Annotated in this window: 94 protein-coding genes and 1 riboswitch (2 of these 95 only partly in view); of the genes, 58 read left to right on the top strand and 36 right to left on the bottom strand. The window is 44.3% G+C overall.

All coding sequences use genetic code 11. The features are described 5' to 3' along the window. Positions 1-509: the 3' portion of a malectin domain-containing carbohydrate-binding protein gene (locus tag FEM55_RS22320; RefSeq protein WP_171036637.1), read on the top strand. 3319 nt of this gene lie to the left of the window's left edge; the window shows 509 of its 3828 coding nt (coding positions 3320-3828); the start codon falls outside the window, past its left edge; its stop codon occupies positions 507-509. 291 nt (positions 510-800) lie between these two features. Here the strand turns inward: FEM55_RS22320 and FEM55_RS22325 are convergent, their stop codons facing one another. From FEM55_RS22325 to FEM55_RS22335, 3 genes are all read right to left on the bottom strand, one after another. Continuing rightward, complete coding sequence (locus FEM55_RS22325) at positions 801-2255, bottom strand: FG-GAP repeat domain-containing protein (RefSeq protein ID WP_229209378.1); 1455 nt, start codon at positions 2253-2255, stop codon at positions 801-803. Between the two features lie 122 nt (positions 2256-2377). After that, a complete protein-coding gene (gene argH / locus FEM55_RS22330; RefSeq protein ID WP_138283540.1) occupies positions 2378-3715 on the bottom strand; it encodes an argininosuccinate lyase in 1338 nt (445 codons plus the stop codon). Between the two features lie 133 nt (positions 3716-3848). After that, positions 3849-4355 carry a C40 family peptidase gene (locus FEM55_RS22335; protein ID WP_138283541.1) on the bottom strand — a complete coding sequence of 169 codons (507 nt, stop codon included), beginning with the start codon at positions 4353-4355 and terminating at the stop codon, positions 3849-3851. A gap of 252 nt (positions 4356-4607) precedes the next feature. Here FEM55_RS22335 and FEM55_RS22340 point away from each other — a divergent pair, with 252 nt between their 5' ends. Together FEM55_RS22340 and FEM55_RS22345 are read left to right on the top strand one after the other, a co-directional pair. Then, positions 4608-5780, top strand: a complete 1173-nt coding sequence (locus tag FEM55_RS22340) for an AIR synthase-related protein (protein ID WP_138283542.1) — start codon at positions 4608-4610, stop codon at positions 5778-5780. Positions 5781-5968: 188 nt separating this feature from the next. Next, positions 5969-7681 (top strand): PQQ-dependent sugar dehydrogenase, encoded by a 1713-nt coding sequence (locus tag FEM55_RS22345; RefSeq protein WP_138283543.1) that lies wholly within the window; start codon positions 5969-5971, stop codon positions 7679-7681. 41 nt (positions 7682-7722) lie between these two features. Here FEM55_RS22345 and FEM55_RS22350 read toward each other — a convergent pair whose 3' ends face one another. Continuing rightward, a complete protein-coding gene (locus tag FEM55_RS22350; RefSeq protein WP_138283544.1) occupies positions 7723-8445 on the bottom strand; it encodes a hypothetical protein in 723 nt (240 codons plus the stop codon). Positions 8446-8572: 127 nt separating this feature from the next. Here FEM55_RS22350 and FEM55_RS22355 point away from each other — a divergent pair, with 127 nt between their 5' ends. After that, positions 8573-9010, top strand: a complete 438-nt coding sequence (locus FEM55_RS22355) for a hypothetical protein (protein WP_138283545.1) — start codon at positions 8573-8575, stop codon at positions 9008-9010. Positions 9011-9994: 984 nt separating this feature from the next. Beyond that, positions 9995-12202, top strand: a complete 2208-nt coding sequence (locus FEM55_RS22360; RefSeq protein WP_138283546.1) for a phage head spike fiber domain-containing protein — start codon at positions 9995-9997, stop codon at positions 12200-12202. 213 nt (positions 12203-12415) lie between these two features. On the opposite strand, the gene FEM55_RS22365 is transcribed toward FEM55_RS22360, so the two are convergent. The 3 genes from FEM55_RS22365 to argB all read right to left on the bottom strand — a co-directional run bounded on the left by FEM55_RS22365 (position 12416) and on the right by argB (position 18269). Next, a complete protein-coding gene (locus FEM55_RS22365; protein WP_308420227.1) occupies positions 12416-14005 on the bottom strand; it encodes a SusD/RagB family nutrient-binding outer membrane lipoprotein in 1590 nt (529 codons plus the stop codon). Positions 14006-14025: 20 nt separating this feature from the next. After that, a complete protein-coding gene (locus tag FEM55_RS22370; protein WP_138283548.1) occupies positions 14026-17349 on the bottom strand; it encodes a SusC/RagA family TonB-linked outer membrane protein in 3324 nt (1107 codons plus the stop codon). 134 nt (positions 17350-17483) lie between these two features. After that, positions 17484-18269, bottom strand: coding sequence for an acetylglutamate kinase (gene argB / locus FEM55_RS22375; RefSeq protein WP_138283549.1), 786 nt, complete (start codon positions 18267-18269; stop codon positions 17484-17486). A 151-nt stretch (positions 18270-18420) separates the two neighbouring features. Here argB and FEM55_RS22380 point away from each other — a divergent pair, with 151 nt between their 5' ends. The 3 genes from FEM55_RS22380 (at position 18421) to FEM55_RS22390 (ending at position 23597) form a co-directional block, all read left to right on the top strand. Continuing rightward, positions 18421-20556 (top strand): protein-disulfide reductase DsbD family protein, encoded by a 2136-nt coding sequence (locus FEM55_RS22380; RefSeq protein WP_138283550.1) that lies wholly within the window; start codon positions 18421-18423, stop codon positions 20554-20556. 141 nt (positions 20557-20697) lie between these two features. Then, entirely contained in the window at positions 20698-23178 is a 2481-nt protein-coding gene (locus tag FEM55_RS22385) for a glutaminase family protein (protein ID WP_138283551.1), read from the top strand. Between the two features lie 53 nt (positions 23179-23231). Next, positions 23232-23597 carry a DUF1304 domain-containing protein gene (locus tag FEM55_RS22390; protein WP_138283552.1) on the top strand — a complete coding sequence of 122 codons (366 nt, stop codon included), beginning with the start codon at positions 23232-23234 and terminating at the stop codon, positions 23595-23597. A gap of 199 nt (positions 23598-23796) precedes the next feature. Here the strand turns inward: FEM55_RS22390 and FEM55_RS22395 are convergent, their stop codons facing one another. After that, a complete protein-coding gene (locus tag FEM55_RS22395) occupies positions 23797-24621 on the bottom strand; it encodes a DUF8758 domain-containing protein (protein ID WP_138283553.1) in 825 nt (274 codons plus the stop codon). A gap of 1 nt (position 24622) precedes the next feature. Next, positions 24623-25507, bottom strand: a complete 885-nt coding sequence (locus tag FEM55_RS22400) for a DUF488 domain-containing protein (protein WP_138283554.1) — start codon at positions 25505-25507, stop codon at positions 24623-24625. 873 nt (positions 25508-26380) lie between these two features. Here FEM55_RS22400 and FEM55_RS22405 point away from each other — a divergent pair. After that, complete coding sequence (locus FEM55_RS22405) at positions 26381-26617, top strand: hypothetical protein (RefSeq protein WP_138283555.1); 237 nt, start codon at positions 26381-26383, stop codon at positions 26615-26617. 105 nt (positions 26618-26722) lie between these two features. Here FEM55_RS22405 and FEM55_RS22410 read toward each other — a convergent pair whose 3' ends face one another. Next, complete coding sequence (locus FEM55_RS22410) at positions 26723-28201, bottom strand: M48 family metalloprotease (protein WP_138283556.1); 1479 nt, start codon at positions 28199-28201, stop codon at positions 26723-26725. Positions 28202-28426: 225 nt separating this feature from the next. Between FEM55_RS22410 and FEM55_RS22415 the strand changes: the two genes are divergently transcribed. Continuing rightward, positions 28427-29245, top strand: coding sequence for a lysophospholipid acyltransferase family protein (locus tag FEM55_RS22415; protein WP_138283557.1), 819 nt, complete (start codon positions 28427-28429; stop codon positions 29243-29245). Between the two features lie 29 nt (positions 29246-29274). After that, complete coding sequence (locus FEM55_RS22420; protein WP_138283558.1) at positions 29275-30189, top strand: TIGR01777 family oxidoreductase; 915 nt, start codon at positions 29275-29277, stop codon at positions 30187-30189. 14 nt (positions 30190-30203) lie between these two features. Here FEM55_RS22420 and FEM55_RS22425 read toward each other — a convergent pair whose 3' ends face one another. Then, on the bottom strand, positions 30204-31670 hold the full coding sequence (locus FEM55_RS22425; RefSeq protein WP_138283559.1) for a M61 family metallopeptidase: 1467 nt from the start codon (positions 31668-31670) through the stop codon (positions 30204-30206). Positions 31671-31776: 106 nt separating this feature from the next. On the opposite strand from FEM55_RS22425, the gene FEM55_RS22430 reads away from it, so the two are divergent. The 9 genes from FEM55_RS22430 (at position 31777) to accC (ending at position 38807) form a co-directional block, all read left to right on the top strand. After that, a complete protein-coding gene (locus FEM55_RS22430) occupies positions 31777-32424 on the top strand; it encodes a porin family protein (RefSeq protein ID WP_138283560.1) in 648 nt (215 codons plus the stop codon). 114 nt (positions 32425-32538) lie between these two features. Further along, positions 32539-33171, top strand: coding sequence for an acetyltransferase (locus FEM55_RS22435; RefSeq protein ID WP_138283561.1), 633 nt, complete (start codon positions 32539-32541; stop codon positions 33169-33171). Positions 33172-33245: 74 nt separating this feature from the next. Further along, positions 33246-33800 carry a YceD family protein gene (locus tag FEM55_RS22440; RefSeq protein ID WP_229209379.1) on the top strand — a complete coding sequence of 185 codons (555 nt, stop codon included), beginning with the start codon at positions 33246-33248 and terminating at the stop codon, positions 33798-33800. Positions 33801-33900: 100 nt separating this feature from the next. Further along, positions 33901-34095, top strand: a complete 195-nt coding sequence (rpmF, locus tag FEM55_RS22445; RefSeq protein ID WP_138283563.1) for a 50S ribosomal protein L32 — start codon at positions 33901-33903, stop codon at positions 34093-34095. 132 nt (positions 34096-34227) lie between these two features. After that, complete coding sequence (gene plsX / locus FEM55_RS22450) at positions 34228-35166, top strand: phosphate acyltransferase PlsX (RefSeq protein ID WP_138283564.1); 939 nt, start codon at positions 34228-34230, stop codon at positions 35164-35166. 88 nt (positions 35167-35254) lie between these two features. Continuing rightward, entirely contained in the window at positions 35255-36244 is a 990-nt protein-coding gene (locus FEM55_RS22455; RefSeq protein WP_138283565.1) for a beta-ketoacyl-ACP synthase III, read from the top strand. 40 nt (positions 36245-36284) lie between these two features. After that, positions 36285-36851 (top strand): elongation factor P, encoded by a 567-nt coding sequence (gene efp, locus FEM55_RS22460; RefSeq protein WP_138283566.1) that lies wholly within the window; start codon positions 36285-36287, stop codon positions 36849-36851. An 89-nt stretch (positions 36852-36940) separates the two neighbouring features. Then, positions 36941-37429 carry an acetyl-CoA carboxylase biotin carboxyl carrier protein gene (accB, locus tag FEM55_RS22465; protein ID WP_138283567.1) on the top strand — a complete coding sequence of 163 codons (489 nt, stop codon included), beginning with the start codon at positions 36941-36943 and terminating at the stop codon, positions 37427-37429. 34 nt (positions 37430-37463) lie between these two features. Continuing rightward, a complete protein-coding gene (accC, locus tag FEM55_RS22470; protein ID WP_138283568.1) occupies positions 37464-38807 on the top strand; it encodes an acetyl-CoA carboxylase biotin carboxylase subunit in 1344 nt (447 codons plus the stop codon). A gap of 178 nt (positions 38808-38985) precedes the next feature. Here the strand turns inward: accC and FEM55_RS22475 are convergent, their stop codons facing one another. Next, the gene (locus FEM55_RS22475) at positions 38986-40446 is read right to left on the bottom strand and encodes a TonB-dependent receptor (RefSeq protein ID WP_138283569.1); all 1461 of its coding nucleotides are present in this window, start codon (positions 40444-40446) and stop codon (positions 38986-38988) included. 153 nt (positions 40447-40599) lie between these two features. Between FEM55_RS22475 and FEM55_RS22480 the strand changes: the two genes are divergently transcribed. Continuing rightward, positions 40600-40998 (top strand): gamma-glutamylcyclotransferase family protein, encoded by a 399-nt coding sequence (locus tag FEM55_RS22480; RefSeq protein WP_138283570.1) that lies wholly within the window; start codon positions 40600-40602, stop codon positions 40996-40998. 11 nt (positions 40999-41009) lie between these two features. Here FEM55_RS22480 and FEM55_RS22485 read toward each other — a convergent pair whose 3' ends face one another. Next, complete coding sequence (locus FEM55_RS22485) at positions 41010-41777, bottom strand: type III pantothenate kinase (RefSeq protein WP_138283571.1); 768 nt, start codon at positions 41775-41777, stop codon at positions 41010-41012. Between the two features lie 176 nt (positions 41778-41953). Between FEM55_RS22485 and lacZ the strand changes: the two genes are divergently transcribed. Beyond that, a complete protein-coding gene (gene lacZ / locus FEM55_RS22490; RefSeq protein WP_138283572.1) occupies positions 41954-45328 on the top strand; it encodes a beta-galactosidase, LacZ type in 3375 nt (1124 codons plus the stop codon). Between the two features lie 45 nt (positions 45329-45373). On the opposite strand, the gene FEM55_RS22495 is transcribed toward lacZ, so the two are convergent. Genes FEM55_RS22495 through FEM55_RS22515 form a run of 5 tightly spaced genes read right to left on the bottom strand, consistent with a single transcriptional unit; the run spans position 45374 to position 49415 of the window. After that, complete coding sequence (locus FEM55_RS22495) at positions 45374-45922, bottom strand: YceI family protein (RefSeq protein ID WP_229209380.1); 549 nt, start codon at positions 45920-45922, stop codon at positions 45374-45376. Between the two features lie 34 nt (positions 45923-45956). After that, positions 45957-46847, bottom strand: a complete 891-nt coding sequence (locus FEM55_RS22500) for a DUF5777 family beta-barrel protein (protein WP_138283574.1) — start codon at positions 46845-46847, stop codon at positions 45957-45959. Between the two features lie 13 nt (positions 46848-46860). Beyond that, entirely contained in the window at positions 46861-47361 is a 501-nt protein-coding gene (locus FEM55_RS22505) for a QcrA and Rieske domain-containing protein (RefSeq protein ID WP_138283575.1), read from the bottom strand. Positions 47362-47410: 49 nt separating this feature from the next. After that, a complete protein-coding gene (locus tag FEM55_RS22510; protein WP_138283576.1) occupies positions 47411-48865 on the bottom strand; it encodes a porin family protein in 1455 nt (484 codons plus the stop codon). Next, positions 48846-49415, bottom strand: coding sequence for an RNA polymerase sigma factor (locus FEM55_RS22515; RefSeq protein ID WP_138283577.1), 570 nt, complete (start codon positions 49413-49415; stop codon positions 48846-48848). Before FEM55_RS22515 ends, FEM55_RS22510 begins: the two co-directional genes overlap by 20 nt. A 192-nt stretch (positions 49416-49607) precedes the next feature. Here FEM55_RS22515 and FEM55_RS22520 point away from each other — a divergent pair, with 192 nt between their 5' ends. From FEM55_RS22520 to FEM55_RS22550, 7 genes are all read left to right on the top strand, one after another. After that, positions 49608-50672 carry an acyltransferase family protein gene (locus FEM55_RS22520; protein WP_138283578.1) on the top strand — a complete coding sequence of 355 codons (1065 nt, stop codon included), beginning with the start codon at positions 49608-49610 and terminating at the stop codon, positions 50670-50672. Between the two features lie 156 nt (positions 50673-50828). Continuing rightward, the gene (locus FEM55_RS22525) at positions 50829-52640 is read left to right on the top strand and encodes an ABC transporter ATP-binding protein (RefSeq protein ID WP_138283579.1); all 1812 of its coding nucleotides are present in this window, start codon (positions 50829-50831) and stop codon (positions 52638-52640) included. After that, positions 52640-54457 carry a MutS-related protein gene (locus FEM55_RS22530; RefSeq protein ID WP_138283580.1) on the top strand — a complete coding sequence of 606 codons (1818 nt, stop codon included), beginning with the start codon at positions 52640-52642 and terminating at the stop codon, positions 54455-54457. The genes FEM55_RS22525 and FEM55_RS22530 overlap by 1 nt, the downstream gene beginning before the upstream one ends. Positions 54458-54616: 159 nt before the next feature. After that, positions 54617-55933 carry an RIP metalloprotease RseP gene (rseP, locus tag FEM55_RS22535; protein WP_138283581.1) on the top strand — a complete coding sequence of 439 codons (1317 nt, stop codon included), beginning with the start codon at positions 54617-54619 and terminating at the stop codon, positions 55931-55933. Between the two features lie 43 nt (positions 55934-55976). Next, a complete protein-coding gene (locus FEM55_RS22540) occupies positions 55977-56453 on the top strand; it encodes a DUF6702 family protein (protein ID WP_138283582.1) in 477 nt (158 codons plus the stop codon). 132 nt (positions 56454-56585) lie between these two features. Then, complete coding sequence (gene lon / locus FEM55_RS22545; protein ID WP_138283583.1) at positions 56586-59102, top strand: endopeptidase La; 2517 nt, start codon at positions 56586-56588, stop codon at positions 59100-59102. 121 nt (positions 59103-59223) lie between these two features. After that, positions 59224-60735, top strand: coding sequence for a tagaturonate reductase (locus tag FEM55_RS22550; protein WP_138283584.1), 1512 nt, complete (start codon positions 59224-59226; stop codon positions 60733-60735). A gap of 4 nt (positions 60736-60739) precedes the next feature. Here the strand turns inward: FEM55_RS22550 and FEM55_RS22555 are convergent, their stop codons facing one another. After that, complete coding sequence (locus FEM55_RS22555; protein WP_138283585.1) at positions 60740-61459, bottom strand: DUF3784 domain-containing protein; 720 nt, start codon at positions 61457-61459, stop codon at positions 60740-60742. A gap of 220 nt (positions 61460-61679) precedes the next feature. Here FEM55_RS22555 and FEM55_RS22560 point away from each other — a divergent pair, with 220 nt between their 5' ends. Then, on the top strand, positions 61680-62156 hold the full coding sequence (locus tag FEM55_RS22560) for an RNA 2'-phosphotransferase (RefSeq protein WP_229209381.1): 477 nt from the start codon (positions 61680-61682) through the stop codon (positions 62154-62156). 113 nt (positions 62157-62269) lie between these two features. Here the strand turns inward: FEM55_RS22560 and FEM55_RS22565 are convergent, their stop codons facing one another. The 5 genes from FEM55_RS22565 to FEM55_RS22585 all read right to left on the bottom strand — a co-directional run bounded on the left by FEM55_RS22565 (position 62270) and on the right by FEM55_RS22585 (position 67554). Further along, positions 62270-62935 (bottom strand): bifunctional 4-hydroxy-2-oxoglutarate aldolase/2-dehydro-3-deoxy-phosphogluconate aldolase, encoded by a 666-nt coding sequence (locus FEM55_RS22565; RefSeq protein WP_138283586.1) that lies wholly within the window; start codon positions 62933-62935, stop codon positions 62270-62272. Positions 62936-62980: 45 nt separating this feature from the next. Continuing rightward, positions 62981-63976, bottom strand: coding sequence for a sugar kinase (locus FEM55_RS22570; protein WP_138283587.1), 996 nt, complete (start codon positions 63974-63976; stop codon positions 62981-62983). Positions 63977-64122: 146 nt separating this feature from the next. Then, entirely contained in the window at positions 64123-65550 is a 1428-nt protein-coding gene (uxaC, locus tag FEM55_RS22575; RefSeq protein WP_138283588.1) for a glucuronate isomerase, read from the bottom strand. A 26-nt stretch (positions 65551-65576) separates the two neighbouring features. Next, positions 65577-66767, bottom strand: coding sequence for a mannonate dehydratase (uxuA, locus tag FEM55_RS22580; RefSeq protein ID WP_138283589.1), 1191 nt, complete (start codon positions 66765-66767; stop codon positions 65577-65579). 175 nt (positions 66768-66942) lie between these two features. After that, a complete protein-coding gene (locus tag FEM55_RS22585) occupies positions 66943-67554 on the bottom strand; it encodes an RNA polymerase sigma-70 factor (RefSeq protein ID WP_138283590.1) in 612 nt (203 codons plus the stop codon). Positions 67555-67834: 280 nt separating this feature from the next. Here FEM55_RS22585 and FEM55_RS22590 point away from each other — a divergent pair, with 280 nt between their 5' ends. Further along, on the top strand, positions 67835-68866 hold the full coding sequence (locus tag FEM55_RS22590; protein WP_138283591.1) for a LacI family DNA-binding transcriptional regulator: 1032 nt from the start codon (positions 67835-67837) through the stop codon (positions 68864-68866). Positions 68867-68881: 15 nt separating this feature from the next. Here FEM55_RS22590 and FEM55_RS22595 read toward each other — a convergent pair whose 3' ends face one another. Next, on the bottom strand, positions 68882-70162 hold the full coding sequence (locus FEM55_RS22595; protein WP_138283592.1) for a DUF349 domain-containing protein: 1281 nt from the start codon (positions 70160-70162) through the stop codon (positions 68882-68884). A 70-nt stretch (positions 70163-70232) separates the two neighbouring features. On the opposite strand from FEM55_RS22595, the gene ettA reads away from it, so the two are divergent. From ettA to FEM55_RS22615, 4 genes are all read left to right on the top strand, one after another. Further along, the gene (gene ettA, locus FEM55_RS22600; protein ID WP_138283593.1) at positions 70233-71900 is read left to right on the top strand and encodes an energy-dependent translational throttle protein EttA; all 1668 of its coding nucleotides are present in this window, start codon (positions 70233-70235) and stop codon (positions 71898-71900) included. A 174-nt stretch (positions 71901-72074) separates the two neighbouring features. Next, positions 72075-73460: a UDP-N-acetylmuramate--L-alanine ligase gene (locus FEM55_RS22605; RefSeq protein ID WP_138283594.1), complete on the top strand. Its 1386-nt coding sequence runs from the start codon at positions 72075-72077 to the stop codon at positions 73458-73460. 35 nt (positions 73461-73495) lie between these two features. Further along, positions 73496-74092, top strand: a complete 597-nt coding sequence (locus FEM55_RS22610) for an LOG family protein (protein WP_138283595.1) — start codon at positions 73496-73498, stop codon at positions 74090-74092. Between the two features lie 80 nt (positions 74093-74172). Then, positions 74173-75723 carry an OmpA family protein gene (locus tag FEM55_RS22615; protein ID WP_229209382.1) on the top strand — a complete coding sequence of 517 codons (1551 nt, stop codon included), beginning with the start codon at positions 74173-74175 and terminating at the stop codon, positions 75721-75723. 66 nt (positions 75724-75789) lie between these two features. On the opposite strand, the gene FEM55_RS22620 is transcribed toward FEM55_RS22615, so the two are convergent. The 3 genes from FEM55_RS22620 to FEM55_RS22630 form a co-directional block, all read right to left on the bottom strand. Then, positions 75790-76401, bottom strand: a complete 612-nt coding sequence (locus FEM55_RS22620) for a cytochrome c oxidase subunit 3 (protein ID WP_138283597.1) — start codon at positions 76399-76401, stop codon at positions 75790-75792. 85 nt (positions 76402-76486) lie between these two features. Continuing rightward, positions 76487-77296, bottom strand: coding sequence for a 4-(cytidine 5'-diphospho)-2-C-methyl-D-erythritol kinase (ispE, locus tag FEM55_RS22625; RefSeq protein WP_138283598.1), 810 nt, complete (start codon positions 77294-77296; stop codon positions 76487-76489). A gap of 43 nt (positions 77297-77339) precedes the next feature. Further along, positions 77340-78803 (bottom strand): M20/M25/M40 family metallo-hydrolase, encoded by a 1464-nt coding sequence (locus tag FEM55_RS22630; protein ID WP_138283599.1) that lies wholly within the window; start codon positions 78801-78803, stop codon positions 77340-77342. Between the two features lie 290 nt (positions 78804-79093). Here FEM55_RS22630 and FEM55_RS22635 point away from each other — a divergent pair, with 290 nt between their 5' ends. Next, complete coding sequence (locus FEM55_RS22635; RefSeq protein WP_138283600.1) at positions 79094-80581, top strand: xylulokinase; 1488 nt, start codon at positions 79094-79096, stop codon at positions 80579-80581. A gap of 262 nt (positions 80582-80843) precedes the next feature. Here FEM55_RS22635 and FEM55_RS22640 read toward each other — a convergent pair whose 3' ends face one another. Beyond that, positions 80844-81182, bottom strand: a complete 339-nt coding sequence (locus FEM55_RS22640) for a single-stranded DNA-binding protein (RefSeq protein ID WP_138283601.1) — start codon at positions 81180-81182, stop codon at positions 80844-80846. A gap of 257 nt (positions 81183-81439) precedes the next feature. Here FEM55_RS22640 and FEM55_RS22645 point away from each other — a divergent pair, with 257 nt between their 5' ends. The 3 genes from FEM55_RS22645 to FEM55_RS22655 all read left to right on the top strand — a co-directional run bounded on the left by FEM55_RS22645 (position 81440) and on the right by FEM55_RS22655 (position 84342). After that, positions 81440-81796 (top strand): DNA gyrase inhibitor YacG, encoded by a 357-nt coding sequence (locus FEM55_RS22645; protein WP_138283602.1) that lies wholly within the window; start codon positions 81440-81442, stop codon positions 81794-81796. Positions 81797-81826: 30 nt separating this feature from the next. Continuing rightward, positions 81827-82711 carry an aldo/keto reductase gene (locus tag FEM55_RS22650; protein ID WP_138283603.1) on the top strand — a complete coding sequence of 295 codons (885 nt, stop codon included), beginning with the start codon at positions 81827-81829 and terminating at the stop codon, positions 82709-82711. Positions 82712-82821: 110 nt separating this feature from the next. Then, entirely contained in the window at positions 82822-84342 is a 1521-nt protein-coding gene (locus FEM55_RS22655; protein WP_138283604.1) for a GH3 family acyl-acid amido synthetase, read from the top strand. Here the strand turns inward: FEM55_RS22655 and FEM55_RS22660 are convergent. Both FEM55_RS22660 and FEM55_RS22665 read right to left on the bottom strand, forming a co-directional pair. Beyond that, positions 84337-84948, bottom strand: a complete 612-nt coding sequence (locus FEM55_RS22660) for a hypothetical protein (RefSeq protein WP_138283605.1) — start codon at positions 84946-84948, stop codon at positions 84337-84339. The genes FEM55_RS22655 and FEM55_RS22660 overlap by 6 nt on opposite strands. 103 nt (positions 84949-85051) lie before the next feature. Beyond that, complete coding sequence (locus FEM55_RS22665; protein WP_138283606.1) at positions 85052-85636, bottom strand: hypothetical protein; 585 nt, start codon at positions 85634-85636, stop codon at positions 85052-85054. Between the two features lie 143 nt (positions 85637-85779). Between FEM55_RS22665 and prfA the strand changes: the two genes are divergently transcribed. After that, positions 85780-86853, top strand: coding sequence for a peptide chain release factor 1 (gene prfA, locus FEM55_RS22670; protein ID WP_138283607.1), 1074 nt, complete (start codon positions 85780-85782; stop codon positions 86851-86853). Between the two features lies 1 nt (position 86854). Here the strand turns inward: prfA and FEM55_RS22675 are convergent, their stop codons facing one another. Continuing rightward, positions 86855-87415: a thioredoxin family protein gene (locus tag FEM55_RS22675; RefSeq protein WP_138283608.1), complete on the bottom strand. Its 561-nt coding sequence runs from the start codon at positions 87413-87415 to the stop codon at positions 86855-86857. A gap of 152 nt (positions 87416-87567) precedes the next feature. Further along, positions 87568-87771, top strand: a riboswitch (cobalamin riboswitch). Between the two features lie 54 nt (positions 87772-87825). Here FEM55_RS22675 and FEM55_RS22680 point away from each other — a divergent pair. Together FEM55_RS22680 and FEM55_RS22685 are read left to right on the top strand one after the other, a co-directional pair. Further along, positions 87826-89763, top strand: a complete 1938-nt coding sequence (locus FEM55_RS22680; protein WP_229209383.1) for a TonB-dependent receptor plug domain-containing protein — start codon at positions 87826-87828, stop codon at positions 89761-89763. 15 nt (positions 89764-89778) lie between these two features. Next, complete coding sequence (locus FEM55_RS22685; RefSeq protein ID WP_138283609.1) at positions 89779-90858, top strand: YncE family protein; 1080 nt, start codon at positions 89779-89781, stop codon at positions 90856-90858. Positions 90859-90922: 64 nt separating this feature from the next. On the opposite strand, the gene FEM55_RS22690 is transcribed toward FEM55_RS22685, so the two are convergent. From FEM55_RS22690 to FEM55_RS22705, 4 genes are all read right to left on the bottom strand, one after another. Continuing rightward, positions 90923-91663, bottom strand: a complete 741-nt coding sequence (locus FEM55_RS22690) for a tetratricopeptide repeat protein (RefSeq protein WP_138283610.1) — start codon at positions 91661-91663, stop codon at positions 90923-90925. A gap of 66 nt (positions 91664-91729) precedes the next feature. Continuing rightward, complete coding sequence (locus FEM55_RS22695; protein WP_138283611.1) at positions 91730-93067, bottom strand: DEAD/DEAH box helicase; 1338 nt, start codon at positions 93065-93067, stop codon at positions 91730-91732. A 164-nt stretch (positions 93068-93231) separates the two neighbouring features. Then, positions 93232-95874 (bottom strand): valine--tRNA ligase, encoded by a 2643-nt coding sequence (locus FEM55_RS22700; RefSeq protein WP_138283612.1) that lies wholly within the window; start codon positions 95872-95874, stop codon positions 93232-93234. An 81-nt stretch (positions 95875-95955) separates the two neighbouring features. Then, positions 95956-97785, bottom strand: coding sequence for a sensor histidine kinase (locus FEM55_RS22705; protein ID WP_138283613.1), 1830 nt, complete (start codon positions 97783-97785; stop codon positions 95956-95958). Positions 97786-97953: 168 nt separating this feature from the next. Here FEM55_RS22705 and FEM55_RS22710 point away from each other — a divergent pair, with 168 nt between their 5' ends. The 16 genes from FEM55_RS22710 to FEM55_RS22785 all read left to right on the top strand — a co-directional run. Then, positions 97954-98751, top strand: a complete 798-nt coding sequence (locus tag FEM55_RS22710; RefSeq protein ID WP_229209384.1) for a T9SS type A sorting domain-containing protein — start codon at positions 97954-97956, stop codon at positions 98749-98751. A 154-nt stretch (positions 98752-98905) separates the two neighbouring features. Beyond that, positions 98906-99487: an adenylate kinase gene (locus FEM55_RS22715; RefSeq protein ID WP_138283614.1), complete on the top strand. Its 582-nt coding sequence runs from the start codon at positions 98906-98908 to the stop codon at positions 99485-99487. Between the two features lie 21 nt (positions 99488-99508). Continuing rightward, complete coding sequence (gene obgE, locus FEM55_RS22720) at positions 99509-100516, top strand: GTPase ObgE (RefSeq protein ID WP_138283615.1); 1008 nt, start codon at positions 99509-99511, stop codon at positions 100514-100516. 83 nt (positions 100517-100599) lie between these two features. Then, entirely contained in the window at positions 100600-103770 is a 3171-nt protein-coding gene (locus tag FEM55_RS22725) for a T9SS type A sorting domain-containing protein (protein WP_138283616.1), read from the top strand. Between the two features lie 213 nt (positions 103771-103983). After that, a complete protein-coding gene (locus FEM55_RS22730) occupies positions 103984-106053 on the top strand; it encodes a T9SS type A sorting domain-containing protein (RefSeq protein ID WP_229209385.1) in 2070 nt (689 codons plus the stop codon). A 208-nt stretch (positions 106054-106261) separates the two neighbouring features. Further along, positions 106262-106636 carry an NADH-quinone oxidoreductase subunit A gene (locus tag FEM55_RS22735; protein ID WP_138283618.1) on the top strand — a complete coding sequence of 125 codons (375 nt, stop codon included), beginning with the start codon at positions 106262-106264 and terminating at the stop codon, positions 106634-106636. Positions 106637-106663: 27 nt separating this feature from the next. Further along, entirely contained in the window at positions 106664-107206 is a 543-nt protein-coding gene (locus FEM55_RS22740; protein WP_138283619.1) for an NADH-quinone oxidoreductase subunit B, read from the top strand. 6 nt (positions 107207-107212) lie between these two features. After that, complete coding sequence (locus FEM55_RS22745) at positions 107213-107713, top strand: NADH-quinone oxidoreductase subunit C (protein WP_138283620.1); 501 nt, start codon at positions 107213-107215, stop codon at positions 107711-107713. Positions 107714-107730: 17 nt separating this feature from the next. Next, entirely contained in the window at positions 107731-108960 is a 1230-nt protein-coding gene (nuoD, locus tag FEM55_RS22750; RefSeq protein WP_138283621.1) for an NADH dehydrogenase (quinone) subunit D, read from the top strand. A gap of 72 nt (positions 108961-109032) precedes the next feature. After that, the gene (locus tag FEM55_RS22755) at positions 109033-109530 is read left to right on the top strand and encodes an NADH-quinone oxidoreductase subunit NuoE family protein (RefSeq protein WP_138283622.1); all 498 of its coding nucleotides are present in this window, start codon (positions 109033-109035) and stop codon (positions 109528-109530) included. Positions 109531-109554: 24 nt separating this feature from the next. After that, positions 109555-110895, top strand: a complete 1341-nt coding sequence (gene nuoF, locus FEM55_RS22760; RefSeq protein WP_138283623.1) for an NADH-quinone oxidoreductase subunit NuoF — start codon at positions 109555-109557, stop codon at positions 110893-110895. Beyond that, entirely contained in the window at positions 110895-112424 is a 1530-nt protein-coding gene (locus FEM55_RS22765) for a hypothetical protein (protein WP_138283624.1), read from the top strand. Before nuoF ends, FEM55_RS22765 begins: the two co-directional genes overlap by 1 nt. Before the next feature lie 21 nt (positions 112425-112445). Beyond that, entirely contained in the window at positions 112446-113561 is a 1116-nt protein-coding gene (locus FEM55_RS22770; protein WP_138283625.1) for an NADH-quinone oxidoreductase subunit G, read from the top strand. A 39-nt stretch (positions 113562-113600) separates the two neighbouring features. Beyond that, a complete protein-coding gene (gene nuoH, locus FEM55_RS22775; protein ID WP_138283626.1) occupies positions 113601-114680 on the top strand; it encodes an NADH-quinone oxidoreductase subunit NuoH in 1080 nt (359 codons plus the stop codon). A gap of 16 nt (positions 114681-114696) precedes the next feature. After that, positions 114697-115290 (top strand): NuoI/complex I 23 kDa subunit family protein, encoded by a 594-nt coding sequence (locus FEM55_RS22780; protein WP_138283627.1) that lies wholly within the window; start codon positions 114697-114699, stop codon positions 115288-115290. Between the two features lie 33 nt (positions 115291-115323). Beyond that, positions 115324-115343, top strand: partial view of an NADH-quinone oxidoreductase subunit J family protein gene (locus FEM55_RS22785; protein ID WP_138283628.1) — the start only. It continues 499 nt past the right edge of the window; only the first 20 of its 519 coding nucleotides appear in the window; its start codon is at positions 115324-115326; its stop codon lies off the right edge, out of view.

The following is a 115343-nucleotide window of genomic DNA, read 5'->3' on the forward strand; positions in this document are numbered from 1 at the left end:
TATTCAGTGCCACGATGGAAAATCAGAAAATCATATCCGATTTCGATATTTTTAAAGAAGTTGGTTACCGAGCGGCACTGGTTAAAGATTTCAACACAACGGTTAGCGATGGCGTACTGAACATCCAGTATGCTCCTAATGTCAACAGGCTTGCACTTGCAGGTATCGAAATCTTTAAAGTGAACAACAACAATCAGCGTACAGGTGCTGAGGAAGCAGAAATCAGTCTGGAACCTGAAATAACGCAAAGAGAAATCAACGTTTTCCCTAACCCGAATTTCGGCAGCAACATTAATATTGATGCAAAGAATTTTGGTGCAAATGAAGAAGTAACTTTCTCTGTCATCAACGTTTCAGGCAGAATACTGCAGAGCAAAACGGTGGCTTCGGACAATACAGGAAATGCAAATGTTTCCCTGCAATTAGGAAATGATGCCGAAAAAGGAATTTACATCATCAGTGTTTCTTCCGAATCCGGAATCATGCGATCCAAACTGATCGTTGAATAACAAAAAAGCTCCCGGATTTTTCGGAAAGCTTTTGTAAAATGCAGCAGCCTTAACCGGCTGCTGCATTTTTGTTTTCAGGCAAATTCAAACCGGAATTGTAAAGTATTAGAAGAATATAAAAGTGTAACTGATCCTGTAAACCAACTTCCTGATTTACAGCAAATAATCAAAAATGTTATAAAAACTGTGAACTTCTGTACATGCCTTTCATCAAGCGTTCATCTCCATAACAGCTACAAGCTAACCGCCAAAAGCTAAGGGCTAAAAGCTACATCAATCAACCACGCAACCTTACTTTTTCGTGTTCGTAAGCAGCAGCATTTGCGGGAAAGACATCACGCCGTGTGAAACAAGTTTGGAAACTTCGCCGACCGTGTGAAAATAGGAACCCAGCACAATGTCGACATCGCCGTCTTTATCAAAATCTGCAGCTTCCATCGTCAGCCATTTGCCGGGAGCAGCAGCAGGCGTGGCAGATGCCTTGAAATTCATTTTACCTTCATTGGAAAGATAAATAAACCCGTGTGCCGGATTGTCGAGGTCATTATAGAAAGAAGTTGCGGCAATATCGAGGTCACCATCCTGATCAAAATCCCTTGCTACGGCTTTGCTTGCGCCGTATAGCGGATAAAACCAGGCTTCCCTGAAATTATCCTTGCCGTTGTTCAGGTAAATCCTTACGCCGTGGTAATTTTTTTTAACCGGAGAAAGGTCCCAGTTGTCGCCGTTGGTCAGCAGAATATCCTGATAGCCGTCCTTGTTAAAATCGGCAAGTTCAAAGTAGCTCATTCCGTAAGAAGGCGGAAACTGAAGCACTGTTTTTTCCCTGAACTTTCCGTTTCCAAGATTATAAAAAACAGAAATTTCTTCTCTGGCCTGCGCCATCAATGCGATGATGTCCGGTTTTTTGTCGTGGTTAAAATCAGCAATCTCCACTTTTCTTGCACCCGGCAGATTTTTCAGAATATGCTCTTTTTCAGGCTGGAAGTTATCCAGCCAGCATAACTTTCCCGAATGGTTTCCAAAACCGCAAATCACGGCATCGTTTTTCCCATCCATATTCAAATCCGCAGATGCAAACTGTACAGGCCTTGGCAGAAGCTGAATATTCAAACTTGTTCCGGCCGGACCGGCCGTTTTTTCAAGTGACATCAGTCGTCCGAGCTTTTGTTCAGAAGGTGGAAAAATACCGATTGTGAGCAATGACGGCGGTGCATTTCTTGGAAAATCCATGTCGGTCGGCGGCGTATCAAGCCACCATGTATCGCTGAGCCGAAATGCACTGTCCAGCACATACAATGCATTCTGCGCGTCGCCAACATATAATTGTGAAGAAGTCCGGTCGTATTTCAGCAGTGTGGTTTTGGGAACCGCATGGTCGCTGACCGTGATTTCCCTTGCACTGAACAAGGCAAGCTGATCTGAAACCGGCGGCTGGGGCTTTTGCGGGAGCGGCTCCGGAGGAGCCTCCTGCGTGTAGTATTTTACGATTTTTTCCCATTCCGCATTGGAAAGCTGCGCAGCATCCGGATAAATGTTGAGCCGGCGGATTTCTTTTTCCTCTTCCGGAAGAAGATCTGCAAACGGGTCTTTGTCCGGAAATTTTACTCCAAGACGTTGTCCCATATTCGGCAGCACACTATTTGCCCACGTATATTTATCCAGTAAAGCAGGCTCGGGAAAAAGATGGCAGCGCTGGCAATACTGCATGGCCAGCTGCTTTCCTTCTGAAGCGGAATCCGGCATTAAAACCTTTTTCTCAGTTTCTAAAAAGGAGGTTTGGTTACGAGTTTCAACATTTGCCGTAAAACTCATGACCCAGATGGAAACAGCAATAAGCAGGCATAATTTTGCTGACGGCATCATACTTATTTGCGGATCAGATCTTCCAGAGCCTTTTTGACCTTGTCATATTCAAATACAGCAATTTCCCGTTTCATTCGCTCACGGATTTCGTCTGTCTGCAGATTGCCGATGCTGCCTTCATGCGTATGCTTCAACGCACGCGGCGCAGTGTAACTTCCGTCACCGATTTCGGCTCCGACCTGCCGGTAAGCGTCACGAAAAGGCACGCCGCTAATCACCAGTTCATTAACACGCTCTACGCTGAAAAGCAGATCATATTTGGAATCGTCCAGCAGGTTTTGCTTTACTTTCATATTCTCCAGCATAAAAGCAGCTATGTCCAGGCATTCCAGAATTTCGTCAAAAGCGGGCATCAGAATTTCCTTTAACAACTGCATATCACGGTGATATCCGGAAGGAAGATTGCTCAGAACCATTGTTACTTCCATCGGCAATGCTTTCATACGGTTGGTTTTTGCCCGTAACAATTCCGCCACATCCGGATTTTTCTTATGCGGCATAATGCTGCTTCCGGTTGTCAATTCATCAGGCAAAGTAATGAAACTGAAGTTCTGGCTATTGTACAGACAAACGTCCATGGCCAGTCTGGAAACGGTGGCGGCCAGTGAAGAAATCGCCATTAAAGCAGCCTGTTCCGTACGGCCTCGGCTCATTTGCGCATACACGACATTGTGATGCATGCCTTCAAATCCCAGCAAATCGGTCGTAAGCTGCCGGTTGAGCGGAAAAGAAGAGCCATAGCCTGCACCGGAACCCAGCGGATTGCGGTTGGCAAGGCGGTATGCAGCATTTAGCTGGATAACGTCATCAACAAGCGCTTCAGCATATGCGCCGAACCATAAGCCGAAAGACGAAGGCATGGCAATCTGGAGATGCGTATAGCCGGGCAGCAGATCGTTTTTGTGTTCTTCGGAACGGCTTGCCAGTACGTCAAACAGTTTTTCTGTGGCCTGAACAACCTCGAACAGGCGCGCCCGCGTGTATAATTTCATATCCACCAGCACCTGATCGTTGCGGGAGCGGCCGCTATGGATTTTTTTTCCGGTGTCGCCCAGTTTTCGCGTAAGCATCAGCTCCACCTGCGAATGAACATCTTCAACGCCGTCTTCAATGACAAACCCGCCATTTTCAATCAACTGATGAATCTGTTTCAGTTCGCCGCGTAATGCTTCCAGTTCGTCAGCAGCCAGCAAGCCGATTGTCTGCAGCATTTCAGCATGCGCCAGATTTCCCAGAACATCGAATTCAGCCAGATGAAGATCCATTTCACGGTCTTTTCCGACTGTGAATTTTTCGATTTTTTCAGAAGTTACGGTATTTTCCTTTTGCCAGAGTTTCAAAATACTTGAAAATAAGTAATGTAAAAGATCATTTTGATCCGGCAAATTTACAAGCAATCGGGAAGAAATCAGGATTCAGCCTTTATTTCTGCCAGCATTAAAACAAGTAAAAGGATTTTAATTCAAAGCATTGTCAATCCATCAACCTTTTGATTGCCACAAAGCGCTTCTGATAATAGCTGGCATTCAGCAGATCGTAGCGAATGCCGCCTTTCCATGCAGAATGGATAAAACGCACATAGCCCGGAGCTACTTCGGTGATGATCCCGACATGGCCGATGCGCTCGCTTGCCGCACTGTTGCCTTTGAAGAAAATAAGATCGCCCGGCCTTGCGTCATCCAGTTTGACGGTTTCACCGTGCTCTGCCTGTGCGGAACTCGAATGCGGCAGGGAAATATTCCATTTGTCAAAACAGTATCTTACAAAACCTGAACAGTCAAAACCTTTCCTGGAAGCGCCACCCGAGCGGTAAGGAATATGCAGATGCTTTGTTGCAAAGGAAACGAGCGATTGTACCGCATGAAGGCTGTCAGGAGACGCCGGCGGTGCTGCTTTTGAACCGGCCCATGCTAGATTGCAAGTGGAAGTGACAGTCAGGAAAAAGGCAAAGGAAACAAAGGAACGACTTAAAAATGGCATGAAAAATGGTTTTGGTCCGGCGCTCAAACCCCTGAACAGGAGATTGTATGGCTTTTACTATTTTAAGCTGATATTTGTAAAACTAGGACTTTTTATGAGCATATCTAATTCTATATTTTGATTAATTTTCAATACTTTCTGTAAGTTACTGATTGATCTGAAGAAATGCGATCTTCATTAAAGTAAAGGTTTAAGCACCTTTTTGCCTATTTTTGTGCCTTTAAAAGGATTAAAACCAATAAACAGGTTCAGATGAAAACAACCGACCGTTATCTCCAGCGCGGCGTTTCGGCATCCAAAGAAGATGTGCATAAGGCAATTGAAAAAATAGACAAAGGGCTTTTTCCAAAGGCTTTCTGCAAGATTGTCCCCGACATGCTTGCTGCCGATCCCGAATACTGCACCATTATGCATGCGGACGGCGCAGGGACCAAAACTTCTTTGGCATACTTGTACTGGAAAGAAACCGGCGACATTTCAGTCTGGAAAGGCATTGCACAGGATGCCATTGTGATGAACACGGACGATCTGCTGTGTGTGGGGGCAACCGGACCGATGCTTTACTCCTCCACGATTGACAGAAACAAGAACCGCATCCCGGGCGAAGTCATTGCCGAGGTAATCAACGGAGCCGAAGAAATCCTGGAAATGCTGCGCAGCTACGGCGTTGAAATATACAGTACCGGCGGCGAAACGGCGGATGTAGGCGACCTTGTGCGGACGGTTACCGTAAACAGTACAGTGATCGCACGCATGAAAAGATCCGAAGTAATTGATAATGCCAATATAAAAGCCGGCGATGTGATTGTAGGACTTGCATCGTACGGACAGGCAACTTATGAAAATGCCTATAACGGCGGAATGGGAAGCAACGGACTTACATCGGCAAGGCACGACGTACTTGGAAAATATCTGGCGGAGAAATATCCGGAAAGCTTTGACCCTGAAATAAATACCGAACTGATTTACAGCGGCAGCAGAAAACTGACAGATCCCGTTGAAGGCAGTCCGCTGAATGTAGGCCAGCTTATTCTTTCCCCGACGCGCACTTATGCACCGGTGGCAAAGGCATTGCTTGACGAGATGCGCCCGCACATTCACGGCATGGTGCACTGCAGCGGCGGCGCTCAGACGAAAATTCTACATTTTGTTGATAACCTTCACATTATCAAGGATAATTTATTACCCATACCGCCCCTGTTCAGACTTATCCAGCAGGAAAGCGGAACAAGCTGGCAGGAAATGTACAAAGTTTTCAACATGGGCCACAGGCTTGAAATCTATTTGCCCGAAGCACACGCAGAAAAGGTCATAAGCATTTCCAGATCCTTCGGAATAGATGCGCAGGTAATCGGAAGAGTAGAAGAATCTCCGGCGAAGAAACTGACTATACGGAACGAATCCGGCGAATATCATTACAACTAATTTCTGCAAAGCAGTAGAAGCCTTCCGGTCAGCCGACTGGAAGGCTTTTTTATGGCCTCATTTTCAATATTATACCTTTTTTTACAATAGTAAAGCCTTGGAAGGATTCAAGATTCCACTGGCACAATGTTATAGATGAACATGTAGAACTATTTTAAATTTTCTTCATCATCTTAAACTTCCGGCTTATGAAAAATCTTGACTTTCCTGGATTTTCCCGAAATTTTTTGCTACTGCTTTTTTCAATAATGCTTGCCAGTCAGGCCATTTCACAGGCTCCTGACGTGAAGATCAACATGACGCCCGTTATTACAAACCTGACAGCGCCGATGCAGATCGTACATGCCGGCGATGGCTCCAACCGGATTTTCATTGCCGAAAGAAGAGGCGTTGTGAAAGTTTTCGAGGCCGGCTCACTGGCTTCGCCTTCCACTTATCTGAATATGAATTTGCCGGACTCAACGGTTGGCGCGCAGGGCGAAGGCGGTTTGCTGAGCATCGCATTTCACCCCGACTATGCAACAAACGGCTACATTTATACTTATTACACAGATCGGGCTGGCGATCTGGTTCTGGCAAGATACACCGCCGCAACTTCTTCTGCTGCTACAATTAATGCAAATACGCGCTTTGAAATCCTGAAAATACCGCATCCTGTAAACAGAAACCATAATGGCGGAGAACTTCATTTTGGCTACAATGACGGCTTTCTGTATTTGTCCACTGGCGATGGAGGCGGCGCCAATGACATTCCCAGAAATGCCCAGAATCCATCCAGTCTGCTTGGAAAAATACTGAGGATCGACGTGAACATGCCGGCAGGAGAAACAGGCAGTTACAAAATACCGGTTGATAATCCGTACGGAAATGAAGTTTTCGCAACAGGTCTGAGAAATCCGTTCCGATGGAGCTTTGACCGGGAAGAACACGGTATGTGGATCGGCGATGTAGGCCAGGGAGCATTGGAAGAAATCAATTTTTTACCGGATGGAAGCGTAAATGGCGCCAATTTCGGGTGGAGGTGCTATGAAGGAAATGCGGCAACGCCGGGTATTGACAGAACCGGCTGCGGACCGATAGAAAACTATACCGTACCCGTTTATACTTACCCGAACAGTACCGAAAGAGGAAAATCGGTAATTGGCGGCGTGGTGTACAGAGGCCGGAAACACCCGCTTATGTATGGCTACTACATTGGCATGGATTATTATTCGGGCGACATTCACAAGATACTTGCCGATGGTTCTGTAAAAGAATACCAGACTTCCGCGCTGGCCGGCGTTGTGGACATCGGTGAAGATGAAAGCGGTGAAATATATGCCGTAGCCGGCAATGCTGTTTACAACATTTATACCGAAGAAGGCCTGCCGGTAACACTGCTCAACTTTTCCGGTTTCGCCGGCAATGAAGGTGTAAAATTAACCTGGCAAACTAATGAAGAAAGGAATTTCCGTGAATTTGAGATAGAACACAGCAACAATGCGATCGGTTTTGAAAAAGCAGGAACTATACCGGCCGCAAATGCCTTATCCGGCTCGAATTATACCTTTTTTCACCGGAATACAGGCAAAGGAAACTTCTACTACCGTCTGAAAATGATTGATACGGATAATACTTTCAAATACTCCCGAATGATTACCGTCAACATGACCGGCATGTTCAGCGAAAACTTTGTAAGACCTTCCATAATCAGCAATGGTACGATCAATGTGGTTATTGACGAGCCTTTTCAGTCGCTGGAACTGATCAATACGAAAGGACAGGTTTCACAGAAAGAAGAGATTTCCGGCAGGAACGGCGCTGTAAGTATTCCTTTAAAAACACCGGCATCGGGGATTTACACAGTTCGTATGGCCGGCCCGGACAAAGTTGTTCAGCAGAAAGTACTTGTAAAGGAATAGACGATGTGTATGGTATTGTAAAACCTGAATTGAAATGCATTTCAGTTCAGGTTCAGACCGACGGCAAGGCCGAGATAGGGTTTGCCGTTGTAAAGCCAGTATATGCTGTTTTTATCCAGCAGATGATCGATGCCACCTATGATGCCGAACGTAAAATTGTCAATACCCATAATCACCGCAGCGCCTTTTGACCAGATCATGCCATCGTATTCAATGGCAATCTGGTTGCTGGTAACATAAGGATTCATGGCAGTAGCGCCCAGTCCGGTGATGACACCGGCAGAAATACCGTAATGTTTAATCTTCTGATTGATCTGTCCGATCGGATTTCTGTCATAGGAAAGCCGGTACGTATCGTTTCGGAAACCAAGGTAAACCGCACCATTGAGGTTATTGCTGAATTGTCTGGGAAAGGATTGCACGGAAGGCCGGAATTTGAGCGGAATAGTCAGAACATCAATATCAAAACCATTTTGCCAATACCGGTTTGCACGAATGGTTTCTGCATTTGCTTTCTGCGGGTAGCTTTGCTTCGGAAGCGAAGAAGCTTTCAGGGAAAGTCGCTGCCAGCCTTTTTTCAGCGCATAGACGATGACAGAATCTTCAGTATTTTCAATGTAAACCTGCGCCCTTTTGCCTTGTACCCGGGAATGGTAAACGCCGTCGGCAAAAGCAAATTTAGGATTGTCTTTCAAACCCTTACACCCGTATAGCGTTACAACCGAAGTGAAAAGCAGCAGCATTACGGCTCTGAGACGGATCATGAAAGTTCTGTTGATACGCATGTAATTTATGAAATATCCGGCTTTATCTGCACGGAATACAAAGCACATGATTTTTGGCAGGGCATAATATTTTAAATATGGGGATAAATACAGTTAAAAACCGACTATGAAAGCAATAAACAATATTTCCGCCGGGCTTGCAGGTGCCGTTGTCCTCAATATCCTGCATGAAAGCGCAAAACAACTCTTCCCAAAAGCTCCGCGTGTGGATCTGGTCGGAGAAGAGGCCCTTTCCGACATTATGGAAAGTGCAGGCATGGAACCTCCCAAAGGCAATGCATTGTATGGTGCCACGCTGGCTGCCGACATTGCAAGCAATGCATTGTATTACAGCCTGATTGGCCAGGGTAAAAAAGAAAATATATTGTGGCGAGGAGCCGGAATCGGGCTTGCAGCAGGAATCGGCGCACTAACCCTCACAAAACCGCTCGGCCTGAACGATGCGCCTGTAAACCGCACAAACACAACGAAAGCGTTAACCGTTGCCTGGTATCTCATCGGCGGACTGGTCACTGCTTTGGTACTAAAAGGAACAAACAAATAAAGTTTTCCAAAACGTAAGTAAACAATACATTCCCGGCATTTGGCATCACTGATCCAAATGTCCGGGAATGATGGTGTATAAGCATGGATTAAAATGATTTGGCAAAAGCGATGAATTGCTGCAAGCAATATTTACATCGTGACGATAAACCATTGTTTAAAATCAATGAAGGTAATTAGTTGTACCATTTACCATTTTAACTACTGTTACTTCTAATCACCAAAGTTAATTACCGATAGCTGTCTGTACTCAAAAAAGCCTTCGTATTGTCTGGTACGGTAGAAATAATTCACCTGAAAATTAAAAAATATTTTAGGTTTAAAGACTGTCTGCAACAATTATGAGCCATAAACGACGTCATTCAATGGTTTGATCAATCCGGTATTTTTCCTTTAATACCTAATCTGTTTGGATTATGGTATTTATATAAGAATGCCGGCTTCAGAGAAATTATTATAATTATATTTGTTAGCCTTTCTTCTGCTTTTTCATAATCCATTAAACTTTTGTTATACTTCTGTACAATTGCGTGTTAATGCATCAATTCCGTATATCATTCAGTCTTTTTTTAAGATTTCAATATATTTAAAAAAGAAAATAGTTTAATTTTGGCATGAACCAATTATATTGTTTAGCAAAGTCAGGCAAGCAATATCTTTGCAATGCGTTCAGTTATAATGAACACGCACACTTCGGGTTTTTTCCTGAATTTTATCAGATTTCAATTAAGTTTGGGTAAGAAAATTCAATATTCAGTACAGGATTGTTGTTTGAATGCCGAGCTGTATATAGACTCTTAAGTAATTTATCAAGTGTTGTTTCAATGTCTTTCTGAAAATACAATGAAAGATATTGGTGATTGGCAGCGCATTTATGATGAACTTCAGATGAATATTACTACACTTTTCAACTTAACATTTAGTAAAATATATTCTATAACTCTGTACTGTATACTGATTTATAATTTTATTATTTTTTTGGCAGATGTTAACACCTATAAAAGTTTTTGATTTCAGGCAGGAGCCTGCATATGTAAGCAATGATTTTTCCAGTTCAAGAGCAAGTGAGGCATCATACTACGGATCAGACGGTTATTTGCATTTTACAGAACCGGGACAAGAAGGCCTTGCAATTAATGAAGATCTAGACAGCATCGCCTGGATTAAAGTAGGAATCACCACCAGTACATCCGAAAATGTTTCTGCCATTGACAGGCCAGGCAATGCCATGAAACTGATAGAAACCGAAGGTTCGGGAGAACACCGGCTTTCACTGAACGCAACGGTTGTACAGGGCGAAATTGTCACCCTCAGCGTTTTCCTGAAGGCGGGAACGGCAAGTCGCGTACAATTCAGCTTTGCGAGTTCTGCAAGTTATACCGGAGGCAACCCGAGCGTCAAATTTGATCTTGCAGCCGGTTCGGTAATCTCCACCAGCTCCAATTTAGTTGATTTTAAAGCCAGTTATCAGGAAAATGGCTGGTGGAAACTTTCCATTACCGGAATGCCCGATCTTGATACAAATTCGGGATTGCACGTTTACCTTCTGAGTGACGGAGATTCGATAAACTACGAAGGCCGGGAAGACAAATTTCTATATATATCCGGCAGTCTGCTGGAACAAGGCGGCAATTCTACAGGACACCCTTTGCGGTATACTTACAATACTGCGGAAAACAGGCCCTATCTTGAAGGTGTGCTTATTGAGCCGGCAGCAATAAACCTTGTACCGTATTCACAGACACTTATCAACAGCAACTGGAGGAAACAGTATGCTACCGTTGAAGAAAGCGGAAGGAAATCGCCGGATGGTGAAAATCCGGCATACAGAATTCAGGAAAATAATTCATTTACTGCACATTATATTGTTCCAAGCCCGATTATCGCTACGGAAATAGGAAGAACTTACACCATGAGCGCCTACCTGAAAGCAGGCGAGCGCAAATGGGCTTATTTCAATGTAAACGGACTGACTGTTCATTTTGACATTGCAGAAGGTATCGTCGGAAATAAAAGCAGTATTTTTTCTTCTGTACTGGTTCAAAAAGTAAATAACGGCTGGTTCAGATGCGTTGCTACTTTTATCACTTACCTTCCGTATACTTTTACAGTAATCGGTCTGGAAGAACAGAATGGACGTCAGTTTTACAAGGGCGACGGATCAAGCGGAATATATGCCTGGGGCGTACAAGTAGAAAAAGGCTTGACGGCAACCAGTTACATCCGTACCAATGAAAGACCTGCAAAACGTGCTGCAGATGTTGTTACATTAATCAAACCCGAAAACAGCGGCCTGCATGATGTATTTATACAAAGAATGGATGGCGGAAAGTGGACAAGCAAGATCGATGGCAACTATGAAATACCGACTTCTGCCAGCGTAACGCAGGTGATCAACTTTTATGACTCGGATGAAAGCATCATCAGCAAGGAAGAAACGGCACAGAACCTGTTTCCGCAGGAATATGCAGAAGTTGGCGAAAGCGGCACGCTGATTACCTTCTTTGAAAGAATGTATAATGCACAGCATGCCAATAAAAAATGGTCATTGCTGAAAGCTATTAACAAATCCTCTCCCATTTATCGTTTTGAGGTCAAAAGCGGAGACGTATGGTATGGAGACATAAACAACCAGAACCGTGAACGCTCGGAATTTTACATGAAGAACTCAGATCTGCCTTTTGATCAGGACATCTGGCTTTCTTTTTCCATGCGCATAGCGGAAGGCGACGCACTGAACCTTGCCCCCACGGAGTTCTGTTATATCGGACAATTTCATGCAAGTCCCGACGAGAACGATGTGAATTCACCGCCAATTCTTGCTTTGCGGATGGATGGTCTGGATACCGTGAATGTTTTCACCTGCTCGACCATGGACAACCCGCACAGGCAGAGTCCGAAATCGATCCTCAGAGGAAGCAGTCAGTTTACGCGTGGAGTCTGGCACAAGATTGTAATGCGTACGCGCTTTTCCACTACACGAGGGCAACTGCAATGGTGGAAAAACGGAGAAGAGCTGATCAATCTCTCGGGTATTGAAATTGGTTATCCTGATAAAATCGGGCCATACTGGAAATTCGGGATTTACCGTTCGCCGATGCCGCAGACACTTACCATTGAATACGCCAATATGGAAATTTCCTACGATAATTCGCTTCGATCACGCATTGAAGGGCCATTGCTGATTGTCTGATTACCTGAACTGAATTTCAAGTCAAAAAATTCAATCGGTATAAATGGCTGAAATTACTTGTGCCACAAGTAATTTCAGCCATTTTGCTTTTGTGTATTTCTGTTTTATGATAGTGCTTTCCTTCAAAAAGCAATAACGCCTTGCAACAAAAAGCAAAACGGGCCGGCATCATGCCGGCCCGTTTCGTAATACTATTAAAATTATTGTTTCCGATTATTTTACATCCCAGAATAGCTTGGTTGTAAGTTTGTCATTTTCCCTTACAGCCGCATAATTGGTTGGATTGTAAGTTACTTCATTGCCCGGATAGTTCCATCTTACAGGAGGCGCAGTCTGGTTATTGGCATTGTCCACCTGGAACTGCAATGTCGGCATGTCCAGTCTGCGGATATCAGCAAAGTTTTCGTAAGGCTGAACAACGTTATAATGCAGCCATTTCTGCATTGCGATCAGGCCTAGCTTGGCAGCAGGTGTTGTTGCTTTTGTCCAGCTTACAGCATCATTCGCAAGATAAGCCGTTATTTGTGCATCGGTTGGTGTTGCCGGCTTGGTACCTTGTGTTGCATTGCTCAAAGCAGCAATCGAAGTGTAAAATTGCACCGATTGTGAAATTGCCGTTTCGTAGGCTGTTTTTGCAGAAACATCATTGCCTGATCTCAGGAAGTACTCTGCTTTAATCAGGTTAATTTCAGGAGCATTGATGATTACACCTGGGAAGAACTGATTATGACTTAATACATAACGGTTGTAAATCGCAACATTGCCACTGTTGAAAAGAGCAGTCTGTGTAGCAGAGGTTCCCAGCGGATCAATACCGATGTAAGCACCTTTTGCATTCTCTCCCGGTTCGAACAACAACATTTCACGCGGATCGCTGGTAGCATTCATAAAATCAATCATTTTTTTACCAGCCGTGTTACCATACCAACCACCCGAAGCAAGACCGTCCTGGAAACCTTTGGAGTTAATGTCAGTATTTATATCATAAACATTGATCTGAATGTTTTGGTCATTTGTTTCCACAATCGGATAAGTACCCGGTGCATTCAGAATTTCAGCAATCTCAGTATTTGATCTTGCTTGAAAATTGGCAGCCGCCGATACGCGGTTCAGCATGCGCAGACGCAGCGAGTTTGTAAAACGTTTCCAGGCAGTAATATTTCCTTTATTTACAAAATCCTGAGTCTGGAATGGTTTGACGTAGTTGGAGCTTACTGTAATAGTATTCAGTTCAGTAGCAATTGACTTCAAATCATCCAGCATCAATGTGTAAATTTCTTCAGCTGAATCGAACTTCGCAGTTGAACCTACATAATCACCATTGTTTGTACTTAACATACCTGCTTGTGTAAAAGGAATCGCACCGTGCAAGTCAACCATACGCTGCGTATAGTTGTACAGATAAACTTTCGCAGTCAGCATGAAAATCTTTTTATCAGCCTGCTCCTGAGCCGAACTTGCATTATAGACTTTCTCAAGCTCGCGGTATTGTGCCAACGTGTTATAATAGTTGAACCACATATCCTGAACACCTGCAGATGCAGGAACATACTGACCCGATTCGTTTGGCCATCCAACGGCCTGATTATAACGGCTCAAAGTTGTTCTTAAAGTCACAAAGTATTGTCCGTAGCCTGGAAGAATATAATCTTTACTGGCATACATAAAGCCCGAATACTGCTTTTCAACACTTGACTCTGCAAGTTTGGAAGGATCCGTATACCTTTCTGTAAATTCAGACTCCTTGCAGGACACTGCTGAGAACATAAGTCCTGCTAATATGAATGATGCTATTTTTTTCATTGTCATGGATCAGATTAAAATTAGAAGCTGGCTCTCAACATTACACCCATGGTGCGGAATGACGGGTTGCTACCAGCATTGTTGATGTTTTCGTACCATCTTGTACTCACGCTTGTCTGCTCAGCATCCAGATCTTTAATTGTTCTGTAAAGGAAGAACAGGTTACGACCGAATACAGAAACTGAGATATTCTGTGCCCCAATCTTTCTGCCGACTACAGCTGGCAAACGGTATGCAAGCGAAAGCTCACGCATTTTGAAATAAGTATTTTCTTTCACATAAAGCTCATAACGCGCATTTCCGTACTGAGGACCGCCCCAGTTATAAGTGCTGTTGTAGTAAGTAGCCTGAGAAACAATATTGGTATTTGCTTCACCTGTTGTCGTAACACCATCCATCAGCATTCCATCGTGGTAAACAGGCTGACCATTTGGCCCTGCAGTTCCGGTAGTTGCAATACCTTTCCCGTCTTCATTTACATAATAGGAAAGTCCTCCGTGCTCTGCATCCATGGCATTAAGGCTTTCCTCTGTCAAACCTCTTGATGTCATCCAGTTAATACCGGTTGGCATAATATGGCCGCCCACACGGAAATCGATCACCGCGTCAAGTGTAAAGTTTTTATAGCTAAATGAATTCAGTAAACCACCAGTCAGTTTAGGCATTGCGTTACCTGCTTTAATCCAGTTATTACCATCCAGTGTGTAAAGTCCGTTCGGACCTACAATGCTCCTGCCCTGGCTGTCTTTCAATATACCGTGGACGAAAATATCTCCCATCGGACGACCTACAACCGAGCGAATTTGTGCAGCATTACCATCAAAATCAGCATGAAGCAATTCAGTAGAGTTGTTTGCCAGCTTTTCAACTTTGTTTACATTTCTTGAAAGATTTAATGTAAGATCCCAGTTGAAATCATTTATTGTTTTAGCTTTCAACGGGCTTACATTAAATGCAACCTCAACACCCTGGTTACGTAAAGTACCAATGTTTTCAAGAACGGTTCTTGCACCAGTTGTTGCAGCAATGCTCAAAGGAAGGATCTGGTCAACGATCTGTGCGTTGTAGTACGCGATGTCCAGGCCAATGCGGTTGTTGAACAATTTTGTTTCAAGACCAAATTCGAATTCACGTTTCTGCTCGGGACGAATCTTGTCATTTCCATAATCAGAGCTCATTGACGTATAAAGAACCGACTGTCCGCCAGCTTGCTGGATTGACAAAGAACCTTGCTGGTACGCAATGTTCGCCTGATAAATCGTCGGGTAATTTCCTACAACACCAAAGGAACCTCTCAGCTTACCATAGCTCCAGAACGAAGGCAGATTTAATGCGTCAGAGAATACAAAGCTGGCATTCACAGAAGGGTAAACAAATGCATTGTTTCCTGTTGCAAGCGTAGAAGTACGGTCTCTGCGGATTGTTCCTTCAACAAAGAAAATGTTCTTGTAATCAAAGTTTACCGTTCCGATATAGGCATCACGCAACCAACGGCTTCTGGTTTGATTACCAGTTGGAATGTTTACACTGGCAGAAATATCAAAAAAGTTTACTGTACTAAGCCCTCCGTTTGTCGATCTCGACACGAACGTGTTCAACTGCCTGTTAGCAGAGTATCCTCCCAGTAAGGAGATTGTAGCGTCATCCGAAAATTTCTTGGTATAAGTAAGAAGAACATCGCCATATACATTATTGTACTGGTTGTTGTTCATTCCAAATCCACCTGTATATCCGAAAGCCAGCGGAGTAGTACTGTAATCCCAGTTTTCCAGTCTTTCAGATGTATAGTCGGTTGCAATACGGCCACGCAGTTTCAGGCTTTCAAGGATTTGCCAATGCTGTGTAAGGCTGGCAATCACGCGGTCACTGTATTCATATGACTGGTTTTTTCTGGTGTTCCAGATATAGTCAGCGATATCACCTTTGAAACCATTGTAAATAATGTTTTCTCCCGGCGTAAGACTTGGGTTTGTACCCGTTACGTATTTATAGCCAAGACTTGTCTGATATTTGTCAAAATACCAGTCAGCAGATTCAAAGCGGTTCATCATACCCGTAAAGTTGTTGATCATACGATCCACTTTGAAAGGACGGTTACGCGTATTTTGATTAACGTAGTTCACCATGATATCCGTTGTCAGCTTTTTGTTCAGGTTAAAGCTGGCGTTCAGGTTTGCGATGTTCTTGCTGTTCTTTGAATTGTAGCTGATCATCCCGTTATCCTGACGCGTGAACGAGAAACGGATGTTTGAGTTGTCGCTTGATTTTGAAATCGACAAGTTGATGTTCGAGCTGCTTGCATTTTCAAACAGATCGGCATAGCTGTTCCCAGACGGAGAATATGGTCTGATTTTGCCGTCAAATGCCATTACCGGCTGTCCGTCGAATTTCGGCCCGAAGTTTACACTTGTACCCAGCAAGCCTCTTGTTTCCTTAACGCCATCACCATCGGTATCGTAGTAGATAAAACCTGCTGCATCCTGGCCACCATCGTTGTAGTTCAACGGATAACCCGGGCCTCTTACGTTCTGATATCTTGGCAAATAAGCAATTTTATCTACGTTGTAGCTTGCATTGAAATCAACACCGATTCCTTTTTTGCCTTTTCCGCTTTTGGTAGTTACAAGTAAAACACCGTTTACCGCTTCTGATCCATAAAGTGCAGCTGCAGATGCCCCTTTCAATACCGAAATATTCTCAATATCCGCAGGGTTCAAGTCCAGAAGACCGTTACCACGGATACGCTGATCGCCCCAGTAGTCACCATTACGGGATTCCCCGTTACGGATTGGAATACCGTCCAGAACGATCAGCGGCTGTGTGTTACCTGTAATGGAGCTGAAACCGCGGATGTTGATACTCACACCGGAAGTAGCTCCGCCCGGCGTAGCGTTGATGGTTACACCCGGTGCTTTTCCGTAAAGAGCCGTTGCAAAGTTTGGCGAAGCCGTTTTGATCAGCGCTTCGTTGTTCACGATTGCCGTGGCATAACCCAGTGCACGCTGTTCCTTGGAAATACCAAGTGCCGTTACAACAACTTCATTCAATTGCGATGCGTCTTCGTTCAGAACGACATCCAGCGTTGTCTTGTTTCCTACCGGTGCTTCAATGGATTTGTACCCGATGAATGAGAATACAAGCGTACTGTTTTCAGAAGCAGCAATACTGAATTTTCCGTCTGCATCCGTCGTCGTACCGTTGGTGGTACCTTTAATCAGAACCGAAACTCCCGGCAAGGATTGGCCGTCGGAGCCCGACTTAACGGTTCCTGTAATCGTTTGAGCGAAAACAGGACTGCTCACTACCATCAGCATGATAGTAAGTCTTAGTAAAATTTTTCCCATGAGTGGATGATTAATTTGAGGTATTAAAATTTAATACAATCTTAACAATTAATTTATTTAAATATGCCCTACTTCTTAAAAAAAATTATTAAATTATCGTCAAAAAGCGAAAAAGCCAAATTAAATGTACATGATTATAAAGTAATAAGCGTTCCTGCATTGCCGTTTGCTGATGCAAGCACATCATGAGCATGACAAATGATTACATTTCTTACACCATGATGAAGGGCATCAAACGCATTGTCCAGCTTCGGGATCATTCCTTTGTTGATAACGCCTGACGATTTGTACTTAGCGTATGTTTGCGGGTTCAGAGTTGAAATAACGGCATCGTCATCGTCAGGATCAGAAAGAACACCTTTTTTCTCAAAACAATAAACCAGATTAACTTCATAACCTGCGGACATGGCCACAGCCGTTGCAGAAGCCATCGTATCGGCATTGGTATTCAGCAGCAAACCTTCGGAGCTGTATGTCAGCGGAGCAATTACGGGAACAAGGCCGCTGTTCAGCAATGCATCGATCTGCGTATTATTGACCGCTTCAATATCACCTACAAACCCGTAATCAATATTTTTTACCGGCCTTTTTACCGAACGTATGATGCCGCCGTCAGCACCCGTAAGCCCGATTGCATTGCAGTTTGAAGCCTGAAGCTGCGCCACCAGATTTTTATTGACAAGTCCACCATAAACCATCGTAACCACATCCAGCATCGGTTTGTCCGTAATGCGCCTTCCTTCCACCATCTGCGTTTCAATATGCAGATCCGCAGCAATTTGCGTGGCAATTTTCCCTCCGCCGTGCACCAGGATTTTACGTGCGTCCAGTTTGGCAAAATCGCTTAAAAACCGGGAACATGCAGCGGGATTATCAATCACGTTGCCGCCTATTTTTATAATGTAAAGAGCCTGAGCCATTAAAATAAGATTTACTTTTCTGAATTTGAGGCGACAAAGGTAACAGAAACGGGATTCGGTGAGAAAGGGAATTTTAATTCGTGAATTTTTTTGGCAAAATTACGTTGACTATCCAAAGCTGACGCCTTCAGCCTATTTCCCGAACAGCAATATGAAACGCAGTATATTCTTATTATTAGGTATTTATCTCCTTTTTACAAATACCGTTTTTGCACAGATACAAAAAGCCAAAGCGCACTGGACGTATTCATTTTCCAAAAATGAAGTCAAAAAAGGTGAAACCGTAGACCTCATCTTTTCTGCCGTAATCGACAAAGACTGGTATATGTATTCGTCGGATTTCGACCCGGATCTCGGCCCGATGCTCACAACGTTCAATTTTGAAAAGAACAATACGTTTGAAGTCGTCGGCAAACTGAAACCGCAGAACCCGAAAACGAAATTTGAAGAAGTATGGGGCGGAAATGTGCGTTATTTTGAAAACAAAGGCGTTTTCAAGCAAACGATCAAAGTGCTCAGCGACAATCCGGTTATAAAAGGAAGTTCGGAATATCAGACTTGCAGCCATGTTACCGGTTTGTGTATTCCGGGAAATGAAGATTTTGAATTTACAGGCTTAAAGGTTGTTGCTGCTTCTGCTCCGGTTGATAACAATACAGAGCCGGCAGTCGGAGCTACGACGCCGGCGGATAAAAGCACGACTTCTCCGGCTATCTCCACATCCAGCGGCCCAGCGGATTCCATAGAAAAAATTGCTGCGACAAACATTGATTCCGCAACTTCTCAAACGGCTACTTCCTCAAAAGCACCTGAAATCGGCTCGGCATCCAATGCTTCCCTTAGCACAGAAGATCCTGCTGCAGGAACTTCCTTATGGGGTTTTGCGCTGGCGGCGTTTCTTTCCGGACTTGTTGCCTTGCTTACGCCCTGCGTTTTTCCGATTATTCCGATGACGGTCAGTTATTTTACCAATCAGGAGAAAGGAAAGCTGAAAGCATTTATGTACGGCATTTCTATTGTGCTTATTTATACGCTGATCGGAACTGTTGTTTCGCGGCTAAACGGCCCGGCATTTGCCAATTTCCTGAGTACGCACTGGATTCCGAACCTACTTTTTTTTGGTATATTCTTCGTTTTCGGTCTGTCTTTTCTGGGGCTTTTTGAAATTGTTTTGCCAAGCGGCTTTGTGAACAAAATGGATGCACGTGCGGATCAGGGCGGTTATGCGGGTGTTTTCTTTATGGCATTTACTTTGGTGCTGGTTTCCTTTTCCTGCACCGGCCCTATTGTCGGAAGTTTGCTTGTGGCATCGGCGGGCGGAGCGGTTGTAAAACCGATTATCGGGATGGCCGCATTTTCTTCGGCATTTGCAATTCCGTTTACCTTGTTCGCACTTTTCCCGCAATGGCTGAAATCGTTGCCAAAATCCGGCGGCTGGCTCAATACTGTTAAAGTTGTGCTTGGTTTTCTGGAACTGGCACTGGCTCTGAAATTTCTGAGCATTGCCGATCAGGTTTATCACTGGCGGTTGCTGGACCGGGAAATTTACCTTGCTTTCTGGATCGTGATTTTTTCTATGCTGGGCTTTTATCTTTTGGGCAAAATCAGGACACCGCACGATTCGGTTGTAGAAAAAGTGAGTGTTCCCAAACTGTTGCTTTCCATTGTTACGTTTACATTCGTTGTTTATATGATCCCGGGAATGTGGGGCGCGCCGCTGAAAGCATTGGCCGGCTATCTTCCGCCGCAGTCTACATTGGATTTTGATCTTGGAAAAAGAACAGCCGGCATTGCGCCATCGGCTGTTTCCGGAGAAGCCCGCAAGTATGCCGATCTTTTTCACTTGCCGCATGAACTGGAAGGTTTCTTTGATTACAAAGATGCGCTCGCTTATGCCAAAAAGGTCAACAAGCCCGTTTTTATCGATTTTACAGGTCATGGTTGTGTAAACTGCCGCGAAATGGAAGCGCGTGTCTGGGTTGATCCCGCCGTGCAGCAACGTCTCAGAAATGATTACGTGATCGTTGCACTTTATGTGGATGATAAAACAGAACTTCCTGAATCGCAATGGTATACTTCCAAATACGACAATAAAGTTAAAAAAACGATCGGTGCGCAGAATGCTGATCTTCAGATTGTAAAATATAATAACAACGCACAGCCGCATTACTGCCTTGTTGACCATAATGGAAACCTGCTCGTAGCACCCAAAAATTACGATCTGGACCCAGCCAAATTTGCTTCGTTTCTCGACAGCGGAAAAGATGCATTTGGAAAAGCAATGTAATTTGTGCGTAAAGAATTACAGCTGTGTCTTCACAGCATGTTAAATTTTTACCAAGCATTTACTAAATGCCGATATATTTTGCAGGATTATGGCTTATTTGAAGGTTCTTTGTGATCTTCTTATAAACCCGTTTGAAAACCAATGACAAAACTTTGGTCGCTCGCATTTCTTCTGTTTTCTTCCTTTACATTAGTTGCGCAAAACTTCCGTCCGCCTGCAGTTCCGCTTGTTACCGTTGATCCTTATACAAGCGTATGGTCATTTGGTGATTCGCTCAATGGCTCGGTTACCAAACACTGGACCGGAAAACCGCATCCGATGGATGGCCTCATCCGCGTGGACGGAAAAACATACCGCTTTCTCGGAGCTGCCAATCCGCAGCTGAAAACCATTGTTCCTGTTGCGAAAGAAACCGGCTACACGGCAAAATACACGGTTTCTGATCCGGGTGAAAACTGGTTTAAGGAAAACTACAATTCGGCTGCATGGAAAGCCGGGCAAGCGCCGTTTGGCACCAAAGACCGTAATGACAACATGCTGAAAACCGGAACCGTTTTCCCGAATGAAGTATGGTACCGCCGCGAGTTTACATTAACCGATGCCAATTTGGAAAAAGCCGGCCTGAATATTTTCCATGACGATGATGTAAAAGTATATATCAACGGCATTTCCGCTTATGAATGTTCGCCTTGCTTTACGGGTGATTACGAACTGAAACCCATGAGCGAAGCTGCCCGTAAATCGCTTAAAAAAGGAAAGAATGTGCTGGCCGCTTATTGCAAAAACGGCGCAGGCCCCGGCTACATTGACATTGGCATTGTGGATGAAAAAGCACCGAAAGGCGGTAACATCATTCTTTCTGCGAGGCAAACCGGATTCGAAATGAAAGCCACCCAAACCATTTACGAATTTGAAGCCGGGCCTGTTCATCTGACTGCAAAGTTTGTAGCTCCACTGATTATGAGCAACCTCGAACTGCTTTCCAGGCCTGTAAATTATGTTGTATATGACGTAAAATCCAGCGACGGCAAAGCCCATGACGTTCAGATTCTTCATGCCGTTTCAGGTTTGTGGGCAGTGAACGATTACAGTCAGGAAGTTACAGGAAAATCCGCCAGTGCAAATGGCTTGCTGATGCTTTCTCTGAACAATAAAGAACAGAAATTACTTGCCCGCAAAGGAGATGACGTTCGTATTGACTGGGGTCAGGCTTACTTATCCGCACCTACAAGCTATGCAAAAAGCTTCAGAATGGGCGCTTCGGCGGATCTTATCCAAATTTTTAAGGAAAACGGCAAGCTGAACAACGTCTTTCAGGAAATAGGAAATGCGGCTTCCACATCCATGGCCCTTGTGCTGGATGCCGGTGCTGTAACCGGTGAGAACAAGTCGTTTCATGCCATGCTGGGTTATGATGACGGCTATTCAGTTCAGTATTTTGGCAAAAACCTGCGGCCGTGGTGGAATAAGGACGGGAACAAAACAATTCAGAACGAGCTGAAAAATGCAGAAGACGACTTTTCCAAAATTCTTCAGATGTGTGCAGAAACGGACAAAACGATCTATGATGATGCATTGAAAGCCGGCGGAAAGGAATATGCCGAACTTTGCGTGTTGGCTTATCGCCAGGCGATTGCAGCACATAAGCTGGTTGCCGATCAGGATGGGACGCCTTTGTTTTTTTCAAAGGAAAATTTCAGTAACGGATCCATTGGTACGGTGGACATTACGTATCCTTCTGCGCCTTTGTTCCTGCTTTACAATCCGGTTTTGCTGAAAGGAATGATGGAACCGATCTTTTACTATTCCGAAAGTGGAAAATGGACAAAGCCGTTTGCAGCACACGATGTTGGAACCTATCCGCTTGCCAATGGCCAGACTTACGGCGAAGACATGCCCGTAGAAGAATCAGGCAACATGCTCATTCTGACTTATGCGATTTGTAAAGCTGAAAACAATAACGACTTTGCCAAAAAGCACTGGAAAGTACTTACAACGTGGGCGAATTACTTAAAAAAAGAAGGTTTTGATCCTGCGAACCAGCTTTGTACAGATGATTTTGCCGGACATCTGGCCCGAAATGCAAACTTGTCCATTAAAGCCATTATGGGGCTGGCCTCTTATGCAAAAATGGCCGAGCAGCTTGGCGACACCAAGGAAGCAGCGGAAGTAAATGCATTGGTGAAAGAATTTGCAGCAAAATGGATGGATCTCGCAGACAGCGGTGATCACTATGCGCTGACTTTCGATAACAAAAATTCATGGAGCCAAAAATACAATCTGGTCTGGGATAAGCTGCTTGCACTGAACGTGTTTCCAACAACGGTTGCCGAAAAAGAAATCAACTATTACCTTACCAAACAGCAGCCTTTCGGATTGCCGCTCGACAGCCGCAAAACTTATTCCAAATCCGACTGGATTGTCTGGACTGCAACACTGGCTCAAAATCAGAGCGATTTTAATGCCCTTATCAAGCCCATTTACAAATATGCGATGGAAACGCCCGACCGCATTCCACTCTCCGACTGGCACGAAACGGTGAACGGAAAGTCCGTAGGATTTCGCGCACGATCTGTTGTCGGCGGGTACTGGATGAAAGTTTTGGGCGAAAGATGGAAGTAGAAAATTGAAAGAAAAGGCATTGTATCCGTTCACAATTAATTAATCTGAAACCTATGGAAATGCTTGGAAAAATCCTCGTTGGCCTTGTTGCGCTTGAACATCTTTACATTTTGTATATCGAAATGTTTGCATGGGAAACGAAAGGCAAGGAAACGTTTAAGGGTTCGCTGACGCCGGAACTCTTCAGTCCCACAAAGGTATTGGCTGCAAATCAGGGTTTGTACAACGGATTTCTGGCTGCAGGATTAATCTGGACGTTTTTCATTACGGATCACAACTGGGCTTTTTACATTGCCGTTTTCTTTCTGACCTGCGTCATTGTAGCCGGCATTTACGGAGCATTAACGGCAAGCAAGAAGATTTTTTTTGTGCAGGCTTTGCCTGCGCTTGTGGCATTGGTTGTTTTGCATTTCAGGTGAAGAACTGGAACTGAAATGCTGAAATGAAATTTTTCAGTAATTACATACGAAAAGCTGTAAACTTGTTTTTGCAAGCTTAAAAATCAATTTATCCTTGTAAATTTAACGTCGGGTGTTAAATTTACAAGGATGATTGAACGAGAATTACAATTATAATGAAAGTCGTTCCTCTTGAAAAAACAAATATATTTCTCTTGAATTAGAATAAGCTCAATTGTGCCGTTTTCATCGGATGAAAAGTTCCGATTATAATAAATGGATTCAATCCCACATTATGGTATTCTCTTGTAGTTCCTAAAAACAAATACAAGTCCTTTGTTTTGGCAAAATCGTCAAAATATTTCTTCCTCACATCTTCACAGGCTTTTTGCTCATTTCCTTCATATTTGTCGAGCATTCTCCAGTATAATGCACCAATTTCCCAATCTTCGATCATCAATGTTCTTTCCTTTCCATCTTCGCTTGTAAACTTGTAAGAAAATTTAAAGGGAAGTTTTTGAACAACCTCAAACGGATTTTCTGAATTTTTGAATAAATCCAACTGTCTTGCCTTTGCTTTTAAGGCTTCGAGCTTATGCTTATCCCAAGTACGTGCAGAATTCTCAATCGTAAAATCTATAACTTCTTTGGGTTTGAAAACGGCAAGTGAAATGCATTGCTTTGGATCTTTTGCCCTGGCAATCAATTCTGTCATGTTGGTATAAACATTTTTAAGCACAACTTCTTTTCTAAGCCGCCAAGTGCCTTTTTCGGAATCGATATTTCCTATGATTTTAAAAGGTGAATCAATAGATTTTGGCTTGTAGCTTTCAGGACGAAAGTCGGAAGTGTTCTTTTCCAGATCTATTTCAATCCAGTCATATTTGCTATACTGCTTGTCATATTGCAGTTTCCGAAAAGGAATCGGATAAATTCTAACCCAGTTTCCATTTTCAAGAAAGCCTGCCGTGCAAACCAGTTCATCATATTTATTTGATAGTGTGGGATAAGTTTTGACCGTAATCAAAACCTTTGTTAGTGCCATTCTAGATATGTTTTAATTCATAGTTCCATTCAGGAAATCTGGTAATTGCTTCTGCTAAATGTTTACGGTGGCACTGACAAATATTTGCTTCAAAGCAAGTTAATGCAACCCGCTTCTTTTCTTTCAGTAAATTCAGAATTTGTTCCTGCTGACTTCCTGTCTTTTGTAAATTTTGTTTCTTATAAATTTCAAAAAGGCTATCGTAATCCTTTTGCGTATTAAGCTTCTGCCGTTGATCCGATTGAATTCCAACTTCCGGAATATGCATGTATTCAATATTCAGATTTTCACAAAAGGTTTTTAACTGCTTTTTAGAAAATCCAAACTTCATACTTACCGGATTATTTCTGACATCAATCAAAATTCTCACATCATTTTTAATCAGTCTGTTAAGATATTCTTCCAGGGAAATTCCTTCATATCCGATTGTAAACAAAACTGTTTGGTCATTTATCGGCTTTGCTTTTAAGACGTTTTGAAGTTGTTCCCAAGTCAAAATTTCCTTTGCTTTTACACTGTTGATAGCGTAATACTGATAATTCAGATATGTCAATTTAGTTAAAGAATCTGCTGTCAAATTGCCATAACTACTCTTGACATCAATCAAGATCTGTTTATCATTTTCATTCAATGACTTAATGTAATCTTCAGTGTCAACTTTGGTGTAACTTGTCTTATTGTCGAGTAGTTGTCCATGCCTGACCATGGCCATAAGATCCGCATTGGCTGAAAATGAATAGCAACCATATTTGTATGGAACAAAGTCATAATTGCGGTTTACTTGTTTTTCTGTAAAAAGGAAAAGTAACTTTTGCAAGGATACTTTAGGCAAATTCCCCTCAAAGATTTGCAGTAAGGCTAATATGATTTTTCGTCTGTAGAACATTCTCCAAAGCTAAGAAAATCGTAAAGAAGAGTTTAAAAGTTTGTATGAGATTTACCAATAGGCACGCCTTACTTATCCAAATACCAAGTTTCAACTTGCATGTCTCCAAACACTTTTCGAATATTCGCATTCCTAATAAAACACGAAACAATGAAAAATCTTGCAAGTATTGCCCTGTTATGGTGTGGGTGCGGCGAAAGCCCCCCGAGCGCTGATAATGGCGTTAGGACACCTTAGGCAGGGCATTTTTTTATCCTAAAACATTATCCAATGAACAACCAACATACAGTCCGACTTAAATGGCTGAAAACCTCTGGGAAATCTCCTGATCTCAACTTTCATTCAATTTACCAATCGGCACACCTTACTTATCCAAAGGCTAACTTTCAATTTGCATTTCTCCCCTACCTTCTGAATATTCGCATTCCCAACAAAAACATGTAAAATGAAAAATCTAGCAAGTATTGCCCTGCTATGGTGCGGATGCGGCGAAAGCCTTCCGGATGCCTCGTTTCGTGTGCATTAGGACACCTCAGGCAGGGCATTTTCATATTATTGACATTCTGAGACGCGGCAAATTGGCAAAACTACTTGCATTTCAAATTGCAAATAGGGTTCTTTGTAAACCAGAATTCTGCCTCAATTAGCCATCGGCATCTTTCACTTATCCAAAGGCAAAGTTTCCACTTGCATTTTTCCCGCTACTTTCGAATATTCGCATTCCCAATTAAGTAGCGTGAAATATGAAAAATCTAGCAAGTATTGCCCTGTTATGGTGTGGATCAGGCGAAAGCCCCTGAGCGCTTTCACGGGCGCGGGACACCTAAGACAGGGCACTTTTTAATTTTTCCCATTCCAAAAATTACGTGAAAGATGAACAAAACACACACTCCCGAGTCGCACGACTCGTTGTATCTGGCTTATGGCCAACAAGTAAAAACTTTGCTTGAAATGAGCAGTCCGGCTGAAATGGCTGAAAACCTTTGGGAAATTTACAGTGGCTTTGTTAATTCTGAAAAGGTAAACGGCTACAATCCCCGCCAAGCCGACCTCTTTCTGACATTCAGGGAACTGATGCTATTTTGCCAGCGGATTCAGGCAATGAAGTAACAAGTCAGAAATATTTTACCAAGTTATTTGATTGATTAAAACACAAAAAAAGCCTTTGCTATGATTCCCATAACAAAGGCTTTTTTTGGCTTAATGCCTGTTTACTTATTTACTCAACGTCTTGATCAGCATTCCTTTGGTTACTTTGGCGGATAAATCCATGCCGTTAATAATTGCAAGTTCATCCAAGCGGTTATCCTGCTGGCCGTTGTCTTTCAATGCATCCCGCAAAGTTCCGTCGCGCTGCACCGATTTGACCCGGATGCGGTCCGGTTTTCTGCCCAGAATATTCTGGTCGGAAACCGATTTGAAGCCTTGCGCGACAGACTGAAACTGATTTAAATTATTGTTAAAATCGCCGACTGCCGAAACGCCATGAATGGCATAAATATTTCCTCCGTACTGAATAAGCCAGCTTGCAACCTGAATCGCACTTGCCGCAGCCTGCGCTGCTTGCGCCTGTCCGCTTTCCGACTGTGCTGCCTGCTTTGAAATCATTACAATGGCCGGATTGCCGTTGATCGTCGTTTTATTATTTTCCAAAACCTGCAGACTGAAATTTTTGACTGTTGCCTGTGCTGCTGCCTCGAGTGATTTTCCTTCGGCCATCATGAACATCATCATGGATTTTCCATCTTTTGCAGCCATTTGAAACTGAGACGGCGTATTTTCATATTGCCATCCACTTGGCACCGGAAACTGCAATTTCAACTCGGGATGATAAAAAACGTTGTTTTCAACAAAACCCTGTTTCGGATCTTCACCGTAAATAATGCCGTCTATTTTACGGAGATATGCGTCGCGGTTTACATTGTATTTGGCCGGATGCTCCGTTTGATATTGTGTGGCCAATTTCTCAACCTTGTTCATCCTGTCGCCCGGATCCGGGTGCGTAGACTGGAAAGTTGGAATGCTTTGTCCGCTTTTTTCACTCAGCTTTTTCAGTGTTCCAAAAAAGTCGGCCATCTGGTGTGCGTCGTAACCGATTTTGCTGGAATATTCCACACCTATTTTGTCCGATTCTGTCTCATGATCGCGGCTGTAACTCAGCATTAACAAGCCAAGTGCCTGCTGCGACTGATCGGCAAGACCTCTTACTGTTTCGGAAAGCACCATTCCGGCCATTAATCCGACTTGCCCCAATATTTGCGAAGTTTGCTGACGTGCCGAATGGCGTGCCGTAATGTGTCCGATTTCGTGGCCGAGTACGCCTGCAAATTCGGCTTCATTATTGAAATGCGCCATAATACCCCTTGTAAAGTATACGTAACCGCCGGGCACGGCAAAAGCATTTACAACCGGAGAATCAACAATAAAGAATTGATAAGGAAGATCGGGCCGATGAGAAATTTTGGTCATTGCCTTTCCCTTTTCATTAATAAAAGCCTGCAGGTTTTTGTCATCATAAATGCCCATTGTGGCCACTACGGAGGGATGCGATTCCGCTCCAAGTGCAATTTCTTTTTCTTTCGACATAAAAATAAGTTCCTTTTTTCCTGTCACCGGATTTTTGGAACAGCCTGTCAGAAAGCCTGCAGCTACTATAAAGCTTGTAATAATGTGCAGTTGAAATTTTATTTTCATAAAACAGAAAATCGAATGTTACTAAGGAGATATAAACTAAAAATCATAAGGAATTCTACGAAAGAATCATGCCAAATTAAGCAGAGATTTGTACCCGTGTGGTGATGCAAAAAATATATTTACATTAACTGTGCTTATTACATAAATTACGCCGGAATAGTACGCAAATTTTCTTTTCAAAACGAAGTTGCCGTTCAGCAGGAAAGCTGAAAATACATGTACACTATGAATTCTAAAAAAAGTAATTACAGTCTTTTACCGTCATGGCTGGTCGGGCTTGACTTTTTGGGCATTTTTGAAAAAGATCCTTTTGGCAATTATCTGATCATAAAAAGGTTTTTCATCTTTGTTCTGGGCTGGTTTACTTATTATCGCTACACGGCTGTCAACAAAATCAGGATCATCGGCAGCGATCAATTGCTGGACCTTCCGGATCACGGCGTGCTTTTTCTTTCCAACCATCAGACTTACTTTGCCGATGTAATTGCTTTTTACCATATTTTCTGCGCGGCCAAATGGGGTTACAAAGATACGATTTCACCTCCTTTTTATCTTTTTTCTCCACGTGCAAGATGCTATTACGTTGCCGCTTCAGAAACAATGAAAGGCGGAATTTTGCCAAGATTGTTCAGCATGGGCGGCGCCATCACGATTGAACGTTCGTGGCGCGCCAACGGAGAAAATGTACAAAGGCAACTCGACAATTCCGCACAGGACCGAATCGGGCTCGGACTCGGGCATGGCTGGGTAATCAGTTTTCCGCAGGGTACGACCAAACCTTTTGCGCCCGTCCGGAAAGGAACCGCGCATCTTATCAAGGAACATCAGCCTATCGTTATTCCGGTTGTGATCAATGGTTTCAGACGTGCGTTTGACAAAAAAGGATTGCGATTCAAGAAACGAAATACAAAGTTGACGGTTCAGTTTAAAGCACCGATGCATTTTCTGCCGGACGAATCTGTTGAGAGCATGATCGAACGGATTACAAAAGCCATTGAGCAGGAAGCGCCCGGAGAAGGAACGGCTGCAGCTTCCGCATCCTGACATGGTATGCTTTTTTAAAGTACTCTTTTATGCGCAAAAAAGTATTGATAACAGGCGGAACCGGTGTAATCGGCAAACGTCTTACTGAACTTCTTCTTGAAAAAAACTACGACGTTGCTTATCTGAGCCGGAAAAAGAAGGCTATAAAGTTTGTTCAGGTTTTTGAATGGGACGTTGCAAAAGGATATATAGAAGAAAATGCGCTGGAAAATACCGACTTTCTGATCCATCTTGCCGGAGCAGGCGTTGCGGACGAACGCTGGACTGAAGAGCGCAAAAAAATCATTGTTTCCAGCCGTACTGACAGTATTTTATTAATTGCGCAAAAAATAAAGGAAAAAAACATAAAACCCACTGCTTTTATATCTGCATCCGGAAGCAGTTATTACGGTGAAGACAGCGGCGATGTCCGGAATACGGAAGATTCTCCCGCTGGCAACGACTTTCTTTCTCACGTTACTATAGAATGGGAAAAAGCGGCGGATGCGGTTGCAAAACTCGGTATCCGAACCGTAAAATTAAGAACCGGCATTGTACTAAGCATGGACGGCGGGGCAATCCCGAAAATGGCATCACCCGCCCGGCTCGGATTTGGTGCGCCGCTGGGTTCGGGCAAGCAATGGGTTCCGTGGATTCACATTGACGACATTTGCCGGATGTATATCCATGCCATGGAAAATGATAGCTGGAACGACACCTACAATGCAGTTGCCAACCCGCCTGTTACGAACAAGGAACTCACCAAACAAATATGCATTGCACTCGGCAAGCCGCAATGGCTGCCCAATGTGCCGGCATTTGCATTAAGAATGGCTTTCGGAGAAATGGCGAATGTGGTGCTTGGCAGCAGTTATCTTGTAAACAAACGCATTGCCGAAGAAACCGGTTTTCAATATAAATATCCCGATCTTCCCGAAGCTCTGAAAGAAGTATTCAGCAAGTAAATCCAGAAAAACTTTTATTCTTCAGATTCAAAAACCTGAACGGACGAAAGCCATTTATCCCTTTGTGCTTTGCCGTGAAGATCTTCAGATACATGCAACTGAACAAGGCTATCTTCAGAAACGGACATGTGCATCCCGACAAATTCTAGTGCTTCGTTCAATCTGGTTTCAAGCGGCTCGCTGGTGAAAATACAGTCATTCCAGTACCATTCCAGTGATTCTGCGGCAACTTCTTCAGCTATATCCTTATAATCCTGCAACGAATACCCGATAAAAGGCTTGCCAAAACGAACCCATAACAAGCGTATCACATTGTCAATGGATTGCCTGTGATCCGATATTTTTCTCAGGTAAAGATCAAGAATCAGTGCAGCCAGCGCACCTTTGTGATATACCGAAACTTTGCGGTCCGGAATGCCTTTTTCATAGCCGTCCAGCCATAAGTCAAAGGAAGAATCAGCAAGCGACTGCGTGGCATTTGCGCTGTTTTCAAAATGCCTTTTCATATATACTTCCAGTTCCATCAGATAAGCTTCCTCATCGAAAACACCGGCCCGTTTCAGAAAAAGATCGCCGTAATACGTTGTGCAGCCTTCTGCGACAAAACACGTCCGGAAATAATTTTCTTTTGTAAAATCGTATGGTAAAAGTTCTTTCGGACGAATTCGGATGATATTCCAGGCATGAAACAACTCGTGCGAACTTACTCCGAGCAGATCGGTATACATGCCTTCGCCTTCATCATCGGGCCCGAGAACGATCATGGTGGAATTGTGATGTTCCACGCCGTGATAAAATGCCGTTGGTAAAATGAGGTTCAGAAAATGATATTCAGTTTCAGGAAATTCGCCCATAGTAGCAATCTGTTCGGCAGAAAAACGCCGAAAATCGTGCTCGATGCGTTTCCAGTCCGGACGGATATTCCCGTGCATCCAGACCATAAAACGGACATTTTCAACCTGATATTCACATTTTTGTAAACTTTGAGAGGCCAATAACGGGCTGTCTACAAGTTCATAGAAATCTTTGGCAAAAAGCCTGTTTTTACCTTTTAAAGACAAGCCGCAGGCAATGGTATAATTTTCAGGCAAATCAAGGTCAATTGTATAAGCCTCCGAAATGCGGCTTTCCGTGTACATGCAGAAATTGATGAAGTTCAAGTACCAGAGTTCTTCATCCACATAACTGGTTCCGGCATTTCTTACATTGGCATAGTACGTATACCGGATTTGGATTTCATTTTCACCTTCCGTTCCAACCCGCCAGCGGTCTTTGGTTACCTTGTATAAATCGCATTTCCGGCCTGTTGCGGAAACTGCTTCAATAAATTGAATATTTTTGGCAAAGTTCTGAATTTCGTACCGGCCCGGCCTCCACGCAGGCAGCTGAACTTCAATATAGTCTGTTTCAATGCGTGTGATCGTATAAATGATATGCAATAAACGGCTTTGCGGATCGGGTACGGAAATGGAGTAATGCATAAATTTGATAGGTTACAGAAGCAACAAGAAAGCACAGTTCACAGATAAACCAAAATTCCGGATTTCTACGTTACTAGTTGCAATAGTATAAATAAACGCTTTTTAGATGAAAAATAAAATCCTACTGCTTTGTACGATGCTGCTTACGGCTGTCGCATGCCCGTCCTTAATGGCGCAGAACGATGATTATTATCGCCCGGATTCACTCCGGAATGACAATCCGCAGGAAACAGAGGAAAGACCGGTTCAAACTCCGAAACCGGTTGAGAAGAAGAAAGACGTGGATTTCAGTCAACTGCCGTTTCTTGAACGTCTGAGACTGGGCGGGAGCTTCGGTTTAAGCCTTGGAACGGTTACCAACATCAATCTTTCGCCCATGGCCGGTTATGAACTGACAGAAAAGCTGATTGTCGGGCTGGGACCTACGCTGATGTATTTCCGGTATAAATATTATGATATCAATACGGCATATTACGGCGGACGGGGATTTTTGATGTATGCTGTTATTCCGAAGATCAAAGTGATTGCTGAATTTGAAGCATTGAATGTGGAAGGCTCTTATCAGAAACGGCAGTGGCTTGCTTCTCCGATGGCCGGCGCGGCTTATTCCCTGCCGATCGGCGGACGGTTTATCAAAGAAGTCCATTTTACAGGATTATATAATTTCAGCTACAACAATCAGATTGATCCGTACAGCCGGCAGAACCTTTCACCTTACGGAAGTCCGTTTGTTTTTCGGGTAACTTTTCTGTAAATCCTCTTTTTATCAGATATTCCGCAGATTACGGCCATTGCGCCGGTGGTTTGATTTTTTAGTTCCAATTGAAATCTTTGCGACAAAGCAAAACTGAGTATTTAAACAACCATTATGGAAAATCCCGTATTAATTTTTGGCGCAGGAGATCTCGGCGTTCAGGCGCTGGATATATTCAGACGTAACAACGTGCTGGTATACGGTCTCTTGGACGACCACAAAGAACTGCACGGAAAAGAGTTTGGTGACACCAGTGTTCTCGGAAATACAGATGATCCCGGATTTCTGAATATTATCGGATCAAAATGCGAGGCTTTTGTGGCTATTGGCGAGCGTTCCGTGCGGGAACGGCTTGTGGAAACGCTGCTGGAAGAATGCAAGAAAATGCCTGTTAACGCCATTCACGACACCGCTACCATTTCAGAAATGTCTTCCATCGGACATGGAAACCTGATTGCTGCAAGAGTTACAATCGGGGCAAGATCCGTAATCGGACATCATTGCCTTGTACAAACAGCCTCGGTTATAGACACTTCCGTTCTGATCGGCGATTATGTCACAATTGGAACCGGAGCACTGATTAACGATCGTGTAAGATTGGGCGACGGCGCTTTTGTAGGTTCAGGCGCAGTAATTGTGGCCGGCATTGAAATCGGGAAAAACGCCAGAATCGGCGCGGGTTCCGTTGTTGTTGAAAATGTTCCGGCCGGCGCAACTTACTTCGGCAATCCCGCTAGGAAGATCTGAAGCCAATAAAATTTATCCATAGTTTTTTTATTAAATCGAAAGACATTACCTTTGCAATCCTTTTGACAGAAAAAGTGAAAGAGCTAAGTAAATACAACATAGACATTTACGGTTTGGAGGACAAACAGTATGAATATGACATGGAATCCGGCGATGCTTTTTTTCAGGAACTGGACCAGGACCTGATCGAGCACGGACATTTCAAAACGCATATTGTTCTCAACAAATCGGCGACCATGATCCAACTCAACTTTCATACGGAAGGAGTTTTGACCTTGATTTGTGACCGGAGCCTTGAACTGTTTGAAGAACCGATTGACACAAATGAAAGGATCATTCTGAAATTCGGTGATCATGATGAAGAGCTTACGGAAGAAATCGAGATTATAAACAGGAATACAACGAGGATAAACGTAGCGCGTTATCTTTTTGATTTTATAGCCTTGTCGCTTCCGATAAAAAAAATACATCCGAGCCTTCGCACGGAAGAAGACGAAGCAGATCTGCTGGATGATGAAGACGGCATTCTGGTTTATTCTTCAGATACTTCTGAGGATGATGTGGAAGAAGAGGAAGAAAAGATTGATCCACGCTGGGAAGCATTAAAAAAGCTGAAAGGCGATCATTAATAAAACAAGTTGCATGTTAAATCAGGCTTAAAACATTCTGAAGTCTTCTTTAACAATAAAAGATTTACAATAAAATAAACAATACAGAACATAAAGTATCATGGCACATCCTAAGCGGAGACATTCCACTTCCCGTCGCGATTCGCGCAGAGCGCATGACTTCCTTACCGGAAAGCAACTAGCTACAGACTCATCAACAGGTGAAATTCACCAGCTCCACCGTGCACACGTTCACGAAGGAAACTTGGTTTACAGAGGTAAAGTTGTAGTTGAGAACTATACGAAAACGGTTTAGTTTCAGTCGATGAGCATATCAATTTCGCAGCAGCCGTATAAAAGTTGTTGCGAAATTCTTTTTTACTACGGTACATCTGCTAAATTTACACCTTCGATTTCTAACTTATTTGTCTAAAATAACAGCGTGTAAATGAAAATTGCGGTAGATGCTATGGGGGGAGATTTAGCTCCACAGGCAATTGTTGAAGGGGTTATTGATGCCGCTTCTGAACTACCATCCGAGGCGAGAATCGTTTTAATCGGCCGGGAAAGTGTAATTTGGGATATTTTTAACCAGAAAAATTTTAAGCCTGTCAATATTGACATCGTTCATGCAGAGGATGTTATTGAAATGGGCGAACATCCGACCAAAGCGCTTTCCCAAAAACCGAATTCCAGCATTGGAACCGGTTTCAAGCTTCTGAAAGAAAAAGAAGTCGATATATTCTGCAGTGCCGGTAACACCGGAGCCATGCATGTAGGCGCTCTTTTCAGTATAAAAGCGATTGAAGGCGTGCTGAGGCCAGCCATTGCCGGACTTGTTCCGCAGGTCGGAGGAGGATACGCAATCATGCTGGACATTGGCGCGAATGCAGACTGCAAACCGGAAGTACTTGCCCAATTTGGCGAAATAGGATCTATTTTTGCCCAACATACTTTTCAGATTGACCGCCCGCGTGTTGCATTGATGAACATCGGCGAAGAAGAGCAGAAAGGCTCTTTAACATCTCAGGCAACTTATCCGCTGCTAAAACAAAACAAACGAATTAACTTTACCGGAAATATCGAAGGGAAAGATCTCTTTACCAATAAAGCGGACGTGATTGTAACGGACGGCTTTACCGGCAATGTGCTGTTCAAACTGGGCGAATCCTTTTATGAAATTTCCAAAACAAGAGGTTTCAAAGATGATTTTGTGGATCAGACAAATTATGCATCCATTGGTGGAAGCCCGATTATCGGTGTGAATGGAAATGTTATGATTGCCCATGGGATATCGTCACCGCTGGCCATAAAAAACATGATCGGCTGGGCTTACAAGCAAGTCAAGTCAAAAGCATATTTACATATTACGCAGGCATTAAATTGATTCTGAATGCTTAAAACTGCTTGTATGAATAAAACGATACTGTCCTTTTTACCAAAATCTTTCCGGATTTTGAATAGTTAACTTTATCATGACCCATATAAAAGCCTCTATAACAGGAATACAAGGGTATGTGCCTGATTATATTTTGACAAATGCCGAATTGGAAACAATGGTTGCGACAAACGATGAATGGATTGTCAGCCGTACAGGGATCAAAGAAAGGCATATACTCAAAGGTGAAGGTTTGGGGAGTTCACATATGGGCGCCGAGGCTGTAAAAGGATTACTGGCCAAAACCAATACAAGCCCTGCTGAAATAGATTTGCTGATCTGCGCCACGACTACGCCTGACTTTATTTTCCCATGTACTGCCAATCTGATTTGTGATATGGTCGGTATCCGTAATGTCGGAAGCTTTGATATTCAGGCGGCTTGTTCAGGATTTGTGTATGCGCTTACATTGGGTTCCCAGTTCATTGAAACCGGCAAATACAAAAAGATTGTCATTGTCGGAACGGATAAAATGTCTGCAATTGTAGATTATACAGACCGCAAAACCTGCGTACTTTTCGGAGATGGCGCCGGTGCCGTTCTGCTGGAACCCAATACCGAAGGAAATGGCATCATTGATTCCATTATCCGTTCGGACGGAGCGGGCCAGCCGTATCTTCACCAGAAAGGAGGAGGAAGCAGGTACCCGCCAACGCATGAAACCATTGACATGGGATGGCATCATGTTTATCAGGACGGTTCGCAGGTATTCAAATTTGCAGTAACCAACATGGCTGATATTTCTGCGGAAATCATGGAAAAAAACAGTCTGAAAGGCGATGATATTGCATGGCTGGTTCCGCATCAGGCCAACAAGCGGATTATAGAAGCCACGGCAAACCGCATGGGCGTCGGGATGAACAAAGTAATGATGAATATCCAGAATTACGGAAACACAACCTCAGCAACAATTCCGCTTTGTTTATGGGATTATGAATCACAGCTTAAAAAAGGTGATAATCTTGTGCTTGCTGCTTTCGGAGGTGGTTTTACCTGGGGATCAATCTATTTAAAATGGGCTTACTGAGCCTGAAATTCTGTTAGAAAATACAATTAATTACTATAAAATGGCAACTACTGCAGATTTGCGTAACGGGTTAGTGTTAAATTTCAATCATGATCTTTTTCAGGTTATTGAATTTCAACATGTCAAGCCAGGAAAAGGAAATGCCTTCGTTCGCACAAAGCTAAAAAGCCTTACTTCGGGCAAAGTGCTTGACAATACATTTTCATCCGGCGCTACGATTTTACCGGTACGCGTTGAAAGACATAAATTCCAGTTTTTATACAAAGATGAAGCCGGCTTCAATTTCATGAATTCCGAAACTTTTGATCAGGTTTCGATCAATGACAAACTGATCACGAATGCTGATCTGATGAAGGAAGGCCAGGAAGTGGAGATCCTGATCAATACGGAAAATGACAGCCCTCTTTTATGTGAACTGCCTCCGTTTGTTGAACTTGTTGTTACTTACTCGGAGCCCGGCCTGAAAGGTGACACTGCAAATTCACCTAAAAAGGCCATTGAAGTGGAAACCGGTGCAAGGATTATGGTTCCTTTGTTCATTCAAGAAGGAGAAAAAATCAAAGTTGATACCCGCACTTACGATTACGTTGAAAGAGTAAAATCATAATATTGTTATCTGTGAGAGGTAAATGGCCTTTTCAAGAAGCTTATAAGCAGGCCTCAGCGGATCAATCCCCACAGTTTAAATTCGACTAAATGGAAACCAGAGAAATTCAGAAATTAATTGACTTCATTGCCCAGTCCGGCCTTGATGAAGTGAATATTGAAACCACAGATTTGAAAATCAAGGTAAAGCGTTACGGCTCTGCTCCTACGGCATCAGTAACTTCCGCGTCACCGGTAAGTGCTGCACCTTCCATAGCAACGCCGGCTCCGACTGCACCGGTTACACAATCAGCACCGGCTGAGCCTGTGATTGCTTCCGGGTCAGCGGCTTCCAGCAATTTAGTCACAATCAAATCTCCGATGATCGGTACTTTTTACAGGGCTTCCAATCCGGAAACACCGGTTTTTATCAATGTCGGAGATGAAATCAAGCCTGGAAAAGTAGTATGTGTCATTGAAGCCATGAAGCTTTTCAATGAAATTGAATCTGAAATTTCCGGAAGAATCGTAAAAGTTCTGGTGGAAAATGCAACTCCGGTTGAATTTGACCAGCCCTTGTTTCTTGTTGAGCCTGCATAATGCAATGAACGATCTGTAAAACTCAATTCAGTACATGTTTAAAAAGATACTCATTGCCAATAGAGGAGAAATCGCCTTGCGCGTAATAAGAACCTGTCGTGAGATGGGGATTAAAACAGTAGCCGTTTATTCCACTGCCGACCGTGACAGTTTGCACGTCCGCTTTGCCGACGAGGCAGTCTGCATAGGACCTCCTCCCAGCAGACAATCCTACCTGAGCATTCAGAATATTATTTCAGCAGCGGAAGTGACCGGAGCAGATGCCATTCATCCCGGATACGGATTTTTGTCTGAAAATGCAGAATTTTCTCAGATCTGTGCTGATTACGGCATTAAATTCATTGGTGCAACTGCGGCCCAGATAAACGGGATGGGCGATAAAGCCACTGCCAAGGCGACCATGATCAAAGCCGGCGTTCCTGTTGTACCGGGTTCTGAAGGCTTGCTGGAATCGGTAGAACAAGGCAAAAAACTTGCGGAAGGAATCGGCTATCCGGTTATTGTAAAAGCGACAGCCGGCGGCGGCGGACGCGGAATGCGCATCATCAACAAGCCGGACGAATTTGAAAAGGCCTGGAATGATGCCCGTACCGAATCTGCAGCTGCATTTGGGAATGACGGCCTTTATCTGGAAAAATTTGTAGAAGAGCCGCGCCATATTGAAATCCAGATTATCGGAGACCAGTTTGGCAAAGTTTGCCACTTGTCCGAACGGGATTGTTCGATTCAGCGCCGGCATCAGAAGCTTGTTGAAGAAACACCTTCTCCGATTATCACTCCCGAACTTCGTGAAAAAATGGGTGCAGCAGCCATCAAGGGTGCTCAGGCCATTGGTTATGAAGGTGCCGGAACCATTGAATTCCTTGTTGACAAACACGGTGACTTCTACTTCATGGAAATGAATACCCGTATTCAGGTGGAACATCCTATAACTGAAGAAGTGACTGACTTCGACCTTATCAAGGAACAAATCAAGGTTGCCGCCGGAGAGCCGATTCTTGGCGTTAATTACATGCCGAAGCTTTATGCAATGGAATGCCGCATCAATGCCGAAGATCCGGCTAACGGATTCAGACCTTCGCCGGGCAAAATAACCAATATGCATTTTCCGGGAGGACACGGAATCCGGATTGACAGCCACGTGTACAGCGGCTATACGATCCCGCCGAACTACGATTCCATGATTGCAAAACTGATTGTAAGCGGACAGTCACGGGAAGAGGTCATTACGCGTATGAAGCGTGCTTTACAGGAATTTGTTATTGAAGGAATTAAAACAACAATTCCGTTTCATATTAAATTGATGGATGATCCGGGATTTAAATCCGGAAACTTCACGACCAAATATCTTGAAACATTTGATTTTTCAACGCTTTGATTTCAAAGCAAGAATATAAAGTAAACAATCAAAAAGAGCTGCAAACAGATGTTTGCAGCTCTTTTTGATTGTTTGTACTGTTTCAAAAAAACGGTTACCGTGGAAAATACTGTAATTTTTCAAGCCACAAATACACCAATCCACACGAATCAAACTCCACTTCCATGCACAACAGCAATCACAGATTTCCGACAGCCTGATGAATCTGCTTGACCGTATCCGCATAATTATCTTCGTTCGGAAGGCCGAAAAGTGACTTTTCCTTGATAATCTGCGCAACGTTTTCAGGTACCAGTTTTTCCCAGCCGGGTTCACCCCTTTTTATCTTTTCCAGAACACTGTCTGTGGTTATATGCATGTGTTCTTTATTATAATTCCGGATATCCTCTATTTTATCGTTAATGATGAGGTATTGAAACAGCGGACGCAAATGATCGGGCACCACAAAATTCTCACAACTGTAAACGGAGCCATCCGGCTGTAAAGTCGGGTAAATAAACAATTTCACCTTGCGGCTGAACAGCGTTGCAAACGATTCAAGAATGCCACCGGGCAAAAATTCATAGTGTTTTTCTTCAAAAATATCCTGCAGACTCGGGCTTCCAAGCAGCAATCCGGCTTTCAGTTTGGTAAGCCTTGAAAGGTACGCGACCAGACGGTAATATTCATGATGGTTGGAAATCATCACCATATGGCCCAGCGAACAAAGAATATCGACCCGATCCAGAAAATCCTTCTCATCAATATCGCGGTCGCCGCCTTTCAGATTATGCAGCGTCAGTTCGGAAATGAGTACCACTTTGGACTCATCCACATCCGGTTCTGCCAGAAACTGCTTCTGGCCGTTGCTGATCAGGTCAATGTGAACGTTGGTAATGGGACGCAAGCGTCCGCGCATCATCAGAATGTGTTTTTTATACAAAGCTTCGGAAGGCTGCAACACGCCGCCGTCACTGCCGAACAAGGCAGCATCCGTAAAGCCGTTTTTAACAAGACGAAGGCTCATTAACCGATTGTCAACCTTGGCAAAATCCGGACCGCTAAAACGCACCATATCAATTTCGATGCGATCCGTCGTCAGATCGTCCATAAGCGACATCAGTAGCGTTTCTGGCGATTTGTAGTAGAAAAAACAGCCATACATCAGATTGACACCGATAATACCCAATGCCTGCTGTTGTAAAATATTCTCATCGTCGCGCATACGCACATGGATCACCACATAATTTGTAGGACCCATCGGAGTAAGCTGAAACTGCAGACCAATCCAGCCATGCGATTCATTTGTTTTCTGAAAGTTAAGAGCAACTACGGTATTGGCAAAAGCAAAAAACTGACTGTCTGCACCGCGTTTTTCCGAGAGGCGCTTTTCGACCAGATTATATTCCCGGTTCAGCATCTTCATCAAACGGGATTCCACCACGTACCTTCCACCCTCTTCCGTTCCATAAATGGCGTCGCTGAAAGTCATATCGTACGCCGACATGGTTTTGGCAACTGTGCCCGATGCTCCGCCTGCTTTAAAAAAGTACGCTGCCGTTTCCTGTCCGGCGCCGATTTCTGCAAACGAACCGTAAATACGGCGATCCAGATTGATTCTCAACGCTTTTTGTTTTGTACCAAGATTCTTGTCGTACATAACTTTATATTAATAAGATGAAAAGCTTTATTTGTAAATATAAGAAAAATACCACTTTTAACTATAACCGGAACTAACTGATCATAGGTATAAACGGAAAATTCTAAATTATCAATACGAAAAATTGTTCCCGGTCACAAGCCGGTCTGCAGCATGTCCGAATATCTTTTTACATACGGCACATTGATGAAAGGTTTTGACAATCCTTTTGCCAGGATACTTCAGGATGCTTCCGAGTATGCCGGGGATGGCCATTTTCCAGGCTTGCTGTATCTTGTAAGCTGGTACCCGGGCGCAGTTTATCTTGAACAAAATCCATCCAAAGTATACGGGGAAATATACAAATTGTCCGAACAGAAAGAGCTGCTGAAACAACTTGACGAATACGAAGACGTTTTTGAAGATGAAAAAGAAAGCCTGTATCTCCGGAAAGTAGTTCCTGTAACGCGTACAGATGGAAAGATAATCCATTGCTGGGCATACCTTTACAATCAGCAAGTGCATGATTTGCCTGTAATCCCGGAAGGTGATTTTAAAAAAATTTCCTTGTAAAAAATATTGCGTCAAGCTCTTGTGCGCTCACCGATGATCCGCAGGCCGTCCAGCGTAAGTTTCCGGTCTATTTCCACAAATTCGTCCTGAAGCGTGTCAATAATGGAAGACAGACCGCCTGTAGCAACCGCAATGCATTCTCCGCCCAGCTCTGCGCGGATACGCTGCAGCATGGACTTGACAAGCCCTTCGTAACCCAGCAATATGCCCGCCTGAATGGCATGCGTTGTATTTTTTCCAATGGCGCTGTCAGGCAAAACCAGCGGCACTTCGGGAAGCTGGGCCGTATTTGCAAAAAGTGCTTTGACCGCGGTAACCAGCCCGGGCAGAATGGCAACGCCGAGAATTTGCCTGTTTTTGGAAACCGTAGTAAAAGTAAGTGCTGTACCGAAATCGACAACGACACAATTCTGCTCATACCGTGTCATCACGGCAACGGCATTGGCAATAAGATCTGCGCCGATTTCATGCGGATGATCAATAGCAATATCCAGTTCAGGAAAAACACCCGGGCCGACGAGAATAACATCACTGCCGAACAACGCACGCAGCATTCTGTGGATTACCGGCGTCAGGTCAGGAACAACGCTGCTTAAAACAACTGTTTCCACGTCGCCGTACCAAAGTCCCGCTTCCAGAAAATGCAACCTGAGCTTTGACTCAAAATACGATTCACTTTCATGAACAAGCGACGGCATACGCCATATATAATCCCAGTCTCCGGACTGGTAAAGCCCGAAAACGGTATCTGTATTGCCAACATCAACAGCTAAAAGCATAATCTGGAAATTACATCTGCAAAAAATCGATGGCAATATTCAATAAAACTTTATCCGGATATTCATTTCACAGCAGTTTATTTTTGAATATACATAATTTTAGCAAAAAAACGGCGCGTTCAGAACATCCGGATCAAGCCTGTGTTTGGTAAAAACCTGCTTTTAAATCATTTTATATGCATATATCTGTTCGCTGCGGACTTTTTTTTCTATTCTACTTTCTGGCTGGCAACCTGTTTTACGGGCATGCGCAGACTATACCGGAATGGCAGGACCCGCAGGTTATCAGCATCAATACCGAAAAGCCGCATGCTGATTTCATACCTTATGCAGATGAAAAAAGTGCACTTGCAGGTGATAAAAATACGCCGCTTGTACGCTCACTGAACGGACAGTGGAAATTCAAATGGGCTTCTCATCCTTCCAGAGCACTGCCGAATTTCTTCAATCCTGGCTTTTCGGATGGAAATTGGGAAACTATTCCTGTTCCGTCCAACTGGCAGGTTTTCGGGGCCAGGCAAGGACGCGCGTATGACCGGCCCATTTTCAGTAATATCAAATATCCGTTTAAAGCAAATCCACCAAGAATTGATGCCGATACCAATTCGGTAGGCATGTACAGGACTACTTTCAGTTTTTCGGATGATATCAAAAACAAGGAAGTTTTTCTGCATTTCGCAGGCGTGCAGTCAGCCTGCTATGTATGGCTGAACGGCGTTGCAATCGGGTATCATGAAGACAGCATGACGCCTTTCGAATTTGACATAACACAGGATGTAAAAACCGGAACAAACCATTTGGCTGTTCAGGTAATTAACTGGTCGGACGGAAGTTACCTTGAAGATCAGGATTTCTGGCGACTGTCGGGAATTTACCGGGATGTCAATCTGCTGATTTTACCCAAAGTAATCCTGACCGATTTTTCCGTCCGTACAAGCCTGGATGCAGATTATGAAAATGCGGCTTTAAAAATAAGTGCTTTTGTAAAAAATTACAGTAATGAAGAAATCCGCGCACATCAGGTTTTATTTACGCTTTATGATGCCGCAAAATCCATAGTTGCTACGCCTGTAAGCCAAATGGTCAGTACGCTGGCCCCGTTTAAGGAAGGAGCCGTAAGGCTGGAAATCCCTGTTCCGTCGCCAGCAAAATGGAATGCAGAAACGCCTTATTTATATACGCTTACGATTCAGCTGATGAATTCGGACGGAAAAGTGCTGGAAGCAGCCAGCCAGAAAGTCGGGTTCAGAGATGTGAAGGTAAAAGGCGGCCAGTTGCTTGTAAATGGAAAAGCGATCACGATCAAAGGCGTTAACCGGCATGAATTTGATCCGGAAACCGGGCGCGTGATCAGCCGTGAAACGATGCTGAAAGACATTATGCTTATGAAACAGCATAATATCAATGCCGTCCGGACTTCGCATTATCCCAATGTTTCCGAATGGTATAACCTTTGCGATCAGTACGGAATATATGTCATGGATGAAGCCAATATTGAAAGCCATGAACTATGGAGCAAAAACATTATTCTGGCCGATAATCCGCAATGGAAACCGGCCTTTATGGCCAGAGGAAACGCCATGGTCGAAAGGGATAAAAATCACCCTTCCGTAATTATCTGGTCGCTGGGAAATGAATCCGGCATGGGGCAGAACTTTGTGGATATGGCCGATTTTATCCATCTCGCCGATCCGACCAGACCAATTCACTATGAAGGCCGGAAAGATTACAAACCTACAACGCTGAGCAGCTTTGATATCGTTTCGGTTATGTATCCTTCTACGCAGGATATGATTGAGCTGGTCAGAAAAGATAAGTCGAGGCCACTTATTCTCTGTGAATATGCGCATGGAATGGGAAACAGCATCGGAAACCTTCAGCATTACTGGGATGTAATAGAAAGCAACCCTACCATGCAGGGCGGTTTCATTTGGGATTGGGTGGATCAGGGCTTGCGTCTGAAAAAGCCTGACGGCACTGTGTATTGGGATTACTTCAATTACATGGACGGCGCAAATGCCGGCGACGGACTCATTAACCCCGACCGGATTCCTCAGCCGGAGCTGAACGAGGTTAAAAAGGTTTATCAATACATAAAAATTGAAACGCCGGATACTCTGAAACCCGGCAGCAAACTGATAACGGTTCATAACCGATACGACTTTCAGACGCTCAGTAATTTTGAACTGGTCTGGACCTTGCAGGAAAACGGAAAAATTTTGGGTAAAGGCGGCACAATACCGGACCTTAACGTAATGGCTTCGCAGAAAAGGCAGATTTCCATACCTTACGAACTGCCCGCTAACCTGAAACCTAATGCCGAGTATTTTCTGACTATTTCTATCCAGTTAAAAGAAGCTGCTGCATGGGCGCCGAAAGGGTTTGAAGTGGCGTGGAACCAGATTCCCTTAGCCGTTCCGTCCTCGCCAGTTCCTGAACTTAGTCTCTATAATGAAAAGCCATTGCGGATTACGCAGTTGAATTCAGGGCGCGTGATGCTCAGCAACCAGGATTTTTCTGTAACCATTGATAAAAAAGCAGGCATGATTTCTTTTAAGAATAAAAAAGAAGAAATGCTTAAAGACGGGCTTCATGCCAGTTTCTGGCGGGTTCCGACAGATAATGATGAAGGCGGCGGTGCAAAAAGCTTGGCAGCCCAGTGGCGCGATGCCGGGCTGGATTCTCTTGAAAAAACGGCCGGTGAACTGCAAAGCCGAAAAATCAGCTCGCAGGCATATCAGGTTACGCAAAAGCAAACGCTTAAAGGCAAAAAAGGAGAAATCAAGACTCAAACCGTGTATACTGTTTTTACTTCCGGCGACATTCATATCCGGAATACATTTGTTCCGGACGGCGAATGGCCGGTTTTTGCCAAAGTAGGAATGCAGTTTGAAATGCCGGCTGCTTTCAATAAAATGCAATGGTATGGAAACGGCCCGCATGAAACCTATGCCGACCGCAAAACAAGCGGAAAAACAGGATTATACGCCGGAACAGTAGCCGAACAACATTTTCCGTACATCACACCGCAGGAAAACGGAAATAAAACGGATGTTCGCTGGGCTTCTGTTACCAATCAGGAAGCAACCGGACTGCTGATGATCAGCGATTCTGTTTTTAATTTCAATGTTCATGATTATTCGGACAAGGAATTGCTGGCAGCCAAAAAACGTGCTGCGACGCTCGTACGCGGTTCGGGCACTTACGTAAATCTTGATCTTGCGCAAATGGGACTTGGAGGCGATGACAGCTGGTCGCCAAGGGTTCACGAAGAATACTTGCTTCCGGCCAGAACGTATTCCTATTCTTTCCGACTGAAAGCGGTTGACAAAACTTCGGACATTGAGCAAATATTGGGATCAAAGCTGCCTTATACCGACGGAAATGCAATTTCAGAAGCAACTGGCAGCGGAACAGAACTGAACGAAGCCGATGATGAAACCGAAGCGGAAATCGCAGAACCCGTTAGAAAAGCAGTGGTAAAAAAAGCGCCGGTCCGTAAAAAAACAGTTAGCAACAGAAAACCTGCAAGAAAAAGGAGAAGAAGATAAATTTCACAGACTTGCCGTTCTGGAAAAGCCGGCAAGTCTGCATTATTATTTTTTATAAGGCGCCAGCACATACTGGCTTTTTACGCGGATAACCTGCGCGATTTTAACAAAGACAATTTCAGGAACATCAATTTTGTGATCCGCTACCGCAACATCAAAATCCGAACTTACTGTAATTTTCCCGCCTTCTATTTTCATCTTTCCTTTGATCGTCCTTTCCTTCGTCACGCCGTGAACGGTAAATTTTCCCGTAGCCGAAACATCATACTGACCGTCTTTGGAATAGTCCGGCGCATTGTCAACCTTGCCGCTAAACGTTGCCGTCGGGTACTTTTCCGATTCTATGTAATTTTCATTGAAATGTTCCTGCATCAGCTTGTTCGGAAAGACAAAATCCCTCATGTTCATACGGATTGCAAGTTCGTTATTGGCCGTGTTCAGGATGGCCTGCGACTTTTTGTTCTCCGCATTGATGTTTTCCAAAGGCGTTTCCGAAGAAAAACGCGTGTTGCCGGCAGTTGTCGCATACATTCCGGTTTGTGCAAATGCACGCCCGAAAGACAAAGCGGTACTGAGCACGGTTATGATAACCATGCGAAAAAAATGCAGTTTCATAGGTTGTTAATGGTCAGTTGGCTGCCTCTCTTTTACTCTTTTTGTCAAAGCTGAAAGTGCGGGAAATGTTGAACCCGTAGTGAATATCGCCTTTGCCCCAGCTTCCGGTCGTTTCTCCGATAAACTGCTTTTCGATCATGCCCAGCGAATTGGTAAAATGCAGCTGAAAGACATGGCCGCCGGTTTCAATATCCACGCCGAAAGACATGGAATCGTGGTATGGAGCCGTAACTGTATTTTTTTCGCGGGCCGTATAGAAATACTCCCCGTTCAGCGAAACGCGTTTGGAAAGCTTGTACCTTCCGCCGATACCCATGGCTAGCAGGATTTTCTCATCGCCTGCAATTTCCGGACGGTTGCGGTGCAGATAAGACGGCGAAAGCTGAAGAGAGAAACGTTCACCGAATTTGCGGGCAATAAGAACCTGTGCGGAATAATAGATTTTATCCTGAAATTCCAGTTCCCTGTTCACCGTAGCAATGCCCATACCGCCGAAAAGCGTTACCGATACCGGCATATTTCTTGCGCCGGTCGATTGCTGAAGCAGCTTGTGTTTACCAAAAAAGTCATAAACCTTTTGAGACGTGCTCCGGCCGACACCAACCATAAACCGGTCTGTAATCCCGTATTCAAACCCCATTCGCATCGTCGCCTGATCCAGCCCGAAAAGCTGGTAAGCGCCCGAATTCAGCCTTCCGAAACGGTGTGAAATACGGAAATCAAGATGGTTTTTTTTCATGGTTTCGACAGAATGGCCGTTTACAATCCTTGTGGACTTGAAAGTAGCCGTTACCGGAAATGATGCAAGACTATCCTGTTTGGACAGTTCTCCAAGCAAATCGTCCTGGGCGTAAAGAAGATTTGTGGAGCAAACAAAAGCAATTACCAGGCGGAGTAATTTCATGATAGAGGAGGATTTAAGCGGTAACAGTCAATGTATTTCCATCTGCAGACAGCGTTGTTTTGTAAGCTTTCAGCGGTGTTGTAGCAGGGTCTTTTTTTACGGCCCCGGTCAATGTAAATTCAGACGTGTGACTTGGGCAGTAAATATCATTCTGGTCTTTTCTGTACTGAACTTCGGCACCCTGATGCGTGCAGATTTTCGAAAGTGCTGCATAAGAACTTGCGTTTGAAAATGCCACCAGTACATCTCCGATGATTTTATAATTGCCGGCTGTTTTCAAAGAAGAATAAGATGTGTGTGTCAAATCAACCGTAAAATTGACAGCATTGCCGGTTGTTGTTCCTGAAAGTCCGGTTCCTGAGCCAGGTTCCGGCTCCAGCTGCGGATCTGTGCTGGAACCGCAGGCAGTCATTGTAGTTCCCAGACAATAAAATGCCATTAATGCGGAAGTGCTCAGGCCCAGGCTTTTAAGAAATTCCCCTCTTTTCATTCCTTCTTCTTTCGATGCTTTCATAGTGGTTTTGGTTGGCGAGTAAAAAATAGTTGGTTAGGTATGTTATGCATTATTTGAAAACGGGCGTGTAGCGAACAGAAATCCAGATTCCGGTTGTAAACAGATTGACTTTTCCATAACCCACCCTTTTGACAGGAATCCTTACATACGGCTCGGCAAGCATGGAAAGCTTTTTTGATAACCTGTACTCGTAACCTGCGGATGCATTGATATGGCTGAACAGAAACCATCCTGTTTTGCCTTTCCATCCGGAAGGGCCATAATCATGCGGTTTATAGTTATATACGTATTTCTCTTTCTGCATGTAATAGGAAGAAGAACCCGCACCGGCAAACCATCTTGATTTTTCATTCTGAGCTAGATCGTAACGAAAATTCAAAGGCACTTCAAATATGTTACAGGTTCCGTCTACATTGTCAGGATATACTTTCGGCGGATATTTGTACGGCCAAATGTATTCTCCGGCCTTTGCATTGTATTCCTTTACACTTCTTGTAATCCCAGTTTGCAAGAAAAGCTTGTTTAACAATGCGTACTCGATCATCAGTGAAACGGCTGAGCCGGGTTTTGAAAAATTCTTTAAACCAACTGAACTCAGATCCGGTGAATACCCGAAGCGTACCGCCCATTTTGCCAGATCCTGCTTTCCATCAGAAACCGGCGCAGGACGTACAGAATCTGTTTTTTCCGGAATAACAACGGCAATCGGATCCGGCTTTTTCCATGACAATCCTTTTGTACCCAGCTCTTTTACTGAAAAGGCCATTCTTGCTTCTTTATCGGCAAGTTCTGCTGTACGTTGGGCATCGGTTAAGTCGGTCTTATCACTTTTATCAGGAACCGGATTATTATTTTCCGCAACCGTATTTTCTGTAACCGTATTTGCATCTATTGTTGGCCTGCTTTTATTACCCGCTTGCAAGGCACGTGTTTTAGTCTTAGTTGCTTTACCTCCGTTTTTCAAAAAAGCCCCGTCGCCTCCTTTCCCTCTTGAGCGGTCAGGCTCTAAGTACACTCCGCCTGTCTTAGACCGGCGCCGGGGCAATGTTTTTAATTGATCTTTCGCTGCAATTTCAGAATTCACACTTTTTGATATCAACGGTTCGCTGCCCACTTCATCCCTTTCCTCCGTTCTGCTTTCTCCCTTTGTATCAATCCCGGAAATGCGTTCATCCTTTTCAACATCCCGGCTTCCTTTCTCCGTCCCGCTTCCTCCTTTCTTCCTTTCCTCCGTATTTCCTTTCGTCCCAAATTCCCGCACATGCACCGATTCATTTACCTCCGGTTTCCGGTTCAGAGAATAAATTATAATTCCAGCCGGGATCAGTACTGCAAGCAGTACAAACGGCCACCACTTCCGGAACCAGGCAGCCGGCGTTTTGCCGTCCTGCTTGTCCAGACGTTTTTTCAGGGTGATCCAGTCTGAAGGATCAAATTGCGGATCAAGCTCTTCGGATGACTTTCTGAAGAGCTTGTCCAGTTCGTCATCTGGCAACTCTGTCATAATTGTCAATGTTTATTCTGGATAACATTTCTCTGAGTTTTTCTCTTGCACGCGACAAGTTTGACTTGGACGCTCCAACCGAAATATTCAGTTGTTCTGCAATTTCTTCGTGTGTATAGCCGTCAATAACAGATAAACTAAAAACAAGCCGGTAAGAAGGCGTCAGTTTCTGGATCAGACCGATGAGTTCCTCGTGTGAAAGTTTACTGATCACCGTTTCATCTACGGAAACCTGATCTGCAGTTTCCACATCATCAAACACATTGTTGCGGACTTCATGCCTGTAATGGTCCAGCGCCGTATTGATCATGATCCTCGTCAGCCACGTTTTAAATGAACGGTTGGGATCAAAGCTTTCGAGCTTTGTAAAAACCTTCATAAATCCGTCGTTGAGAATTTCCTTCGCTTCTTCCCGGTTGCGTGTATAGCGCAGACAAATGCTCATAGCATAGCCATAAAACTGTTTATACAACAGCTCCTGACAACGACGGTTTCTCTGTAAACAGCCGTCGAGTAGTTCTTGAAGAACGGCGGAGGTATACTCGGGCATGCTATTCGCTTTTTTTGACTTATACGATCATTGCAAAGCAAGGGTTGCTTGACAGCAAAGAAAATTTAATAATTTTTTACAGAATTTATTCTAAATCAATTAAGAATAAATTTACCATAATTGAAGCCGGCATAATACATTTAAAGAATATGATCTTTAAATTGGCGACAGTTACATCACTTCCTGTTCCCGATGCATTCTGCTCCTCAGAAGCAAAGCTTTCACAGAATACCCGAACTTGATGCCTTGCGCGGACTTGCAGCGTTGAGTGTAGTGCTTTTTCATTTTTCCGGCAGTAACAAGAATTTGCTGGGCTGGGATTTCAGGTTTGGCGTTACCGGCGTTGATATTTTCTTTATGATCAGCGGATTTGTAATATTTCTTACCATTCAGAAAATCCATCGCTGGCAGGACTTTGCCGTTTTCCGGTTTGCAAGGTTATACCCTGCTTTCTGGTGCTGCATGCTTGTAACTGCGGTTTTCATGCTGGTTTACGAACCTGAAAACCTGAGCGTCACACAATTGCTTGCCAATGCAACGATGCTGCCGGCTTATTTTTCAGAGAAAGATCTGGACGGATCGTACTGGACCTTGCTGGTGGAAATAAATTTTTACCTCTGGATTCTTGCCGTTTATATGACCGGAACTTTAAAGCGCATTGAAGACATCGGTTTTGCTTTTATTATTCTGATCGTTGTATTTCACATTTTCTCGGAAAATGATACCAGCCTGCATCAAATTGTCGTCAGCAAAGTCCAGCTTGCAAATCACTTTCCGCTGTTTTATTCCGGCATTCTATTTTATCAGCTTTTTAAAGGTCAGAAGACAGTTAAAAACATTCTTTTGATGGTTTTCAGCTTATTGGCTTCTTTTTATCTGCACAGCAAAGGCGGCAAGTCCATGTATTATATTTCAGCTGTGGAGCACTGTTTTATGCTTGTTTTTTACCATGCTGTTTTCACCTTGTTTATTTACGGGAAGCTGCGTTTTCTGGATAAGATGCCGCTTATTCAGCTTGGGAAAATTTCCTATTGCCTTTACCTGATCCATCAATATGCCGGCTTGCAACTGATTGCAACTTTTACGGAAGTCCTGCATTTCAATATCTATACGGCCATCGTTCTGGCGCTTGGCCTTGCCGTTTTGCTTGCATATTTTGCAAATACCTTTGTTGAAATTCCTGCTAATGAGCTGATCCGGAACTGGTATAAAAACCGGCGCAGTGAAAGGCTGCATGCAAACAGGACCGTTGCATAACGGCATTTTCAGATTCCGGTAAATGCACTTTCATTCTCGGAGGATTTTCCGCCTTGTACCGCAGCATCACATACTTGATAATATTAGTTACTTTTGCTGCCTGATATGAAAAGCGAATAGCCCGCAAAACGGCTAAATGCACTATACTGATTTGTAATGGCTGACCGCAACGACAATACTGACCAACCTTCTCCTTTTGCTGTAAGGAAAATCAGCTGGCAAGGGCTTAAAACGACGCTGGACCTTTTCCGGTACTTGAAACCATACCGCGTTACTTTTTTCATCGGACTTGTTTTTCTGGCGCTTTCCACTGGTACTTCGCTGGCTTTCCCCAAACTTATCGGAAGCATTATTGAAGTCATTGAAGGAAAATCAAAATATACGATTAACCAGATTACGCTGTTCCTTTTTTTCATCCTGATTTGTCAGGCCATATTTTCCTACTTCCGCATTTATCTTTTCACCAAGGTAAGCGAGCTGGCCATGACCAATATCCGGTCCGATGTTTTTACCAAAATCATTACGCTGCCCATTGCATTCCTGGAACAGCGGCGGGTCGGTGAACTCACAAGCAGGATTACTTCGGACGTTTCGCAGCTGCAAGGTTTGTTATCTTTTACGCTTGCCGAGGTTTTCCGGCAGATTGCTACATTGGTTATCGGCATTTCCATTCTTTTTTACACTTCCTGGAAGCTGACGCTGTTTATGCTTGCCACTTTCCCGGTTCTGGTGATTGCATCCGTATTTTTCGGGCGGCATATGCGCAGGCTTTCCAGAAAAGCGCAGGACGAACTGGCCGCGGCAAATGTCGTGGTGGAAGAGACATTGCAGTCCGTTCATGTTGTAAAAGCATTCACCAATGAGCCGCTGGAAGTAAATCGTTACAAAACCATTTTGAAAAGAGTTGTAGACCTTTCACTTTATGCGGCCACTTTCCGCGGCGGGTTCGTTTCTTTTATCATTTTTGCGCTTTTTGGCGGGATCGTCGGTGTGATCTGGTATGGCGCAGGTTTGGTTCAGGCGGGCGAATTCGGGCTCTCAGACCTTTTTACATTTATCCTTTACACAACATTTATCGGCGCTTCCATCAGCGGAATGGGCGACTTGTATGCGCAGATCAACAAAACAATCGGTGCTTCGGAAAGAATTTTTGAAATCCTGGAAGAAACGCCGGAATTAACGCTGGAATCTGCAGAGAATGCTGTTGCAAGTCCGATTTCAGGACAAATCGTTTACAAGGACGTTCACTTTTCCTATCCTTCCAGAAAAGACCTTCCGGTTTTGAAAGGGATTTCACTTCAGATCAATGCAGGTGAAAAAATTGCGCTTGTCGGGTACAGCGGCGCAGGAAAATCAACGATTGTACAATTGCTGATGCGGTTTTATGATTATCAGTCCGGAGAAATCAGGATCGACGGAAAGTTGCTTCATACGTACGGACTTTCGGAATTGCGTAAAAACATTGCGATTGTTCCGCAGGAAGTAATGCTTTTTGGCGGCACGATTTACGAAAACATCGCTTACGGAAAGCCCGCTGCTTCCCGCGATGAAATTTATGACGCAGCAAAAAGAGCTTATGCGCTTGAATTCATTGATTCATTTCCTGAAAAATTTGAAACGATTGTCGGCGAGCGCGGTGTAAAACTGTCCGGAGGCCAGCGCCAGCGCATTGCCATTGCAAGGGCTATTCTGAAAAACCCGAAAATCCTGATACTCGACGAAGCTACCAGTTCGCTGGATGCAGAATCGGAAAAACTCGTTCAGATTGCGCTGGATGAACTGATGAAAAACCGTACAACCATTGTCATTGCACACCGGCTGGCCACAATCCGTAAAGTGGATATGATTTATGTAATCCGCGAAGGCCGTATTGCCGAATCGGGTTCGCATCAGGAACTGACGGTTCTGGACAACGGCCTTTATGCCAATCTTATTAAATTACAGTTTGAAAACGCTGAAACCAATTAATGGAAAACACTACGGAATCTGTTAAAACGGCTTCACAAAACTTTTTTGAAAACCAGCTTGTAAAAGCCCGTGCAGCGGAAGCGGAAGCACAGCGAAAGTTTAATTTTCTGGCCATCGCGAGGCTTGCTGTTTTTGCCGGAATGCTTGTTCTTGGCTGGTTATGGAATAAAAACGGCGGACTTTTGTGGATTTCAGGACTTTTCGCTCTGCTGATCGCCTTTCTGGTTCTGATGCGCTGTCAGCAGGCTGCGCGCCGGAACCGGGATTTTCATCGTAATCTTCAGACTGTTAATGAAGATGAGCTGGAAAGACTGCAGTTCCGATTCAAACGCACGGACACCGGCACTCCGTTTCAGGAAAAAGATCATGCATATTCCACCGATCTTGACATATTCGGCGAATATTCCCTTTACAAACTACTGAACCGCACCCGGACAGAAGAAGGCGCAAGAAGGCTTGCTTCCTGGCTTAAAAATCCTGCTTCTCCCGATGAAATACGATTGCGCCAGCAGGCTTCCGAAGAGTTCAAAAAAAATCCCGACGTTATCCAGTTATGGGAAGCAACGGCTTTACTGCACGAACATGCCGCCAAGCAGATCGGCTCATTTCGCTTATGGGCTTCCGACACGCTACCGGCAGAACTCGCTTCCACGTTACGGCTACGCTGGTGGCCGCTTGTTACTGTTTTCATTGCGGTTTTTGTGTTTGCCGGCCTTATTCCTTACTGGCCGCTTCTACTGAGCCTTGGCGTACATCTGGTTATTTTAAGAAGATTTCAGATGGTCATTCAGCAGATTACAGATAAAACTACGGCACTTGGGCAAACACTTACAGCTTATTCGGATTTGCTGGCCATTGCAGAATCTACTTCCTATAACTCACACTGGTGGCTTACCCGGAAAGCTCTGATACAGGGATCTTCGGCAGCACTGAAAAGTGTCGGCAGTCTTTTTGAAAAACTGGACTATAAAAACAACCCGTTCTTTTTCCTTTTTGCCGGAGTACCGACGCTCTGGGATTTGCACTGTCTGGCCGGACTTGAAAACTGGAAAAGAAGCAATCATACCAAACTGAACGACTGGCTGGATGTACTTGCGGATATAGAAGCCATGAACAGTCTTGGCGGACATGCATTTGCCAATCCGGATTACATTTTACCCGAAGTGGTGCAGGAAAACGAAGTTTTTATAAATGCTTTGTCCATGGGCCATCCGCTTATTCCTGCAAACAGAAGAATCAGCAACGATTTCAGTATGCGGGGAACTGGGCATACGATTCTGGTGACGGGCTCAAATATGTCGGGCAAAAGTACTTTCCTGAGAACAATCGGCCTGAATCTGGTGCTGGCACAAACGGGTGCTGCCGTAAGCGCGTCCGGATTCAGTTGTTCGCCCGTTCGGGTTTTCAGCAGCATGCGTACGCAGGATTCTCTTGAAGAAAGCACTTCCTCTTTTTACGCCGAGCTTAAAAGGTTAAAAAAGCTGCTGGATCTTGCCAATGAAAACAATGAAACGCCTGTTTTTTATCTTCTGGACGAAATTCTGAAAGGAACCAATTCGGTGGACCGGCACAAAGGCGCGGAAGCACTGATCCGGCAATTGCATGAAAAGAAATCCGCCGGACTGGTTTCCACGCATGATCTGGAACTCGGCGAATGGGGCGCTCATGAGAACTACGTTCATAATTTTCATTTTCGCTCCGACGTTGAGAACGGCAAGTTGAAATTCGATTACCAGCTTCATGAAGGAATATGCCGCAGTTTCAATGCTTCGGAACTTATGCGGATGATGGGAATTGAAATCGATTTGAATAAATAAATGGCCGTACAACAGCTCAAACGGGCATTTGTAAGGATATCGGCGGTTTTGCGTAACTTTACTCATTACATTTACGTTTTTAACTTTGAAAATTCAAGAAAGTTCATTTAGTAGTGCCGGGTATTTTTAAATAACAAACAACGATTATACAAGACCTGAATGGAAGTATTAATAATGGCGGGACAGCTCATACTGGGCTTGTCAATTTTGGTAGGATTGCACGAGTGGGGGCACATGGCTGCTGCGAAAATGTTCGGGATGAGAGTTGAAAAGTATTTCATTGGTTTTCCTCCTAAAATATTCAGTATTCAAAAAGGTGAAACGGAGTACGGAATCGGCGCGATTCCGCTTGGCGGCTTTGTCAAGATTTCAGGCATGATCGATGAATCCATGGATACAGAGGCCATGAACAAAGAACCTCAGCCCTGGGAATTCCGCTCCAAACCGGCCTGGCAGCGTCTGATCGTGATGCTCGGCGGAATTATCGTCAACGTAGTTGTCGGAATTTTTATCTTTATCGTCATTGCATATAATGAAGGTGATAAATTTCTTTCCAGTTCTGAAGTAAACAAATACGGTATTGTTGCAGGAAACCTTGCACAGGAAATCGGCCTTAAAACCGGCGATAAGATTGTCAAAGTAAATGGCAAACCGTTCTCTAATTTCAATGATGTTGTAAGTTCGGAAGTATTTCTGGGCAGCAACAGTTCTTATACCGTTAACCGTAATGGCAAAGAAGTTGAAATAGACATTCCCAATAACTTTATCGAGAAACTTTCTGATCCCGAGGAAAAAGGAAACTTCATCCGTCCGCTGGAACCTTTTAAAATCGGTGAACTGATTCCTGCTTCGCCGGCTGAAAAAGCAGGTCTGGAAACAGGCGATCAAGTAATTTCAATTAATGGGAAACCGGTTCATTTTTTCAATGAAATGCAGACCGAATTGCAGCAATTGAAAGGCAAGCAGGCTCAATTGGTTGTGCAGCGCGGAACGGCGCAGAAAACACTTGCCGTAGATGTTGCACCGGAAGGCACAATCGGTTTTTATCCGGAAAGTCTGCTGAACTATACAGCTGTTGAATATTCATTGGGCCAGGCCATTTCTGTGGGGACACAGGATGCTTTCGCTGTCGTTTACAACAACATCAAAGGGTTCGGTAAAATATTTCGGGGCGAAGTTTCTCCGTCCAAGGCATTAAGCGGACCGATCGGTATAGCCCGCATGTTCGGCGGCGTTTGGGACTGGAGCAGATTCTGGTATCTGACCGGCCTTCTTTCCATGGTACTGGCGTTTATGAACGCGTTGCCGATTCCTGCGCTGGACGGCGGACATGCCGTCATACTTTCTTACGAAATCATTTCGGGCCGCAAGCCATCTGACCGGTTCCTTGAAAATGCGCAGAAAGTCGGAATGGTTCTGTTACTTGGCCTTATGGCCTTTGCTATCTTCAACGATGTCTGGAAAGCTGTTTTTTAAAAATAGGAACCGTAGAAAGACGGAAGGGAGAACAAGTTTCTTATTGATTTTTCTTGCATTCTCTTCCATCATTCTGCTGACTTCCCTTGTTCACGATTATCATGTAAGCGTAACGCAGATGCAGTACAATCCGGCGGTGAAAGCATTTGAAGTAAGCATCCGGATTTTTACAGATGATCTTGAAAAAGGGCTGACCCTTGAAAATAACAACAAGCGTATAGTGATCAGAAATGACGATAAAAATGATCCTCTGGTTGAAAAATACATCCTTAAATCGTTTCTGATTACCGATAGCAGCAAAAAACCGCTGGCCATCAAGTACATCGGAAAAGAGCAGGAAGAAGATGCAACATGGGTTTATCTTGAAATTCCATTTCACAGTTCGCTCAGCGGTTATAAACTGCAAAACAGCACATTAATGGAAGTATTTGATGATCAGGTCAATATGACTAACCTTAAACTTGCTTCCGAAAAGAAGACATTCTTATTTAAAAAAGGGCAGACGGTGCATGCGCTTTGAAAGGATTTCTGCAGATTGAAAAGCTGACACAAAGGATTGTGGCATAGCTATTTTGTTTATATATTCCCTTTCTTTTGAAAGTCATTATTTATATATTGGGAAAAGATTATCTGTCATTTTGACAGAACGCCTATGAAATTTGAACCTTCTGACTTGTATAGTCGGCTGCTTATGTCCGATTCGGATATGGATAGCCTTGAAATTGTCCCTCTTGGTGGCCCTGATGGCTCCGACGAGCCTCTTGAACTCCCGAATGAACTTGCTATATTGCCGATCCGGCAAACAGTACTTTTCCCAGGAATGGTGATCCCGGTTACCGTTGTTCGCCAGAAAGCCATTCGGCTGGTTAAAAAAATATACAGAAATTCTGATATCAATCTTAGAATTCTCGGCGCTGTAACACAGGCTGTTCCCAATAAAGAAGACCCTACTGCGGAAGATCTTTATAACGTCGGAACAGTGGCGCAAATTCTGAAAATGATTACACTTCCGGACGGCAATGTGACCATAATCGTGCAGGGAAGACAGCGTTTTGAGATCAAGAACATCATCAGCGAAGAACCTTATCTTACCGCCGAAGTACGCTCGATAGAAGATTCCTTTACGGGTTCTACCAAAAAAGAGTCAAAGGCACTTCTGCAGTCTTTACGGGACGGCGCGCATAAAATCATGCGGCTGAACCCTGAAATTCCGCAGGAAGCAAGGATTGCACTTGATAATATTGAAAGCCCGATTTTTCTGATCCATTTTCTTTCTTCCAACATCAATGTGGAAGTGGCAGACAAACAGAAACTTCTGGAAGAAAGAGTCGGCCACAAGCAGGCAACTCTTCTGCTTGAATTCATGATGCGGGAAATTGAAATGCTGGAACTGAAAAGGGAAATCCAGACCAAAGCCAGTTCGGATATAGACCAGCAGCAACGCGACTATTTCCTGCGCCAGCAGATCAAAGTACTGCACGACGAACTTGGAATGGACAGTCCGGAGCGCGATCTGGATGAAATCCGCCTGAAAGCAAGCCAGAAAAAATGGACGGATGCCGTTCGCATGCATTTTGACAAGGAACTGAACAAACTTCAGCGGATCAATCCCATGGCGCCGGAATATCCGGTTACCATGAATTATCTGGAAACACTTGTCGATTTGCCGTGGGGGCAATATACCAAAGATAACTTTGACCTTGTGCGAGCGCAGAAAGTACTCGATGCAGACCATTTTGGCCTGGAAAAAGTAAAGGAGCGTATTATCGAATACCTGGCGGTACTGAAGCTGAAAGGCAACCTGAAAGCACCGATTCTTTGTTTGTACGGCCCTCCGGGCGTTGGGAAAACGTCGCTGGGGAAATCCATAGCAAAGGCACTGAACCGGGAATATATCCGTATGGCATTGGGCGGCGTGCATGATGAAGCTGAAATACGCGGTCACAGAAAAACGTACATCGGTGCCATGCCGGGCAAAATCATTCAGAATATCAAGAAAGCAGGTTCTGCAAATCCGGTGTTCATTCTGGATGAAATTGACAAAGTAAGCTCGGATTACCGTGGAGACCCTTCTTCGGCATTGCTGGAAGTACTTGATCCGGAGCAGAATGCTTCCTTTACGGACAACTATCTTGAAGTGGAATATGACCTTTCAAAGGTTCTTTTTGTAGCAACGGCCAACTCACTGGATACCATTCATCCTGCTTTACGCGACCGGATGGAAATCATTGAAATGACCGGATATACGATTGAAGAAAAGTTGCAAATTGCAAAACGGTATCTGGTTCCGAAGCAGCGCAAGGATCATGGACTGAAATCCAGCGACATAAAACTGGACGATACCGCGCTTTTACGCATTATTGAAGGCTACACGCGTGAATCCGGCGTGAGAAACCTGGAACAGAAAATCGGAACGGTTGTACGCAAGATTGCCAAGTCGGTGGCGATGGAGCAGGATTATCCCAAAACCGTAAAACCGGAACTGATCGAGAAATATCTGGGCGCTGAAATTTTTGACAAGGATCTTTATCAGGATAATGATTTTGCAGGCGTGGTTACGGGCCTGGCATGGACTTCGGTCGGAGGTGAAATTCTTTTTATTGAAACCAGTCTGAGCCGCGGAAAAGGAAACCTTACTTTATCCGGACAACTGGGTGATGTGATGAAGGAATCTGCCGTTGCCGCTTTGTCTTATCTTAAAGCCAATGCGGACCGTCTGGGAATTGATTACAGGATTTTCAATCACTACGATCTCCATGTGCATGTGCCGGCAGGCGCCGTTCCGAAAGACGGCCCTTCGGCGGGTGTAACGATGGTGACCTCCATGGCTTCTATTTTTACGCAGCGCCGTGTGAAACCGTACATTGCCATGACGGGTGAAATAACCCTGAGAGGAAAAGTGCTGCCGGTTGGCGGTGTAAAGGAAAAAATACTTGCGGCTCGTCGTGCGGGTGTCAGGGAAATTATCCTTTGCGTTAAAAACCGTAAAGATGTGGAGGAAGTGCCAGCAAATTATATCAAAGATCTTTCATTCCATTATGTAGATCAGATTGATGAAGTGCTGGGCATTGCGCTTTTACCCGAAAAAGTCAGAAATGCAACCAATTTCATTTTTCCAGATGAAAAGAAGGAGAAAGAAGAAAGCGGATTTGTTCCGCTGGGCGTCTGACCGGAGTGCTGGTAAATAAAGTTTTCGAATATATTAAGCAAAGGACGCCATCTGGCGTCTTTTTTGCTTAAGGGTTTTATTCTTTAATCTCGTCAGTAATTACAACCTATCATTTTTTCAAATGTCATTACCGCAGCTTTCACCCGAACTACTGGACCAGCGTCCTGAACTTTTGCCCGAACACCGGAAACTACTTGCATTGCCGGAAAAAATCATTCAGTTTGGAACCGGCGTTTTACTGCGCGGACTTCCCGATTATTTCGTCAACAAAGCTAATCAGCAAGGGATTTTCAATGGGCGGATCGTCGTTGTAAAATCAACAAATCAGGGCGGCACGGATGCATTTGAAACACAAAAAAGCCTTTTTTCACACGTCATACGAGGAATTGAAAGCGGTCGTAATGTAGATGAATTTATAATAAACAGTTCCATCAGCAGAACATTGGCGGCAAATGGCAACTGGGCGGAAATTCTGGAATGCGCAAAAAATCCGGAGCTGAAGATAGTTTTTTCAAATACTACGGAAGTCGGGATTCAGTTAACAGAAGATGATATTTTCGCTTTGCCGCCGGCATCTTTTCCCGGAAAACTGACAGCTTATTTATATGAACGCTACAAATTTTTTGCAGGCGCTCCGGATGCAGGAATGGTGATTGTTCCTACGGAACTGATTGTTGATAATGGCCTGAAACTACGCTCAATCGTTCTGGAACTTGCCAGAAGGCATCATCTGGAAGAAACATTTATTCAATGGCTGGAAAACCATAATCATTTCTGCAGTTCACTGGTTGACAGAATCGTTCCGGGCAAGCCTGATTCTGAAACAATCAATACCTTGTCGCAAAAACAGGATTTTACCGACGAACTGCAGATTGTTTCCGAAGTTTACCGTTTATGGGCCATTGAAGGCGATGCGCAGGTACGCTCGGTACTGAGTTTTGCAGATGCGGACGAAGGCATTATTATTGAACCGGATATTAATCTTTACCGTGAGCTGAAACTGCGTTTGCTGAACGGAACGCATACGCTTTCTTCGGGAATGAATTTTTTACACGGGCACGATACGGTAAGTGAAAGCATGACGGATCCGGAAACGTCTGCTTACGTCTCCAGCCTGATGCTGAACGAACTGGCGCCTGCAATCCCCTATGAACTGGATCTGAACCGCGCGCTGGAATTTGGAAATCAGGTGCTCGACAGGTTCAGAAATCCGTTTATCCGACATCAGCTTATTGATATTACGGTTCAGTATACGGCCAAAATGAAAATGCGCAATATTCCGACTTTACTTCATCATTACAAAAAATCCGAAAAGGCGCCGCAGCTTTTTGCCAAAGGGTTTGCCGCTTATCTCAAATTCATGAAGCCTGTCCTCCATAAAGAAGGCAGTTATTTTGGTGATCGTGACGGAAAGCTATATCTTATCCGCTGTGACTCGGCTCCTTATTTTGATGAAAAATGGAAGAATGCAGCTTCGCCGGTTGATCTTGCACAGCAGGTTTTAAGCGATACTTCGCTCTGGGATACGGATCTTACGTTACTGCCGGGATTTGCAGATGCGGTAAAAGAAAATATGACGGAAACCGTAGAAGAAATCAAAATAACCGGTTTTGATCAGGAAATGACCGAATAATGGATTACTCGCGTGTCCAGTACTTTATTCTCAGATACATTTCGGCGGAAGATACTTCATCCGAGCTGAAATAGATTTCCTCGGATTTTGTACGGATGAGTAAGTACGGACTTACCGTTTTATTGACAAACAGCTTGATATTGCGCCCGTCTGTAGTCCTGAAACTTCCTTTTGCATAATCTCCCGCTGCAAAACCGTTAGTCTTGATGGAAATTTTGGGAGTATCCTTAGCCAGATTCAATTCGGTAATCTGGCTTTTTTCTATTTTAAAGCCATACATACCTTGTATGACAAGATAGTCATCTGCAAGCTTGATTTCGCTGTTCCTGAAACTGGAAAAAAGCGTTGTTCCGGTTCCGATGGCAATCACAAGCAGGATTGCAATACCGACGTAAGTTCCTGCTTTCTGCCCTTTTGTACCGTGATAATAAACATTTCCGCGTGCAATCAGAAATGCATAAGCGATCAAAGGATACAGAATAATGAATGCACTTGCCCAGTTATGATTGAGGCGTGTCAGGATCAGAAATCCTGTTAAAAGTGAAATACCGAGAAACAGGTGAAATTTCTTGAAAAACCGGAGGTATGCAGCAACATCCATCTTTGCCCTGTCTGATTCGGACATGGTGTTGTAGCCGGACAAGATGTACTTTGCATTATTGACAGTAACGATACTGCCCAGTAAGATGAAGACCAGTGATAAAAAAATGGCGGTAACAAGCATTGACTTACAGCTTAAAATTCTGGATTCTGCAATCGGAACTTAAATTATAACCTACTGTTTCCAGCATAAAAGTTACATAATTTTCCGCTACCGCCACAAAAGATAGGCAAAAATCTGTTAGTTGAACTGGCAATATGGTTATATTTATAAAAATAGGCAATCATGATTATTCCGTTAAACATACCGGTACACGATTTTTTCGATGCAGTTATCAAATCCAATGCTTAGTGAAAGAGAGAATATCCGAATCAGCAAGTTCCTTAGCTTGATTCTTTGTCACAAACCAGAAGCGGCAGGGATAGAACTTGATGAAAATGGCTGGACGGATGTAAAGATATTGATCAAAAAGGTGAACAAGGCAAATCTGACTTTAAACCTTGAAATACTAAAACACATTGTTGAAACCAATTCAAAAAAGCGTTTTGCCTTCAATGAAACTTTTGACAGGATCAGAGCAAATCAGGGACATTCCATTAACGTTGATCTTGGTTATGAAGTCAAAAGCCCGCCGGAAGTTTTATTCCATGGAACAGCCGAGAAATTCAAAGCAAGTATTCTGCAAAAAGGTATTTTAAAGAGAGAAAGGCATCATGTCCATTTAAGCGCTGATATGGATACAGCTGTAAAAGTTGGCACAAGGCATGGAAAACCTTTTGTATTTGAAGTACTTGCAGGAAAAATGTTTTCAGACAAATAGAAATCGTATTTGTCTGAAAACGGAGTTTGGCTCACAGATCATGTTCCTGCAGAATACCTAAATATATTGCCTGAAAAGATATTCTGACCGTGAAATGAATAATTCGGCCAATATCAGTTACTGCTGCGGAATTCTTTTACCAATGCAATGCTTTCTGCAATTTTCTGCTCAATCCACGAATAGTTTGCTTCTGCAATAACGTCTTTCGGAAACAAATTGGAGCCAAGGCCCACGGCATACGCACCCGCTCCAAACCATTCACTGATGCTTTCACGCGTGGGCTGAACGCCGCCCGTAACCATGATCTTCACTTTCGGCATAGGTCCACGGATTGCTTTGATAAAAGCAGAACCCACCACATCGCCCGGAAAAAGCTTCACAACTACGGCACCTGCCTGCTGTGCATTGTAAATTTCAGTCAGTGTGGACACGCCCGGAATCCATGGGATATTGGCGACGGCACAGGCACGGCCAACTTCCGGGTTCAGGCAAGGTGTAACGATGAAATCAGCTCCGGCTTCAATGAACTTCTGTGCTGTTTCCACGTCATAAATCGTCCCGATTCCCATGGCAAGTCCCGGCAGGCTTTCTTTCGTGTAAGCGACCAGCTCAGTAAAAACATGATATGCATTGTCGCCGCGGTTTGTAAATTCAAACGCCCTTGCGCCGCCGCGGTAACTTGCATTGATTACTTCTTTGGCAATTTCAATGTCAGCATGATAAAACAGCGGCAAAATCCCGACTTCATTCAAAAGTATCAATATGGTATCCTTGTCCATGCGCTTGTCTTCTGGTTAATTTCTTGTTTATAAGTACATTCCCGATTACCGCCGGATTCTGCCGGAAGTTTCGCCTTGTCGGATTGCTTCCACTTCCGCAACGGTCGAGATCAGCGCGTCGCCTTCTATCGTATGTTTCAAGGCAGAAGCCGCTACGCCGAATTCCAGTGCTTTCTGCTGATCATCAAAGGAAATAAGGCCATGAATAAGACCGGCAATAAAAGCATCGCCGCCTCCTACCCTGTCGATAATCGGATTGATTTCAATGTCCGAGGTTTCAAGCAGTTCGGTTCCGCTCCACATGTAAGCCCGCAAAAGGTTGTGTGAAGCACTTAAAGACGTTCTTTTTGTGTCTACAACCATACTTACCTGCGGATAAGCCTTTTGTAAATTGACGCTGGATTCTGTAAAATCGTTTCCTCCAATGCCGAATATCTCTTTTATATTTTCACTGTTTGCGATCACAATATCTGTTCCGGCAGTCAGTTCAGGCAGAATTTCAGAGGGATTTTTGCCGTATTTCCATAAATTGGCGCGGTAAAAAATATCACCTGAAACCGTTATTCCGTACTTTCTGGCTGCTTTGATACCGTCCAGAAGCGCGTCGGCAGCTCCTTGCGACAATGCAGGCGTGATGCCGGCCCAGTGAAACCATTTGGCATCCTTCAGAATAGAATCCCAGTCAATTTCCTTCGGATCGATTTCGGCCAGTGAAGAATTGGCGCGGTCGTATACAATCTGGCTTCCGCGCATGGCAGCGCCGGTTTCCAGAAAATAAACCGCCATTCTGGGGCCTCCGTAAATGATGTGCGAAACGTCAACACCATGAAAATGAAGATACTGTGCTGCCGCCCGGCCAATCGGAGAATCCGGAAAACGCGTAACATGCGCCGTATGATGCCCCCAGTAAGCGAGAGCCGTGGAAACATTTGCTTCACCTCCGGCATAAGTAACATTAAGCTGGCGTGCTTGCTCGAAGCGGGAAAAACCAGGGGTGGAAAGCCGCATTAGGACTTCTCCAAAAGAAACGATCTGAGCCATATCCTGAGCTGTTGGCCGGGCAGATTAGAAATTTAACCCGTAACCTGAAAAATTGAATAATTGTAAAAGTAAACGTTTTATACCAAAAATAGCCCTCATTATTCATCAGGGCTATTTTTATGTATTTTTTAAAGCAAAAAACGGTTTCAGAATCCAAAATAATTGCGCGCATTATGATAGCAAATATCGTGAACAAGCTTTCCGAGCCATGGAATATCATTGGGCAGCTCGCCGTTTTCAACGTCATTTCCAATCAGGTTACAAAGAATGCGACGGAAATACTCGTGCCTTGGATAAGATAAAAAGCTGCGCGAATCCGTGAGCATTCCTACAAACCGGCTTAACAAACCCATATTGGAAAGTGCATTGATCTGGCGTTCCATACCATCTTTCTGGTCCAGAAACCACCAGCCGGAGCCAAACTGCATTTTTCCGGCAACAGATCCGTCGTTGTAATTTCCGGTCATGGCGGCAATTACTTCATTATCAGCCGGATTTAAGTTGTAAAGAATCGTTTTGGCAAGCTGATCCGTGGAATCCAGCTTGTTCAGAAATGCGGACAATGCCTCTGCCTGGCTGTAATCGCCGATGGAATCCCAGCCTGTATCCGGGCCCAGTTCCCGGAGCATGCGCGCATTGTTGTTCCGGAGTGCGCCGAGGTGAAATTGCTGTGTCCATGATTTTTCATGATCCAGCTTTGCAAGATCGTAAAGCAAAACAGACTTGAAAGCGTTCCGTTGCGCTTCGGTAGCAAGTTCGCCTTTTACAGTTGTGTTGAAAGCCTGCTTTGCCGCTTCATCATCAAAATCTGCATAAATATGGTTCAGCCCGTGATCCGAAAGCTTGCCGCCCAAGGAAGCAAAAAAATCATGTCGGCTGTGCAAGGCATTCAGCAGACTTTCGTAGGAATCAATTTTTCCGGTTCCCGCAGCGTTTTCCAGTTTTGCGAGATATTCCCGGAATGCATCCGGCGAATCAATCAGCAGCATGGCTTTGTCCGGCCTGAAAGTAGGAAGCACTTTGATGTTGAAACCGCTGCCGCTGATTTGCTGATGATATGCAAGCGAATCCGTCGGATCGTCCGTGGTACAGATCACTTTTACATTCATCTTCTCAAGCAGGCTTTTTACGGCATAGTCAGGCTGTTTCAGTTTGGCCGAACATTCCTCATAAATTTCTCTGGCGGTATCTTTATTTAGAAGAATATCAATGCCGAAGTAACGCAGCAATTCCAGATGTGTCCAGTGATACAGCGGGTTGCGCATCGTGTAAGGCACGGTTGCAGCCCATTGTTCAAACTTTTCCCAGTCACTTGCATTTCCGGTACAATACTTTTCGTTCACGCCATTGGCCCGCATTGCACGCCATTTGTAATGATCGCCATATAGCCAGATCTGCGTCAGGTTCTCAAATTGCCTGTTTTCGGCGATCTGGTCCGGCGGAAGATGACAGTGGTAATCAATGATCGGCATTTCCTTTGCAAAATCATGATAAAGCATACGCGCCGTTTCTGAACGCAAAAGAAAATCGTCGGTAATAAAGGTTTTTTGTACGGCTGTGCCTATCGTTTCCATAATGCAGAACTACACTGATTTGATGTTTATAACCCGCTTCTTTCTATTGCATATTCCAGCCCGCGCAATTCCGCGAGTCCGCGCAGCCGCCCGATCGCAGTATATCCGGGGTTTGTTCTTTTGGTTGCAGAAAGGTCATCGAGCATGCGGTGCCCGTGATCCGGCCGGAACGGCATTCTTAAATCCGATCTTCCTTCGGCTGTTCTCTTCTTTTGTTCCGCCAGCAATGCTTTCATGACACTGTACATATCCACGTCGCCATCCAGATGATCCGCTTCGTAAAAACTTCCGTCGTGTTCTCTTTTGGTTGCGCGCAGATGAATAAAATGAATACGGTTTCCAAGCCGGTTAACCATTCCGCTCAGGTCATTGTCGGGCCGTACGCCATAAGACCCTGTGCAGAAACATATTCCGTTTGCGGTATGGTCAAAAGCTTCCAGTAAAAGCATGGCGTCATTTTCCGTACTGACGACGCGCGGAAGTCCCAGAATTGCATACGGAGGATCATCCGGGTGAATGGCAAGACGGATACCGGCTTCCGCAGCCACAGGCGCAATGGCCTGAATAAACTGGTACAAATGCGTACGCAGTTCCAGATCGCCTACATTCCGGTACGTATCCAGCACTTTTCTGAATTCTTCAATTGTAAAACTTTCTTCCGAACCCGGCAGTCCGGCAATGATATTTCTGACAAGCTTATTGACATGTTCCTCCGTCGCGTTATCCAGCCAGCTTTTTGCTTTTTGCTTCTGCTCGGAAGTATATAAATGCTCGGCTTCCGGCCTTTTTAAAAGATACAGGTCAAAAGCTGCAAACTGCGCGGCATCAAACCTTAAACCTGTGGAGCCGTCTTTCATGGGCGCGTCAAGATCCGTTCTTGTCCAGTCGAGCACGGGCATAAAGTTATAACAAACTGTATCAATGCCGCATTCGCCCAGATTGCGCAATGTCTGCTGGTAATTCAGAATGTAATTTTCATAATCCCCGGTTCTTGTCTTGATGGCTTCATGAACCGGAACGCTTTCCACCACAGACCATGTAAGTCCGGCCTGCTCAATAAGGGCTTTGCGTGTCAGGATTTCTGTTTTTTCCCAGATTTCTCCGTTAGGAATGTGATGCAATGCCGTTACAATTCCTATTGCGCCGGCCTGACGGATATCTTGTAACGAAACGGGATCGTTCGGCCCGAACCAGCGCCATGTTTGTTCTAGTGCCATATTTTTGCTTTTAGCGATTAGCCGTTAGCGATTAGCTGTTAGCTTTTGGCAATCGCTTTTATATCAGAATTATTAAGCTATAAATTCAGTAGTTAAAGTCTGTTAAGAGCTAATAATTAACTACTAGTAGTTTAAAAGTTAATAGCTAATAGCCAATAGCTAATAGCTAACAGCTCTACGCCACCAGCCTGTGCTCCGGAACGCGTTCGCGCAGTACTTTCAGGGCCCGGCTCATTTGCGTTTCCACCGTTTTGACTGAAATTTCCAGTTTTTCTGCAATATCGCGGTAACGAAGCCCTTCTTCGCGGCTCAGCCTGAAAATAATCTGGCACTGACGGGGCAAAGCCTGGATGCAGCCTTCCACATGATCAAAAAACTCGTTGAACGAGAGTTCGTCAACAGGTGAAAAATGATCTGCATGCATGGTGTTCCATTGTACTGAATCCAGCGACTCGCGTTCATGCTGCCGGTGAATCCGGAGCTTCAGATAATCCAGCGCCTGATTGCGTACCGCCCTGTAAATGTAAGCTTGGAAAGAGGTATGAACTTCAATCTGCTCCCGATTTTTCCAGAGTTTTACAAATACATCCGAAACAACTTCCTCCGCAATTTCACGGGTGACTACAACGCGCATGGCATAGTTACAAAGCGATCTGTAATGATTGGTAAACAACTCACGAAAAGCATTGTAATCTCCGGATGTTACGACCTTGCCAAACAAATTTTCCATGATGTTTTTCTGGGAGTAAACAGGCGGCAATGAGCTGGTAAAAGATGTTGCTTCCATTAAGATGGGGATGAGTTAATTATAGAAAATTTCCTGGAAATGTAGTGGTGAAAGCCGTAGTAATTGCGTCCATATTGAATCTAGTTTAAACATAGATTCGTTGATTCACAAAAATTAATCTTGAAAAAAAGCTATAAATTTACGCAACCGTTCCCGGAACCGTTCCCGTTTCGCAGTTTTTCCCGGAACATCGAAGATTGTAAAGTAATTTGTGCAACAACAGTTCCGGTTTCATTTTCATAAGTAAAAAGGCAAATTTGCAATATTCCAATAACAGCAGATGAAAAAGGTCTCCATTACAATCAAAGAAATTGCAAAGCAGCTTCATGTCAGCAAATCCACAGTCTCGCGTGCGCTTCGGGATAGCAGTGAAATCAGTGAAAATACCAAAAAAAAGGTGATCGAGCTGGCAGAAAAACTTCATTACTATCCAAATCCGATTGCCATAAGCCTGCTCAAAAACCGCACGCAGACTATCGGTGTCATCGTGCCGGATATTGCAAACCGTTTTTACTCATCTGCAATCGGCGGCGTGGAGGACATTGCTTACAGCCGTGGCTATCATACGATGATTTACCAAAGTCACGAATTGCTGGAACGGGAACTTGCTGCATCCCGGCACATTGCCTCCCGCCGTGTGGACGGACTGGTCGTTGCCATTTCCAGCCAGTCCGAGAACATTGATCATTTTGTGCATTTGCAGGAACAAGGAATTCCGGTAGTGTTTTTTGACCGCGTAAGCGATGCCATGCAAACGCATAAAGTCCGTGTAGATGATTACAAAGGTGCTTTTGAGGCCACCAGCCACCTTATTGAAAGAGGCTGCAGACGCATTGCGCACATTGCCGGGCCCAGGCCCGTTTCCATTACGCGTTTCAGGCTGGAAGGCTACAAGGATGCGCTTAAGAAATACGGCATCGCATTTCAGGAAGAATGGGTATTGCATAGTGAAATTACGCAGGCGGGCGGCACGGAACGGACGTATCAGTTAATGGCTTTGCGTGAAAGGCCGGATGCAATTTTCGGGGCCAGCGACCGGATTACAATGGGCATTCACTGGGCATTGCGCCAGCTTGGCTACCGCATGCCCGACGATGTTGCCGTTGTGGGTTTCTGCGATCTGGCCATGTCTTCACTGCTCGATCCTCCGGTAAGCTCGGTGACGCAGCCTTCTTTCGAAATGGGCCAACAGGCTACTTCCCTTTTGCTGGATCTGATCGAAAGCAAAAGTACCCCGGCTGCTTTCGAAACCAGGGTACTTCAGTCTAATCTTGTTATCAACAAATCTTCTTTAAAAGATATTGTTTCGTAAATATTGCCGGGTGAGTTACCCGGTAATCGTTTTCAGTTTTCTTTCAAATTCAGACAGGATCTTCTCTTTCATCTGCACTTTGCGTTTCTGGATATTGATCCTTCCGGCGGCTTGTTTGTCCTGTTCCGGATCGCCGGTTGCTGTTCGGTCAAATTCAAGAATGGCAAACTCCAGATCGCTTTTTTCACGTTTGGCCAGCCATTCCAGCTCGCGGTATTTTGTTCTGAGCTGTTCTTCCGGGCTTTTCAGTTCAAATGCCGGATATTTTCTGCTGATTACGCGGGCAAGGTAACTTAGTTCGAAAATCTTGTCGCAAACCATCCGGAAACGCTCGGCAAGTTCCTTGTCTGCCATTTTGAATGGTATCTTGATTTCCTTCCATTTGCTCAGCAATACTTTTGCTTCCTGCGAAGCTTCCACAATGTCCGGCTGTCGCAAAAGATGTTCGGCTTGCTGAAGCAGTTTCTGCTGTTCAAGGATACGCGGATCAACGCGCACTTTTGGTTCAATGCCTTTGGCAAGGTTATACTTATCGTAAAACAGTTTCAGGAAATGCCGGTATGCTTTGTTTACCTTGAAAAAACGTTTCGGAGGCACTTCACCGACATTGTTCCATGCATTGCGTATTTCTCTGGCTTTCTGGTATGCATCATCCAGATCGCGTGAATAGCTCAGTGTCTTGGTTATTTTGATCAGCTTTTCATATTCTTCGATACGATGCTGGTTTATTTTGTTCTGTTCATCGAAATAATCGCGGCGGCGCTGGAAAAAATCGTCCAGGATTTGCTGAAAAGTAGTTTCTACTTCTTCCTGATATTCTTTTTCGACCGGGCCCGTGCGGATCCATTTCGCTTTTATTTCCTGTATCTGGTCCGTTGCAACGGTATAATCCTGAATGGCTGCCGCCACTTTCACATCTTCAATCAGCGCCCGTTTGATTTCCAGGTTTTTCAGCTGATTGACTTCTATCAAGCTTTTCAGGTATTCTTCTTTTTCTTCCAGCCGGCGCAGCAGAGGCACAAAATCCCCGAGTGCATCAAAGCCGGTCAGCTTACGTTGCAGCTGGATCAGTTTGGTCAGATAAGAACCTTTGTTAAGAGCCTCATCAATTTCCTGTTCCAGTTGTTCCACTTTGTTCAGAACAATGTTAAAGCGATTTTTGAAATAATCGATCGCTTCCTGCTCTGTTCTCTTTACTTCTCCAATTTGCCGGTCGGGGAAATTCAAATACCCCTTTAAAAATACCTTGCTGTCTTTAACGTAGCCGTATTCATCATTCAATGTGGCATTTTCCATTCTTTCAATTTTTTATCTGCTAAGTGTAGGGATATATAACGATATTTGTTACGCACAAATTAACTAAAAAATGAGTAACGAAACCATTATTTTCTCAATGTCGGGGGTTAACAAAATCATTCCTCCCAACCGGCATATTATCAAGAACATCTATTTATCCTTTTTTTATGGTGCAAAAATCGGGGTTCTAGGTTTGAATGGCTCAGGTAAATCGACGCTTTTACGCGTTATTGCCGGCATTGACAAGGATATTCAGGGGGAAGTTGTATTCTCGCCCGGCTACTCGGTAGGCATGCTGGAACAGGAACCCAAGCTGGATCCTTCCAAAACGGTACGGGAAGTAGTGGAAGAAGGCGTTCAGGAAATTGTGAATCTTTTAAAAGAATTTGATCAAATAAACGAAGCGTTCGGGGAAGAGGATGCCGACTTTGATAAATTGCTTGAACGTCAGGGGGAAGTGCAGGAAAAGCTGGATTCCGCTGACGCATGGAATCTGGACAACCGCCTGGAAGTAGCCATGGACGCGCTTCGCTGCCCGCCGTCGGATGCGCTGGTTTCAACCTTGTCGGGCGGTGAAAAGAGAAGGGTTGCATTGTGCCGGCTGCTTTTGCGCCAGCCCGATGTACTGCTTCTGGATGAGCCTACAAACCACCTGGATGCCGAGTCGGTACTCTGGCTGGAAGAACATTTGAGACAATATAAAGGAACGGTTATAGCCGTTACGCACGACCGTTACTTTCTGGATAATGTCGCTGGCTGGATCCTGGAACTGGACCGGGGCGAAGGCATTCCATGGAAAGGAAACTATACTTCATGGCTGGAACAGAAACAGGAACGTCTGAAAAAAGAAGAAAAAACAGAGTCCAAACGCCAGAAAACACTTGCACGCGAACTGGAATGGGTGCGTATGGGCACGAAAGGCAGACAGGCAAAATCCAAGGCACGCCTCGGCGCTTACGAGCGGCTTTTGGGTGAAGAAGCAAGAGAGAAAGAGGAAAAACTGGAAATATTCATCCCGGCCGGCCCGCGACTTGGCAGCAAGGTTATTGAAGCGCATAACGTTTCCATGGGATTCGGGGACCGGCTTTTATACGAAAATCTGAGTTTTGCCCTGCCGCCCAACGGCATTGTCGGAATTATTGGTCCGAACGGAGCGGGAAAAACAACGCTATTTAAACTGATAACCGGACAGCTCAAACCGCTTACAGGTCATTTTGACGTAGGTGAAACAGTGGAACTGGCTTATGTGGATCAGGAACATGACAACCTTGATCCGGTCAAAACCGTTTACCAAAGCATTGCGGACGGTAATGACTGGATCATGATCGGCGGAAAGCAATCCAATGCAAGGGCTTATGTAAGCCGGTTTAACTTCGGCGGCGGAGATCAGGAGAAAAAAGTAGGAACGCTTTCGGGCGGAGAACGCAACCGCGTGCATCTGGCCATGACGCTGAAAGAAGGCGGCAATCTGCTTTTACTGGATGAGCCGACAAATGATCTGGATATAAATACTTTGCGTGCTTTGGAAGAAGGCCTTGAAAACTTTGCCGGATGTGCCGTGATTATTTCCCACGACCGCTGGTTTCTGGACCGCGTAGCTACGCATATCCTGGCGTTTGAAGGCGATTCGCAGGTTTACTGGTTTGAAGGCAACTTTTCGGAATACGAAGAAAACCGCCGGAAAAGACTTGGAACGGATGCAACTCCGAAAAGAATCAAGTACAAAAAACTGGCATAAGCCGTTAAAAGAACTTTTTGTCAAATGCGCCTGTATATGCATACAGGCGCATTTGGTTTTTTATACCTTTATTTTTCTTTATACAGCCCTGACAATATTAAAAGCGGGTACCGCGTAATTTGCCTAAAGGTCAATTCTTGCTAACTTTCGCCCGGAAACAGCTAAATATTATAAATGGGTCAGATTTCATCTTTGCATAAAATACATTTCATTTCTATTGGCGGCAGCGTCATGCATAATCTTGCCATTGAACTTCATCTGAAAGGGTTTCTGGTCAGCGGCTCGGATGATGAAATTTATGAGCCTTCTGCCAGCCGTCTTGCCAAATATGACCTTCTTCCGGCCATTACCGGATGGTTTCCTGAAAAAATAACGGCCGATCTGGAAGCCGTAATCCTTGGAATGCATGCACGCCAGGATAATCCGGAACTTGCAAAGGCCAGAGAACTTGGCATCAAAGTGTATTCTTACCCGGAATATATTTTTGAACAAAGCCAGCATAAACAGCGCGTGGTGATAGCCGGAAGTCATGGAAAAACGACAATTACTTCCATGATCCTTCACGTACTGAACTACAACAACCGTGTTTTTAATTATCTGGTAGGCGCTCAGATCGAAGGATTTGACAACATGGTGAAACTATCGGAAAATGCACCTTTGATCGTGATTGAAGGCGACGAGTATTTTACTTCTCCGCTGGACCCGACGCCGAAATTCATGCATTACCAGCCGCATATCGCACTCATCAGCGGCATTGCATGGGATCATTACAATGTCTTCCCAACGTGGGAATCCTACGTGAAGCAGTTTGAACTGCTGGCCGATTCGCTGCCGAAAGCAGGCGCAATTATTTTTGATGAAACAGACGATATGCTGGACGTAATCGGACGGAAAGAACGGCCGGATGTAGTCAGTACTGCTTACCATGCGCACCCTTACAAAGTGGTTGACGGCAAGACAATTCTTGTCACAGCCGAAGTTGGTGAAGTGCCGGTTCTTGTTTTCGGGAACCATAATATGAAAAACATCAGCGGTGCGCGGGCCGTTTGCGAACGTCTTGGCATTACGGATGAGGAATTCTATTCGGCTATACAAACTTTCAAAGGTGCTTCCAAAAGGCTGGAACTGCTTGGCAGTAAAGCTACCGTAAATATATACCGCGACTTTGCACACGCACCTTCCAAAGTGGAGGCGACAACGGCTGCATTGAAAGAACAGTTTCCGGAACGTACTTTGATCGCCTGTGCAGAGCTGCATACTTTCAGTAGCCTGAACAAGACATTTTTAAAACAATACCGCCGAAAACTGAATGCCGCCGATGTTGCCGTTGTTTATTACAATCCTCAGACGCTGGAACACAAACGGCTTGAACCCATTACCGAAGAAGAAATCCGGACAGCTTTTAAAAGAGATGACCTGAAAGTATTTACAGATTCGGCAGCATTGACCGATTTTCTTAAATCTCTGAAATGGGAAAATACCAACCTGCTGCTGATGAGTTCCGGCACATTCGGTGATACAGACCTGAAAAAACTGTCTGAAGAAATTCTTGTATTCTGATATATGCCCTGTATTCCATTTCAAACAAGCATTTCATGCAATCTATCGTAGTATATTGTGGTTCAAACCACGGAAACAAGCCTGTGTATGCAGAATCGGCGTATGCACTTGGTGAAGAACTTGCCAGAAGAAATATAAAACTTGTTTACGGCGGCGGAAACATGGGCCTGATGGGACGTGTTGCGGACGGTGCCATGGACAACAATGGCTCGGTTACAGGCATTATACCTAATTTTCTGGCTAAGCTGGAAGTAGCACACAAAACCCTGACGGAGCTTCATTTTGTGGATACGATGCATGAACGCAAAGCCAAGATGGTTTCTTTGTCCGACGGCGTCATTGCGCTTCCGGGCGGGTACGGGACGTTTGATGAACTGTTCGAAATTCTTACCTGGTCGCAGCTGCGTATTTTCAATGGCCCGGTCGGCTTGCTGAATATTAACGGCTATTACGATCTGCTGCTTCTGCAACTGGAAAAAATGGTTGAAGAAGGATTTTTGCACATAGCAAACCGTGATCTTCTGGTTGTAGCTGCTGACCCGATTACACTGCTGGAAAAGATGGATGCATTCCGACTTGCAAATCCGGAAAATAAGCCGTTGGATAACTCGTTATACATAGACAATAACTAATTGACGAAGCGTTGACAGTTGCTTTTACCACACTAACCTATCCTTCCAAAGCAATGCGTATTTCCTTATTTTTAACTTGTATGTTTCTCCTTTCTGCACGCGTATATGCGCAGCCTGAAAATCTGGGAAAAACGGTAAATACGGAATTTAATGAAATAAGCCCGATTATTTCTCCGGACGGAAAAACGATCTATTTTTCAAGGATCAGCCATCCGCAGAATACGCATGGGGCCAAAGGAAGCCAGGATATCTGGTTTTCGGAACTTAAAAACGACAAATGGACTCCGGCCCGCCGCCTTCCGCCTCCGCTCAACAAAGAGGATTACAACAGTCTTTACAGCATTACGCCGGATGGAAATACGCTGTTGCTCAAAGGTGCGTACAAGAACGGAGTTTATGAAACCCGAGGGTTTTCGACGAGCAAAAAAACGTCGCGCGGCTGGGGTGCGCCTAACAAACTGGACATTCCGGGCTATTCCAAAATCAGCAAAGGCCAGTTTGACTGCGGGTACCTTTCAACCGATGGAAAAGTATTGGTGATGTCATTCAGTGAAAAAAAGAACAGCAAGGTCGATGATATGTATGTAAGTTTCAAACAAAAAGACGGAACATGGACAAAGCCGCTGAACCTAGGCCCGGAAATCAATACCGAAGAATTTACCGAAACAACGCCTTTTCTAGCGCCGGACGGCGTAACCATATATTTTTCAAGCGACCGTAAAGGCGGATTGGGAAGCAATGACATCTATTTCAGCAAGCGGATTGATAAAACATGGAAAAGATGGAGCAAGCCCGTTAATCTCGGCCCGGCCATTAATTCGGATGGGTATGACGCTTATTACACGATTTCTGCACTGGGCGATTATGCTTACATGACTTCGTTTAAAGAAACCGAGGGAAAAGGCGATGTTGTGCGTTACAATCTCAGCCCGAAACCTGCTGCGGAAGATTCTGCCGAAGCGCCGATTGCCAACATCCCGACTGCTGATCCCGTTGTGATGGTCAGTGGAAAAGTGATCAACTCCAAAACAGGAAAGCCGGTTGAAGCAACTATTATTTATGAGAACCTGGCAGACGGCGAAGAAGTAGGAACCGCTACAACCAACCCGGCCACCGGAGAATACAAAATCGTATTGCCATATGGCCAAAAATACAGCTGGCGGGCCGTTGCACCCGATTTTATCGCAGAAGGAGAAAATATAGACCTGACGGACTCAACAAACAACGGGGAAAAAGGATTTAAGGAAATTGCAAACAAATCGCTGAAACTGATCCCGATTGAAGAAGGCCAGATTGTAAGACTTAATAATATTTTCTTTGCAACGGGAAAATCCACCTTAAACAGCGAGTCATTTCCCGAACTGAACCGTATTGCGCTTTCCATGACAGAAAATAAAACGCTGACCATTGAGCTGGGCGGCCATACGGATAATACCGGTAGTGACGAATTCAACCTGAAACTTTCTCAGGACCGCGCAGACTCTGTAAGGGAATATCTGATTGGCAAAGGCATTGAACCCGACCGTGTGGCCAGCAAAGGTTATGGCGAAACAGTTCCGGTGGCTAAAAATGACACTCCGGAAGGCCAGCAGCGCAACCGTCGTGTGGAATTCAAGATTCTGAAGAAATGATGCAGGTAAATACCGATCAATGATGATCAGATCTTTCAGTAACTTGAAATCAAAAGCGGGGAAACCTCAGTAAATAATAATTATAAACAGGAAAACGGCAAGCCAGAGCGCGCCGGTAAAATGCCAGTAACGCGTCAGCAGCTGGATACGCAGCCGGTTGGGAGGATTTACGCTGTAAACAAACGAATCTACATAAGATCTGTTTTTAACGGCTTTACGGAACAAGTGAAGCAAATAAATTACACCCGCTGCAATGTGAATAAGGTGCAATCCCGTAAGCAGATATATAAACCCGACAGACGTATTGGCGTTGTTAAAAACACCTGAATTGATCATTTCCGCCCAGCCGCTGGCCTGTAATAAAATAAACGTAACGCCTAAAAGCAGCGTTACGCCCAGGAAAACGCGGTAATGCAGAAAACGCTCGTTTACAAAGGCCAGATTGGCTTCATGCAACGTAATACTGCTGAATAAAATCACCAGCGTACTCAACCAGAACATATCGGGAAGTACAACCAAATGACCGATTTCCTTGTGCATGCGGACAAGGAAAATAATGAAAATAGAAGTAAACAGAAGTGAGCTGCCCGCAACGCCCAGCCAAAGCATGAAGCCAAGAGGCTCACGCCGCTTTGTAAAAGGATTTTCCTTTAATTTAGTTGTAGGTTTTAAGCTCATTTTATTATTTCAGTTTTTAAGCAAGTTTAAACGACCGGCCATAATTATAATTTTGTTCTGCTTTCATCTGGCCGAATCGTCAATTTCAACTTAGAAAACCTTGCCAGACTTTAAATTTACTAAAATGTTTTTTTAAATCTTTTTCATTCTCAAAAATCCCATAAAGTGTTGAACCGGAGCCGCTCATAGCCGCGTATGCTGCACCGGATTCATATAAATCGTCCTTGATTTTTTGTAAAAGAGGATATTTCGGGAAAAGTGTTGCTTCAAAATCATTTTTAACCTGATCTTTCCATTTTGACACGGGCTGTTGCAATACATTACGTAAATCTGAACGGCCGGGTTGCGGATTTATTCCTGCATAGGCTTCAATGGTTGAAATATGTATGCCCGGATTTACCAGCACAATCCATTTTCCCCGCAGTTTCAGATCAATTTCCTCAAACCGGTCCCCTTTCTCAAAACAATATGCCGGTTTGTCAAGAATGAAAAAAGCACAATCGCTTCCCAATCTACGTGCGTAGTCCAGTTGTTTTTCAAAAGAAATTCTCAGGTTAAACTGCTGATTCAAAGCTTTAATGGCGAAAGCGGCATCCGACGAACCGCCGCCCAGCCCTGCGCCGATGGGAACGGCCTTAAGCAAATGCATCTGAACGGGCGGTAATGCATAATCTGCTGCAAGCATATGATATGCCTGCACACAAAGATTATCCGCATTGTTTCCGGGAATGGCAATTCCATCAGACTGGAAATCAAATTGCCCGGCTGCTGTAATTTCCAGCGCATCCGACCATCCGACCGGATAAAAGCATGATTCAATATTATGGTAACCGTCCGGTCTTTTCTCAACAATGTTCAGGCCAATGTTGATTTTGGCATTTGGAAATACAATCATTGCAGTCAAAATTTGACTGCAATTTAGAAGGTTTTGAATAAAACTACTGCTCCCAACGCCATTCCTGACCAATTACAAGTTCCTCTTTAAGCCCTTGCGAAATCAGGAAATCGCGTGTCTTCTGATCTGACAGCTTTTTAACAGCGAGCTTGTCCGTATTGGAAAGCGCATACAGATACATGGAAGCAATCCGGACCGTATTTTCAAACTGCTCCTTGTTCACCAGACTGAAATCATCACAATCTGCATGATAACACTGAAGAACTTCGGGGTCAAGATGTCCCGACAAACCGGCAATGGGAACGCCTTCCAGCATAAAGGGCTGATGGTCACTATGAAGCCCGGCACGGTTTGCTGCTTCATTTTTATAACTCTGATCAACCTGATGAATGGCATTGCCGACCGTTGTAAAAAATTCGTTCATTTCCGTTCTTCCAAAAGCATTCACACCTTTCGGATCGTTGGTCATATCCAGGTTCATCATGTAACTTACCTTGTCTATTTCCCCTGATTTTTTCAGTTCATTCACAAAGTGCTTGGACCCAAGCAAGCCCTGCTCCTCGCCCATGAATAATACAAACTGGATCGTGCGTTCCGGTTTTACTTTCAAGGCCTTGAACGTTCTTGCAATATCCAGTACAGCGAAAGAACCGATTCCATTGTCAATAGCGCCTGTTGCCAGATCCCACGAATCCAGATGACCTCCGATAATGACTTTTTCATTTGATTTGCCTTTCAGCGTTGCAATTACATTCCTGGCTTTGATGGGCTTTGAAATATTATGCATATTGATATGCGCTTCCAGCGGGCCTTCTTCTTTCAGCCATTTTCTAAGCTCTGATCCGCTTTCGTTGGAAATACAAACAGCGGGAATAGAAATGATTGCGCCTGTAACAGAAGCGGTTCCGGTCAGCAGGATTTTGCCCGGGGCACCATTCACCATAATCACCCCGGTTGCTCCGTATTTGATAGCCAAGGCCGTTTTTTCGGACCTGTGCAGGTTCTTTTTATCCGTAACACCGACAAGATTAATATTGGCAAGTACTACTTTGCCTTTTACCATGTCCTTTGCGGCCTCGAAGTCTTCTTCCAGACCATTGCCGACATCCACGATTTCACCCTGAAGATCGGATTCTACCGGAGAATGCGCCAGTGAAACAACAGGAACTTCCCGGAAGTTATCGCTACTGCCGGGTGCAACGGCCAAAGTTACCGTATCGCGCATCCATGCCTCAACTTCAAAAGGCTGAAAAACGACATCTTTAAACCCGTAACTTTTAAGGAGCTTGAATGCATAATCTTCTGCGTGTTCTCCGTTCACACTTCCCGTCAGGCGGTGCCCGATGCTTTTGGTTGCTTCACCCAGTGTGGCGTAAGCTTTGCTGTTCTTTCTGACTTCGTTATCTATTTTTGAAAATTGCTTTTCCCAATTCTTATCACTGACACGGAACCCGGCGAACAAAACAATAAATCCACTAAATAAAAAGATTTGTACAACTTTTTTCATAATACCCGATCAAGGATGCGTGTTACTTACTAATTTTTGAAAACTACATGGAAGTTACTGCAAGATAAACACAAATTAGGTCCTAAAATGATTCCAGGGGTTTCAATGTATTAATTAAAATACAGAATTTTTTCTACAAGAAAATGGCAGTAGAAAAATAAACTAAAATTTAACAGATTTTGCAAAGTCAGTTAAGTGTAAATATTACACTTAACAATATTTTTTATGAAATTATTTAATCAATTTTGTACTTTTCAACACTTATATTTAAACAATTAAAGCATTTCAAAATGTATTTCCTTGGATTTGATTTAGGCAGTTCGTCAGTTAAAGCTTGTTTGATTCATGCAGATTCCGGCTCGGTCGTCGCTTCTGCCTTTTATCCTGAAAGGGAAATGACCATTTCTGCTCCGAAACCCGGATTTGCCGAACAGCAGCCGGAGCTATGGTGGGAAAATGCTTGCCTGGCATCACAGGCTGTCATGAGCAAATCTTCAGTTGATCCGAAAGAAGTCGGTGCAATCGGGATTTCTTATCAGATGCATGGCCTGGTTGTAGTTGATGAAAATATGAATGTACTGCGTCCTTCCATTATCTGGTGCGACAGCCGTGCAGTGGAAGTCGGCAACCAGGCTATGGAAGCATTGGGAGAAGAATATATTTTACCGCATTTGCTGAATTCACCGGGCAACTTTACGGCTTCCAAACTAGGATGGGTAAAGCAGAATGAACCGGAAGTGTATGCAAAAGTGCACAAGTTCATGCTTCCCGGCGATTACCTTGCAGCCCGAATGACAGGCGATGTTGTAACAACGCCGTCCGGACTTTCCGAAGGCATTTTCTGGGACTATATCAATAAAAGGCCGGCAGACTTCTTGTTCAGCCATTTCGGATTTGACCCGCAGATTCTACCGGAAGTAGTGCCTACGTTCAGTGAGCAAGGCTTTGTAACAGCAACTGCTGCCGCTGAACTTGGATTGCGTGCCGGAATACCCGTTACTTACAGAGCCGGAGACCAGCCAAACAATGCTTTTTCATTGAATGTTCTGGAACCGGGCGAAGTAGCTGCAACAGCCGGAACATCGGGTGTGGTTTACGGCGTAAGTGATCAGATCAAGTTTGATCCGAAATCCAGAGTCAATACTTTTTTACATGTAAATCCATTATCCGAAGCGGCCCGTTACGGTGTGTTGCTTTGTGTAAACGGTACCGGAAGCCTTAACGGATGGATGCGGAACACGTTACTAAGCGGAAACTTGTCTTACCCGGAAATTAATCATCTTGCAGCACAGTCACCGGTCGGCTCAGCGGGACTGCTTTGTCTTCCTTTCGGAAACGGCGCAGAGCGCATGCTGGAAAATCAGGATCCGGGCAGCAGCTTCAAAGGGCTGCATTTCAGCCGTCATGGATTAAGTCACTGGGCACGTGCTTCGCAGGAAGGCATTGTGTTTGCACTGTTTTATGGCATGGAAATCATGGAAACAGTCGGCGTTTCTCTGAAGCGTATACGCGCCGGAGAAGCAAATATGTTTTTAAGTCCGGTATTCCGGGAAACCTTTGCCAATATTTCGGGTGCAACGGTTGAGCTTTACAATACAGACGGCGCTCAGGGTGCCGCACGCGCAGCCGGTTTCGGGCTTGGATATTACAAAAACCGGAATGAAGCTTTTACAGGTTTATCGGCTGTCAAAACCATTGAACCGGATGCGATATTGCGGGAAACCACGAAGGAAGCATATGAAAACTGGAAACTTGCACTTGCAAAGAACCTGGCCTGAATGTTTTAGCTGTTAGCTATTAGCTGTTAGCTGATGGATAATAGCTAACAGCTTTTGTAAAGATAGATTTTGCGTACAAAGTCAAATATTAAGGCTAAGGACTTCAGTTGATTTTAAGCGATTGCTGCTTATTTTAAAATACATGAACTGTTGGTTTAAGCAACTTGTCAGAAGCATGCTATTTGGGTGATTTTCACATACAAGTGGCATGCTTCTGATCAGTTGCTTTTTTTATTCGGTTCAATGTTGATGCCACATCCGATCAGGCTCTCATTTCCTGATGCTCTCTGACAATTTCTTCAATTTTGAATGCCACAATTTCAGCTACTTTTACGGTCTGATCATCTTTGTTCTGGTACTGGCGATAGTTAAGACGACCTTCCACAGCAATCATTTTTCCCTTTTCAAGTAACGTTTCGCAGCGCTGCGCAAGCTGGCCCCAGGCTACAATGGAATGCCATGCCGTATTTTTTACTTCTTCCTTGTTTCTGTTGATGTAGGTTTCATTGGTAGCCAAAGAGAAAGTAGCCAGCTTTCCGCCTTCAAATTCCTTTACATTGATTTCACGGCCAACGTTTCCGATTAGTTTCACTGTGTTCATGTTTATAAAAGACTAATGATGAATGTTTGTTTTAACGCGTTCATTGTGAATCGACAATGCAAATGAAGCGGATTGCCGGAAAGTGATTCGGTTATTAACTGTTTACAGTCATATAAAAACATTTGCAGTCGTTTGCAAACGGAAACAGTGCTTTTGATTGCCCGAAACAGATGAATTTTACTATATTGCACGAAGAGTCGTTATATATACACACTGCTTGAATCTGTAAACGGATTCAAATTAAACCAGTACAGTGAATGAAGAATTGCCTGGAATGCGGGAAACCTCTGATGGGAAGGGTAGATAAAAAATTCTGCTCCGATATGTGCCGGAACAGCTACAACAACCGGCTGAATTCAGATTCCTACAATGTAATCCGTAACATGAACAATCAGCTGCGTAAAAACCGCAGGATTCTGGAAGAACTGTGCCCGGAAGAAAAATCCAAAACGACTAAAAGCATTCTTGTCAACAAAGGCTTTGACTTCAACCTTATAACCAGCGTCCGCCCTACCTTGAAAGGCAGTATCTATTATTTTGTTTACGATTATGGATACCTTGACCTCGAAAATGATTTTTATCTGATTGTAAAAGATAAACGATTGGATAAATAGATATTTGCAAAAAATTCAAATCCCGCACGAATGAAAAAAGTAAGTCTCAGCGATTCCGGCCCGAAAGTGTCCGAAGCAGTTTATGGTTTCTGGAGATGGACTGATGAAGGTGTTCAAACCACTTCTCAGATCGAAAAAACTGTTAATCTTTGCCTGGATCTGGGCATAAACACTTTTGATCACGCGGATGTTTACGGCGATTTTACCATTGAAGAACATTTTGGAAAAATTATCCAGAACAAATCTTTCAAACGGGACGATATTGTCCTCTTCAGCAAATGCGGGATAAGAAAAGCAAAAAACGGTTATCTGACTTATTACGATACTTCATATAATCACATCATCAACAGCATCAACGGTTCTTTACAAAGGCTCAAGACGGATTATGTGGATATTTTTCTGCTGCATCAAAGTGACTTTCTGACCGATCCTGAGGAAACTGCCGGGGCACTTGCAGAAATTGTAAAATCCGGAAAAGCCAAGCATATCGGCGTTGCCAATTTCACTGTTTTTCAGCACCAGCTGCTTGCATCCTATCTGAGGATTCCGATCGTGACCAATCACATCGAGCTGAACCTGATGAACACAACGGCGATTGAAGATGGGCGGATTGATTTTATCAAACAGAATTTCAGCAAACCGCTGGCTTGGGCGCCGCTTGCAGGAGGTAAAATTCTGAACGGTACCGATGAAAAAGTAGTAAGGCTGCGCGCCAAACTGGAAGAGGTCGGAACAAACTACAACGCAAACATAGAACAAACCGCTGTGGCCTGGCTGATGAAACTGGGCACTTTGCCGATTATCGGTTCACTTTCGGAATCCCGTATCAGAAATGCGGCAAGTGCATCCGAAATCAGGCTGAGCAATGAAGACTGGTATGAAATATATCATGCCGCCGGAAACAAAGTCTACTGATCATCTGTAAAGTCCGCTAGTTGACTAAACCTTGCAATTGTGCTTCGGCATGACTTTTTGAAACAGCGTATACAGCTTAAAATATTTCTTAAAGTTTATCCCAGGTTCAAATGGCAGTTATTGGTGAGCTTATCAAAAAAGCGATTGATTTTACGGGTATGATCATGAGCGATCCGGACCCTGTAAAAGCACAGAAAAAAGTACTTGAAAATCTGCTTGAAACCGCGCGGCTTACAGCGTTTGGCAAAGCTTATCATTTTACAGAAATTCTCGAAAGCGAAGATATCGTTGCTGCATTCCAAAGCAAAGTTCCCGTTCATGACTATGATAAAATGCATGCGGAATGGTGGCACTATTTGCTGGAAGGACATCAGAATGTAACCTGGCCCGGCGGACAGAATTATTTTGCACTCAGCAGCGGAACAACAAGCAACAGCAAGCACATTCCGGTAACAGATGCCATGCTCGAGTCGATCCGGAAAGCAGGAATCCAGGAAATTGCCAGCCTGAGCGCATTCAACCTGCCCGGCGATTTTTTTACCAAGCAAATCCTGATGCTGGGAAGCAGCACAAGCCTGATTGAGAAAGACGACCATAAAGAAGGCGAGATCAGCGGGATTTCCGCCAGTAACCTTCCGACCTGGTTTGGCGGAATTTACAAACCCGGCCGCGAAATCGCCGACATTCCCGATTGGGACGAACGTGTTAAGAGAATCGCTGAAGAAGCTCCGAAATGGGACATAGGCTGTATTTCGGGTATTCCGGCGTGGATAGAACTGATGTTGAAAGAAATCATCAGTTATCACAAGCTCAGCAACATCCATGAAATATGGCCGAGCCTGATGGTGTATACAACCGGAGGCGTGGCCTTCGAGCCTTACAAAAAAAGCCTTGAACAATTACTGGCGCATCCGCTTATCTACATTGACACGTACCTTGCATCCGAAGGCTTTATAGCCATACAAAAACGGCCGGACACAACTTCTATGGCCCTGTTTCCGGACAACGGGATCTTTTATGAATTTGTGCCTTTTGATGGCGACCATGTGGATGAGAACGGACTTGTAAAACCCGGCGCAAAGGTATTTTCACTGGCTGATGCGGAAGAAGACAAGGAATATGTTTTACTGATTTCTACGGTTTCAGGCGCATGGCGGTACATGATCGGCGATACCGTTACAATTACGGACAAGGCAAGAGCAGAAATAAAAATTACCGGCCGTACAAAGCACTTTCTGAATGTTGTAGGTTCGCAGCTTTCTGTAAATCAGATGAATGATGCTTTACGTGTACTTGAAAAAGAGTACGATACCGTCATGAAGGAATTCATTGTGGCCGCTGTTCACAGAAACGACGAGTACATACATAAATGGTACATAAGCTGCGATAAGTCACTCGATAAAGTGCAGGTTGCAGAAGCACTCGACAAAACTTTGAAAGAAAACAACAAAAATTACAACGTTGCAAGAACCAGAGCACTCAAAGGTGTAGAAGTTGAACTCGTACCTGAAGAAATTTTCTACAAATGGAGTGAAGAAACCAAAAAACTTGGAGGACAGGTAAAAATTCCTCGTGTCATGAAAGAAGAAGATTTTCTTGAATTTGCCGCCTTCGCAGAAAAAAATCTATAAGCTTTTTCCATTCTGGCCAGTTTCCAGCTTTAAAACCTGCTCCATAATATCGTCTGGCGAAAGATACAAACGGGCTATTTTCTGTTTGTATTTTTCTGACAGATTTGCATTGTTCAGTATAAAGTGCTTGGTTTCAAGAATGTATTTTCCAAGTCCGTGATTTACTGCATACGTATCTGCTGTTCGTTCGGCTTCGCGTACGTACTTTGAAGAAAGCAGATAACCAACACCAAACCGGATCATGCCCGGCATATTCCGGTTTTCATAATCCATAATATGGCCCAGTTCATGTCCGATCCAGCCAATGATGATGTTTGACGGAAGCTGATGAATGGGAATTGCCGACGTTTTAAGTCTGAACAACGCACTGATGTTGATATTGTAAGCCCTGTGTTTGCCGAATACGGAAAGTACTTTGGGCTGTGCCTGCATTACCGATCGTTTAATGTTCTTTTTAAAAACAAAATCAATGTGCGTTTCTTTCAGTTCAGGATAAAATGACAACGCCTTTAAAATCTCGTTTTCAAGAACTTTGGGGATAATCTTGTTTATTTTATACTGATCGAATTCATCAGATGCGAGCGGGTTATTCAATAAATCTGACATAGCAATGTTCCTGATTTAAAAGTATCAGATCAGGGCCAAGTTAAAAAATTATTCCAGATTACAGACGAAATTTCTTTACAACTTAACCGAATATTCTGCTACGCTACTCTTTCAATTGTTTGGCATCCAACTTCCTGATTATATCTTTTTTGTTAAACACCAATCGCCACACCGCAAAAGAAGTATCTGAACCGGCCATGCATACTTTGCATACCGGACTTTCCGCTGCAACCGGCGCATTGTAAACCAGAAGCGTGTCATTCAGTTGCTGAAGGTTATCGCTGGCGGTCATTTTCTTTCCGGCGCTGTACAAATAAGCTTCCAGTACTTCGCGTTCCTTCGCAGCCAGGCCTGCACTTTTAATATCTTCTTTTCCCACCAGTGACACGCGTACGCCGTATTCCTTTTGCAACGCTTCAACTACGGGTATGGACGAAAGGTTTTTACAAAGTTCGCCGGCCTTTTCAGGCGATTTGCCCAATTCGTTTTTAAGCGATTTTTCGGCAATCTGTGCAATTTTTTTTCCCCATTCGTCGGCAGTATAAACAAGCTGCGTATTCGTAACCCTTTTGATTTGTGAAGCTTTTATTTCCCGGGAAAGTTCTTTTGTATTTTCCACGCGGCCGCCCATATCACATGCAGATAAAAAGCAGAGCATGGCTGCGGCATAAAACAGTTTCAGTTTCATCTTTTATTTAAATTATACTTTATGATAACGTTATGTAACAATTTGAAATTCACAAGATACAGCGAACACCTGAAAAACGTTCCTTTTATCTAAATTGCCTATCTTTGTGCCCCGAATGGGGAATGCCAAAGATTTTTACCGAGATGATTGATAAATTAGAAGCCATAAAAGAACGTTTCGAAGAAGTTTCGCAACAGATTATACAACCGGAAATTGTATCCGACTCTGCACGCTATTCCAAAATTAGCAAGGAATACAAGGATCTGGGCCGTATTGTTGAATATTATCATGCTTATCAGAAAATCCAGAAAGACATTGCCGGTACCAAAGAGCTCATTGCAACCGAAAAAGATGAGGAACTGAGGGAAATGGCCAAAGAGGAACTGGACGAGCTTACTCCGAAACTGGAAGAACTGGAACAATCCATAAAAGAACTGCTGATCCCGAAAGATCCGAATGACAGCCGAAATATAATCCTGGAAATAAGAGGCGGAACCGGCGGCGACGAGGCGGCAATTTTTGCAGGCGACCTGTTCCGGATGTATCAGCGCTTTTTTGAAAGAATGGGCTGGCGTTCATCTATTATGGATTTTACGGAAGGCACCAACGGAGGGTACAAGGAAATCATCTGCAAAGTGGAAGGCGAGGATGTATACGGTAAAATGAAGTTCGAATCCGGCGTTCACCGCGTACAGCGCGTTCCTCAGACGGAATCGCAGGGAAGAATCCATACTTCCGCTGCTTCGGTGGCTGTGTTGCCGGAAGCAGAAGAAGTGGATGTGCAGATCAACATGAATGACGTTCGTGTAGATACTTTTCAGTCGTCAGGAGCCGGCGGACAATCGGTAAATACAACTTATTCTGCGGTAAGACTTACGCATATTCCTTCTGGTCTTGTCGTAAGCTGCCAGGACGAGCGTTCCCAGCTGAAAAACAAAGATCGTGCATTAAGCGTCCTGCGCTCCAGATTGTACGAAATCGAGCTTAAAAAGCATAACGACGCCATCAGTTCACAGCGTAAATCCATGGTCGGCAGCGGTGACCGTTCCGACAAAATCCGGACTTATAACTATCCGCAAAGCCGCATTACGGATCACCGGATCGGCTACACGGTTTATAATCTTCCGGCTGTGATGGAAGGTGATATCGGCGAATTTATCGAAAGATTAAGAATTGCCGAAAATGCAGAGAGAATGCAGGAAGGAGAAACGGTTTAATTTACTTTGAAGCATAAATGGCATTGTAAGTCTTTGATTTGTAAATTTCAAAGGCTTCTTTTTTGTAATAGCCGTCACCAATAAAAGTAATTACCTGATGATACTCCTTTGCTTTCAGGTACCCGGGCAAAGGCTGTATCATCTGAAATTTTTCATCCAGAAATACCGTTGTCGGGAAACTCGGCTGATTGTTCGTTAATGCCAGCGCAAGCTGATGAATTCCTCTGCCGCCCTCTGCAATGAACTCGAATTTTGTATTGTCCAGCGTAATCGGCTGTTTTTGCTCTGCATCCAGCTTTACTGCGTAATATTTTTTACTCACGTAATCGATTACCGCCTTGTTTCTGAAAGTTTCGCGGTCCATTACTTTGCACCATCCGCACCAGTCGGTATACACATCAATCAAAATCTTTCTTGGTTCCGTCTTGGTTTTGGCATAAGCTTGCTCAATGGTCAGCCACTGGATTCCCTGCGCTCCCGAAAGCGATTTGTCGGATTGGAAACCGGTTAGGCAAACTAGAATCAATAAGATCGGAAGGACAGAGTTAAGCAGATTTTTCATGAGAAGTTATTTGCCAGAATAAAGTTAAACACAAGTATAAAAGTTCCGGCAAAAAATTTAAGTTTCTCCATATATCAAACCATTACAGTCCGCAGAAAAGTCAGGAGTCAACTTACAAAGGACAAGCCGACGTCATAAATCAATTCATTTTCCTACCTTTGCAGCGTTTTGGTGCTGAACACTGCTTTTATGCAGCAGTAAGGCTTAATAGGGAATCCCGTTTTATTCGGGAGCTGTCCCCGCAACTGTAAGTCCACAAACGCTGGTTCTATCTGCATTGCCACTGTTCTGACAAACGGGAAGGCGCCGGAATCAGCAGGACAAGCCAGGAGACCTGCCGGAACCCATTATTGTTTGTACGTTTTCGGAGGAAGAACGGAAAGCATTTGCTCATTCATGATCCTTTTTGTGTGTTTAACAAGCGGAAGCTTCTTCTGATTCTTTCTGTCACTACCGGCTTTTTTGTATCTGAAAACGTTCAGGCGCAAAGTGACAGCGTAGGGCTTGAAACCGTAACCATTCGCGGATTTGCACCCGAACGATTTATGAGCGGACTTAAAGTACAAAAGATGGATTCGTCTGCACTGAACAACTTTCGTTTTCAGAATATCAGCGATCTGCTTTCCTTGTATACGCCGCTGGCTTTCAAAAACTATGGCCACGGACAGCTAAACACCGTTTCCTTTCGCGGAACATCTGCAAATCATACGGCCGTTTTATGGAACGGATTAAACATCAACTCTCCTATCCTTGGACAAACGGACTTTTCAACGATTCCGGTTGCCGGATTTGATGAACTTTCGGTTCAGTATGGCTCTGCGGCCAGCATTGTAGGCTCGGATGCAGTCGGCGGAAGCATACTGCTCGGAAGCACAGCGCCTGCGCAGTCTTTGCATTTATCCATCGGCAGGCAGCAGGAAAGTTTTAACAACAGCCAGACGCAACTGACGGCGCAATACGGAAAAGCCATTCATCCCAAACACATATTTTCCGGAAAGACCAGCGTGTACGATGGCCGCATCCAAAATAATTATCCGTATACCGAACGGAGAAAATATGCCATACTGCCTTCGGAAACGTTTCAGCGGGGTCTGGTTCAGGATTTATTTTTCCAGTCAGCAAACGGCCGGGAATTGTCAGCGCATGTCTGGCTGACTGAAAACAACCTTACTTTAACTCCGGAAGATACCGCAGGAAGAGAACAGACTTTTACCAAAGCATACCGGACCATGATCCGGTACGGGCATAAAGCATTCCATTTCCGGACTGCATGGGTACGCGATATCATCGATTATGCCAAAGGTGATCTTTCCAGACCGGATCATGCCGTTACGGACAAATTCTCGAACCGGCTTGAAAAGGATTTCAGTTATGCATTTGGCAATAACAGCAGCATTCAGGTAAAAGCCGGCGGAGAATGGACTTATTATCGTGCGCAGGTCGCAGGTTATGTTTCGCCGGTGAATTCGGAAAACAGGAGCGATCTTTACGTGCTGACCCGCTTGCAGGCAACTTCGCGCTTGCTTGTTTCCGTAAATCTGCGTCAGGCTTTTGTAACCAGGTACAATCCACCGTTTACGCCTTCCCTGGGCACCGAATATTATGTTGTCAGAAATCCGGAGTACCATTTGAAACTCAAAGGTTCCGTTGGAAAAAGCTACCGCGTTCCGACCTTGAATGAACGCTTCTGGAAAGATCTTGGCAACCCGGACATAAAACCGGAAAACGGCTGGAACAAGGAAATCGGTTTGGAGCAGAATTATTTGCCGGATAATCACCATTCATTTTATACATCACTGACCGCGTATCATAACCGCGTCAAAGACTGGACTTACTGGAATGCTTCCAGAAATTACCGCGTGGAAAATTTGCAGCAGGTTCTTGCAAAAGGAATTGAACTGCAGGCCGGATGGAAAAACAGTTCTTCAGAATGGAAATCGGGTGCAAATCTTAATTACGCATTGAACAAAAGCACACAGGAAAAGGCTTATGATGCTTATTCACTGGATATTATCGGCAAGCAGCTTGTGTTTGTTCCGGTTCATACCGGCAGTTTCATTGCTTTTATACAGCATAGAAGTACAAGGCTTACTGCCCAGATCCAGACAACAAGCAAACGTTTTGCTACTTTTGACAACACGCAGCATCTCGATGGCTATATGCTTGCCAATTTGCTTGCAGAAACAACTTTGCACCTGAACAAAGCCAAAATCCGTTTTCAGGGACAGATCAATAATATTTCAGATGCATTTTATCTGAACGTACGGAACAATGCCATGCCCGGAAGAAGTTTTGCATTAAGTTTGATTATCAGCTATAATCAGCCGGCCAAAATAAAATACTTTTAATAAATCCAATCAAAAATGAACAAACAGTTAATCAGACTAGCAGTAACAGCATCTTTGTCCTCTTTCCTGTGGTCCTGTAACCAAAGCGACCCGACTCCGAAAGGCAATTATGTGCAAGGTGTATTTGTGATCAATGAAGGAAATTTTTCGCAGAATAACGGGGCCGTTTCATTTTTCACCAGAGAGCAGACTACCGCGGAAGCGGATATTTTCTCGATGGTCAATAATGCTCCGCTTAATGGCGGCGTACAGGGCTATGCCGAAATCGGCGACCTCGGTGTTGTACTTGTTGACAATTCCGGATCGGGACTGGATAAAGCGGTGATTGTAAACAGCAATACTTTTGAAACGGTAACGACCATCGGAGCTTCGGAAATTGAAAATCCGCGCGAAATCGTTGCAGCCGGTAACAAGGTTTATATTTCCTGTTGGGGAAGCAATGCGGATTATTCTTATAAAACGGGTTACATCGCTGTTATAGAACTTCCGTCCAACCGCTTTGTTAAAAAAATCAACATTAACTCGGGACCTGAAAATCTGGTTTACAACAATGGAAAACTTTACGTAGGTACTGTTTCTTACGGCGGCGGAAAAACGTTGACAGTGATCAATACATCCACAGACGAAATCGAAAAAACCATTGCTCTGAACGGAGCGCCTGCTCCGATCGGGATTGATGCAAACGGAAAACTGTGGGTAAGTGCCGGCACGCAGGCCATCCGCATGAACACAGAAACCAACACAGCAGAAGCAACGCTGGCAATCGGTACAGACCAGAACAAATCGGCCAGCAATTTCACTTTCAGCTCCGACCGCAAAACGATCTTCTTTGTACTTTCTTACAGCGATGCCAACTACATAAGCCACGGTGAAACGTACAAATTCGGTATTACAGATGCGCAGATTGATGTGAACACGCCATTTATCAAAAGGCTATTTACCGGCTTGTCCGTCGATCCTTCGCAAGGTCTGATTTATGCAGCAGTTACGCCTTCGTACGCGCAGGCAGGGTATGCAGTTCGTTACCGTACAGATGGCAGCCTTGTTGACTCCATAAAAGTAGGCGTGGCTCCTACCGGATTTTTCTTCAAATAAATTTCTGAATTGTATCAAACGAAAATGGTCTCCGCGGAGACCATTTTTGTTTAAAAAACTATTCTTACTTGAAAAATCCCTGCGGATCAGGCATTTTGGCTTTCAGCAATTCAACAAAATCCAGATTCATGAGTGAAAAATCCAGTGCTCTTCCTTTATGCAGGTATTCCCAGGACTTTTCCGGCTCGTTCAGATTGTAATGCAATAAGGCAAGATTATACTGCCCCAGCGCATAAGTCGAATCCAGCTCCGTTGCATGTTTCAGCAATTTTCCGGCTTCGTCCAGATCTTCTTTACGATTGGTAAGCGCATATAATTTCAGATCCACCGTAGACAAATCCACAAGCAGCGCAACATTATCATTCTGTATGTTGATACCCCGGCTGAGCATGCGCTTGGCATCCGTCCAGTTTTCCCGCTGATAGGAAACTACACCCAGTCCCCAGTAAGCCTCCACATTCTTATCATTCAGCAAATGCGCAAGGTTGAAACGGTAACAGGCAGTATCCAGCGCACCTTCCTGCAGATATTCCCAGGCACGGGCTGCAAAGAAATTGCTGGCTTCGGTCCGGCTTGAAAATGATCTGTCACATTCACTCAGAAACTTGATTTCATGATCAATCTGCTCGGAGGTTTTGCCTGCTTCCCCAAAAAGCGGAAGTACACGTCTTTCTTTCAGTTCAAGCGGCTTTTTCTGAGCAACATTCGTATCGGTATTCGGGCTGGCACTTGCAAGATGCGTGTTCTGGGCAAATCCTAAAACAGGCAGTAAAACTGCAATCCAAAAAACAACAGATTCTCTCATAACAAATTTAATAGAAACAGGTTTTCTATTGTCCAAGTTAAACGGATTAATTGAAATTGTATTGCGTTACCGCCTTTTACTTCTTCCCGTGCCATTCCGGCGGTTTTGCTGCGTTTTTCCGGCAGATTTCGGAGCCTGGTGAAAGGTTTTTTTCTTTTCGTGAAAAGCGCCCAGAAAGGTCGGATCTTCTTTTCTTTTCTGATTGTCGATTTCCCTTAACATGTCCTGACGCTCATTATGAGGCGTTGGCGCAATATCCACATCTTCCGGCAATTCTTTTCTTGGAATCGTCATCCGGATCATTTTTTCTATTTTCAGAATATGGTATTCATCGGCCATGGTAATCAAAGTAATTGCTTCGCCTACTTTATTTGCCCGGCCCGTTCGCCCGATCCGGTGCACATAATCTTCATAAATCAGCGGGACGTCGAAATTGATGACATGGCTTACTTCGGTAATATCAATTCCGCGGGCTACAACGTCCGTTGCCACCATCACCCGCACAGAGCCTTCCCTGAACGCCTCCATGGCGTTTATGCGTGTATTCTGTCCTTTATTGGCATGTATTACACGCAGTTCCTGTTCCTTTACAACCCGGCCCAGCAAATGCTCGTGCACAAGCCCCGCTACTTCCTTGCTGCGTGTAAAAATCAGTACGCGGTTAAAAACTTCCTTATCTTTCAATAAGCTCGTCAGCAAATTGATCTTGGTCCGGAAATTGGGTACTTCATACATGGACTGCGCCACCATTTCGGCCGTTGTAGCCTGCGGAGTAATTTCAATCCGGGTCGGAAATTCCAGGAATTCGTAAGACAAACGTTCTACTTTCTCCGAAAAAGTCGCCGAGAAAAGCATGTTCTGTCTTTTACGCGGAATAATTTCCAGCAGCTTGCGGATTTGCGGCATAAAACCCATATCCATCATTTTATCCGCTTCATCCAGAATCATGACGTTCAGGTGCTTTACAAGGATTTCTTCTTTAAAGTAAAGGTCCATAAACCGGCCGGGTGTAGCCACAATGATGTCCACTCCTTTCTGAACCGCTTCTATTTGCGTTTTCGGGCCTACTCCGCCGTAAAGTACAACCGTGCGGATGTCTGTATATTTGCTTAATTGTATGATTGTTTCGGAAATCTGCATGGCCAGTTCCCGCGTCGGTGCAAGAATGAGTGCTCTCGGGTGTTCGCCCTGCGCATATTTGATCCGCATCAGCAAAGGCAATGTGTAAGCTGCCGTTTTGCCGGTTCCCGTTTGTGCGATGCCTAATATATCCTGTCCGGCAATGGCCAGCGGTATGGCCTGTTCCTGTATCGGAGTAGGTTCTGTGTAGCCTGCTTCTTCAATGGCGTTGAGTAATTGCCTGTTAAGCTTGAATTGCTCAAATTTGTTTTGCGTAGTTTGCATGCCGCAAAGGTACAAAAACTAAATGCAGTCACCAGATACTATGCATAAATGGCTTCATCCGAAATACAGATGAAGCCATTTTCTCAAAATCAATATGGATAAACAAGAGCTGCTTTATACGCTGTTTGAAAAGAGTTGAAACATGATCCCAAAATTCCGATACATTAAACTAACCTTGCAAGCGCCTCTTTCAACGTCTCGATTTTGGCTTCGGCATCAGCTTGTTTGAGCCGTTCTTTCTCAACAACATCTCCTTTCGCATTCTGTACAAAACGTTCATTGGAAAGCTTTTTCTTCACCGATTCCAGAAAACCCAGTGTGTAATCCAGCTCTTTCTGAAGATTCTCGCGCTCTGTTTCTACGTCCACTTCCCCGGCAAGGTTCACAAAAAACTCATCTGACTTAACACGGAACGAAGTTCCTTCACCTTCTTCATTCACATACGCAAGCGCTTCCACATTGGCGAGTTTCCGGATCAATGGTTCGAGCTTTTGATAACGCTCCTGTGCTTCTGTCCGAACGGCAAGCGGCAATGTGATTTTTGGACTGATGTTTTTTGCATTGCGCAGGTTTCGTACCGAGGAAACAAGCTCAAACAGGATTTCAAAGTCATTAATTATGAATTGATCCGCTTCTTTCGGCTTTGGAAAAGCTGCAATACATATGGAATCTTTCTCTTTTCTTTCACGGATGTTCTGCCATATTTCTTCTGAAATAAACGGCATGAACGGATGAAGAAGCCGCATCAGACGATCATAAAAATCGAGCGTGACTTCGTATGTGGCTGCATCAATCGGCTGCTCAAAACCGGGCTTGATCATTTCCAGATATTGCGAGCAGAAATCGTCCCATACAAGCTTGTAAACTGTATTTAAAGCATCGGAAATCCGGAATTTGGAAAAATGATCGTGTACTTCGGCCAAAACCTGATTCAGCCTGCTGTCAAACCACTTTACTGCCCGCGCCGAGCCTTGGGGCTGTTCTGTATTTTCTGAAACCTGAAAAGATTTGACAAGCCGAAATGCATTCCAGATTTTGTTCCCGAAATTCCTTCCCTGTTCTACCAGTTTTTCATCATAAGGCAAATCATTTCCCGCCTGCGAACTGAACAGCATGCCGGTCCGGATACTGTCCGCGCCGTATTGTGCGATCAGATCAATCGGGTCCGGCGAATTGCCGAGCGATTTGGACATTTTACGGCCCAGTTTATCTCTGACGATCCCGGTCAGGTAAACATTTTTGAACGGATAATTGCCTTTGTATTCATAACCGGCAATGATCATGCGCGCCACCCAGAAAAACAGGATTTCCGGAGCGGTAACAAGGTCATTCGTAGGATAATAATAGTTTATATCTTCATTTTCCGGTTCTTTTATCCCGTTAAACACCGAAATAGGCCACAGCCACGATGAAAACCAGGTATCCAGCACATCCGGGTCCTGCGTAATATCCTCTTCCGTCAATGCAAAAAGCTGGTATTCATGCTGCGCTTTCCGCAATGCATCGCGCTTGGATTTGGCAATGATCATCGTTCCGTCATTCAGGTAATAAGCCGGAATGCGATGCCCCCACCAAAGCTGGCGGCTGATGTTCCAGTCGCGGACATTTTCCATCCAGTGACGGTATGTATTTTTGAATTTTGCAGGAATGAGCTGAATCGTGTCATTCATGACGTTCTCAAAAGCCGGCTTGCTGATTTCCTCCATTTTCAGAAACCATTGCTCCGAAAGCCTCGGCTCAATGACCGCATCCGTACGCTCGGAATGGCCAACGTTGGATTTATATTCTTCCGTTTTTACAAGATTTCCAGATTCTTCCAGCAGCCTGATGATTTTCTTGCGTGCTGTAAAACGGTCTTCTCCGACCAGGATCTGTGCTCTTTCGTTCAGCGTACCGTCTTCGTTGAGCAGATCAATAATCGGAAGATTATGCCTTTTTCCCAGTTCGTAATCGTTGGTATCGTGCGCAGGCGTTACTTTCAGACAGCCCGTTCCAAATTCCATTTCCACGTAATCATCGGCAATAATCGGAATGGCACGATGAATCAGCGGAATGGAAACTTGCTTTCCGATCAGGTGCTGATAACGTTCGTCATTCGGGTTCACGCAAATGGCCACATCCGCCATAATCGTTTCCGGCCGCGTCGTAGCAATGATAACGCCTTCCTCCATTGTCCCTTCTCCATTCTCCCCGACTAACGGATATTTGAGATAAACCAGCCTCTGATTTACCTCTTTCATGATTACTTCTTCGTCCGAAACGGTTGTGCGCGCCTGCGGGTCCCAGTTTACCATCCGGTGGCCGCGATATATTTTCCCTTTGTTATAAAGATCAATAAAAACGTCGATTACGGAATCGTACAGGTCAGGCTCCATGGTGAAGCGCGTACGGTCCCAGTCACACGAAGCGCCGAGCTTGCGGAGCTGCTGAAGAATAATGCCGCCGTATTTGTGCGTCCATTCCCAGCAATATTCCAGAAATTCATCCCGTGAAAGGTCCTTTTTACTGATGCCGCGTTCTTTCAGCATGGCTACGACTTTGGCTTCGGTAGCAATGGAAGCGTGGTCGGTGCCGGGAACCCAGCACGCCTCTTTTCCTTCCATACGCGCCTTGCGGACGAGTATGTCCTGAATGGTATTATTCAGCATGTGCCCCATATGCAGCACACCGGTAACGTTCGGCGGCGGAATGACAATCGTGTAAGGTTCTTTGTCCGGGTTAGGTTTTGAGTGGAAATACCTGTTTTCGAGCCAATAGGAATACCATTTGTCTTCTATTTCCTGCGGGGCATATGTTTTGGAAATCATTCGAGTACCAGAAATTGCTGAAACCAGCGTTGACTATCTTAAAAAGAAGGCAAGTTAGGCGTTGCAGGCGAAATTTCTAAACTATTGTTCTTCTTTACGCAAAGGCAGCCATACGGTAAATGTGCTTCCTTCGCCGGGTTTGCTCTGAACGGCAATCGTTCCGTCATGCGCCTCGACCATTTTTTTAACGTAGCTCAGGCCAAGTCCGAAACCTTTTACATCATGTACGTTGCCGGTTGGAACCCTGTAAAAAGTATCAAAAATACGGTTCTGCTGCTCACGGTTCATCCCGATTCCGTGATCTGAAACAGAAACGGCTATTCCGTTGTTTTCATTTGTGGTTTTGACAGCAATAAAAAGCTTTTCGGGAGAGTACTTGATGGCATTGTCAATAAGGTTGTTGAGAATGTTGGAAATATGCACTTCATCGCCGGATACGATTTCCTGATCAGCTTCAAATTCCAGAATGACTTCCCCGTTCTTTTGCTCGATCTGTACACTTTGTGCATTCAAGGCATTGCCGATCAGATCATGAACATTTGCATCGCTGATTTTCAATTTTACATGCCCTTTATCCAGCAAAGCCATCTGAAGCACTTTTTCGACATGCGTTCCCAAACGTTTATTTTCTTCCCGGATAATTCCAAGATAGCGAGCCAAACGCGGGCCGGAATCCGCCGGCTGCAATTTCATCGAGTTCTCCTGCGCCATTTCTGCTGCAAGCGCAATTGTGGATATAGGCGTTTTGAACTCATGCGTCATGTTGTTGATGAAATCATTCTTGATATCGGAAAGCTTTTTCTGGCGCAGGATCGTGGTTACGGCCATGTAAAAACAAGCCATAATTACCAGAATCAACACACCCGAGCCGCCGAACATCACGCCCATATTACTGAGAATAAACTTTTTCTGATCCGGAAAATACACGTATAATGCATTCTGTGCATTCAGGGTTTCGTTCGGGAACAGGGAAGCTTTGTACGATTTTTCTTCCCATTCTGCCGGTTTCAGATCCGCGGTGGAAAAAACAAGGCTGCTGTTGTCCGGCCCGCGTACTGCGAATTCATAGGGCAATGTTATGCCGTTTTGCACCAGTTGTTTTTTCAGCAAGGTATCCAGTAAAAAACGGTTTACACGCTGCTCAATCGGCCTTTTTGTGTAAATGAGGTCCTGCATTACCTGTTTCAGAAGATCGGCTCTGTCCAGATCGGCGGAACTGATTACAGCCCTATTTTTCTGACGGTTGCTTTTATTCTTGCCGTTCAGGACAAGCTGTCTGTTTGCTGGTTGCCGGTTTACAGAATCGTTTCCGGGGCTGTTGGCTTCTTTATTTTTCTGTTTTGCATTTTGCTGGTCATAAACTTCGCGGAACGCATTTCCGAGACGCTGTTCATCTTCCATTCGCCTCTTCACGAATTCGTCTATTCCGGAAAGGCCGTATTGCTGCGCCTGAAAAAACTCTTCCATGATCCGCCGCTGATGATCCACCATAACTCTGAAATTCGGACTCAGTACATCGGTCGGAACGGCTTCGGTAATAATCTGGTAATGAATTTCCTCGCCATTTGGTCCAATGGCAACTTCAAATTTGGGCCTTGCACGCGGCACATTTTCCTGCACGGTCTGCTGCTTGGCCGCTGCTGTTCTTTTAAAAGGCATGTTCCTGAGCTGCGCAATGCGGTCCAGCTTGCTTTTCTGCTGCTCTGTTTCAATCCGCCGCTGCAAAAGATACATCATTTCCTGTTTTTCCAGCCGGTGCACAACTTCCTGAACCGACTCGGAAACTTTCTGGTTGAACTGATCATTGCGTATATCAATTGCTTCCCGGATCCAGTACCATTGAAAAGCAATAAGCCCGATCAATGCGAGGCACATCAGCCCGACGATGATCTGAATTTTTCTTCTAGTCATAATTTTTTAATTCTCCGGTGCAACACCGTCCCCTGTTTTCCCGACTTTCTGCTGTTAACAAATTTAACGCATACCTCCTGCCTGCATTTGTTTTTAACATTATTTAACAACGCTGAAAAACAGCTGCAAAACATTTTATAATATGTTCATTCACAAAACAAATTGATTATGAAATCTGTATTTTTTCAAAGAATTCCAATCGCACTTGCATGGCTGGCAGCCATGCTGATGTTTTCCGAGGTAAAAGCCCAGTCCGGCGCTAAAGATAAAAAAACCAGCATCCGCATTAAAGTTTCTGAAGATACAGACGGGAAAGTCAGTAATGTTGAAAAAAGCTATGAACTGGGGCCCATGACGCCCAAAGAAAAAGATGAATTTGTAGAAAAAGTGCTGGATTCGCTTGGCGTTGACAAAAAGAAGCATCAGACGGTTTCCATTACGATTGATGACGGTGAAGGAAACAAATTTGCTTCCAAAAAACGGAATGTGATTGTTGACCGCAGGGATGACCGCGAACCAATGGCATATTCATGGAACCACGATGACAAAGATAATCTGGAGTTCAACTTCAATACGGAAACCTTGCGTTCGCACATGCGTAATTTTGAACGGGATTTCAATCCGAAAGCCAAAATGCTTCTGAGAGATGTGGAAAGTTTTGGTAACCGCATGGGTGATATATGGGACAAAGAAACAACCAAACCCGCCAGCGTCCGTGCACTGAACGTTTATTCCAACAATCCTGATAACGGCGTTTTGAACCTGCGGTTTTCCGTACCGCAGAAAGGGGATATCACCATTTCGGTAACGGATACAAAAGGCAAGGAAGTAGGAAAAAAAGAAATAAAGGATTTTGAAGGTGAATTTGTAGGCCAGATCGATCTGCGGAAAAATACAAAAGGAACCGTGTTTGTCTCCGTTGTACAAAATGAAGACGGTGCGGTAAAAAGGGTTGTAATTCCCTGATTTATGCTTCATCAATCAGAAAATCCTCCGGATCAGAAATGATTCGGGGGATTTTTATTGATAAAATATGCATAACTATTAGGCTGACATTTAGTAAGAATTGTAAATTTGCCGAAATCACCATCCCAACGCGACATCATTTTTCATTGCAACTATGCTGAATCTTATACTGTTTGGCCCTCCGGGTGCCGGAAAAGGCACTCAAAGTGAAAAAATCATTGCCAGGTACAATCTGATCCATCTTTCAACCGGAGATTTGCTGCGTTCCGAAATTCAGGCAGGAACCGAGTTGGGCCTGCAAGCCAAAACATTGATGGATAATGGCATACTGGTGCCGGATGAGGTGGTGATCGGCATGATCGATAACAAACTGAAAGAGCACAGCAATGCTCCGGGTTTTATATTTGACGGTTTTCCAAGAACCGTAAATCAGGCCGAAGCGCTCGATGAATTGCTGACACGGTACAACGAAAGTATTTCCGTAATGATCGCACTGGTTGTAGACGATAACGAGCTGCTTGCACGTTTGCTAAACAGAGGAAAAACTTCCGGCCGCCCTGACGATCAGAATGTAGAGCTGATCAGCAGACGCATTCAGGAGTATAATAACAAGACAAAACCGGTTGCAGATTATTATCTGGAACAAGGTAAATTCACTGCAATTGACGGAATTGGTGAAATCGATCACATTTTTAATCAGATAACCCAGGCTATTTCAAAGGCTGGCCTTTTATAATCTAAAAGTTTCACTATACACATGGCTTCTTCCAACTTCATTGATTATGTCAAAATAAATGTCAGGTCCGGTGCTGGCGGCGCAGGATCTTTGCATTTTCGGCGTGAAAAACACGTGGAAAAAGGCGGTCCTGACGGCGGTGACGGCGGCCGGGGCGGGCACGTGATCCTGAAAGGCAATGCACAGCTCTGGACACTTCTGCATTTGAAATATACCAAGCATATCAAAGCTTTTGACGGCAAAGGCGGCGAAGGTGGACGGCGGACCGGTGCGATCGGCAAGGATATTATCCTGGAAGTACCGCTTGGAACCATTGCCAAAAACGCTGAAACCGGAGAACAGCTTTTTGAGATAACAGAAGACGGTCAGGAAATTATATTGCTGCGCGGCGGCCGTGGCGGAATGGGAAACGACCATTTTAAATCTGCTACAAACCAGACTCCGCAGCATGCACAGCCCGGCGAACCCGGACTGGAAGAATGGGTCATACTTGAACTGAAAGTACTGGCTGACGTTGGTCTCGTGGGTTTCCCGAATGCCGGCAAATCTACTTTACTCTCTGTAGTTTCGGCTGCCCGACCCGAAATTGCCGATTATCCGTTTACAACACTGGTTCCGAATCTGGGCGTTGTTTCGTATCGTGATTACAAGTCTTTTGTAATGGCGGACATTCCCGGAATCATTGAAGGAGCTTCCCAGGGCAAAGGACTGGGGCTTCGTTTCCTGAGACATATCGAGCGGAATTCCATTTTACTTTTTATGGTTCCTGCTGACAGCGAAGATATTAATGCCGAGTACGAAACGCTTCTTCAGGAACTTAGAATCTACAATCCTTCCCTTCTTGAGAAAAACCGCATTCTCGCAATTTCAAAAGTTGACGTTCTTACCGATGACGAACGTATTGAACTGAAAAAGCAGCTCCCTGCAAACATTCCATCCATCCTCATTTCTGCAATTACCCAAGAAGGAATAGAACAATTAAAAGACAGCATATGGGATCTAATTAATTCGACGTTGCACGTAAAATAATTATTTCTTGAAATAGGCAACTTTTAATGCATATTGTGTGTCTAAAAGTTTATCTGCTAGAATTTCCGTTACTTTCTGTCATTATGAAACACTTTCTACCGTACATATTTTTGGTAGGGTTAAGCTTTATATCTACAAAACTAGTTGGGCAAATAAGCATTGATTATCCTTCCGACCGTGCTATTTTTCAACGTGATAAAAACAATTTCGCTACTATTTACATCTCGGGTTCGTATACAAGATCCACCGATCGGATAGAAGCAAAACTTAATCCGATGAACGGCGGCGAACCCGTTGACTGGACCACTATAAAAACGGCACCTCAGGGCGGTTTTTATTCCGGAAGCATTGAGGCACGCGGAGGCTGGTACAATCTGGAAGTAAGAGCATGGAAAGGGAATCAGATTATTGGTTCAACCCAAGTTCCCCATGTAGGTGTCGGCGAAGTTTTTCTGGTTGCCGGACAATCCAACGGGCAAGGATATCAGGATTACGGCGCACCCGGCGCACAGGACGACCGTGTAAGCTGCATAGACTATAACAGTACTGACCTGAATACAAAACAGGATTTGCCATATCCGCAATTTACCCATCTGAACAGCAACTCGAATATTTCACCCAGAGGCAAATCCGCCTGGTGCTGGGGAAAACTGGGCGATTTGCTTACCAGCAAACTCGGTGTTCCGGTATTGTTTTACAATATTGCCTGGTACGGAAGCGCGGTAAGAAACTGGGTACAAAGCATCAACGGGACGGCCTATTCAGTCTATGTTGCGGGGCTTCCTTACGAGCCGGACGGCATGCCTTACGGCAATTTGCGATCTGTCGTTCAGCGATATACACCCATTACCGGGTTAAGGGGCGTTTTGTGGCTGCAGGGTGAATCCGAAGTGCAGGCAGGAACCAGTGCCGAAGCTTATTACAATGATTTGAAAACGGTTATTGAAACCGGCCGTAACGAGTCGGGTAAAAATATTTCATGGATGGTCAGCCTGACGTCATGGGACAACAGAAACGGCGTTAACAAACGTGTAATTGATGGCCAGAAAAAAGTAATCAACTCTGTTCCGAATGTTTTTTTAGGGCCAAGTACAGACTTGATTCAGGTTCCGAGAAACGGGGGCGAATACGGCGTTCACTTTGATGGAGACGGATTGATACAACTAGCCGAAGCATGGAACAATCAGCTGAATAATGACTTTTTTTCGCGCTCTGAACCTTTTAAAGGCATTAGTCCGTTAAAAATTACGGCCGTTTGTAACGGCAATGGCTTCCTCAGCCTCAATGCCGAAGGAAGTGGCTATCATTCCTTCAGATGGAGCACGGGAGAAACTTCAGGCAATATTCAGGCCGGGAACGGCACTTACAGCGTAAGTGCGAGAGATGACAAAGGAAACTATATCTTTTCTCCTGAAATCAGGATCAATGAGTCCGTTCTGCCGCCGCGCCCGTCGATTACACTCGAAGGAAGCAATCCGATTTGTGTCGGCAACACCGCAACACTGATTTCCAGCATATCTGACAATGTACAATGGAATACAGGCGCAACGGGCGACAGGCTGGTTGTAAGTTCGGCTGGCGAGTACTTTGCAAAGACAACCAATGCATACGGGTGTGAGGCCATATCTGAAAAACTGGTCATTTCCATGCAATCTTCTCCGCTGCCTGCCAAGCCTGCGATTACGGCAGCCGGCAAGCTTGTATTTTGTGAAGGCGGGGAAGTTACCCTGCAATCCAATTCGCAGGTCAGCAATGTTTGGTCCAATGGTGCAAATACTTCCAGTATCGTTGTTAGAAATTCAGGAGAATACACTGTTAAGGCTGTTAATTCCTTTGGCTGCTACTCCCCGAATTCCGATCCGGTTGCTGTGAAAGTAAATACTTTGCCCCAGAAACCGGCAATTGCCGTAAACGGGCCGTTAACTTTTTGTGAAGGTGGAAATGTCATGCTTACTTCCAGTTATGATTCAGGAAATATATGGAGTAACTCGGCAACTTCGAAATCAATTACCGTTACTGCAAGCGGAACCTATACGCTGAAACAACGGGACGTTAATGAATGCGAATCTACATCCGATCCAATATCAGTAAGTGTAAATCCGCTTCCTGCCACGCCGGTGATTACAGCCCTGCGCCCGACAACATTCTGCCAGCGCGACTACACCATTCTGCAAAGCAGCGAAGTGTATTCCTATATATGGAGCAATGGCGAAACCAGCCGGCAAATAGAAGTCCGGAATTCTGGAAGTTTTTCAATTGCGGCAAAAGATGCAAACGGATGTGTTTCTCCGGCCTCTACTCCTGTTCAGGTTGTTGCAAACCCGCTTCCACCCACTCCATCGATTACCGCAGACGGCCCTACGGAATTTTGTGCCAACCTGAGTGTTAACCTGCAATCCAGTAATTCTGCGGGATATTTATGGAGCAATGGTGCAACCACCCAGGTTTTAAAGGTAACAGGCGCCGGAACGTACTATGTACAAACCATTAACGAGTTCCAGTGTTTTTCTGACAGGAGTAACACCATTTCGACGCAAACACTGCCACTTCCGGCTACACCTACTGTGAATGCACTGGGATCAACCATTTTCTGTGCCGGAGGCTTTGTGTCCCTGCAAGCTGCAAACGGCAGTGCTTTTTACTGGAATACCGGAGCGGAAGGAACAGTCATTCAGGCAACGGATTCAGGCAATTACTCCGTACGTACGAAAGATGAAAAAGGCTGTTACTCTTCCTATTCTCCGGAAATTGTTGTGGATGTAAAACCAACGCCTACGACACCGGTAATCCGGAAAACAGGAGTTTACACCCTTGCAGCTGAAAATAATCTTGATAAAGGTAATTACAACTGGAAACTGAACGGAACGACTTTGGCAGAAACCGGCAGCACACTCAAAGCGGTGCAATCCGGCAGTTACACTGTAAATAATACAATTGTATACAGTCCTTCACTTTCCTGCTATTCCGGCTATTCATTGCCTTTCAGCTTTATTCTGGATACTGCAAGCCCCGGATTTGTAGCGTATCCCAATCCGGCAGCGGAAGGAATAGTGAAAGTTGAAATATTAAAGGATATAACCAATGCAGAAGTCCAGATAACTGACAGTCACGGTATCATTCATAAAAGCTTCAGAGTTAGCAAATTTGACCGGCAGCAATCATTCAACATATCCGAGCTTTCAAGCGGGATTTATATTATAAGGATAATTTCAGCGACTTACAGCGGCAATCAGAAACTTATAATTGTTCATTAATGCAATGATATCAGCTCAATGTAAATCAAAAAAATGGAATAGTGCTATTTTGGCAAAATAATCATTTACATTTGTGGCCGCTTGTAACAGTAAGTATGAACACTTTTCGTTGTCTTTATAATTCAGAATATAAGAAATTTACCTGTACAGAAGTTTCAAATGCGTAGCATATCATTCCTCCCGATAGGGGCAAAAACATTACTGCTGCTGTGTATGATATCATCCGCAGCATTTGCACAAATCAAAATAACAACACCCACTTTTCAGGCTGTTTATCAGCGCGACATTTCAGGGCAAAGAACAATTGATGTATCCGGAACATTCAGTGTTCCGATGGATAAAATTGAAATCAGGGCCGTTCCTGTGATTCCGGGCCAGGGCATAGAAACCGCATGGAAGGATTTGCAGCAATCTCCGAAAGGAGGCGTTTTTTCCGGCCAGATCACATTGATCGGCGGATGGTATACAATCGAGGTCCGCGGCGTTTCGGACGGCAAAGTAGTCGGACGCGATGTACTTGCAAGACTGGGTGTCGGTGAAGTTTTTATAATAGCCGGCCAGTCAAATGCACAAGGCCTGAAAGCCTATCCGGGCCCTTCTGCCAAGGACGACAGGGTGCTATATGTTTCCAATTACAACAATGACATACGGGATTTGCTTACAGACCCGGTTCCGGCAGCATTTGACAAAATAACCCAGAATGTTGACATCATGTCTCCACGCGGCCAGACAGCCTGGTGCTGGGGAATTCTGGGCGATTTTCTGGTTGCCAAGCTAAATGTTCCGGTTGTGTTTATCAATGTGGCATGGGAAGGAACCGGCATTGAAAACTGGTCGAGCAGCGCAAAAGGATTACCGACTGTAAATAAATACGGAGGCTTTGTCTACCCTCCTCAGATGCCGTATGCCAACCTGAGAGTAGCCGCCAGAAATTACGCCAATCAATATGGAATAAGAGCCATTCTGTGGATGCAGGGTGAAACCGATGCACTTTATAGAACTTCCGCTTCTTACTACAGAGATAATCTGCAGTTTATCATGAACACACTTGGACAGGAAACCGGCAAAAGAATCACATGGGTAATTGCACGTACTTCCCGTACTTCTGCCGGATCCAATATTGAATCAAGTATAAATCCGGTCATCGTTGCGGCACAGAATGCTGTGCTGGATACGCCGTTCAATCCTACTTATCCCGGGCCTGAAACGGACCCGCTTGTACCGGATCGTCCGGACGGAACCCATTTCATCGGAACCGAATCGCTGACAATCCTTGCAAATGCATGGAACCAGAGCCTGGATTCCAGATTCTTTTCCACGGTTACGCCGGTTAATCCGGCAAAAGTTCCAAACGTAAGCGCAACCTGTGTCACAGAAAACAATGCCGTTTCCATTTCACTTCCTACGGGATTTGCATCTTACGAATGGAATACGGGTGAGAAAACGAATACGATCAAGGTTACAAAAGCAGGAACTTACCGTGCAACGGTTAAAGATGCGGTCGGAAATTCCATGTTGTCGTCTGTAGTTGTACTGGATGATGCAGCCAAGCCTGTAATACCAGTGATTTTGCAGCAAGGTCAGCAACAAGCTTGTGCCGATTCCTCTTTTCAGTTTTCAGTTGCCGAAGGTAATGATGTTTACAGCTGGTATAAAGAAGGGACTAACACTGTTCTGGCAACAGGCGCATCGGTAAAAATAGCGGAGGCAGGCAACTACTTTGTAAAAGCGCAGAACATTTTTGGCTGCATTTCGGATAATTCAAATTCATCTTCCCTGATTATCCGTCCGAAAATTTCTACGCCGGTAATCGAGCCGTCTGGACCTTTCAGTGTGACTGCCAGCATCAGTGAAGCAGGTCTTAACGAAAAATTCTTATGGCGCAGACCCGGTACAGAAAGTGATACAACTGCCAGTCTGATCAAAATTCTGAAGACCGGCACTTATTCGGCAAAGGCAGAAGTAGCTTTTAAAATAGGTAACAATTCACTTACATGCTATTCGGATGCAGCTTCAAGGGAATTTATTACCAATGAACAGAACGAAGTGGTTATTTATCCTAATCCAAGTCAGGGCAATTATATTTACATAGAAGCCCGGGATAATATCAACGATGCATCAGTTACCATTTTTGACCTTTTCGGAAGAGTGATCCGGTATACAACGCCAAAATTGTTTAACAGCCGGATGCAAATAGATGTAAGCAATCTTTCCACAGGCAAATATATTTTGCGGGTAACCGGACAGGGACAAAGTCTTACCAAACAGATTGTCGTCCGATAAACGCATTTTTCTCGGCATTATACCCTTCTTTTTCGTAAATGAGCCCTGCCAAAGCGGGGCTTATTTAGTATGATACTAATTAGACAAAAGATAAACTAAAGAATTTGATTGATAAATTTTCAAAGGCTAATTTTGAGAAACCTGAAAATAATGTAATCATTATCATATTTTCACTCAGATTACGTTAAATATAGTTGATTGATATATTATGAAAAGCACCTATTTCCCTTCCGATTACCTGCCGATTCTTGTTCAGTTTATCCTTGCTGCCGGCTTTATCGGCGGAACGATGATCGTAACGCACATGATCGGCCCAAGCCGGAAAAGCAAGCTCAAAGACGATCCGTTTGAATGTGGCATTGAATCGGTTGGTGATGCAAGAACGCCTATTTCTGTCAAGTACTTTCTTGTAGCCATTCTTTTCGTCCTTTTCGATGTTGAAGTAATATTTATGTATCCCTGGGCAGTAAATTTCAAGGGATTAGGAATGTTTGGGTTTGTAGAAATGTTGTTGTTTATGGCACTGCTTCTTTCCGGGTTTTACTATGTAATCCGCAAAGGCGTGTTGAATTGGGAAGAGTAAACTTCAAACTTTGAACACAGAGAAATTATGAAAGAAGTAACGATAGTGGATGCTCCGCAAGGACATAGCGGATCCGGTTTTTTTGCGACTTCATTTGATGAAGCAATTGGTTTGGCGCGCAGTTACTCCTTATGGCCTCTACCTTTCGCAACTTCATGCTGCGGAATTGAATTTATGGCTACCATGGGAGCGCATTATGATATATCCCGTTTCGGATCAGAAAGACCCAGCTTTTCGCCTCGTCAGGCCGATCTGCTGATGGTGATGGGAACTATTGCCAAGAAAATGGCACCCGTTGTCAAACAGGTTTATCTGCAAATGGCGGAACCACGCTGGGTAATGGCAGTCGGTGCCTGCGCAACCAGCGGCGGCATATTTGATACTTACAGTGTTTTACAAGGAATAGACCGTATTATTCCTGTTGACGTATATGTGCCGGGATGTCCTCCAAGGCCTGAGCAAATCATTGACGGTTTGATGCACATCCAGCATCTGGCACAAAACGAAAAGCTCCGCCGCAGAAATACGGATGAGTACCAGCAACTATTGTCATCATATAATATTCAGTAACCCCTTATGCTAAGTAATCAGGAGGTAGCAGAAGCACTTTTGGAAAAATTTGGCGATCAGGTTTTTGACTTTGAAGAGCCGTACGGATTGCTGACACTTTCAACTACCCGGGAACAAATTATTCCGATTCTCGAATTTTTGCGTGATCATAAAACGTATCAGGTCATATTCCTGACGGATCTGACAGGCATTCACTATCCTGACAATCAGGACAAGGAATTTGTAGTCGTTTATCACATGCACAGCTTTGTTCATAACTTCCGTATCCGGATCAAAGTGGCGCTGGCTGAGCAGGATATTCATATACCGACTGCAACCGGCTTGTTTGCAGGTGCAAACTGGATGGAGCGCGAGACATACGATTACTTCGGGATCCTGTTTGACGGGCATCCAAATCTGAGGCGTATCCTGAACATAGAAGAAATGGATTACTTTCCGATGCGGAAAGAATTTCCGCTGGAAGATGCTACACGAGAAGACAAAATTGACGCCCTTTTTGGCCGATGACCTATATTGATTAAAATATGGCAGATATTGAATTGTTACCACATAATGTTCCTTCACCCAACACAGAATTGCCTGAGCTGGTTGAGGAACTGACTACGCTTAACCTGGGTCCTACACACCCGGCAACACACGGGATTTTTCAAAACGTTCTGAAAATGGACGGTGAAAAAATCGTTTCGGGCGAGCAGACCATTGGATATATACATCGTGCATTTGAAAAAATTGCTGAAAGAAGAGCATTTTATCAGATTACTACATTAACCGACCGTATGAACTACTGTTCATCCCCGATCAATAATCTGGGATGGAATATGACAGTAGAGAAATTACTGGGTGTGGAAGTTCCGAAAAGAGCGCAGTACATCCGCGTGATTATGATGGAGCTTGCACGTATCACGGACCATTTGATCTGTAACAGCATTCTTGGCGTTGATACGGGTGCTTTTACCGGGTTTTTGTATGTTATGCAGAAACGGGAAGAAGTATATGAAATTTATGAAGAAGTTTGCGGAGCGCGTCTGACCACCAATATGGGCCGTTTGGGCGGCATGGAACGTGATCTTTCTACAACTGCAATCCGCAAGATTCATGAATTCATCAAGTCGTTTCCGCCGGTTCTGAAAGAGCTTGAAAAGCTGCTGAACCGTAACCGTATTTTCATGGACCGTACCATAAACGTGGGTCCGATTTCAGTGGAAAGAGCGTTGTCTTACGGTTTTACCGGACCTAATTTGCGTGCTGCCGGCCTGGATTATGATGTCCGTGTCATGAATCCTTATTCTTCTTACGAGGACTTTGATTTTTCAATTCCCGTTGGCCAGAACGGAGATACTTATGACCGTTACATGGTTCGCAATGAGGAAATGTGGCAAAGTCTGAAAATTGTGGAACAAGCCATCAACAACCTTCCGGAAGGGCCGTATTATGCGGATGCGCCGGAATATTACCTTCCTCCGAAAAAAGAAGTTTACAGGAACATGGAAGCGCTTATTTACCATTTCAAAATTGTAATGGGCGAAATAGATGCGCCTGCCGGAGAAGTTTATCATGCAGTGGAAGGAGGAAACGGCGAACTGGGCTTTTATCTGATCAGTGATGGCGGAAGAGCACCATACCGGCTTCATTTCCGCCGGCCAAGCTTTATCTATTATCAGGCATATCCTGAAATGTGTAAAGGCAGCACATTGTCCGATGCGATTTTAACAATGAGCAGCCTGAATGTAATTGCCGGAGAGCTGGATGCCTGAAAAAATGGACTTCAATCCATAAACAATAAGGTTTTCATGTTGGAAAACTTGTTTCAAAGACTATATTAAGAAATGACGGAAATCCCTAATCTTGTTGCGTTTACACCGGAACGACTGGAAAAAGTAAAAGAAATCATTGCACGTTATCCCGAGGGCCGGCAGAAATCAGCTCTTTTGCCTGTTCTGCACGTTGCACAGGAACAATGGGGCTGGCTGAGCAGTGAAGTAATGGATTATGTGGCTGGTATTCTAAGTATTGAGCCCGTGGAGGTTTACGAGGTTGCGACCTTTTACACGATGTATCATCTTGATCCGGTCGGAAAGCATGTCATCGAATATTGCCGTACAGGTCCTTGCTGCCTGATGGGCGGTGAAGATGTATATGGCCATCTGAAGCAAAAACTGGGTATCGGAGCAGGCGAGACTACATCGGACGGCCTTTTTACCCTGAAAGAAGTGGAATGTCTGGCGGCGTGCGGTTGGGGGCCGGTTTTTCAGATTCGTGAGAAGTATTATATGAATCTTACGAACGACCGCATAGACGAAATCATTGAAGAGTTAAGTAAATAAGCTGTAAGCTGAAAATATCCTCAAATGGCTAGAAAAATATTAACGGAGCATATCAATATTCCAGGTATTGAAAGCTTTGACGTTTACCGTCAGCAGGGAGGCTATACTGCCGTTGAAAAAGCTATAAAAACCATGACTCCGGAAGAAGTTGTGGAAGAAGCAAAAAAATCAGGTGTGCGCGGACGAGGCGGCGCCGGATTTCCGATGGGAATGAAATGGGGCTTTCTGGCAAAACCCGAAGGCGTTCCCCGTTATCTTGTATGCAACGCGGATGAATCCGAGCCTGGAACTTTCAAGGATCATCATTTAATGAAATCGATCCCTCATTTGCTGATCGAGGGAATGATCATTTCCAGTTTTGCACTTGGCGCTAACAAGTCTTTCATTTATGTCCGCGGTGAGCTGATGTATGTGATACGGATTCTGGAAAAAGCTATTGAAGAAGCAAAAGCAAAAGGATTTCTTGGAAAAAATATATTGGGAAGCGGCTACGATCTCGAACTGATTGTTCAGCCCGGCGGTGGCGCTTACATATGCGGAGAAGAAACGGCATTGCTGGAATCGCTTGAAGGCAAAAGAGGCAATCCGAGAAACAAACCTCCGTTCCCGGCAGTAAAAGGATTATATCAGAGCCCTACGGTCGTCAATAACGTGGAATCTATTTCCAATATGCCGTGGATTATCAATAACGGCGGCGATGCGTATGCAGCAATTGGAATCGGACGGAGTACGGGCACAAAACTGATTTCTGCATCAGGACACATCCAGAAACCGGGTGTTTACGAGATTGAACTTGGACTAAGCGTTGATGAATTCCTGAACTCGGACGAATATTGCGGCGGTATCAGAAAAGGACATTATCTGAAAGCACTGGTTGCAGGCGGTTCTTCCGTGCCCATTCTTCCTGCAAATCTGATTACAAAAACGGCCAATGGCGAAGATCGTCTGATGTCATATGAATCTTTGTCTGACGGCGGATTTGCAACGGGCACCATGCTGGGTTCAGGCGGGTTTATTGTTTTTGATGAAACAGCCTGTATCGTACGAAATACATGGAATTTTTCCCGTTTTTATCACCATGAATCGTGCGGACAATGCAGTCCATGCCGTGAAGGAACCGGCTGGATGGAAAAAGTACTGCACCGGATCGAGCATGGGCATGGCAGCATGCACGATATTGATCTGCTTGTCGATATTTCCAAGAAAATAGAAGGCAATACAATCTGTCCTTTGGGAGACGCGGCTGCGTGGCCTGTTGCCAGCGCAATCCGTCATTTCAGGGACGAATTCATGTGGCATATAACCAATCCGCTGGAAGCGTCGCAGCCGGGTGCTGTATATCAGGGAGAAATGGCACTGGTATAATGAATTTGAACAAAACCCTGCTTTGGATTAAAAACAATTCATTATCAATTTCTCTTGTTTTCGGACTGATCAGTTTTGTAATTCTTGTTGCCATTAAAATCAAGGCTTCAATCAGTTATCATCCTGATATTTCCGGAAGCGAGGGCAGCAGCATCGCTCCTATCCAGCTTCTTGTTGACGGAAATGCCATTTACCGCGATCCGGAAAATGCCCCTTTTCGTCTAACGCAGTATACGCCGCTTTACTTCTGTATGGTCGCATTTTTCTGCAAATTGGCAAACTGGCATGCTGCCGAGGTACACAAGATATATCTTGCAAGCAGGTTCTTTTCAAATGTTTTTACAATTTTGGCTGTATCCGTTGCAGGTTTACTGATTTTCCGGATTACAAAAAAGAAAATAGCAGGAATTCTAGCAGCATTGTATGTTTTTCATGTGCTAAGCTTCTGGTTTCTGACTACATCGCGGCCGGACAGTTTACTTGTGCTGCTGACTGCCCTTTTTATCTGTAGCGTTTATTACGCATTGAGCGGTACCGGAAATCAATACGGGTGGTACGTGGCAATCTTTATAGCCGTATCGGCTTTTTTTGTCAAGCAAAGCGGCGCCATTTTGTCCATTTCACTGGGTTTATTCTGGTTATGTACAAAGCAATGGAAAACGTTATTTACGCTGACTGTCTTTGGACTGGCCGTTTTCGGATTTTATCTGTTGCTTTTGCCGATCAACAGCGTAGATCTGTTTTTTACAAACATCATCGGAGGCGTTGCGAATTCTGCCAGCTGGGGCTGGTTTTATGACTGGACACTTCAGCACTGGCTATTGCAGTTTGCGCCTTTGATTGTCATCAACATCATCGTAAGTGCCTACATACTTTATTACAAGCCTTCCGACTTTTACCTGTTTTTGACTCTATGTTGTTTTATGTTTTTTGTATTTTCAACAACAACCGCTTTTAAAATAGGTGCAGGCGTCGGTTATTATCAGGATTATATGCTTACAGCGGTGGTGCAGATTACTTTATTTACCTGTGATGCGGCAAACCGGCATATTTTCAACAATGATTTTTTAAGGTCCGGATTATCGCTGTACCTTGTTCTGGCGTTTATGCATTGTACAATATTTTTGTTTATGAAGTACAATGCATCCAGCAATGAAAATTTTGTAAGCCACTATATTGAAGAACGAAAGGTATCCGAGTATCTTTATCACGATAAAAAGTTAAAGGAAAATGAATGGGTTTATGTATGCCCCGGAGCAGGAGAAGGAAGTTTCGGCGGTTATCTTCTGAATCATTTTTTGGTCAGGAATGCCCTGATCCCTTTTGCAGATCTCGTTTACCTCGCTGACCGGAACGGTACTTTCAATTACGACAAGTTCCGAAGCATGGTTAGGAAAAAGGAAATCAAATATGTAATTTCAAAGAAGGGAAGTGTACCCGTTAATATACTAAATTACGATTTTGGAACTACTTTAAAGTATAATTCCACAATTGGCTCATTCGATATATATGAAGCAAACAAACTATAGAATTGTGAATAGTTATTTGGCATGGAAGAAATAAAACCTCAACTGATAAAAATCACTTTTGACGGCATTGAAGTCGAAGTAGAGCCCGGCACCACCATTATGCAGGCTGCACGTAAAATTGCCGAAGCTGATGCTTCTCAATCTGCGCTGGTGCCACCGGCAATGTGCTACTATAAACCGTTGCCGACATCCGGCGGTAAATGCCGTGCATGCCTTGTAAGAGTTGCGCAGGGTTCTGCAAAAGATCCGCGTCCGATGCCGAAACTGGTTCCATCCTGCATCACGCAGGTTCAGGAAGGCATGGTTGTAGAAAACACCACCAATCAGGCTGTTTTGGATACCCGTAAAAGCATCGTTGAATTCCTGCTGATCAATCATCCACTTGACTGCCCGATCTGTGATCAGGCCGGTGAATGCCACCTTCAGGATTTTGCCTTTGAACACGGTTCTGCCAAAACCCGCTATGAAGAAGACAGAAGGACTTTCGACAAAATTGACATAGGTCCTTATGTTCAGCTGCATATGACGCGATGCATCCTTTGCTACCGCTGCGTTTACACGGCAGATCAGATTACAGACAAGCGTGTGCATGGCGTAATGAACCGCGGAGATGCATCGGAAATCAGTACTTACATCGAAAAGGCAATCGATAACGATTTTTCCGGAAATGTAATCGACGTTTGTCCCGTTGGCGCTCTTACGGATAAAACATACCGCTTTAAAAACAGAGTCTGGTTTACAAAGCCGGAAGATGCGCACAGAGATTGCGATAAATGCTGCGGAAAAGTAACGCTTTGGTACCGTGGCGAAGAAGTGATCCGGATTACTGCACGAAAAAATACATGGGGTGAGGTCAATGACTTTATCTGCAACACGTGCCGTTTTGAAAAGAAAAAAACAAGTGACTGGGTACTGGAAGGACCAACGAAAGTAAAAAGAAGCTCTGTTATTTCAACGAATAAATACCGTTCGGACCTGGTTAAAAATCCTGATTTTGCACTGAAACTCGCTGAAAGCCAGTATAAGAAAATTGATGATTCGCGTGAATATGTTACGGATGAGGAAGTTGTTCGTCATCAGAGCATAGAAAATAATGACAAGGCAAATCACAGATCTTTGCTGGCCAAAAACAATTGATGCAGTACTGACAACAAATTATTCAACTACGTTTAAAAAATGGATTTAATAGAGTTTTCAATTAAAACTGCGACAATTTTTGTTGTTTTTGTGCTTACCCTGCTCATTGCGATGTATTCTACATGGGCAGAGCGTAAAGTAGCTGGATTCATACAAGACCGCATGGGACCTAACCGGGCAGGACCGGGCGGATTGCTGCAGCCACTGGCAGATGCGGGCAAAATGTTTTTTAAAGAAGATTTTATTCCTGCACTTGCCAACAAATGGCTCTTCATTGCGGGTCCGTGCCTTGCCATGCTCACTGCGCTTCTGGCCAGTGCCGTAATCCCATTCGGAAGCACATTCCGGTTTAACGGACACGAAGTAAATCTTCAGGGCGTTGAATCCAATATCGGGATACTTTATGTTTTTGGTGTTGTGGCGCTTGGCGTTTACGGAATTATGGTCGGCGGATGGGCTTCCAATAACAAATTTTCTCTTCTGGGTGCCATCCGGGCAGCTTCGCAAAATATCAGTTATGAAGTGGCTATGGGTTTATCGCTGATTGCGATCCTGATGATGAGCAGCTCGCTTTCACTGGGTGAAATTGTTTCACAACAGCACGGCGGTAACTGGAACATTTTTTACCAGCCACTGGGTTTTATTATTTTCATAACCTGTTCTTTCGCAGAATGTAACCGTGTTCCTTTTGACCTTCCTGAATGTGAAACAGAGCTTGTAGGCGGTTACCATACGGAATACGGAAGTATGAAACTGGGTTTTTACCTGTTTGCAGAATACATCAACATGTTTGTTTCCTCGGCGATTATTTCCGTTCTGTATTTCGGCGGTTATAACTATCCCGGAATGGATTGGGTTTATACTCAGCTTACAGATGCGTTTGGAACCCAGACAGGCCATAACATTGCAACGCTGATCGGAACTGCGGTATTCTTCGGAAAAACGCTGTTCTTTATATTCTTTTATATGTGGGTACGCTGGACCATTCCGCGTTTCCGTTACGATCAGCTGATGAATCTGGGTTGGAAAAAATTGATTCCATTGGCTATTTTCAATATTATTATTACAGGTGCTGCAGTGTTGTTTCTCAAACCTGCAATTACTGCCTGGCTGAATTAAATTAAAATGTATTGCTATGCAATTGACAAACCGCTCAAAGCAAGTAAGCAATAAAGAAATGACGCTGATGGAGCGTGCATACCTGCCAGCTATTGCAACTGGTCTGGCGATCACCATCAAGCACTTTTTTGCTAAAAAAGTTACCATTCAATATCCGGAAGTTAAAAGATATCTTGGCCCTGTTTTCAGAGGAAGACACATTCTCAAAAGGGATGAAGATGGCAGGGAACGCTGCACCGCATGCGGATTGTGTGCCGTTGCCTGTCCTGCTGAAGCCATTTCGATGATTGCAGCCGAACGTGAAAAGGGTGAAGAAAACCTGTACCGTGAAGAAAAATATGCGGCCGTGTACGAAGTAAATATGCTCAGGTGTATTTTCTGCGGCCTATGTGAGGAAGCATGCCCGAAACAGGCTGTATATCTTCGCCATGATGAATTCATTCCGGTCTTTGCTGATCGTGATCAGGTTATCTGGGGAAAAGATTTGCTGGTGGAAGACATGAATAACCGCTACACACGCGAGGCATGGACCAAAGAAGAAGCACGTGTTCTGGACCTGAAAAAAGCCAGCGGAGAAGTAACAAATGTAGTTCCAAGAGCCATTCCCTGATCTGATCCAATTACGGCATTAAAGCCAATTATTATGAATTCGTCCGTATCATT

The sequence above is a fragment of the Dyadobacter sediminis genome (assembly GCF_005860765.1).
Taxonomy (GTDB): Bacteria; Bacteroidota; Bacteroidia; order Cytophagales; family Spirosomataceae; genus Dyadobacter; species Dyadobacter sediminis.

Coding starts and splice junctions, on each gene's coding strand:
- FEM55_RS22500 (WP_138283574.1), bottom strand. CDS start 46,847: ATGAAATTACTCCGCCTGGTAATTGCTTTTGTTTGCTCCACAAATCTT.
- FEM55_RS22340 (WP_138283542.1), top strand. CDS start 4,608: ATGAAAACAACCGACCGTTATCTCCAGCGCGGCGTTTCGGCATCCAAA.
- FEM55_RS22370 (WP_138283548.1), bottom strand. CDS start 17,349: ATGGGAAAAATTTTACTAAGACTTACTATCATGCTGATGGTAGTGAGC.
- FEM55_RS22415 (WP_138283557.1), top strand. CDS start 28,427: ATGAATTCTAAAAAAAGTAATTACAGTCTTTTACCGTCATGGCTGGTC.
- FEM55_RS22755 (WP_138283622.1), top strand. CDS start 109,033: ATGACGGAAATCCCTAATCTTGTTGCGTTTACACCGGAACGACTGGAA.
- FEM55_RS22585 (WP_138283590.1), bottom strand. CDS start 67,554: ATGGAAGCAACATCTTTTACCAGCTCATTGCCGCCTGTTTACTCCCAG.
- FEM55_RS22715 (WP_138283614.1), top strand. CDS start 98,906: ATGCTGAATCTTATACTGTTTGGCCCTCCGGGTGCCGGAAAAGGCACT.
- FEM55_RS22365 (WP_308420227.1), bottom strand. CDS start 14,005: ATGAAAAAAATAGCATCATTCATATTAGCAGGACTTATGTTCTCAGCA.
- FEM55_RS22400 (WP_138283554.1), bottom strand. CDS start 25,507: ATGTTCTACAGACGAAAAATCATATTAGCCTTACTGCAAATCTTTGAG.
- FEM55_RS22710 (WP_229209384.1), top strand. CDS start 97,954: ATGAAATCTGTATTTTTTCAAAGAATTCCAATCGCACTTGCATGGCTG.
- FEM55_RS22555 (WP_138283585.1), bottom strand. CDS start 61,459: ATGCTTGTTACCGCCATTTTTTTATCACTGGTCTTCATCTTACTGGGC.
- FEM55_RS22730 (WP_229209385.1), top strand. CDS start 103,984: ATGATATCATCCGCAGCATTTGCACAAATCAAAATAACAACACCCACT.
- FEM55_RS22590 (WP_138283591.1), top strand. CDS start 67,835: ATGAAAAAGGTCTCCATTACAATCAAAGAAATTGCAAAGCAGCTTCAT.
- rpmF (WP_138283563.1), top strand. CDS start 33,901: ATGGCACATCCTAAGCGGAGACATTCCACTTCCCGTCGCGATTCGCGC.
- FEM55_RS22390 (WP_138283552.1), top strand. CDS start 23,232: ATGGAAATGCTTGGAAAAATCCTCGTTGGCCTTGTTGCGCTTGAACAT.
- FEM55_RS22770 (WP_138283625.1), top strand. CDS start 112,446: ATGGAAGAAATAAAACCTCAACTGATAAAAATCACTTTTGACGGCATT.
- prfA (WP_138283607.1), top strand. CDS start 85,780: ATGATTGATAAATTAGAAGCCATAAAAGAACGTTTCGAAGAAGTTTCG.
- FEM55_RS22515 (WP_138283577.1), bottom strand. CDS start 49,415: ATGCCCGAGTATACCTCCGCCGTTCTTCAAGAACTACTCGACGGCTGT.
- ettA (WP_138283593.1), top strand. CDS start 70,233: ATGAGTAACGAAACCATTATTTTCTCAATGTCGGGGGTTAACAAAATC.
- FEM55_RS22620 (WP_138283597.1), bottom strand. CDS start 76,401: ATGAGCTTAAAACCTACAACTAAATTAAAGGAAAATCCTTTTACAAAG.
- FEM55_RS22405 (WP_138283555.1), top strand. CDS start 26,381: ATGAACAAAACACACACTCCCGAGTCGCACGACTCGTTGTATCTGGCT.
- FEM55_RS22505 (WP_138283575.1), bottom strand. CDS start 47,361: ATGAAAGCATCGAAAGAAGAAGGAATGAAAAGAGGGGAATTTCTTAAA.
- FEM55_RS22650 (WP_138283603.1), top strand. CDS start 81,827: ATGAAAAAAGTAAGTCTCAGCGATTCCGGCCCGAAAGTGTCCGAAGCA.
- ispE (WP_138283598.1), bottom strand. CDS start 77,296: ATGATTGTATTTCCAAATGCCAAAATCAACATTGGCCTGAACATTGTT.
- FEM55_RS22595 (WP_138283592.1), bottom strand. CDS start 70,162: ATGGAAAATGCCACATTGAATGATGAATACGGCTACGTTAAAGACAGC.
- FEM55_RS22740 (WP_138283619.1), top strand. CDS start 106,664: ATGAAAGAAGTAACGATAGTGGATGCTCCGCAAGGACATAGCGGATCC.
- FEM55_RS22610 (WP_138283595.1), top strand. CDS start 73,496: ATGCAATCTATCGTAGTATATTGTGGTTCAAACCACGGAAACAAGCCT.
- FEM55_RS22690 (WP_138283610.1), bottom strand. CDS start 91,663: ATGAGAGAATCTGTTGTTTTTTGGATTGCAGTTTTACTGCCTGTTTTA.
- nuoH (WP_138283626.1), top strand. CDS start 113,601: ATGGATTTAATAGAGTTTTCAATTAAAACTGCGACAATTTTTGTTGTT.
- FEM55_RS22765 (WP_138283624.1), top strand. CDS start 110,895: ATGAATTTGAACAAAACCCTGCTTTGGATTAAAAACAATTCATTATCA.
- FEM55_RS22430 (WP_138283560.1), top strand. CDS start 31,777: ATGAAAAATAAAATCCTACTGCTTTGTACGATGCTGCTTACGGCTGTC.
- FEM55_RS22705 (WP_138283613.1), bottom strand. CDS start 97,785: ATGACTAGAAGAAAAATTCAGATCATCGTCGGGCTGATGTGCCTCGCA.
- FEM55_RS22530 (WP_138283580.1), top strand. CDS start 52,640: ATGGAAAACACTACGGAATCTGTTAAAACGGCTTCACAAAACTTTTTT.
- FEM55_RS22485 (WP_138283571.1), bottom strand. CDS start 41,777: ATGCTTTTAGCTGTTGATGTTGGCAATACAGATACCGTTTTCGGGCTT.
- uxuA (WP_138283589.1), bottom strand. CDS start 66,767: ATGGCACTAGAACAAACATGGCGCTGGTTCGGGCCGAACGATCCCGTT.
- FEM55_RS22685 (WP_138283609.1), top strand. CDS start 89,779: ATGAACAAACAGTTAATCAGACTAGCAGTAACAGCATCTTTGTCCTCT.
- nuoF (WP_138283623.1), top strand. CDS start 109,555: ATGGCTAGAAAAATATTAACGGAGCATATCAATATTCCAGGTATTGAA.
- FEM55_RS22615 (WP_229209382.1), top strand. CDS start 74,173: ATGTTTCTCCTTTCTGCACGCGTATATGCGCAGCCTGAAAATCTGGGA.
- FEM55_RS22360 (WP_138283546.1), top strand. CDS start 9,995: ATGTTAACACCTATAAAAGTTTTTGATTTCAGGCAGGAGCCTGCATAT.
- FEM55_RS22605 (WP_138283594.1), top strand. CDS start 72,075: ATGGGTCAGATTTCATCTTTGCATAAAATACATTTCATTTCTATTGGC.
- FEM55_RS22700 (WP_138283612.1), bottom strand. CDS start 95,874: ATGATTTCCAAAACATATGCCCCGCAGGAAATAGAAGACAAATGGTAT.
- FEM55_RS22565 (WP_138283586.1), bottom strand. CDS start 62,935: ATGGACAAGGATACCATATTGATACTTTTGAATGAAGTCGGGATTTTG.
- FEM55_RS22630 (WP_138283599.1), bottom strand. CDS start 78,803: ATGAAAAAAGTTGTACAAATCTTTTTATTTAGTGGATTTATTGTTTTG.
- FEM55_RS22335 (WP_138283541.1), bottom strand. CDS start 4,355: ATGCCATTTTTAAGTCGTTCCTTTGTTTCCTTTGCCTTTTTCCTGACT.
- FEM55_RS22560 (WP_229209381.1), top strand. CDS start 61,680: ATGCTTAGTGAAAGAGAGAATATCCGAATCAGCAAGTTCCTTAGCTTG.
- FEM55_RS22475 (WP_138283569.1), bottom strand. CDS start 40,446: ATGTACGACAAGAATCTTGGTACAAAACAAAAAGCGTTGAGAATCAAT.
- FEM55_RS22635 (WP_138283600.1), top strand. CDS start 79,094: ATGTATTTCCTTGGATTTGATTTAGGCAGTTCGTCAGTTAAAGCTTGT.
- FEM55_RS22395 (WP_138283553.1), bottom strand. CDS start 24,621: ATGGCACTAACAAAGGTTTTGATTACGGTCAAAACTTATCCCACACTA.
- FEM55_RS22380 (WP_138283550.1), top strand. CDS start 18,421: ATGAAACGCAGTATATTCTTATTATTAGGTATTTATCTCCTTTTTACA.
- FEM55_RS22435 (WP_138283561.1), top strand. CDS start 32,539: ATGGAAAATCCCGTATTAATTTTTGGCGCAGGAGATCTCGGCGTTCAG.
- uxaC (WP_138283588.1), bottom strand. CDS start 65,550: ATGGAAACGATAGGCACAGCCGTACAAAAAACCTTTATTACCGACGAT.
- FEM55_RS22550 (WP_138283584.1), top strand. CDS start 59,224: ATGTCATTACCGCAGCTTTCACCCGAACTACTGGACCAGCGTCCTGAA.
- FEM55_RS22420 (WP_138283558.1), top strand. CDS start 29,275: ATGCGCAAAAAAGTATTGATAACAGGCGGAACCGGTGTAATCGGCAAA.
- FEM55_RS22410 (WP_138283556.1), bottom strand. CDS start 28,201: ATGAAAATAAAATTTCAACTGCACATTATTACAAGCTTTATAGTAGCT.
- FEM55_RS22570 (WP_138283587.1), bottom strand. CDS start 63,976: ATGGCTCAGATCGTTTCTTTTGGAGAAGTCCTAATGCGGCTTTCCACC.
- FEM55_RS22645 (WP_138283602.1), top strand. CDS start 81,440: ATGAAGAATTGCCTGGAATGCGGGAAACCTCTGATGGGAAGGGTAGAT.
- FEM55_RS22725 (WP_138283616.1), top strand. CDS start 100,600: ATGAAACACTTTCTACCGTACATATTTTTGGTAGGGTTAAGCTTTATA.
- efp (WP_138283566.1), top strand. CDS start 36,285: ATGGCAACTACTGCAGATTTGCGTAACGGGTTAGTGTTAAATTTCAAT.
- FEM55_RS22665 (WP_138283606.1), bottom strand. CDS start 85,636: ATGAAACTGAAACTGTTTTATGCCGCAGCCATGCTCTGCTTTTTATCT.
- FEM55_RS22735 (WP_138283618.1), top strand. CDS start 106,262: ATGAAAAGCACCTATTTCCCTTCCGATTACCTGCCGATTCTTGTTCAG.
- FEM55_RS22425 (WP_138283559.1), bottom strand. CDS start 31,670: ATGCATTACTCCATTTCCGTACCCGATCCGCAAAGCCGTTTATTGCAT.
- lacZ (WP_138283572.1), top strand. CDS start 41,954: ATGCATATATCTGTTCGCTGCGGACTTTTTTTTCTATTCTACTTTCTG.
- FEM55_RS22350 (WP_138283544.1), bottom strand. CDS start 8,445: ATGATCCGTCTCAGAGCCGTAATGCTGCTGCTTTTCACTTCGGTTGTA.
- FEM55_RS22345 (WP_138283543.1), top strand. CDS start 5,969: ATGAAAAATCTTGACTTTCCTGGATTTTCCCGAAATTTTTTGCTACTG.
- FEM55_RS22745 (WP_138283620.1), top strand. CDS start 107,213: ATGCTAAGTAATCAGGAGGTAGCAGAAGCACTTTTGGAAAAATTTGGC.
- accC (WP_138283568.1), top strand. CDS start 37,464: ATGTTTAAAAAGATACTCATTGCCAATAGAGGAGAAATCGCCTTGCGC.
- obgE (WP_138283615.1), top strand. CDS start 99,509: ATGGCTTCTTCCAACTTCATTGATTATGTCAAAATAAATGTCAGGTCC.
- FEM55_RS22495 (WP_229209380.1), bottom strand. CDS start 45,922: ATGGTTATCATAACCGTGCTCAGTACCGCTTTGTCTTTCGGGCGTGCA.
- FEM55_RS22480 (WP_138283570.1), top strand. CDS start 40,600: ATGTCCGAATATCTTTTTACATACGGCACATTGATGAAAGGTTTTGAC.
- FEM55_RS22520 (WP_138283578.1), top strand. CDS start 49,608: ATGCATTCTGCTCCTCAGAAGCAAAGCTTTCACAGAATACCCGAACTT.
- FEM55_RS22385 (WP_138283551.1), top strand. CDS start 20,698: ATGACAAAACTTTGGTCGCTCGCATTTCTTCTGTTTTCTTCCTTTACA.
- plsX (WP_138283564.1), top strand. CDS start 34,228: ATGAAAATTGCGGTAGATGCTATGGGGGGAGATTTAGCTCCACAGGCA.
- accB (WP_138283567.1), top strand. CDS start 36,941: ATGGAAACCAGAGAAATTCAGAAATTAATTGACTTCATTGCCCAGTCC.
- nuoD (WP_138283621.1), top strand. CDS start 107,731: ATGGCAGATATTGAATTGTTACCACATAATGTTCCTTCACCCAACACA.
- FEM55_RS22325 (WP_229209378.1), bottom strand. CDS start 2,255: ATGCCGGATTCCGCTTCAGAAGGAAAGCAGCTGGCCATGCAGTATTGC.
- FEM55_RS22455 (WP_138283565.1), top strand. CDS start 35,255: ATGACCCATATAAAAGCCTCTATAACAGGAATACAAGGGTATGTGCCT.
- FEM55_RS22675 (WP_138283608.1), bottom strand. CDS start 87,415: ATGAAAAATCTGCTTAACTCTGTCCTTCCGATCTTATTGATTCTAGTT.
- FEM55_RS22695 (WP_138283611.1), bottom strand. CDS start 93,067: ATGCAAACTACGCAAAACAAATTTGAGCAATTCAAGCTTAACAGGCAA.
- FEM55_RS22660 (WP_138283605.1), bottom strand. CDS start 84,948: ATGTCAGATTTATTGAATAACCCGCTCGCATCTGATGAATTCGATCAG.
- FEM55_RS22525 (WP_138283579.1), top strand. CDS start 50,829: ATGGCTGACCGCAACGACAATACTGACCAACCTTCTCCTTTTGCTGTA.
- FEM55_RS22780 (WP_138283627.1), top strand. CDS start 114,697: ATGCAATTGACAAACCGCTCAAAGCAAGTAAGCAATAAAGAAATGACG.
- FEM55_RS22640 (WP_138283601.1), bottom strand. CDS start 81,182: ATGAACACAGTGAAACTAATCGGAAACGTTGGCCGTGAAATCAATGTA.
- argB (WP_138283549.1), bottom strand. CDS start 18,269: ATGGCTCAGGCTCTTTACATTATAAAAATAGGCGGCAACGTGATTGAT.
- rseP (WP_138283581.1), top strand. CDS start 54,617: ATGGAAGTATTAATAATGGCGGGACAGCTCATACTGGGCTTGTCAATT.
- lon (WP_138283583.1), top strand. CDS start 56,586: ATGAAATTTGAACCTTCTGACTTGTATAGTCGGCTGCTTATGTCCGAT.
- FEM55_RS22655 (WP_138283604.1), top strand. CDS start 82,822: ATGGCAGTTATTGGTGAGCTTATCAAAAAAGCGATTGATTTTACGGGT.
- FEM55_RS22510 (WP_138283576.1), bottom strand. CDS start 48,865: ATGACAGAGTTGCCAGATGACGAACTGGACAAGCTCTTCAGAAAGTCA.
- FEM55_RS22355 (WP_138283545.1), top strand. CDS start 8,573: ATGAAAGCAATAAACAATATTTCCGCCGGGCTTGCAGGTGCCGTTGTC.